Genomic DNA, 105,099 nt, shown 5'->3' on the forward strand with positions numbered 1-105,099 from the left:
TTCTTTTTTTTGTCATAGTATCGACTCAAACTCCTAGGTTAAACGCCTCTGCTATAGACTCTCGGGGCGTCATGCTTGGTAAGGTGGAGCAAATTAATATTGTGTTTCTCGGCCCAAGATACCGCCAAATTCGTTGGCGCAGACAAACACACTAAGGTCGAAAATCCGGTACGGGCTATTTTTTGAATTAATTCATAACTACAGCGGCTGGTCATCACAATAAAACCTGTATCAGGATCAAGCTTAGTCGCGATAAGATGACCAATCAGTTTATCGAGTGCATTATGGCGACCCACATCTTCCCGACAGGCCTTTATCTCGCCATTGTAGTAAACAAAAAAGGCCCCGTGCAGCGCACCTGAAATTTGTCCATATTGTTGCCACTCTCTTAACTTCGGCGCTAAGTCAGTCAACACTCTCAAATCCGGCAACGCGCTTTTAGCTACGGGAAGGGCTGGTGACAACAGGTTTTCCAATGCTTCTAACCCACAAATCCCACATCCTGTACGTCCACTCAGTTGACGTCTCTGTCGTTTAAGTTGAGCAAAATCTCTCTCATGAATGGTGACATTGGCTTCAATCCCCATCTTCGTCACTTGATAATCAATATCTTTGAGGCTCACGGCTGAAGAGATAATATTTTCGGACAGGGAAAAGCCTAAGATGAAGTCGTCTAACGCGACAGGAGTCACCATCATCACAGCATGGTTTACCCCTTGGTAACTGATAGACAAGGCAATTTCGGTCACTAAGCAGGCACTGTCAACGTGTTCCCCACCAAGGTATTTAAAATCTAATGAGCTACTCGCCGAACATAGATATTCAGCTCTATCTTGAGTCACTTTGTCCGGGTCCATTCGCTATAGTTAACATATACTACACACCTTTAACATCAGAGAGTCAAGAGATAACAGCCACAACCTATTACTATCAAAATAACAATTAATCCAATGCGTTACATATAAGATAAAGTTATCAGTCATTAAAAATAACTTATCAATTCTCAACAAGATTCAAAGGGTATCTCTGCACGATACTTTACCTTGAAACATAAGGTTACGCCTGTATCTACGTCGACAGTTTATCTCTTCGATGTAACTAATTGAGTAGCAGATATTATGCAGGAAACATCTTGGAAATTTAGGCGAGAATGTTAAAAATTATCTTGACATGATACCAGCAGGTTAGTAGCTTGAGTATTCTTATATATAATAATACTCATGAGGGTATATGTCTCCCTATGCTCATTAGTCTAAAAGACAATGTCTTAGTATGTTATTAGGTAACTTAATAAGGTGATTTCGTTAATATCAACTTTCAAATATACATGTTGCCTTATCAAATAAAATTACATGGATCCGAAATTGGTTTATTTCAATCTTTAGCCTTTATGTTGACATTAACGAGTTTAATTCCCTTGATGACGATGCTCGAGATAGAACAAATAATATGTCGGTAACTGACAACTTTTAACATTGGCAAAGAGGTTATAACGCCTCCATATTTGCCTTTAAATAAGAGGATTTGATTATGATCAAAAAATTTCATTTTTTATACATGCTACTTGCGTGCAATATTGCTTTTGCTAGTGACGACGATCAAACGCTTTTAAAACCAAACGTAATCATTTTTTATGTTGATGATCTTGGCTGGCAAGATTCACAATTAAATGACATAGATAAGCCCACACCATGGGAAACACCTAATATGTTGAAGCTCGCCGACCAGGGAATGAACTTCACTCAAGCCTATTCATCAGCGCCAACGTGCGCTCCTTCTAGAGCGGGTTTATTATCCGGTCAACACCCGGCGAAAATAGAGCTAACTCACGTATTAGGAGCAAGAATTCCGCGATCAAAGAGTCATTCAAAACTAATAGCACCCTATATTAATGACCATCTGTCGCAAGACACATTAACAATAGCCAGTGCTTTACAAAACAACGGTTATAAAACAGGGCATTCTGGAAAGTGGCATTTGGGAGATTATCGAGAAAATGGACCACTTACAGTGGGATTTGATTTTTCTTATGGTGGTCGTGGCGCTCATAGAAGTGCTAAAGACAGATCAACAGATTTTTCAGGCAACACCCCGACAGAAAAATATCCGTTAAGTATAGAAAAGTACGCACCTTTCAGCGATAAGTATCCAGAGGGCATCTCTTATCCTTACGACGAGGTAACTGAAAACGCTTTGTCTTTTATTGATGATAATAAGGACGAACCTTTTTTCCTTTATCTTGCCCATTGGCTAGTTCACTTTCCAACGGTGACTAAAAATAGAGAGTTGCTTGAATACTACACAGATAAACTAGGTATTCCTTTCCCTACAGATCCATCAAGTATCACTACAGAAGGCCAAACTAACCCTTATTACGGCGCTATGGTTACCACGGTGGATTGGAGTTTAGGTAAACTTATCTCCTATCTAGAGAAAACTGATGATCCAAGAAATCCTGGGAAAAAATTAATCGAAACAACTTATGTCTTTCTCTCTTCTGATAATGGTGGTGCCGAGAAGCATAGCCAAGAAATAATAACAGATAATGCCCCATTAGATATGGGGAAGAAACACGCACAAGAAGGCGGAATTCGAGTTCCAATGGTGGTTTCAGGACCTACTATTAAAGCGGGCACTCAATATCATGGCTTAGTAAATCAGCTGGATTACTTTCCTACCATCATGCACCTTTCTCAGGCTTCTATAGATAAGGGAGATGAGGAAAAACTGAGTGGTTTAGATATTTCAAATGTCTTAAGTGATGAGAATCAAACCATTGTTGATAAGCAAGGTAACCCAAGAGAAAATTTATTCTGGCACTTCCCTCACAACACTGACCACCAGATGCAGTCAGCCTTAAGAGAGGGTGACTTTAAATTATATAAAAATCACTTAGATAACAGTTTTGAACTATATCGATTATATCAAAATGGTAACAGAGCTGACTTAGAAGAGAAACATGACTTAGCTTCAGTACCTAAACACCAAGCTCGTTTAGCAAAGTTAACAGAAAAATTAGAATCCCACCTTGAATTAAACAATGCAGTCCTCCCTTATTTAAACCCTTTGTATCAAGGGGAATTAGAAGGAAAGTCAGATATACCAAGAATCGTTTCTAATACCTTCAATCCTGAAACAAGAGTTGCAACGATACAATTAAAAGGGGGGAGAGCAGAAGTAAAGGAAGCCTATTTATTAGTACGAATTGCAGACCCAAAAGTATACCAAGACGGAGATGTAACTAGAGTAGGAAAAGTAGTGGTAACTTATAAGAAGTTACCAGCAAGAATAAATAGCAACCAACTCATTATTAGGGCAACGGTGCCGAGGAAGTACGAGAGGTACTTATTTGTATTAATTGATGAAAATAATTTCTTAAGAAAAACCCCTCTCACACTAACAACGGTAGAATGAAAATCTAAACGACCCGATATTAACAAGGATGTAAATATCGGTAACGCACAATTCTCAAACTAATAAGGAGGCTATAATGCCTCCTTACCTTCCCTGAATAATCAAGTATAAATAGTTACAACCGAAAAGACTATTTCAAATACACAATAGTCAATGGAGTTGATGAAACAATAAATCTTTCCTGAAGGTGCCTGTCTACCACTACTTTTCGTAACAAACAACATTGTTTCATTAGTCCTGAACGACATAAATTCAAGACTACAACTTACTAATTATCTATGAGTTATTCTCAAGTCCCACGATTAATGTTCAGCCTGACTTTCGAAAGAAAGAGAGAAAAAAAACCATAGACCACTCAAAATCACGAAGTGGAGCAGAGCTGGTCCCCCCTTAATCTCAGCAGTCTTTACAATTGATTTTGCAACATTTGATTTACATATATTCACTTTTCAATATAGTATTATAAATCACATTATAGGGTGAGTGCTCAGAAGAACTTTTGAGCCGCGGTAAACACAGGAGGTGACTTCCCCTAGTTATTTCAACAATGGAGATTAACAAATATGAAAATCCATTTACTCCTGTTATTAGCTTTAATGGCTGGACACAGTAATACTGCGTTGGCAGCAAAGGATCCTATCAAGGGATTTGTATCTCGCGGAGATTTAAAAAGCACAATCAACGGTTTTACATCAAATAGAAATGGCTTTGATGACCCCAACATAGTGATCAGTTCTACTGGGGGCCCTCAAAATGGTCCATTAAGACTCGGCCATTTAGTTGATGCAATTTTAGTACAAGCCGAATGGCGTACACTGGAACCTTCTGAAGGCAGAATTCTTCGCAACAACGTTGTCGATAAAGCCATCAACAGCCTCTCGACCTGGAACAGACAAAACCCATCTTACCCTTTGTCCATTAAGCTCCGAGTCTTTGCTGGCATGTATTCGCCACAATGGCTAGCGCTCGATAGAAGAGGTAATCCCATTTTTTGCAGTTATAAACACAAAACCAATAACGAGCTTTGTTTTGTTCAAGTTTCGACTAAAAATGGTAAAAATGGCAATATCCCCTCCTATTGGAAAAGTGCCTATGCATCAAAGTGGAAAAATTTCCATCGCAAAATGGCCAATAAATACGACAACAATAACCTCATAAGAGAAGTTTCTTTAGGTGGCTGTGCCATAGGCAATGACGAGAGTTTTTGGCGTCACAAGGGAGATAACACTCCGAATGGAGGATATGGCCTTCATGTGGTTCGCTACTTGATGAATAAAGGACTGACACTGGAAAAAGATAAAGCATGTCTTCAGAACACACAGTTTGACGCCATGACAGCTTGGAATCAAACCCCTGTTGGTGTTTCCTATAATATTTGGAACGATTACAGGACTAACGGTAGAAATCTCATCTGGAGTAAAAATAAATCCTTTACCCGAAAGGTGATGCAAAAATGTGTAGACCACTTTGGCAGTCGCTGCTTAATCGGCAATAACTCTTATGGCAATCGTGATTTAGGCAGTGAAAACGACAGTCAGAAATTCGCATTCATGTTAAAACTTGCGGGAACAGCCGCCACTTGGCATAGACTTTCATCCCAGTACAGCTTTATTCGCAATCCTCAAGGCACTTACATTCAAACTGAAGTTTGGGCGGCATTGAAAAATTCAAATAAGGATTTTGTTGGCGGAGAGGACAATGAAATTCACGTTGCAATCGACCGCGCTCGTACAGAGATGAAAATACACAGTGCTGAAATTCCTAAGCTCAGAGATCTAGCATTCTACGATACGTTTTTAGGAGATATTTATCTGGCTACTGATCGTATGCAAAATGTCAGACAAGCCTTAAAAAACTAGAATAAACTCACCTGAACCACGTCACTTGTTAAATGGCGTGGTTCATTTCTTAATTTAGTGCTTTCATATACTTCAATTTACAACAATGAAATTTTATGCTTAGCCCCCCAAAAAGTTAAACTCTAAAAGATAAAATAGAATGTGGTCATTCGACCGCAACTCTTATTCTGGGTAACCCGTTATATCCCTAATCTTGCTGTAGAAAGGCTGTAGCTTCTTGTAAATATTGAGATAGATCTCCCGATAAAGCCTTTGGTACATCACATAATGTTCCCTATTAGGTTCAAAACGATCGCCTTCATGGACCATAACTTTGATCGCGGTATCAAAGTCAGCATAGAGCCCTAGTCCGACAGCCGCATCGATAGCTGCACCGAGTCCAGAGGTCTCTATGGTATGGGCTCGCACTGTGGGTAAACCAAAAATATCGGCAGCGATCTGCATGGCAGCATCACTCTGCGCTCCGCCGCCAGACACTCTTAACTCCTTAACTTTAGAACCTGTTTTTTTCTCTATCGCTTCCAACCCCTCTTTGAGACCAAAAGCCAATCCTTCGAGGATCGCACGATAAAGGTGTGCTCGGGTATGCAAGTCACCAAAACCTATCACGGCGCCTTTAGCTTCAGGGCCAGGTTGCTTTACTCCAGGGCCCCAATAAGGTTGCAACATGAGTCCCATGGATCCCGGCGGCACACTGTTCACTAATTCATCGAACAGGGCTTCAGCTTCGATCCCAGCCTCCTCTGCTTTCGCCTGCTCTGTATGGGCAAACTGCTCCTTAAACCAGCTCACCATCCAGAAACCACGATAAAGCATTACTTCACTGCAAAAAGCACCAGTGATCGCCGATGGATAAGCGGGCAGAAATCGCACCGCTTCGGTGTAGCGTTTCATGGTGACATTAATCGTGGCTGTGGTACCGAAACTTAAGCAGCCCACATCGGCACTCTGGCCACCGGATCCCAGCACTTCACACGCTTTATCTGCCGCTGCGGCGATAACGGTTAACCCTTGGGGGATCCCGGTTTGCTCACTGGCCAACTTGGTGATCTCGCCGATCTTATCACCAGGCTTCACCAGAGATAGCAGTTGATCCGGTCTGACATTCAACGCTCGCCATTTCCAATCCCATTTTGGCGCCCATCTGTGTTTCTTATAATCGAAGGGTAGATATCCCACCTGAGATCCTGTCGAATCCGCCCACTCACCAGTCAAGCGGTGATGAAAGAAACCCGATAAAAAAGCAAATTTATAAGTTTGCTCCCACAGATCCCGCCTCTCGATATAGAGCCAGTTTGGTTGAGCACGACTCCTAAAGTTAGCAATGGTTTCACTTAAGCCCAGTAGATTAAACAGCGGATCCCAAATCCCCCCTAAACGTGGCAAGGGTTCTGCTCTGCGTTGATCTAGCCAGAGGATCGCCGGATGCAGCGGCGCACCTTGCTTATCCAAAGGTAACATGGTGCCGCGCTGTGTGGTCACCGACATCCCCTTAATCCTCTTTTTATCTATTCCCTGCAACCAAAGAGCCTGACAAGCATCACACACATTTTGCCAGTAATAATCACCGCTCTGTTCACACCAGCCGGATTGAGGTGATTCATAGGGGATCAATTTTAACTGGGATTTAGCGATCAATTGCCCGTTGAGATCAAAGACCAAAGCACGGACACTTTGGGTGCCGTTATCGATCGTTAAGATCCAATCAGCTTTAACTTCAGATGCCTGACCACTCTGTTCTCTATCCCTGCTAGTATTTATCACAGTCGATCACCATCTGTTTGCCTACTCGGCAGTTGATAGCTTTGATTAAATATCAGCTCAAACCTGTCCCACTCCTTATCAGCCTTGGTATTCGGCCAACTCAGATATCGGCAGCAAAGTGACAAAATAGCCTGACGATAACGGGTAATATCACTACCCAACAAAAGGGCTAAACGAGTACGTCGCAGCAAAAGATCGTCCAGATGCACCACACTCTCGTTTGCAATTGACCATTCAAGTTCTCGCCACTGACAACGGCTAATTCCTATCATGTCGTCGTTATCCATCGCAGCAATTTGAGGCGCAAAATGCCCAAAATAGCCTGTCAGATGCTTATCTGCATAACCTTGAGTCACTTGACTAAATGGCGCTTTTTTCAAGTCTGTGAACAACTCAGGTAACTGCTCACTTACTTTATCAAGCGTCTCTTTTGCCATCAAGTGATAGCTAGTTAGCTTACCGCCAGTGACCGAGATTAATCCCGGTCTAGACCAGATAATATGCTCACGGGATTCTTTCGAAGGAGCTTTATCCTTAAATTCGCTGAAGATAGGCCTTATGCCACTCCAACAGCTGACCACATCAGCCTCCTCTATCTCTTGCTTTGGGAAATAGTGCTGAGCCAATCCCAGTAGATAATCCACCTCCTCTTGAGCGATCCCAGGTTCGCGATCCAGATCCCCTTGATGATCTAAATCTGTGGTGCCGATAACACTACAACCCTGCCACGGATAAATATACACAGGACGGCCATCTTGAGGATGATAAAAAGTGATACAAGCAGAGACTGGCAGACGCTCAAAGGGCAGCACGAGATGACTGCCTCTTAATGGTCTTAATCCACCTTGATCTAATGGGTGCAATTCCGCCGCCCAACAACCCGTGGCATTGATAACGCATTTAGCCATTAACCTATGGCTGCTTTCATCTAAGCCCCGACCACTTAGGTCACTTGCATTTAAACTAAGCTCAATCCCACGGATCCGATCCCCCTCCTCTATAAACCCAGTCACCTTGGCATAATTGAGCGCCTGCCCTCCAGCTAATACGCCATCCTGCAGGGATCGCAGTACTAGACGCGCATCGTCGGTCACCCCATCGGCAAACAAGCTTACTCCAGCGATCCCATCGAACGAGAGTTCAGATAACCAAGAGCGGGCCCTATCCATACTTAAAGGCTTATGGTGCTTGCTGCCAGCCAGCTTATCGTAAACAGATAATACCCGATGAAAAATAGCGGCAGAGGGAAAATCGCCCTGTTTGTGCAGCATCAAGTAGGGCATCAAATCAACCAATCCCGGTAGCTCTGTTAGCATAGACTCGCGCTCTCTGGCGGCATCTCGGGTCATTTTCCATTGACCACTAGCGAGGTAACGCAGGCCTCCGTGTACCATTTTAGAGGAGCGACTCGAGGTGCCCCAGGCAAAATCTTGCTGTTCGACCAATAGCACTTTAGCCCCTTGGCTGGCCGCAAGATGAAAGATCCCAGCCCCCGTGATCCCGCCGCCGACGATGATAAGATCGTATTCACCGGCTTGATCCTCTGCAATTACCCCCCTTGCCTCTTTTGCGACCTGACTAAGCGTCTTCATTGATCCTGTTTCGCTTGATTTTGGATCGCTTTAGTTGGGATAGCTTTAAATAACTTACCGGGGTTTAACTGGCCTTCGGGATCGAAGGATCTGAAATAACTTTGCAAAGAATCGACCACACGCTCACCTTTCTCTTCAACTAGATAAGCTGCATGATCACTCCCTACCCCGTGTTGATGACTGATGGTGCCATTGCTCTGAACGATCAATCTTGATGTGGTTGACTTTAACTTTTGCCAGCGGGTATGCGTTTCTTCATAACTGTCAGATACAGGAAACAGATAAGTGGTATAAATGCTGGCTCCATCGCTATAAAGGTGTGACAGATGGGAGAACACGTGCACCTTGCTCTTAGAATCGTCAGCAGTGCCACACTCGGTTAATCCTTCCCTGAGGCTTTGCTCTATCTTCTGGGTCAACGGCGCGATATTGGACCAGTTAGTGGCGGTCTCTAATGTGTCAATGGCATAACCCATCTGCCACAACGTCTCTCTGAGGTAGGGGAAAGCAAAACGCTTATGGGCCCATTTCTTGCCTAAGCTCCGGCCAGTGTTGACGCCCTTAAATTGGGAAATCACCGCTTTCAAACGCTTATAACTCTGCTTATTAGCCTGTTTATCCCCTGTTATCCCGTAGACCAACATGCATTTATCATCCCCCACGCCTTTAAGGGCAAGCAACTTAGCCAGCCAATGGCGTTGAGTCTGGGTCGCCGACAAGTAGAGCTGAGTGCTGGTCTCGATACTATTGCTGACTCTAAGCATTGAAAGTGGCAACCCCTGTTGAATAGCCTCTCTAGCGCAGGCTATTCCCTGCTGCCAGTTAGGCATAAAGGCCACTCCAAAAAACTCCTCTTGGGGCAAACGGCTTACTCTAACTTTCACCTCGGTTAAGATGCCTAAATGCCCCTCAGATCCCAGCACCAGTTGACGCCAATCTGGCCCCGCCGATGAAGCCGGTAGCGTCGGAATAGAGACTTTGCCCTCAAACGTCTCTATCTCCCCTCCTGCAAACAGGTTTTCAATACGTCCATAACCTAAAGATTGTTGACCACTGGAGCGAGTTACCACCCAACCACCTAATGTAGATAGTTCAAATGATTGGGGAAAATGCCCTAAAGTATAGCCTTGTGCCTGCAGCTGGGCTTCCAAAAATGGCCCCTTAACGCCTGCACCGAACGTGGCGATCTGATCAACCCGATCCAGATCAATCAAACGATTCATCTTACTCATTGAGATGGTTAACACTGGTTTATCGCAGGCACATGGGGTGATGTGTCCCACCACAGAAGTGCCGCCGCCGTAGGGGATCAACTGCCAGCCTTTCGCTTTGGCTTCTGCCATCAAAATGCGGATATCTTCACTGCTCCTCGGAAAGGCCACAGCATCGGGAAAGAGATTAAACTCACCACTCTTCATGGCTAACCAGTCCGGTAGACTCTGGCCACGGGCATGGCGCAATCGCACCTCAGCATCTCGGGTGTAAAGCTCGCTCTCATCGAGTCTAGACTCTGGCACCTTGGCCAGCACCTCATCTAGCGTCGCAACAGGCAAAGGCTTAGCAGGGCCTAAGGTCTGGGTGATAAAAGTGGCACCATCGGGGGTGAGCGCCAGGCTTTTCTCCCTGTCTCCCCACCCATTCCATTGACGATTATCCTGAAGTGACTTGCCCATAGTGATTGACCGATTTGCATACAGATGGATTTATCTTACAATGTTGCAACAATTTGTCAGTGACATATATGGACAAGATGAACAGTAGGTGAGCGATGAATAAACAGCAGGTATCAATAATTAAAGGGCAAAAAAAACCCTCTTTAGGTATGACCTCAATACCACCAGTGCAGCAATTTTTGCAGGCGGCCAGACACTGTAAGCTTGATATTTTAAGCGCCCTTGAGCAGGCGGGAATCGAGTTAACCTCCCTCTATCGCACCGATGCCCGCATAAGTGGTGAGCAGTTCCAGCAACTGCTCGTTTATCTGATTGAACATTGCCAGCACCCGTTATTTGGCCTCTATAGCGCCCGTTTTATTCAACCGGATCGTTTCTATATTTTGGGTCAGATAGGACTCAACTCAAACAATGTTTCTCAGGCTATCATGCAGGCTATGCCGCTGGAACAACTTGTCGGTGACATGGGGATCACAGAGTTAAGAGAACATCCCCATGGGCTAAAAATGGTATGGCACTGCCAATACAGCCACCCATTAGTCATCCCACATCTCATCGACAATGTCCTGGCGTCTTGGGTCAATTATGCTCGTTTCCTGTTAGAGGACAGCCAAGCCTCTCCCATTGAAATTAAGCTGCAGCGATCTCTGCCTACCCCAAGTGAAGTTAAACAGTACCAAACACTCTTTGCCTGCCCTGTACTGTTTGAGCAGAATGAGAACGCCATACTTATCAGTAAAAACTTACTAATGCGCCCCCTTCCCAGCGGAGACAAGCACCGCTTGCCGCTATTGATGGCCAGTGCAAAACAGAGACTAGACCATATTGATAAAGCAGATCAGTTACAACTCGCTGTAGCAAGGGTCATTCGCCAGTTGTTACCACAAGGAAAAATTAACCGAGAACAGATCGCCGAGCAGCTTCATCTAACAGGACGAACTCTGCAACGTAAGTTACTAAAGCAGGGCATAAGCTATCAAACATTGGTGGATAATATTCGCCATGAGATGGCGGATTATTGGCTCACCTGCAGCGAACTGTCAGCAGCTGAAATTGCATTGGAACTCGGCTATAGCGATGTCAGCGTCTTTTTTCGGGCCTATAAACTCTGGACCGGACACACGCCGAGGCTAAAACGAGAAATACTCAAGTCGTAAAATTGCTCTCCAATATGCGTGATCGACACTGTATATTTGATCCGTAAGATCTGTCATAACTAGGCTAAATATAAGTTTGCCTAGATCAAGGAATGAGAGATGAAACGGTTCTTTTTTATATTGTTAATTATTAGTCTTAATGGCTGCCAAGGTGAAGTAACGAATCAGGCTCTAGGAACCTTAGAGCGAGACAGGGTCTTACTGAGAGCTACCGCCAGTGAAATTATTATCGCGCTTCCTCAAAAGGAGGGAAATAGAGTTGAACAAGGCGATCTTTTAGTTCAATTCGACACTCGCAAGCAACTCGCTAGAGTCGCTTTCGCTAAGGCTGAAGTTAACAAGGCCCAAGCCTACTTGCTAAGGCTCACCAACGGCGAGAGACCGGAAGATATCGCCAGTGCACAAGCCAATGTAGCCCGCACTCAAGCCACGCTTATTGAAGCAAACCAAAGCTATAAACGCAGTTCTAGTCTGCTTAAACAAAAACTCACTAGCCAAGCTACCCAAGACACAGCTAAAGCCAACAAAGATAAAGCTCAAGCTGAACTCGTGGTCGCCAAAGAGAACCTGAGTAAACTCATTGCCGGCGTACGCGTTGAGGATATCAATCAAGCAAAAGCCGCTCTGGATGCCAGCATAGCTAACCTGTCTTTAGAGGAGCAAACCTTAGATGATTTGAGCGTCATTGCCACACGCAGCGGTCGGCTGGACAGCCTGCCTTTTAATCTGGGGGAACGTGTACCGGCGAGTGCCGTGATCGTAGCTATCCAAGCCGATAATGCTCCCTACGCTCGAGTCTATATCCCCGAGCCCTATATGGCTAAGCTCACCATAGGTCAACAGATGCAGGTACGAGTCGATGGGATCGAAACCGAGTTTACTGGCACCCTACGTCGTCTCAGTAAAGAGCCTGCGTTCACGCCCTATTACGCACTCAATCAGCAGGACAGATCCCGTCTGGTCTTCCTTGCTGAAATCGATCTCGGCAGTGATGCCGACAACTTACCCACAGGGATCCCCTCGCAAGTGGATCTTCCCCGATGAGAAGTTCCGATCAACGTGATGATTTAGCTATCGATGCTAAAGGGATCACTAAAAAATTTGGCCAACTGGCTGCAGTTTCAAACATGAATCTGCAAGTGCCTAAAGGCCATATCTATGGTTTTCTTGGCCCTAACGGCTGCGGAAAGTCCACCAGCATTCGGATGCTAACCGGACTGCTCACCCCCAGTGCAGGCACAATTGAAGTATTGGGCATGTCGATCCCCAAGCAGGCCGAAGCGCTCAGGTTACGGATCGGCTATATGACGCAAAAATTTTCCCTCTATGACGATCTTACCGTTAAGGAGAACCTAGAGTTTATCGCCCAGATCTACTGCCTCAGTCCCAATGATAGCCGCAAAAAAATTGATCAATTACTCAGTACTTATAATCTGATCAAACAGCAAAAGCAGTTTGCTGGCACCTTAAGTGGTGGCCAGAAACAGCGACTATCACTTGCTTGTGCTTGTCTTAACGATCCTGAACTTTTATTTCTTGATGAGCCCACCTCAGCGGTAGATCCTCAGAATCGTCGCGATTTTTGGGAACAGTTATTTGATCTCTCTGAAACTGGCACCAGCATCTTAGTCACTACCCACTACATGGATGAAGCCGAACGCTGTCATGCTCTCGCCATTATGGAACAAGGATTTATTCGCGCCAATGGCAGTCCCAACGAACTAATGCAACAGATGGGGGCAAATGTACTCGAGGTCGGTCACTCAAATTTAAGGCAGCTCAAGAACACGCTTATGGCCTTTAAGGAGATCAAATCTGCCGCCCAGCTGGGATCTTGCTTACGGGTCTTAGTTGATGACAAGATTCTTGATCCCGATGCTTGGTTAAGACAGGCGCTGCCTGAGCTTAAACAAGCAGAGATAAGACTCACCCCACCTAATCTCGAAGATGTGTTTGTCACCGTCACAGGCCAGCAGAGTGCCGAGCCGTCAGCTCCTGAACTGGAGGGATCATGATATGTCGGTTATAAACAGCTTACGTCGTATCAAAGCGATCACCGTCAAAGCCATTACAGTCAAGGAAAGCCGGCAGCTTAAACGGAAGCGAATTACCTTTGGTATGAATGAGGTGATGATCCCGCTTGGATCAGAGGGGTTCATATGTCGATTATAAACAGTTTACGCAGAATCAAGGCGATCACCGTCAAAGAGATTAGACAATTGAAGCGAGACAAGATCACCTTCGGCATGGTGGTTATGATCCCCTTGATCCAACTGCTGCTATTTGGTTACGCCATCAATACCGATGTGCGCAACATACCTGTAGCCATTGTCGATCAAAGTGATTCAGCCGCAGGTCGCTGGATTGTAGAAGCGATCAAGGTGACTCAAGTGGTGTCGGTCGAGGCCTATTATAAAACCAGTACCGAAGCGATTGCCGCGATCACCCGAGGCGAAATACGGGCTGCACTTATTCTGCCGCCCAACCTTACTGAAAAACTGGCCAATGATGAAACCTTAGGCCAGTGGATCGTCGACGGATCTGACACCATGATAGCTGGCGCCATGATGCAGTTACGTAATATGCCACTGGATCAGATCACAGGCATAGACACTCAAAGACCATCCCGCTTCGAGGTCGCCCTTTTCTATAATCCGGAGCAGCGATCTGCGGTCAATATTGTACCAGGACTTATTGCGGTCATCTTGACCATGACCATGATCATGTTCACTTCGGCCGCCATCGTCCGCGAACGAGAAAAGGGTAATTTGGAGCTGTTGATCACCACGCCAATCAAGCCATTGGAGTTAATGCTTGGCAAAATTTTACCCTACATTATTGTCGGTTTGATTCAGATGACGATCATTTTAGGATTAGGCCATTATATATTCGATGTCCCTATCAATGGCGATATCACACAGCTTCTGCTGGGCACCTTACTCTTTATCGCCGCAAGCTTAACCTTAGGTTTAATCATCTCGACCATAGCCCGTACTCAGCTACAGGCGATGCAGATGACCATCTTTATCATCTTGCCAACCATCTTACTGTCAGGCTTTATGTTCCCCTTCGAAGCGATGCCTAAACCTGCTCAATGGATCGCTGAAATCTTACCTGCCACTCACTTTATGCGCATCATACGCGCTGTGGTACTCAGGGGGGGAGAGGTAAGCGATATGCCATTCGATGCACTTTGGCTTATCGGCTTTACGATTATCGGCATTATTATCGCTTCGATGCGATTTAATAAACGCCTGGATTAATACCAATCAGTATAAGAAAGTGATCTACTCAGTGCGGCTTTTGGCAAACTTATTCAAGGCGAATGGATGACGCAATGGTTATTCCCTTGTGAGTTCATTCAACGAAGAAGTAGGTAGCCAAAAACACACCCAAAGGGCGAGTTTTAGCGGTTCTGATGCTGTGTTAACGAGCTTAACCGTAGAATAACTATGCTTCTCACTCGTTGCCTTACCTCAGAAGCGCTAAACTCTCGCTGAGCGATCACATCTTTATACTGATCGGTATAATACCAATAAAAAAGCGCCTTTCGGCGCTTTTTCTTCTATTGATGCTTGTTAACTTAAGGTTAGTTAAACTTTCGCCTTCTCTTTCTCATCATCTGCGCGCTTTTCAGCAAAGTACTCACGAGTCAGGGTAAACACCACAGGACTCAATAGAACCAGTGCGATCAAGTTAGGCAACGCCATCATGGCATTGAGAGTATCGGCCAGCAGCCAGATGAAATCCAGTGAGCTTATCGCCCCCAGAGGTACGGCCAAAATCCATAACACTCTAAAAGGTTTCACCGCTTTAATACCCAGTAGATACTGGACACATTTTTCACTGTATACACTCCAACCTAAAATGGTAGTGAAAGCAAACACAGACAGAGCAATAGCTACAATATAGTTACCCATTGGCAAGGCTGTTGAGAATGCGAGTGAAGTCAAGGACGCACCGTTTTCACCTGAAGTCCATGCACCCGAAACAATAATCGCCAGACCTGTGATACTACACACAATCAAGGTATCGATAAATGTCCCCAGCATAGCCACTAATCCTTGACCTACTGGACTGTTAGTCTGCGCCGAAGCATGGGCAATTGGAGCACTACCAAGGCCCGCCTCATTGGAGAACACACCGCGCGCGACACCAAAGCGAATGGCAGCCCACACCGCAGCACCGGCAAAACCACCTTGAGCAGCGACGGGATTGAAAGCACTGTGAACGATAAGCACAATCGCATCAGGAATTTCTGCAGCGTTCACCACTAATACAGCTAGACCCGCAGTGATATAAAACAGAGTCATCAAGGGAACCAGCTTACCTGCTACGTCAGCAATACGCTTAATTCCGCCCATCAACACGGCACCCACCAGTACCATCAATACTAGGCCTGTCACCCACGTTGGCACACCAAAGTTACTGCTTAAGGCATCAGCAACTGAATTCGACTGAACCGTGTTACCAATTCCAAAACCAGCAAATGAGCCAAACAGCGCAAATGCAGTACCTAACCAGGTCCACTTACTGCTCAAACCGTTTTTAATGTAATACATGGGACCACCGATGTGGTTTCCATTGGCATCAACTTCACGATATTTAACCGCCAGAACAGCCTCGGCAAACTTAGTCGCCATGCCGACTAATGCGGTACACCACATCCAAAAAAGCGCACCTGGTCCACCAATAAAGATCGCAGTAGCCACACCGGCAATGTTACCAGTACCGATAGTGGCCGATAACGAGGTCATCAATGCATTAAAGGGACTTATCTCTCCCTCTACTTTCTTATCTTTATCTGGGATACGACCAGACCAAAGTAGTTTAAAGCCTGTACCAAGCTTTAAAATCGGCATAAGTTTCAACCCTATAGAGAGAAACAAACCCACACCTAAAATCATGACAAGCATAGGAGTACCCCATACAAAGCCATTGATCATACTGACAAACTCAGTAATTCCTTCCATTCAAACCTCGTCGATGCTTATCATTATTATTTTATTAATTCCGTGAGCTAGCGCTGGAATTTATTATTTAATATTCAGAGTACAACGAAAAGAGCACAAAATGAAAGGAGGATCTTGATGACAAAAATATTAACTAAAGACCTATGTTCAAGCCCAGCCTCTTAAACTTGGTAGAGTTCAAGAGGCTGGGCTTGTCAATATTGCAGAAGCTATATTTTGAGCTTACTTACAGAATCCTATACGTTATCTGCAAGGTCACATTATTGTTGGAATGGGTATTTCTAATGAGAGTGTCCCTGTGAAACATTAATCAGCATTACACCACCAGCGACCAGTAACATACCAATCCAAGCCGTTGCGTCCAGATGCTGACGATAGAGCAGCGCCGACAGCAAGGTAACTGTCACGATAGCGAGTCCAGCCCACAGGGCATGCACAACACCAACGGGCATGCCTTTCATTGCCTGACCTAGAAAAATAAATGCCGTTAAATGACCCAAGATAACTAACGCTGCCGGAAGTGGTCGAGTGAATCCATCGGTAGCTTTGAGTGCCACATGAGATAAAGCTTCAGCTACAACGCCTAACATTAGGAAAATCCAACTCATGATATACACCTTAAAAGTAAAAAAAAGCAGCAGGTCAGCCCACTGTATTGGTTATCGCTATTATATTTTATTTATTGCAGATGATAATTGCGCTAATAAGCAAATGACTTTTACTCATTGGTAATAATCTATGCCCAAGCGACTTTGACACTATGAGATATATACCCAAGCTACCTCAAGATGCTCGTTTCAGAGCTCCCGTAGGATAGCTGAACAAGGCAGTGATTGAGGATAATGGTTATTCCCTTGTCGATATCACTAACGCAGTGCAGGGATCCTACGGGAACTCCCGTAGGGCACGGCGAGAAGCAACATTTTTCTGTGTTATGAAATATTGAATTAGAATAACTAGTCCTACTATTTCATGCCTTGAACTCTGTCACTTCTCGACATGCTGAATCCTGCATCTTGAAGTTGTTTGGGTATAGAATTCAGTGGTCATTTCCTGGTCGTCTGGGTATTTTTACGCAGTTGAAAACAAAAAAGGTGTCTCCAAAAATGGGGACACCTTTTCTTTTAAACATCTTCTCTAACTGGCGATTATTTTACTATTTCGCCAGATGCTTAGCGTGAAAACGCAGATGGTTTTCGATAAAGCTAGAGATAAAATAGTAACTATGATCGTAGCCTTCACGAATATTGAGCTCTAACGGATAACCACTCACACCCGCTGCTGCTTCCAACATTTCAGGCTTGAGTTGTTCAACAAGAAAGTTATCCCCATCGCCTTGATCGACTAAAGCGGGAACCAGATTTTTCGCTTGGCGCATTAAAACGCTAGCATCATATTCAGACCATGTTGCCATATCACGGCCTAAATAAGCCGTAAATGCCTTCTTGCCCCAAGGACTGTTGATCGGATTACTAATGGGACTAAATGCCGAAACAGACTGATATGCATCGCTATTTCTAAGCGCAATAACAAGCGCGCCATGGCCACCCATTGAGTGTCCCGCAATCGAGCGTTTATCACTGACTGGAAACATTGACTCAATCAGTTTTGGTAACTCATCAACCACATAATCATACATATGATAATGACGATTCCAGGGAGCTTGAGTAGCATTGACATAAAAGCCAGCCCCTTGACCCAGATCATAGCCTTCATCATCCGCCACATCAGCGCCTCTCGGGCTAGTGTCCGGTGCAACAATAGCGATGCCAAGCTCAGCAGCCATGCGCAGTGCGCCCGCTTTTTGCATAAAGTTTTCATCGCTACAGGTTAATCCTGAAAGCCAATACAAGACAGGCACTTTCTCACCACTTGACGCCTGTGGTGGCAAGTAGATAGCGAATCGCATCTCGCAATTTAAGGCATTGGAGTGATGGCTATACTGCTTATGCCAACCACCAAAACTCTTATTTACACTGATATTATCAATTGTCATGCTGATTTCCTAAATCGCACTGGCCTAGTCTGCAATAACCTAGAGTAAACCAGCGCTACAGGATGAATGATTCCGACTAATCTGGGTTAGAGATCATTACTTATCGAAATGGATAACGGTACGTATGCTCTTACCTTCATGCATAAGATCAAACGCTTCGTTTACTTGCTCAAGACTCATAGTATGAGTGATGAAATCACTTAACTTGAACTCACCAGCAAGGTAACGCTCAACATATTCAGGTAGCTCAGAACGACCTTTTACACCGCCGAAAGCACTGCCTCTCCATACACGACCAGTCACTAACTGGAATGGACGAGTAGAGATCTCTTGACCTGCACCGGCAACACCGATAACCACTGACTCGCCCCAACCTTTGTGACAACACTCTAATGCAGAGCGCATCACGTGAACGTTACCGATACACTCGAATGAATAATCAACACCACCATCGGTCAACTCAACAATTACGTCTTGAATTGGCTTGTCGTAATCTTTAGGGTTGATGCAATCAGTCGCACCCAGTTTACGGGCTAATTCGAACTTACTTTCGTTAATATCGATAACGATGATACGGCTTGCTTTAGCCATAGTTGCGCCAATAACAGCGGATAGGCCGATACCACCCATGCCGAAGATAGCAACCGTAGCACCCTCTTCAACTTTAGCCGTGTTCATCACAGCGCCCATACCAGTAGTAACACCACAACCAAGTAGACATACTTCTTCAAGTGGCGCTTCAGGGTTTACCTTAGCCAATGATATTTCTGGTAATACTGTGTACTCAGAGAAAGTAGAAGTACCCATGTAGTGGTAGATGATTTTGCCATCTTTAGAGAAACGGCTAGTACCGTCAGGCATTAAACCTTTACCTTGAGTTTCACGTATCTTCTGACAAAGGTTAGTCTTACCAGATTTACAGAATTTACACTCGCCACACTCAGGTGTGTAAAGTGGAATAACATGGTCGCCGACCTGAACGCTAGTTACGCCTTCACCGATAGACTCTACAATTCCGCCACCTTCATGGCCTAAGATACAAGGGAAGATACCTTCTGGATCATCGCCAGAAAGCGTGAAAGCATCGGTATGACAAACACCGGTTGCTACCATCTTGATACGTACTTCACCTTTTTGCGGTGGCATAACATCTACGATTTCCATAGATAATGGCTCACCTACAGCCCAAGCGACTGCTGCTTTTGATTTAATTGTTTGTGCTGTCATTGTTATATCCTAAATGTATAAAATTAAACGCGGTCTTACTTTCTTGCCGCAGTAACTATGCTAAGCATTATATCTAAGCTTAAAAAATTGATAATCCCACATTATTGCAAATGACTTTTACCATATGGTAATAATCACTATCTCAACTGACTATCTTTTCCTGCTCGTCGATTAACACCACTAAACTTTTTTAACTGCTTATCTGATTCCTGCTGGCAACTCACACAGAGTCGAACACCGATTACGGCTTTTCTGCGGGCCTCAGGGATCAAACTGTCGCACTCTTCACAATGGAGTAAGCTTTGACCAACCGGTAGTCGACTTCTGGCCTGAGCAACACCATCGTCAACACTATTATCGATTTGATCTTGTACCGCACCATCTCTAGACCAACCACCAGCCATCTCAACCTCCGCTAACCATTAATCATTAACCAATCGATATTTATTCCGTACTAGTCCTAGACCAAGCACCAGCCATCTCAACCTCCGCTAACCATAATAATTAACCAACGACGTTTATTCAGTACTACTCCCAAGCTAGCGAGAAGGCAATACATCCATCTACTGATCCATCAGTGTAAAACGCTGAACAATGAGTCGCTAGATCTCAGTAATAAGCGTCACTCTCACAATGTTCTTGTCACTGTCATTGCCACTGCCGATCCGATAACAAACATTATATTCTCTTCAGTAGAGATGATAATCCATGATAATTGCAAATTACTTTTACTCTGAGGTAATAATAAAAAGACGGTGCAGCAGCTGTGCTTCCACAAGAAGAGATACGGACAGAGGGGGATAAATCACTTTCTACTTAACATAAAAAAAGCGCCGGAGCGCTTGTTCTACTAAATATTCAAATCAACAGATTCTGGTAGTACACCAAGAGTGTTGACGATATTCATTGGTATTACGCACTCTTTTTAGATTGCGCAGCAATATGAGTAGCAATCGCATCCATCAACGCAGGCGACAAACAGTCATAAGGTGCAAGACCTAAGTCTTTAAGCGTCTGACGAACATCGCCCATGGACTCAGGTGCAGCACCAGCTTCGATGATAGAGGAGACAAATGCCGCAAACTCAGGCTGTGACCAACCTTGTGCTGAAGATAACTCAGTATGAACAAAGTCCAATCCATAAAACGGGTGTTCTGAGTTTTCAATACGACCGTACATATGAGCTCCACACTCTTTACATGCATGACGTTGAATAGCGGCTAATTCATCGATAATAACCAATTTATCAGCATTTTTTATGACAGCTACATTGTCACGTGACACAACGGCAATTTGGGCAAACAAGGCGCCTTCAGGCTTCCAACATTTACTGCAACCACAAACGTGATTGTGGGCAGTCTGACTGCTAATTGAAACTTCGACAGGGTTATGCTCGCATTTACACGTTAAAGTGCCACCGGTAAATCCTTCAAGACTCGCTACGATACCGTTATCAACTTGGGGATGAATTAAAACTTTCATAATGATGCTCCATGGATTCTCATTAAGACTCATCCCTTTGAGGTTAGCCTTAATGATCCAATAAATGACTTGCTTAATAAGGGACAATGACTTGGGTAGTAACTTTGCTAGGTTTGGTAAAAAGCTAAGTACCAAGTCATGGTTTTGAGAAATAACGCCTACGTCATTCCGATGAGCAGGATTATATTCTTCATTCAAATAATGATAATCCTACGTTTTTGAAAATATCTTTTTCTATTTCGTAATAATACTTTTTACATAAAAAACATCATTAGCCTTTTAATACAAAATGTTACGTCAACTCGCATGTAAAATACAAAAATTGCATTTATCGCGTATTTGGTGATAATCAAAAACATATAAATAGATACATGCTAGGTGAACACTATGTTTAATTGGGAAGGCGTTAGCGAATTTGTCGCCGTTGCGGAAGCTGAGAGTTTTACTAAGGCTGCACAACGCCTTGGCATATCGACCGCACAAGTCAGCAGACAGGTCAGTGCATTAGAAGCTCGTCTAGCCACTAAGTTATTTCACCGCACCACACGAAGAGTGTCCACCACCGAGGTAGGTCGAATTTATCATCTACATTGCAGACAGGCATTAGACGGTTTAGATGAAGCAGAGCGTGCTATCACTAATCTGCAGAGTAGCCCAAGAGGCTCACTCAAGATAACCGCGCCCGTCACTTATGGGGAGATGAACATCGCACCTTTGGTCAATAGCTTTGTCGTTCTGTATCCCGAACTTGAGGTCAAGCTTAGCTTAACCAACCAAAAACTCGATCTTATCGATGAAGGTTACGACCTTGCTATCCGATTAGGCGAACTCGAAGACTCAAGCATGATGGCTAAACGACTGAGTTCACGAACCCAATTTGTATGCGCCTCACCAAATTACCTTGCAACTTTTGGTATTCCCCACTCACTGTCAGAGCTAGATCAGCACAACTGTCTGCTGGGAACCATGGACTATTGGCGATTTGAGGAAAACCGCAAAACCAAACATGTCAGAGTGAAAGGTAATTTGAGTTGCAACAGCGGCCATGCCCTTGTCGATGCTGCAATAAAAGGTATAGGGATCATTCAGCTGCCCGATTACTATGTTCAATCCTTTATCGATGATGGACAACTGATCCCGCTGCTTGAACAACATCGCTCACCGGAAGAGGGAATTTGGGCACTCTATCCACATAACAGGCATTTATCACCTAAAGTACGCATGCTATTGGATCACCTAAGCCAGGGGTTAGCAGCAGGCTGAATCTCTTATCTGAGTTTTAAAGTATTCAATTAGACTGGTATAACATCGACAGACAATATCAGCCTCGGATGCATAATCCGGTATTAATGCAGGACTATAAAGGACACTTTTAGTACCTGCATTATTTGCCGTCTGTAGGTCATATAGATAATCACCGATAAACAAAATATTAGCAGGCTCAAGTTGCCACTTTTGACAAATCAACTCAACACCTTCAGGGTGAGGTTTAGCCTTAGCATCAAAACGCGTTAATACCAGATCGATCTCTAACCCTAGATTAGCCAACGTAATCGCAGCCGCTGCAGGTATATTACGGGTCAGTATTGCCAGTGGAAGTTGTAATGCAGTAAACAACTCAATCAGCTGCTCCGCACCCGCGATCCAAGTTGCCTTATTTGAGCTTTCGAGCTCATAGCGTTCAACAATCTCTTTTGCTTGTGCTGCCAGCTTAGGGTCTGAAATCGATTCAATATACCCCAAAATATCAGCACCAGGCTTGATGCTAAGTTCAAGTCTCAACCCTTCAAAATCCGGATTGGAATCAGCGAGTGTGCCGTCTAAATCGAAAATAACACCTTGAATACGACTGAAATCAAAGTAGGAATTAACCGTAATGCTCAATGTTACTCATCCTTATTTAAATGGGTCTGGCTGATACGCTATCAAAGCTCGCTCATTAGCCATCACACAATTTACCAATCTGATGCACCCTATCAACATCATGAGAATAACCTCATTTAAATTATGATGATATATACATTTTTATCTACTTGTAATGATGGCAAGTGTTTAACTGTATTCTCTGATTCCTACTAAAAGTAACCCATTTACAATAGTGACTTACCAGTGCTAAGTTAACGTAAAATATTCAAACAGAAAAGAGCGTTATCGTGCTGCTAATCAATAAGTAGAAAGATTAAATTCAAATCATGAGTTCTGGTCTCTAATTGGATTCTATGAAAGCAAGAAGTGTAAGCCAGAATATTTTAATGCAAGGACTAATCGGGTAGCTGTAGGCACCTAACTTCCTGCCCCACATACCCTGCATGCGGCTCCTTATACGATAGCTAATAAATTATTTTAATACTCTTAATCAATGAAATATGAAATTCTTTACTGATTATCAATTATCTACTTGGTGATAAGGCCCATTTAGTGTGCCAATCCCCTATCCCACACTCTGATTATTACCTCCTGGTAAAAGTAATTTACCTTTTAGCCTAATTGTTCCAAATCTAACTCAAATTATAATAGCCGACATCAGATACCTCTCCGCACTCCCTGCAATATCTTAGGCGCCATGCTTGAGTTAGCTAAGGTTACCTAGAGGCGTATCACCCAATTTAAATGTTGCTCTCTGCTTATAATATTGAGGGCACTAAGGAAATATTATGTCTCGTGTTGTCATTGTTGGTGGTGGTGCTGCTGGCCTGGAACTTGCCAGTCTTTTAGGTCGTTCGGTAAACGCTCAAGATGAAATCATTTTAGTCGAAGGTGAAACCCATCATTATTGGAAACCTCGATTCCACGAAATTGCCGCGGGCACTTTTGATAACGATCTCGATACCCTTTGTTATTTCAGCCATGGAGCCAAAAATGGTTATCGCCATTATCAGGCCAGATTGACGGATATCAATCGTGAAGAGAAGCAATTAATCGTCTATAAACCCAACGGCGAAACTGACACTTTAGCCTATGACTATTTGGTTATTGCTGTAGGTGCTATCAGTAATGATTTCGCAACCAAAGGCGCACAGGAACACTGTCTGTTCCTAGATACCCCACAGCAAGCCAGAGACAGTTGGCAACAGATAAGTTCACTGCTCCGCTCTGGTGGTCAGCGCACCATCAACATAGTTGGCGCTGGTGCGACGGGTTTGGAACTGGCTGCGGAACTGGCTAAAGTAAGTGGTAACTTAGCTCGCAATCCACAGGCAGCACAACTCACCATCAACTTAATTGAGGCTGCTGACAGAGTCCTGCCTAATGGCCCATTAAAGATGTCTGAACAGGCACTATTGAGGCTGAAAAAGTTTAAGGTTAATGTCATGCTCAATACCCGTATTGCAAGTGTCGATCAACAGGGCATGACCACCAGTGAAGGACTTAATCTAGATGCCGATGTTCAATTTTGGGCGGCAGGTATCAAGGCTCCTGATTGGTTGAAAAATATAGGAGGCTTGGAGAGTAACAGTGCCAATCAGCTAATGGTGCAACAAACACTAGCCAGCACATTAGACTCACATATTTTTTCTCTGGGTGACTGTGCTGCAATTCCACAGGCCGATGGAAGCATGGTGCCACCAAAAGCTCAGGCTGCAAACCGTGCTGCGGTACACTTAGCCAAGAGTTTAAAGGGCTTGATGCAAGGCAAGGAGCTTACCCCCTTCGTCTATAAAGATGGGGGGATGGTAGTTGCGATAGGTCATGATTACGCCATCAGCACCATGATGAATGACAGGCTGATCTTAAAGGGACGGTTAGTGCGTCGCCTTTACGACACCATCTTCCGTCTACATCAGAAGACGGTTAGTGGTCTGTTTACTATGTCCCGTCTCATCATCGCTAAACGATTGAAGTGCATCTTCCAACCTAACTAGCTTAGTCACTAGATAGAGATGACTTCATTATCACCAAAAAGCCTGCATATTTAACAATATGCGGGCTTTTTCTATTTATTATCTATTAGGTTACAGTGACAAACCTAACTCATCCAACACCTTGTTCAGGTGCACCATGGCTTCATCTGTCGGTCCAGGATAGTCGCCTGCAATCGGCACGTTACCCAAATACCCCATATCTTTCACGCCTTCGGGGCTACAGAAGAAACAAGCCAGTATTAAGCGTCTTAGGCGTGAAAAAGCTTGGGTTGGTCGAGCAAACTCCTCGATAATATCCGCTTTGGTATAGGCAATATCATCAATTATTGTGCGTTGATTAGCCGAGCTAATATCAACAAACAGTCCATCAAAACGTTGTCGAGATTCATCATCTAACCATGTCAGCAGAGGTAGTATTGCAGCTCTATCCTCTTGCTGTCGCTCATAAGGGGCACTGACCCACTCATCGACCACATCTGGAACCTTCACTTCGCTCGCCGATGGAACATTGCCCTCTCTGGGCACCATAATATCAGACAGCACTGCGAGTAAGGTTAACTGTGCACTGATGAGGGTTCTCGGCCACGCCGATTTAGGTGCCAGTATGAGATCCGGATCTTTCCCATATCCTGTTGCATTGATAGGCGACAAATTCAGCTGCGGCCAATGCCCTTTGGTTGCTGCTATTTGCGTTTCAGCGACCGTACTTTTACTGCTGCAAGCGGTAAGAGCAGGAAATGCTGCACTGATCGACAGGGCACCTAGCCATTTGAGGGCATCTCGTCTGGTTAACGCACTTTGATAAGGTTTATTGCTACAATATTTACCTTTAGCTGAAGTCATCTTACAAGGCTCCTTGATTTAATTGCTGCGCTAGCCAAGTGGAGTTTCTCATTGCCAAAGTCATGATAGTTAAGGTGCAATTTTTATGAGGATTAGAGGCAAACACGCCGGCATCCATCACAAAGAGATTATTGCAATCCCACGTTTGTCCCCATTGGTTCGTCACTGACTCGGTGGGTGAATCCCCCATGCGAGTACTGCCCACTTCATGAATAATCTGGCCACCTGTAGCAATGACGTCTTCAGCTTTTGGCAGGGGGTTATCGAACTTGGCGCCCATGGTTTGTAAAATTTCACGGGCGGTTTTTAAACCGTGCCCCACCTGTTTAAGTTCATGCTGGGACCATTTCCAATGAAATTTGACCACAGGTATGCCCCATTTGTCCTTAACCTGTTCATCAATCTCCATGTAGCAGCTTTCATTGGGCAACATTTCACCCCGTAACGCTAAGCCAACATAGGTGCCATAAGCCTTTTTAGCGATATCTTTTAACGGTTGTCCATAACCATCTAACTCGCCGCTAACCCATGAGCTTGGGGCTCGAAAACCTGAAGCGATCTCAAAATGATAACCACGGGGAAAGTCTAACTCCTGTTTTGCCTGCATCTTGTGCCCCCACCAGGGAATAAACAGATGGTTGGCGGTATGGCCGTCTTCATTGTACCTAGGCCGCCCTGCTAATGCTGGAATGTTGGCCCCGTAACTCACTCCGGTTGAGTCCATAATATTTTTCCCCACATGACCACTCGAATTAGCTAAGCCTTGAGGATGATGTTCACTCTTAGAATTAAGCAAAATTCGGGCAGACTCGCAGGCACTCGCCGCAAGAATGATAACCTTGACATCGAGTTTATGTGCTTGTTTAGTGGTTTTATCGATATAGATAATGGCATTTACTGTACCTTTCTCATCAACATTCACCTGTTTAACCATGGCATCGGTTATTACGGTTAAACGTCCCGTCGCTTTAGCCATAGGGATTAATGATGTGGTAGTTTGAAACGCCGCGCCAATCGAGCACCCATGACCGCAAGGGGTTGCATAAAAACACGCTTGGCGATCATCTTTAGGGCGAGTGAGAACAGCGCGGTGCATCGGCGCAGTGGGTATGCCGAGTTTTTTGGCCGCTGCAGACACCAGTAATTCAGTCACCCTAGGCTTAGGCGGTGGCTGTAAAATGCCTTCCGAAGAGTCCGGCATATCATCTAAACCTGTGTTGGTACCGCAAATGCCGACAAGTGCCTCGGTTTTATCGTACCAAGGTGCTAAGTCTTGGTACTCAAATGGCCAATCAGCCCCTAAGCCATCACGACTGAAACCTTTAAAATCATGCTCACTAAAACGCAGAGAGTAACGCCCCCAATGATTCGTTCGTCCGCCTAACATTCTCGCGCGCCACCAAAGAAAATCACTGCCTTCAGCTTTGGTATAGGGCTCTCCAGGAACTTGCCACCCCCCCTCTACCGTTGCATCGTAAAAACCAAAATCTTTATCTGAATTACCCGTCCCCAATAAAGGGGCTTCAAAGTTAGTTTTAAACATAGGTGTTTCTGTTTTAGGGTCGTAATGTCGTCCCGCCTCTAACATCAACACCTTGCGGCCCGCTTTCGTCAAGGTGTATGCCGCCATTGCACCACCAGCACCGGAGCCCACCACGATTACATCATAATCTAGCGTATTCATAATCATAACGCCTTTAACTTGATGTTTTTAAACCAAACAGGATCGCTATGATCTTGCAACCCTATATGCCCTTTTGACGCTTGTGCAAAACCAACCCATGAGCTGAATTTACTGTTCGCGACCAATACATTCCATTTATCACTGCCTACCACCACGTCAGCGGTTTCCACGCCATTCTGCCAAACCGTTAATACACTGTCATGCAGACGAATATCGACTTTATTCCACTCTCCGGCAACGCGATGCGAGGCTGTGGGTGACGCCACGATGTCATACAGGGATCCCGATAGATGAGAATCAATTTTATTATCTGCATGCCGTTGGTTATCGATGATCTGTACTTCAATCCCGTGGGAGTATATTTGTGAACCTAGTTCATCCGCCAACACAAAAATACCACTATTGCCTGCGCTGGATATTTTCCACTCTAAGGTTAATTCAAAGTTTTGGTAAACTTGCTTAGTGAGGAGATCCCCCCCTCCTCCTTCAGATAGATAGATGCTGTTCTTATCGATTATCCATTTGGGGTTGATCCCATCTTGTTTAAAGTTACGCCATTGCGACATATCTTTACCGTTAAAAAGCAGTTGCCAACCATCCTCTTTCTCCTGCTTAGATAACTGATTGTCGGCCGCGAAACTTGCCATCGCCAATGTTGAGAACAACAATGCACAGATAAGCTTTTGCCATCGATTAATTAACCTTACGCCCTGCTTAGCCATTAATACTTCCTCACATATTTCAGTTTATTATTGTTTTTTATAAATGATTCTTATCACTATTTTTATAATTGATTTAATACGTTGTCTAAGTCTTGTTCTGCCTCTTTTTTCGCATATATAACACCAATCCAGCAAAAGCAAAAATAAGCACAAACGGAAATGCACTTAGGTTTGCCAGAGTCGATTGACCCGCGACCAATTCAGCGAGTTCAGGGCGAGTATTGGCAGCAATCGCTTGCTCTCGAGATTGGTCGATCCAATGGCCGATCACTGGATTCCACATGCTGACCGCAAACATACCCACGCCGCCAATAATCGACATTCCCAAGGCTCCAGATTGCGGTATGTTCTCTGCGACAAAACCTATCATGGTTGGCCAGAAATAGGTCACTCCTAATGCGAAAATCAACGCTGATACATAGACCATGCTTCCTGTTGCCGTGCTCATGGAGTAGATACCAACAGTGGTAACAATGGCGGAATATAACAGTACACCGGATGGGTTAAACCTGCGCACTAGGGGGCCGGCAAAAAAGCGCCCAACCGCCATCACTCCAGTCACCATTGCCATGATTAACATCGGCGATGTGCCAGAGGCACCAAGAATGCGCTCAATCCATTGTTGGGTACCTAACTCGCTGGTTGCAGTTAAGGTCATGCAAAATGCCATAAACAGGAACAGAGGCGAAAATAACCCCTTAATATTGTTCGCGGTGGAGGTATCGATATTATCTGTTTTAGGAAAAGGTTGGCTGATGATGAGGTAACCATAAATGAGCGTAGGGACTAACATAACAGCAATCTGTGCTTCCCAGCCAAAACTCATGTCCGTCATCGCTTTGGAGATAAGCGCCCCAACCACTATTCCACCGGGAAACCACACATGAAAACGGTTGAGCATAATGGTTTGCTTCTTATGATACATATCTGCAATCAATGGGTTACATCCTGCTTCCACCGCACCGTTAGCAAAACCGATGCAGAAACTGGAGAGAAGTAAAAGCCAAAACCCATCCGCCGACATGGTCAAGAGTAAGCCGATAATATGGCCGACAAAAGCGATGATGACCAGTTTTTTAGCGCCTAAAAAGTTATACAGCAAACCACCTAACATGGTTGCAACTGGGAAGCCCAAAAACGCCATCGCATTAATCCAACCCAGCTCGGTATTCGTTAACGCAAAGTCTTCGCTGAGCTGACCGAGTATTCCGGCGCGAATGGCAAACGTCATGGCGGTCACCGTGAGCGCTAAACAGCTCGCGATAAACAACCTATTTCTATTAATATCATCTGACATATATTTCCCTACAGTCCTAAAATACTGCGATTTAATGCTTCATCTACACCACTTGATGTGAAATCATCGAACGCATAGTCAGGTGTTCTTATTAAATGTTGTTCGATAAATGACGCGCCCTCTGCTGCGCCATCAGCGGGATGTTTTACGCAACATTCCCACTCAAGCACTGCCCAACCATCAAAGCCATACTGAGTTAACTTGCTAAAGATTTGTTTGAAATCGATTTGACCATCACCCAGAGATCTAAAACGTCCAGGGCGTTGCTGCCAATCTTGATAACCGCCATAAACACCGCTACGACCATTGGGCCTGAACTCCGCATCTTTGACATGAAAAGCCTTAATACGCTCATGGTAGATATCGATAAATGCGAGATAGTCGAGCTGCTGCAGCACAAAATGGCTGGGGTCGTAGAGAATGTTGGCTCTGGCATGATTTCCAGTAGCATCTAAAAATCGCTCAAACGTCACGCCATCGTGCAAGTCTTCTCCCGGATGAAGCTCGTAGCACAAATCCACCCCAGCATCTTCAAACTGGTTTAGCAGTGGTAACCATCTCTTCGCTAACTCCTTAAACCCATCCTCAACTAACCCTTGGGGTCGCTGTGGCCATGGATAAACCGTTTGCCATAACAGGGCTCCCGAAAATGAAGCATGGGCATTCAACCCCAAGGTTTGACTCACTTTAGCCGCCATCGACACTTGCTCAATGGCCCACTGTGTTCTTGCTGCTGGATTGTTCTTCACTTCATCGGGAGCAAAAGCATCAAACTGTTTATCATAAGCGGGATGCACTGCCACTAATTGGCCTTGTAGATGAGTGGACAACTCACTGATACACAAGCCCGAATCGGTAATAATCCCTTTAATTTCATCGCAGTAAGTCTTGCTTTTATAGGCGAGTGACAAATCAAATAAACGAGCGTCCCATGTTGGAAGCTGCACCGCCTTATATCCTAGATCGGCAGCCCATTGGCTGATGCTTGTTAAATTATTAAATGGCGCATCATCTTGGCAAAATTGAGCAAGGAAGATACCAGGACCTTTAATTTGAGACATAATTACCCCTCTCCTACATTGGTGTCGGTTCCGAGAGTAAATGCCTGCCACTTTGTATCAGAATCATTGGCTTTAACCACATTTTCGATAAAGGCCATACCACGAATCGCCTCTTCGATACCCGGCACATCAAACAAACGGTTATCACAAACTTGCCCAGCTTGTTTCGCCCTTATCTGCCTAACAAAATTGCTGTAGATATTCGCGAATGCCTCTAAGTAACCTTCTGGGTGGCCAGCGGGTGTTCGCATTGCTTGCCTAGCTGCAGGGCACATCTCACCCACGCCGCTACGGATCATCTGGCTTGCTTCAGTATTGGATTTCAACCATAAGGTATTAGGGTCTAACTGAGACCACTCAATACTTTTTCTGTCTCCATAGATTCTTAAGCTAAGGTTGTTTTCATCCCCAATGGCGATCTGGCTCGCCAGTAATACCCCTTTGGCACCGTTGGAAAATTTCAGTATTACAGTGCCGTCATCATCTAAGATTCGACCTGCAACCGTGGAAGTCAGATCGGCGCACAGTGCAGTAATGGTGATACCAGCCACATACTCAACTAAATTAGCAGCATGTACTCCTATGTCACCCATACAACAACTGATACCTGACTTGCTTGCATCTAAACGCCAACTCGCCTGTTTACTGACTTCATCTTCCTTTAATGCTAACCAGCCTTGGCTGTACTCAACCACCACTTTGACGATATTACCCAACTCCCCCTGAGCGATTAAATGCCGAGCTTGTTTAATCAACGGATAGCCAGTGTATGTTTGGGTTAACCCATAGAGCACATCATGTTGTTCTAGCAGCTTTCTTAATAGCAAAGCTTCATCGAAACGGGTGGTAGCGGGTTTATCTGACAACACATGAAAACCATATTCGATGGCCATTTTCGCCACGGGGAAATGCAGATGATTAGGGGTGACAATCACCACAAACTCCATGCGTTGCTCTGGGGCAAGTTGAGCTTCGCGTATCATCATCTCTTGATAAGTGGCATAACAGCGATGCTCTGGCAGATACAAGGCTTTGCCTGACGCTATGCAGCGTTGAGCGTCGGAACTAAATGCACCGCAAACGAGTTCAATACTACCGTCTAGAAAAGCCGCAATACGATGAACTGCGCCAATAAATGCGCCCTCACCACCGCCAACCATCCCCATGCGAATCTTCTTCATTATTATTACTCTTACTTTAATAAGCACTATCTACTATAAGAGTTAGCTGCAAATATGTGTTATTAATAAATCGGTTGTGAATGCAACAAATTCAGCGTTTATAGATTAGTATTATCGAAAGACGTCAGACAAGGGCGAGCTATTGAACACTCATAAAAATAAGGATTTCCTCAAACAAATTGAGATTGAACAGCTTATCGACATGTTCGATTTACTGCCTGGCGTGCTCTTTTGGATTAAAGACAAAAATCATAACTTTATTCATGCAAACCAGGCTTTTATTGAACATAAAGAGGTTAGGAGCCTGAATCAGATATTGGGGAAGAATGATTATGATTTCTCTCCTGCACATCTGGCTAAACAGTTTATTCGTGATGATGAGAAAATTTTAGCAGGACAAAGCGTCACAGAACGATTAGAGATGAACATGACACAAACTGGCGATCCGGCTTGGTACGCAACCTCTAAACGCCCATTGTCAAATCAAGCCGGTGAGATCATCGGCTCATATGGCATAACAAGGCATCTACAAAAACAGGCAATGGCACTATCCGGCGTTGACGCGGTTAAAGTCCCTGTCGACTTTGTCAGAGAGCATTACCACCGTCATTTCACTGTCGAAGAGTTAGCCGATGTAGCCCATCTATCTGTCAGCGCCTTAGAGAGGCGGTTTAAAAAATACCTCACCAAAACCCCAACACAGTTTATTAAAGAGGTTCGTTTAGAGAATGCCCGTCGCTTATTAGTTGAAACTGATATTGCGATCTCGCAAGTGGGTGATGAGACAGGCTTTACCGATCACAGTTATTTCAGTAAACAGTTTCGGCTTTTTTTTGGTGAATTACCCTCAGATTTTAGAAAAAAAGCGTCCAATTGAACAATCATAGTCCATCACGATAGACAAAGCTAAGTGTTTAAAAGCTGTGATGATTATTGGAAAAAAGCCCTTCAGCCAACAACATTTTAGTAGATTCACCACTTATAAATGTAATAAAAGTGTTAAATACATTTACAATATCAATAACTTCTGGCTAAAACTCAAGCTGACTTTTCTGTTAGACTAACTGCGTCTAAATAGATAGGTGGGCAATATGAATCGTTTACAGTCCTCAAAAGGTTTTACATTAATCGAGTTAGTGGTGGTGATCATCATCCTTGGCATTCTAGCTGTTGTTGCTGCACCTAAGTTTATAAGCTTGAGCCAAGATGCCCACGATGCCAGAGCCAAGGCCGCTTTTGCCGCATTTACATCTGGGGTTAAGATGTACCATAGTTGCTGGCTTACAGGTGGTCATTCAGGTTATACAACCGATCTTGCCTGTTATGGTGATGGCACACTGGACTCTACAACCACAGGTTACCCATTAGGGACTGACACAACGACCAGCGCCCTTGGTACTCGATTGCAAGGGGACTTTTGTGCTGAAATTTGGCAAGGACTATTAGAAAATAACGAATTTGTACTCGCGACTCACTTTGATTGGCAAACAGTGCCGGACGTTGACATCGTCTACTGGTACGCTGGTGGCCCTATTGATATTACTAACCCATCTCAAACTTTCTGTTACTTCAACTATGTTTCAGACGATCGCAGTGTCGGCAGTGAAAACTGGACACTCAAATATTATCCCACGGATGGTAATACCCTAGTCAGTCGGACAGTTTTATCCGCACCATAACCTCTTTTTCTAGATATTCAAGTTTCGCAACTTGTCAGATAACATGTTTCAAATATCGCTAGATGGTTAATTTTCATTTTATTAAATAAATCCGACAAGTTTAAATACAAAATGGTAAACCTGCCCGATTTGATATCAAATTAATCAACATACTTTATTTACTGTGCAGTGATGAAGGGATCCCAGTTAACAAAGTATGATACAGGGTGTAATATCCCAACGGTGACTTTAATTTGTACCTGATATGTTTGAGTGCCGGTGTTTAAGGCCTGACCTATCCAGTAACTCCCGTCAGATTGCTTTATTGGTTGACCAGCAGCACTGAAAACACTACCTTGCGAAATAGTAAAACCCGTTATCTCGACTTTATCTCCTGTGGTTCCTAGTGCGTTTATAGGAACACATTTAAAGCCGATAAGACTTCCAACATTACAACAAGTGTGAAGTTCCAGCGTTCCTTCTCCTGTACTACCATTGGCTTCCTGATTATCCATCATATAGATGCCTTGACTGATATTATTACCATTCTGGCTTGCTACATATGATGTATCAACGGCAATTTCAATCGCGGTTAATGGGTTCAGTGAACTCTCGGTGCTTTCTTCTTTCACGACTTTTAAGTTTTCATTTATCATCATCATTATATTATTCCTCTAATTTTTCGATTAATAGAATCAAAAAGTTACTTATTTGAAACCGTTAAAACAGGATTGATAGTGGTTGAAATTCCTGTTCCACCGGCTGGTTGTGCATTGAAAGTAACGCCATAAGTATCACTTCCATTAGCCTGAACTTGACCAGTCCAAGTGCTCTGGTCTACCTGAGTAGGTGTACCTCCCGCACCAAAAACAGCTGAATTGCTGAAGTTTTGGATAGATAATTCACCATTCCAATTTTTGTTCGTATTAAGAACTTGCCAGCAAACTTTTGTATTTGTAGATACATTGGTGTTGAGGTTTACAGTCCCCTCTAGAGAACTGCCGTTATTGTGGTTACTATCGACCAGATAAACACCTGTCGTTGATCCATTTTGGAGTGCATTTGTATCGACCCAAATTTGCACGAACACACCACATTCAGATGGTTGAATGTTAGCCATAGTTATTCCCCTTAAATATTTACATTTAGATAATTGAGTTCCAGGCATTAAAATTTTTATTAAAAATAAAACCTAAATTTAATTTAAGAACTTTACTTATATATTGATTTTAATGTTTGATGATATTTAGCAAACTGCCACGGTACCATTATTTCCTTGCCAATGATTTGCGGTCCTAAATGCGCAACAAGCCGCACAATTGAAACTACCATGTATAGGTCCATCTAGACTAAAACATTGACCTTGACCGGTATTAGCAGCGGTACATGCTGAAGCTCCGACGCCGTCTACCGCATTTTTCTGGTTACCTGTTGCCGATAATGTAAAACCTACATTTCGATTAATAGGTTGTGATTGTGTTGGAAGGAACATATTCGAATCCTTATTTAATAATTGTCCTTATATCAGGCTAATTATTAAAAAATAAAAAAGAATAAATCGTTATTTAAAGGTTAATCATCCTAAATTACGACATTACGATTCATTCCTTTTAAAACATACTTTAAAATATTTTTAGCAAACAGTGCTAGCACATGTTGCAAGACAAAGTGCTTTGGGCGTTGGTGCTAAAGCATCGCAAGCAAGTTTACATAGAGTGCATGCGAAACCTGATGGCGCAACACCTTGATTAACGCTCGTTGTACTAACAACATGTGAAACCGGTTGTGCTTGATTTGGTAAATACATAATTTAATCCTCGAAATAGTTACCTCGGGTTGATAACAAGTTGTTTGCTCTATATGAGCACCTTCAAATCATGTTCCCGTTACATGATTTATTCTTCACTTTAGACAAAGGTTATTCCGACTTTAATAGCAAGCCTTTGCAATTAAACATATTAATAAACATCCCAATGACGAACTTTCCCTACAGTTACAGGTATTACGTCACTCACATCAACAGTAAAGCGGTATACATGACGTGCCTGCTCTAGACGTTTAGCAGGGTTAAAGAAGCTAAGTTTGACATCCCAGCAGTCTGATCCTGGACGGCAAATAGGGCTACGCTCTACTTCAATTCTGTCTAATTTCATGTCTGCTTGTATGGCCTTTGTATAGGCTTCTGAAACTTGAAAAGCATTCGTTGCTGCATAGTTCATTGAACGCTCCTGTGGAGTCGTCCCTAAATTACGAACTTCATAGTAAATACGCTCCAAGAAATTCTGAATTCCTTCAATCTTGATAGCATGTAACTCTGCCTTTTTCTTATCTGTTGGACATGCTCCTGCAATCGCCTCAATGAGCTCATTGGTAGACCAACCATACATACCACGCAGGTCAGGAAATATGAGAGGGACGACTTGTCCATTGAGGAGTGTTTCAGAACCAGAAATTAAACCAGGAACAGAAACCCTTTCCATATTATCGAGCAGTTGTGACCTTAGAAGAGCCTTGAGCCTATCGAAGGTATTACTCGCAAACGGACCATAAGGCTGAATGGCATAAACAACTGTTGCGTCTAGACTTAACGTCCAAATGACATTCGCAGCTGATGCTGGATCTGTTTTAAAGTAATCTAAAACGGCAATTGGATCGTTAATATTGATTCCAGATATCTGTTGGAAGGCATCTCTCTTTGTTTCCGTTCCGAAATCAAATCCAATCTGGCCTAACGCATAAGCTTTTTCGGGTTCTACTTTCGCTTGGTTACAGCCACAATCGGAAGCTTCGACTTCACTCGATTGAATTGCTGACGGGGCATTAGAAACCAGCTCGGGAATAGCGAGCTCAGATATTGCTTGTTGATTTATAGTGACATTAGATTCTGTTACAGCGGTTTCAGATGCCGCAGTGTTAGCTAAAGAATTTTCACTCATGATACTTCTCCTTTGATTAATTAGATTGCTAGCTGTTGATATATAAGATTTATTGAGGGTATGACTAACACCGACTTTCGGATTGAATGACGATGGATAGAATTGAGGTATGGCTTGTTGATTATTTTTTTGCAGTGAAAGAGTTTCTGCAATCTGGGTTTTAATGCTCGAATGAGCTGATGCAATATTCAGTCTACCTCGTAAAATCCGTTGACAATCCGCTTCCGACTCAAAATTACAACTTTCGACGGTATCCAATATAGCCGAGCGTACTTTTTGCGGAATTGCGACTAAGCCATTCTTATGTTGTAAGCTTAATAACAGTGCTGCGATACCTGAAACTATAGGAGCTGAAAAGCTTGTGCCACTGCGTACAGTCGCCCCGCCCCCAGACTTAGCCCCAAGAACATTCTCCCCCAAGGCTAATATTCCATTCTCTTGGTAATTGTCTCCCCAATTACTAAACTGCAGCGGTTCGCCATTTTTATCCATCGCACCGACAGTTAAAACAGTCGAAATAGATGCTGGTACATGTAAACAACGACAACCGTTGTTACCTGCAGCGGCCACCACCATCACCCCGCTACCGATACATTGTTGGATTGCCTTTTCAAGCACAGGTTCAGCACTTCCACTCGATGTTAACTCTCCTCCACTGATGTTTATTATGTCGGCACCATGGGCTAATGCTTGGTTAATTGCTCGAGCTAAATCTAACTGGGAGCAGACACGAGATCTGTCATTTGCTGAAGTGTATATAGGAACAATAAGACCGCGACACTGAGGGGCGATACCAAGCACTTCGCTGTCATGCTGAGCAAAAATAACACTACTAACATGCGTACCGTGTTGAGAGGCAGAATCTAACCCTACTGAACTTTTTGCTATCGTCTCAATTTCACCAATATTCGCACCTCCAAAACAAGCGTGTGATAGATCCACTGGGCCATCAAGGATAGCGATACAAACAGCTGCATCCCCCTTAGTCTCACTCCATAATCCCTGTAGTCCGGGTAGTTCAGAAATATTGTTCATACATCACCTGTTGCTAGCTGAAATTAACGGGGGAACTCCCCCTAACGAACTAGAAGCCAAGATATATTTATACTGCTAAAAATAACATTACAGGGTATTACAGCTATCCAAGGCCGTAAACTCATTACCTTAATCCTAATTAGCGGCCTAAGCGCGGTATATTACAAATCCGCAATATGCGTATTGAATAAGTATTTCCACTATTTTAATGAACATTTAATTCCCAACATAATGACGAAAACAGTCACTATCATTTATTGAATAAGATAAGTTTTTCACAATTATAAATCGAAGAGATTGATAACGAGTATAGAGACGACTGCAAGTCTCAATTTCAAGGAGAGGTAGCTAATTAAAGAAATCTAAATAGTATAAACCCACCCTATTAGCAGATTATTCATTAATTAATTCATCATACAGCTCGAATTAAAGCTAAATACCAACTTCATACTAACTAAGCAAAATAACGCAATAATGTTTATACCAATCCCACTAATAATATGATCATTCAGCGGGAGTTCAAAGCCCTGTAGGCAAGGCGGATGCTTGAAGCTAATAGTTATTCTATATCGAAAGCCTCTAACGTAGCATAAAGGACTTTGGAACCCGCACTACGTGAGCCTCTCAGGTATTCCACTTCTGCTTTGCATTGACTAAAAAGGGAACAACCATTTCTTCATCAATGCGCCTTAAATTGAAAAACCTGAGTGGTTCTGAATTGATCACCTATTTAATGGAATTGGTATTATTACATTATTTAATATATACGGAGTTACTCGACAGCAGAAAAATCAACGAATATACTCTGACCTGATTGGGGGTAATCTTGAGAATCCCACTGCCCACCTTCATTTTTAAATTGTATATAAACACCATCAACTGTTTCGGTTACTGTCACACCAGATCTGGTGTCTGTTTGTCCGATTGTCGAAACACTTGTACAGACATCTTCAGTATATAGAATATCCTTAAATGTAGCAGCATAACCCCTTTTGGTTGCTCCGACTTTATCGCAAATATAACTATCTATGTTGTTATTGGCAGTAATTTCATAAATTCTAGTTTTATTAGATGACTTTTCTCTAACGTTAACTTCCATTGTAGTACTAGGGTTTAAATCACAGTTGCCATCTTGAATGGGATTATGATTGCTACAGAAAGCGGTTACAGCATAAAGATCTGGATTATTGATCAATTGATGTAATGTCACTCTAGTCGCTCTCTTTCCGTCTGCTACCGCGTTAAATGACAACAAACAAATGCTGGTTATTAACAATATTTTTGATCTCATGATTAAAATCCATTTATTAAATTAGTAAAGAAACAGATTTCAATCTATATAACAAATATAAAAAATCAATTAACTCATACATACCTGAAACAAACCATTTGGATTATACAACCACACTGTTTGGAATAAATATTACTAAACGCATGATTATATAACTTGAGCAACATAGAAAACTATTTTAGCTTGTGTTATTAGAATATATCCATGCTTTGAATTATTTAATTCAAAGCATGGATCACAGTGGGACCTATTGAAGATTAAATATTTAGGTAAATATAAGTCTTTATTTCAATGCGGCTGCTTTCTTGGTAAATAAACACTAATCAACGCCGTTATCGCCAACATAGCTGAAGATATCCATAAACAGGCTTCAAGTCCTGCTATTTGAAACACATAGCCAGAAAGTAAAGTGCCTAAAAGTCGTCCCATGGCATTGGCCATATAATAGAAACCAACATCCATGGATACACCGTCATCACTGGCATAACTGACAATCAAGTAACTGTGTAGGGAGGAGTTAATCGCAAACACGCCACCGAAGATCATTAACCCTATGATTAAGACCAGTTTTGGTGCAAATGAGACACTCAGTGCCAGCGCTATAATCGCAGGGATAGTCGTTAACAAACTCGCCCACAGCAAGGCTGTCCGACCATCGGGTAGTTTTCCTTGACGCATCCCTGTCAATCTTGGCGCTATGGTTTGTACAAAACCATAGGCGATGACCCAGAGAGCCAAAAAGCCACCGACATAATAATGATCCCAACCAAACACACTGGCCAGATATACTGGCAGAGCAATCACAAACCAGACATCTCTGGCGGCAAATAGAAACAATCTCGCAGCCGATAGAATATTGATGCTGCGACTTTTAGAAAAAATCTCACTGAACTTAGGCTTACGCTTAGCCTTACCTAAATCCTTTTTAAGCAGGAATAAGCTCAGCAACCACACTAGTGCCAACACCAGTGCCATACTGCCAACAGCACCAGTAAAGCCCAACAGAGAAAGCAGTGCCCCCCCTAAGAAAAAGCCAGCACCTTTAAGCGCATTCTTAGACCCGGTTAACCGTGCCACCCACACGTAGAGCTTGCCCTGTTCACCTTTATTCACCAGCAACTTGATTGAACTCTTCGCGCTCATCTTATTCAGATCTTTAGCGATCCCAGATAAGCCCTGAGCGGCCATGACCCAAGCTATAGTCAACATAGATGTTGGTAAGAGCAACATAGACAGGGCTATCACCTGCAGAGCTAAGCCTAAGTTCATGGTGCGATTAAGACCGAACCTTGCCCCTAGATAACCACCAGCTAAATTAGTCACCACGCCAAAGAACTCATAAAAGAGGAACAACATGGCGATCGCCATCGGTGTATAACCCAACTGATAAAAGTGCAGCACCACCAGCATCCGCAGTGCGCCATCGGTCAGAGTAAATACCCAATAATTACCCGTTACAACCAGATACTGTTTCACCTGTTCAGGCAAGGCTTTAAGCTTAGTTAGCATCTAATTTCCCTAGTTTCGAGTTTCGAGTTTCGAGTTTCGAGTTTCGAGTTTCGAGTTTCGAGTTTCGAGTTTCGAGTTTCGAGTTTCGAGTTTCGAGTTTCGAGTTTCGAGCAGAAAAGTCTAACAACCATAGAGCAAGCCTCAAGCTATTCAGCTAAGATCTTTGCTTTAGCTTGTAACTCGCAACTTTCTTAGCTTTATCTCGAAAGCTTATCTAAACGCCCTACCATTCTGGCTAATTCCACGGTTCTGTTTGCGTATCCCCACTCGTTGTCATACCAGACATAGAGCTTCACCTGAGTGCCGTTAACCACCATGGTCGAAGGTGCATCGATAATGCTTGAACGAGGGTCAGTTTTATAATCAACTGAAACCAGAGGACGCTCTTCATAGCCAAGAATATCTTTTAGTTCTCCCTCTGCGGCTGCTTTGAGCAAGGCATTAATTTCGGCCTCCGTCGTCGGGCGGTTTAACTCAAACACACAATCAGTGAGCGAGGCATTCGCCAACGGAACCCTTACAGCATGACCATTGAGCTTGCCTTTAAGTTCAGGGAAGATATGAGTAATGGCGGTAGCCGATCCCGTTGTGGTCGGAATAAGACTTAATCCACAGGCGCGAGCACGACGCAGATCTTTATGGGGAGCATCTAGGATAGTTTGAGTATTGGTGATGTCATGAATTGTGGTCATTGAGCCATGCTTAATGCCGATGCTCTCATGGATCACTTTCACCACAGGCGCTAAACAGTTAGTGGTACACGAGGCGGCAGTCACGATTGGATGAAGCTGCTTATCATAATCTAGATGATTTACGCCCATCACGACATTAAGCACGCCCTCCTCTTTTACCGGCGCAGTTACCACGACTCGCTTAACACCTTGATCAAGATAAGCTTGCAGTAGCACCTTAGTTTTCATCACGCCAGAGGCTTCGATAACCAGATCGCAGCCTGACCAGTCGGTTTCTGCAATCGCCCTGTTTCTCGTGGTTGTTATGCGTTTGTCACCGATAACAATATCACTGCCATCATTGACAGCTTCATGCAGCCAGCGACCATGAACTGAATCAAACGTCAGTAGATGCGCTAAGGTCTTAGCATCACCGGCTGGATCGTTAATCTGCACAAACTCAACGTCATCCCAATCCCACGCTGCTCTTAATGCCAAACGTCCCATGCGACCGAAGCCGTTGATCCCTATCTTGATACTCATATAAAACTCCGCCTCTACAACTAAAAACACTTAAAATCACATATTCACACTGACAATCGTCAGGTTTAGCTCACCCTACTCACAGCAACTTCTAACTCGCTCAGGCCTATCTCCCATCGATTTCAGGTGAGCAAGATTCTGCTCAATCAGCTCTCCATTGGCCGAGCAGGTTGCATCTATGACCCTAAGTGCCCACGCTGGCAAATTCGGATTGATACGGTAAAAAATCCACTGCCCTTGACGTTTATCTAGCAACAATCCTGTCTTACGTAGCTGAGCTAAATGTCTGGACACCTTAGGTTGGCTCTCTTGCAGCGCTTGCATCAATTCACAAACGCACAGCTCCTCCTCGGCGTTAATTAGCATCAAGCTACGCAATCGAGTCTCATCACTGAGGGCTTTAAACAGATCCAGAGCAGTCATGGTCAATCTCATTAAAATATAAGCAACAATATATATGGATAATCATATATATGTTTATCCATATATTCAAACTTAATTTATATAGCAGAGTGTCGAACTAAAAAAAGTACAGAGAAAGTAACGAGTATCGAGTTAAAGACTGCGCAGAGGAAAGCAGCGAGTATCGAGTTAAAGACTGCGCAAAGGAAAGCAGCGAGTGTCGAGTTAAAGACTGCGCAGAGGAAAGCAGCGAGTATCGAGTTAAAGACAGCGCAGAGGAAAGCAACGAGTGTCGAGTTAAAGATAGTACAGAGGAAAGCAGCGAACATCGAGTTAAAGACAGTGTAGAGAAAGTTGCGAGTAACGAGCTAAAGCTGAGACAAAATCTCAATACTCTGCAACTTTGGTTTGAACTGCTCATAGCTTAAAGCATTAGTCGCGAGTCGCGGGCTAAAGACAGTGCGGAGAAAGCTGCGAGTAACGAGTTAAAGCTGGATCCTGAGATAAACTCAGGATGACAACAACAAGGCCGTCATGCTGAACTTGTTTCAGTATCCAGCTCTCATCTTTTAGCTCGTAACTCGTAGCCAGTAACTCGCAGCTACTCCTAACTTCACTAGCTCAGAATTAATTACCGGCTATCTTCATTTCACTCAGTAATATTCCACCGGTGCGGATCGATGAACGCATGTCGCGATCGCTACTTACAGCGACAACATTTTGGAACATATCTTTAAGGTTGCCTGCGATGGTGAACTCTTCAACTGGATAAAGGATAACGCCATTTTCAACATAGAAACCAGCAGCACCACGAGAGTAGTCTCCAGTGACTGCATTCACACCTTGACCCATCACCTCAGTCACGATAATCCCAGTGCCCATCTGCTTAACGAGATCGTCGAACGTCTGGCCTGTATGACCCAAGGTCCAGTTGTATATACCACCAGCATGTCCAGTATTTTTAAGCCCAAGCTTCCGCGCCGAGTAACTGGTCATTAGGTAAGTCTGAAGTACGCCGTCCTTAATAATGCTTCGATCTTGTGTCGCCACACCTTCGCTGTCATATATGGCGCTGGCTAGTGCCCCTTTAAGATGTGGCTGCTCTTCAATTGAGAACCAATCTGGGAATATTTTAGTGTCGATAGAGTCTAGCAGGAAGCTGGATTTACGATACAAACTACTGCCGCTAATCGCGCCAATTAGGTGACCCATTAGGCCTGTTGCTATGTCTGGTGCTAATAAAATTGGCAATTTAGTGGTCGCCATTTTTCGGCTATCTAAACGACCTAACGTCTTCTCAGATGCCTTTCTTCCCACCTCTTCCGGTGAAAGAAGTTCATTAAAATTACGTGAGATAGTGTAGTCATAGTCACGCTGCATGTTGCCATCACTTTCACCGATGACAACACAACTTAAGCTGTAACGAGAGGTCGAAAAACCGTCAAGAAATCCATGGCTATTACCATACACTTTTATGCCTGTATGGGCGTTAGCACTGGCGCCATCAGAATTAGTAATACGGCTGTCAACACTCAACGCAGCCTCTTCGGAACGCGCCGCCAATTCTGTTAACTGCTCAGCAGAAATATGTTGAGGATGATACAGATCAAGATCGGGAAATTCAGTCGCCATTAATTCGGCTTCAGCCAAGCCATTATAAGGGTCGCTAGAGGTGAAACGAGCAATATCATCGGCTGCTTTTACCGCAAGTCTAATCGCTTCTGGACTGAGATCTGAAGTCGATGAACTGCCCTTACAACCATTACGGAACAGCGTAATACCTAACGCACCATCTTTATTAAACTCTACGGTTTCGACCTCTTTAAGCCGAGTAGATACAGATAATCCTTGCTGTTTGCTAATTGCAACTTCGGCAGCCGTTGTACCCAGTTTATTGGCATACTCTAGGGCCATAGAAACGGCGTCTTTTAACGAATTTAATTCAAGGTCAATGCTAGCTGTAGTCACAAATCTGCTCTTTTGTTATCAGGAATTTAGTAAGCATAACAAACCCAATTGCCAATCACATTAAATAACTATCAAAGCAGCCCTAAAGAAGATCAAAGACAACTCAAAACCTGCTGCACTATCAATAAAAGTCGCGATATTAAACGACACAGATTAACTCGAGTTTAAGTGAGTGATCACTATCCATTGTAATGCGGAGGAAGAGATAGGCGATTTTCTCCTAAAATGTTATTATTAACTTAGTATTTTTTAGAGAATTTTTTTATGAAAGTAATCGGTGACTCGGAACATTTTAAACAGCCCTTTGATCATGATGAAGATTATGTCAGTAGAGCCGACGCTAAACGTGAAATAGCCGTTTACCAAGAACTTGGTATGAAGCTAGTTGTACTGAGTAAAACTCAGATCGACAAGTTAGATCTTGACGAAATAATATACGACAACATACTGAAAACAAAGACGATAAAAACCAATACTGAGGCGTACCGTCGTCACTTACAGTATATTGGTAAACTAATGCGCAATGTTGATGTAGAAGCATTACAGTTAGATATCAAAAACGTACTGAATCAAAACAGCAATGAAAGCGCTAAACAAAACGTTGCTGAGAAGCTAAAAGATCAGCTTATTAGTGAAGGCGATGCAGCGATTCAGGAACTCATTGAAAAGAATCCGAATTTGGATAGACAGAAATTACGCCAACTTATTCGTCAATCTAAGAAGGAACTGATTAAGAAACCTGAGCAAATATCTAAGTCAGCAACTGAGTTAGTAAAATATTTACGTACAGAAGTATCAGAATAATTTAGTTTTTATCACGAAGTAGTTATAATAAGTCCCATACTTTTTAACACTTCCTTTAGGATGTTGCTAATGCGACTGATAAAATCGGCTCTTGTTCTTCCTATTTCTCTTATTGCCCTCTCTTTTCTTGGGGGCTGTAATGGCTCTTCAGATGATAGTGGTGGCGAAGAAAACAGTGGCGAGTATGCACTATCTCTCAGTTATAAAACCGTAGTAGATGGAAAATGCGCTGAACCTACCAGTGACGTGAGTTTTCCAAGTAATGTCAATATCTGCGCCGTAGCCAAATTAACTAAAGGCGGCAGCGCTAGCAGCGGTGGACTCGTGAGTTTCAGCGCAACCCTTGGCACTATAGTTCCCCCGACTAAGCTCACCAACTCAAGTGGCCTCGCCGAAGTGATCCTAAGTCCGGATCCTGATACTCAAGGTGCAGGGACAGTCACCGCTCAATTCGACACTAAAGCGGCAGAGAGCAATATTCTATCCGTCGAACGAAATTATGAATTTGTCGATAATGGTGGCACACCAATTGAAAACACGCCGAAGATAAGCGCCAGTATTCAACTCGGAACGGCTAGCGTCACCCAGTTTAAGGTCGATGAAGCTGTACAACTTCAAGCACAATTTCTCGATTCATCCAGTGTTGGCATAGCCGATCAACTCGTCACCTTTACTGCTGGCACTGTAACGCTCAATCCAAACACGGCTCTAACTAATGAGCAAGGTATTGCTCAAGTTATCTATACTCCGGCGACAACCGACTTAGGCGCAGCAAATTTGAATGTGTCTATCACATACAAAGACCAGAATTATCAGAGTAACAGTTTATATGAAGTGCTATCTGCCGATGCTATAGGCGGAGATGGCGTGCTTAAATTAGGCCATTTCAATTCAGCAGAGCAATTTGTCGAAAGTGAGTTAGCAACAACCCTTGCTCCTAATTCTGAGGGTGAGTATGTTATCAGTGCTGGCGGTAGTTTAGGTGTTACCGCGACACTGGTGATTCAAGCCGATGACGGCACTATCACTCGCGTTCAGACACCTTCCTCAATCACTTTTAGCTCAGATTGTGTCAGCAGTAATAATGCGAGTCTAGATACCCCTATTACGACCTTATCCGGTGATGCTAGATCTACTTTTCAAGATACTAGCTGCAGTGGCAACAGTGAGCGCAATGACATCATCACAGCCACGACATTGGCAGGAAACCAAACCTTAACAGCGACACTTGCGTTGACGTTAGAGCGTCAAACTCTGGCTAATATCGGTTTCGTTTCTGCCGAGCCTACCAGTATCCGCATCAAGGGCGCTGGCGGTACGGGCACCACTGAATCATCACTGATCACCTTTAATGTCACCAGTGCCAATGGTCAACCTACGGCTCAGCAGGAGGTCAACTTTAGTCTGGACACTGTGGTAGGCGGTCTGAGTTTTGCTAATGGACTCAGCACAGCCGAGAGTCTGACAAACTCTGCAGGTATTGCCACCGTGAGGGTACTCTCTGGTACTGTGCCGACTCCTGTGCGCATCGTAGCCTCGGCGACCGATGCTGATACAGGAAAGATTATCAGCACGCAATCTGAGCAGCTCACCGTAAATACTGGTTTGCCTCAACAGCTAGGATTCAGTTTATCGACCTCTATTTCCAACCCAGAAGCCGAACAGTTTGATGGAGAGAAAGCAACGATCACCGCCTATACCTCAGATAGCTTCGGTAACCCAGCCCCTGATGACACTGTCATTCAATTCACCACTGAAGGGGGCCAAATTGAAGCCGATTGTGCCACAGTAAATGGGACCTGTTCAGTTACTTGGACATCGGCAAACCCCAGAGTTCCGGATCATCGCATCACGGTGCTTGCCTATGCCCTGGGTCATGAGACCTTCTTCGATACCAATGGTAACAACATTTTCGATGATGGTGCCGCTGTCGATGCCTGTTTGGGTGGCGATATTATAATAGCCTGTAGTGGTAATGGTATGGACAGAGAAACCTATAAGCCTAATGGTTTTAGTGACTTGCCTGACGTTTTTCGTGATGACAATGAAAATACAGTCTTTGATGAAGGCGAAAAGTTCTTTAATACACAAGCAAGCACAACCTATGGCCCACGTGACACCCTGTTTAATGGCCCACAGTGTGAAGGGAATTTATGTGGTACAGGCCAAGCTAACAAAACTTATATTCGCAAAGCGTTAGTAATGACCATGTCAGGCTCAAGTGCTGACTTTACCATCTGGCAAGGCAATAACCTTATCCGTGATGATTTTGGTCTGGAAACGGCTCCGATTGTCCCCCTAACGGATATTCCGGCAGGGCAGTCATCAAGTTTTACAGTACAATTCTATGATGATGCTTATCAAATGATGCCAGCCAGCACTCAGGTTGCAGTTACAACTTCGGCAGGAGAGCTTATCTTCGATGTTTTTGGAGTTGCTAACACGACACACCGTGGCGGTACCACTACAGGTTTTGTTATCATTAACGATACCGATCCAACTAGTCCCGGAGAGCCTGAGAGAACGAGCAGTGTGAGTATTAATCTGACTACGCCGAATAACTTTAAGTCAGGGGCAGGGTTAACGATTAACCTATCGGGAACATAATCTAATTTAGAAAAACAAAAAGCCCATTTAGATGCCGATCTAAATGGGCTTTTTGTTAGCTTTAGCTTGATATAAATTGATCTGACCACTTAATACTTCGAACTTCAAAACTTGCTCTCTAGACTAACTTACCTTCTTTCAACCTTCTCGATACCCCGTAAACGGCCAGCACGAAGAAAATAGCAAACAAGCCCCATAACTGCAGCCATTTAGGCATGATACTCGTCCATGATGCGCCCATTTGATTAAGCTCTAACATCCCCATAATAGCCGGAACCGCGGGGATCACTTGGGAGATCCAGATCAACGGCTCAGGAATTAATGCCAAGGGCCAAACAAAGCCAGAGACAAACAAGATAGGCATAGAAGCCAATAGCAGCACCTGAGTTGGCAGATCCCGGCGTACAAACACACAGCTTAATGCCACGCCTGCCGCACTAGTTGCCAGCAAAAAGGGCAGTAAAAACAGTGCCACCAATCCTAGACTTGCTTGAATGCTAACCTGATACCAGTAGAAGCAGAACCCCACATAAAAGCTGGCAAAAAACGAATAGATCAACATGAACGCTGCAATACGACCACAGATCAGTTTTAGTGGAGATAGATCTTGCCAATACCCTCTATTTCGCCACTGACCTGCACCTAATATCCCAGTGCCGATAAGTAAAGTTTGGTGCAAGATCAGCAGGAAAAGCCCAGGGACAACATAAGGGGTATAGCCAAGGCTTGGATTAAACGCCGGCACACTGTTTATCTTAACCGAGTTAAGGTTCATGTTCGCCTGTTGAGGGGACTCTCCTTTCGCCAACAGACCGAGTAATTGCACTTGCTTACCGGCATCCATACCAGCTGTGACTAAGCCTTCCACCACCGCAGAATAGATCAAGAAATAACTGGCATCTCCGCCATAGCTTAGGGTCACTCCTTTGCCTAGTAACAAATCTCGCCTAAAAGCATAGGGGATAACTAACAGTCCATGGGCTCGTCCTGACTCAATCCAAACCTTAGCTTCACTTATGCTACCAACTTGGCCTATGACACTAATTTTCGGACTCGCATCGACATGCCGGATCAGGCGACGACTCAATGAGCTGTGATCCAGATCCACTACCACTACCTGCTGATCTGTCGGCACTTGATGCAGATAAGGCAAAGGATAGAGAACCGAGTAGAACAACACGCCGCCAAACAGAGTCACAAGGATAGCCTTATCCGCGACAATAGCGCTTAGCTCGGTCCACACTAATTGCCAAAAACTCATGCGGTGATTATTCATCCTTTAACTCCAGACTCACCTGCTAATGATATTTGAGTCAAGGGTTCTACCACAATACGGCGAGACAAAACAATAAGCACAGGAATGATAAACAAAAAGCCCCAATAACTGGCAAATTGGACCACGATCGTCTGCCAAGTGGAGCCGTAGCTGATAATGCTCACATGCGAATCAATATAGTGACTCGATGGCATGATTAAACGCCACCACTGAGCAAGCAAGGGCATTTCATGCACGGGAAACGTTATCCCCATAAAGGCAAACGCAGGAGCAAACATCGCGGTGCCAAAACTCGCCATACGGGCACTGTCACGCATAATGAAAAATATCAGTAGCACCACTAACCATATCGCCAATAACATCACAGTTTGGGCCAGTATCAGCAGGACTAAATCTCCCGCTGCGGGCAGTGCAAGGTATTGATATAACAGCACCAAAATGAAGCTACCATGCATTAATAAAATCGGTGTAAACAGCGCTATTTTTGCCCCTATCCGCAGCCAGATCCCATCACCCGCTATCAAACTTCCTGTCGGAGTCAGCTCCCGGCTCAGACTGTTGGAGAAGATTAACATGGCCAACAGCTGCAACAAGGCCACTAACACTGGAGGCACAAGAAAGCCCACGTAGTTGTTATTGCGATTAAACAGCGCCGTAGTCTGACTCGTCACAGGGCTTAGACTCACTGCCACTTGAGATTTGGGCACACCTTGGAACAGTAGCTTCATACCGGCAACATCGAGTAATCCTGCGCCAAGTGTTAGCTGGATCTGACTCGATAGTAACTTGCCCACCAGCAGAAACTGACTGTTATAGCGTATATCTATGGTGGGGCTATGACCTGTCACTAAATCACGCTTTAAACCGTAAGGGAAAACAATGATCCCATAGACCTCAGCCTGCCTCATAGCTGTTACCGCCGCAGGTAGATCCACAAAGCTTTGAGGGGAGATAACTGGATTTGCTGCCAGTTTTCGACTCAACATGCGACTCAATTGGCTATTGTCATGATCGACAATAGCCACGGGAAGTTGCCTAGGTAATCCAGCGCTAAAAAGCCACCATAGGCAGAGTATACTCAAAATTGGAATATAGCTGACCAAGGCAAGTTGCCAAGGAGAACGCCATAATGCCTGCAGTTCTCGTCGAATAGAGGCGACTATACTGGTCATGGTAAGCCTGAACCTTAGTGAGCAAACAGGACAGACATACCGACACGCAGATCATCTATCTTTGCATCGGGACGCAGTTCAACTTCAAAAGTGCGCATATCAAAATCATGGTCACTCTCAGTCGAACGCCAAGTTGCAAACTCTCCCATAACACTGACATAGGTCACGGTGAACTCGACATCACGCCCTAATGCAGGCAGAGTAAGTATCAATTTATTGCCTTTAGTGAACTGCTTAAGCTCATCTTCACGAACCTGGAACACCGCCCAGGCATCGTTCATATCAATCAGACTCACAACCGGAAAACCACTGGGTGCCAGCTCGCCAGCTTGCAATAGTACTTCACTTATCTCACCGGTTTTTGGCGAACGCATCTGGCTGTCAGCCAAGATAGCGCTCACTTCATTCACAGCACCTTCTGCCATGCGAGCGTTACCCGCAGCGGCCGCTTTAGTCTCTGAACGAGCGCCCTCTTCCGTCATCTGATACATAGCCAGTGCGGCTTGTTCTGTGTATTTTGCCGCTTGCCATTGGGTAAAAGCTTCATCACGTTTCTGCCTAGCAACCACACCTTCAACAAAAAGATTTTCGATTCTATCAAAAGTCGTCTTACCTAATGTTGACGCCGCCTTTGCCTTCAGCCACTGCTCCTTAGAAGCCATAACTTGTTGTTTACGAGCACCGCTATCAGCTTCCAGTTGCATCGCTTTAGCTGCATCGCGACCGCCTTCGGCCTGCATTAGCTTGGCATCAAGCTCTGGACTGTGAATAGCAAATAACAGATCGCCCTCCTCCACCACGTCACCACGGCGCACCAAAACCTGTTCTACCCGACCCGGTACTTTTGAAGACACATTATATTCCTGCGCTTCAATCTGTCCCTGCAAGATCTGTGGCTTAGGACTGTAAGCCAGCTTTAAGCCGTAGCCCAATAGGATCACCAGTGCCAAGAGTGCGACAACGGCGAGCAGACGATTAGCACGCATTTTTATCTCCAAAATAGTAATAGTTGTATTTTATAACCTGTTCGTACGACCGATAAAATCATCCAATTGTCCGCTGATACTCATCAAACGTGCATAGGACTGAACATAACGGTATTTGGCACCGAGTTGCTGCATTTTTACGGCGCTAAGCTTCAGTTCGGCATCGACTCTATCTATTGAAGTCGACAAACCTTGATTAAAAGCCATTTCACGCAGACGTAGATTTTCTTCAGCCAGACTCAATGACGTATTAAGCGCTACGGCTTCCTCTTGCGCCTGTTGCAGTTGACGGTAACTTTGATCAAGTAACAGACTTAAGTCTTGCTGAGTTTGCGCCTTAGTATATCTAGCTTGTAGCAGCGCACTTTTCGCCGCTTGCACTTTACCACTGCGTCCGTCTCGGCTTAGTAGAGGCACCTTAACACCTAAACCTACCATCCAATCTGGCTCAACCTTAGAGAACAGGCTGTCATCTTCATACAAGGTGTAATTACCGTAGAGAAAAACGGTGGGTTTATAACGTCCTTCTTCGACCTCGATCAAACCACTCGCTTGATCTTCTTTAGCTTCGAGTAATCTTAATGCCGGATGCTGAGTCATGGTTAACTGACTCAAGCGTGGTAGCGAGGGCTGATTTGTCAGCATGAATAACTGAGATGCTGGAGTCACACTGCGTTGATGTAACATACGAGATAACGCGATCATCGCCATCTCATGTTGACGCTTAGCACTGCCAGCACTCACTCGAGCATTCTCTAGCGCGACTTGCGCATTGAGCCTTTCAACCTTAGCGATCTGACCTTGTTCTTCCAATTTAAGGGCATGATCCACATGTTCAGATAAAGAGGCAACTAATTGCTGCTGCGTCTGCATTAACTTCTCTGTCACTGACACGGCGTAATATCTGTCGACTAACAGAGTAAACAGATCTCGGGTGACGAGTTGCAACTGCTGTTCTTTCTCCACCACTTGGGCAGCATGGATCCCTTGAGCTGCGGTGATCTTGCCACCAGTATAGATGGGCCACATGGCTTGTAGACTTGCACGGAAAATATCTTGTTCGGTAAAGGGGGTGACAAACATTGAACTTGGAATACTGGCCAATGCACCGCCCAGAGCTGGGGGTAAGCTGCCAGGATCGAGCGAAGCTAACGGATTGAGATCCTGAAGATCCAGCTCGATCGGTTTTTGGAGATGAGTATAACTACCATTGATATCAAGAGAAGGCATGCCAAGATCTTCACCTGCTTCCTGCTCAGCTTGAGCCCGCAACACTTCTTGAGATTCGGCCTGAAGCTTATCGCTCACGGTCAATAACTGCTGCCACGCAGTGGTAAACGTCATCGGTTGAGCCAGAGAAGTACCTGATACTAAGATCAGAGACAAGCAAACGAACCGGGTTATTTTCATCTATACCTCAAATAACTTTCAGCAAAAGCAAGTGCATTGCGCCATTAGAGTATTGACTCTAATTTATCGAGAGATGATAGCACCGATTAACATCAAGGACTAGCTACAGAGTTTCTAAGTTACTACATATCCTGGAATGTTCGTAAGTTCAGTTAGAGCCCGCAGCAAACTGCTGCTAGATCTTGATAAGAGCAAGGTTGCTTATCCCTAGAATGAAGCCTAGGGATCTTATATCAACCTCTCAATTCTATAAGCGAAGCATTCTAGCAGTGAGTCTGCGAACGCTCTACAAGATTTACGCTGTTCCACCGACAGTTAAGCAGTCTAACTTAAGCGTTGGTTGACCGACGCCTACTGGTACACTCTGGCCATCTTTACCACAAACGCCAACGCCTTGATCCAGCGCTAAATCGTTACCGACCATGGAGATCTGTCCCATAGCTTCAGGGCCATTGCCGATTAACGTCGCGCCCTTGATCGCTTGGGTGACTTCACCATTCTCAATTAAATAGGCTTCTGAGGCTGAGAAGACGAACTTACCTGAGGTTATGTCGACTTGGCCGCCACCAAAATTAGGTGCATAGATACCATTTTTAACTGACTTAATGATCTCGGCAGGATCTGACTCTCCCGCTTCCATATACGTATTAGTCATACGCGGCATCGGCAAGTGGGCATAAGATTCACGACGGCCATTACCCGTTGACTGCTCGCCCATAAGACGCGCATTGAGTTTGTCTTGCATATAACCTTTTAAAATTCCATCTTGGATAAGTACTGTCTTCTGAGTGATCACGCCTTCATCATCGATACTCAATGATCCACGACGATTAGGCATAGTGCCATCATCAACCACAGTCACTAACTTAGATGCTACTTGCTGACCCACTAAACCACTAAATGCACTGCTACCTTTGCGATTAAAATCGCCCTCTAATCCATGACCAACCGCTTCATGTAACAAAACACCAGGCCAACCCGCACCAAGCACTACAGGCATCTGGCCTGCTGGAGCGTCGATAGCGGTTAAATTCACTGCGGCTTGACGCACAGCTTCACGGGCAAACGAGAAACACATGGGTAAACCAGTATCATCAGTTTCCATCAAGATCTCATATCCATGACGTCCGCCACCACCGCTTGCACCACGTTCACGTTTATCGTTTTCTTCTAAGATAACGCTACAGTTAAAACGCACTAAAGGACGAATATCGGCTGCTAACGTACCGTCACTTGCTGCAACCAAAATCTCTTCATGCACACCAGAAAGACTCAACACCACCTGAATGATGCGACTATCCAGACTACGAATATAAGCATCGGCCTCTTTAAGCAGCGCAATTTTTTTCACCTCTTCCATTGCTGCAATAGGATCATCACTCAAATACAAGGCGTTAACGTCTTGGCGCTTCCACGCCTGCACACGACCATTTCCACCTGATGAAGCTATGCTACGAGCGGCCTCAGCCGATGCAATTAATGCTGCTGGTGTTATTTCATCAGCGTAGGCAAAGCCAGTTTTCTCACCGGTAATCGCTCGTACACCCACACCACGCTCGATATGAAAACTGCCCTCTTTTACTATGCCATCTTCTAACACCCAAGACTCATGACGGCTTCCTTGAAAATAGAGATCGGAAAAGTCGACGTCATGCTGATGAATAATATTCAGGTAACCCTGTAGATCACTCAGTGATTGTCCATCTTGCAATAAGCTTTGTTCAACTTGGGTTAAAAATGGCATTAATGATTCTCTCTTTTAATTTAATTCTTTGAAAGAAGCTAGGTCCTAGGTCCTAGGTTTAAGCATCTTTTCGTAGCAACTTTGGTGCTGAAAAACGGTTATTTTTCGATACTGGCATCTGTTGACGGATCTTAACCTGCTCACTCTTATCTAGCTTAGCTTGAACCCAGCCACATCCATCCATTTTTTGTGCCTGAACTCGTCCCCAAGGATCGACGATCATACTTTGGCCCCAGGTCTCTCGACTACCTTGATTGTGCTTACCCCATTGAGCTGCGGCTAAAATAAAACATTGAGTCTCAATGGCACGAGCTTGAAGCAGAGGTTGCCAATGTGCAGCGCCTGTAACCTGAGTAAATGCTGAGGGCAGTGCAATAAGTTCAGCTCCCGCTAAGCGCATCGCTCTAAATAGGTCCGGAAAACGAAGATCATAACAGATAGCCAAGCCTAATTTTCCAAACGGCGTATCTATCACACTAATCTTGTCACCGGGACAAAAGGTGTCACTCTCTCTATACTCTTTGGTGCCATCAGCAACATCGACATCAAACAGGTGTAATTTATCATAGTCGCTTAATACTTTACCCAGATTATCAAACAAGTATGTACGGCTATAGACGCGTCCATCCTCAGATCGAACCGGTATAGTCCCTGCCACGAGGTAGATATCATATTTAGCAGCCAGCAGTGACATGGCTGTTTTCAGCTCTGTCGTGTCTGAACCTGGCTCACCTGCATATTCAAGCTGCTGGCTCTCGTGACCACCGAAAAGCAGACAACACTCAGGTAAAACAACTAACTGTGGCTCAGCAAGATCTCGTGGAAGCAGATTAAGCTGCGACTCTATATACTTCAGGTTCGCCGATACGTCTCGACTGCTTTGACATTGTAATAGGCTGATCTGCATCCTTTACCTCCTCTTTAGACTTATCCTTAAAAACAGGTATCGCTTGTATAGTCGTTTCGGGGATCTCGACACCCGAATTTGATTCTGTTTGATCAACTTTGGGTAATACTGATTCAGGGATCTCTATCTCTTTACTCTTACGTTCTAGCTCTTCAATTTTGGGATCTGACATGGTGCCTGTTAAACGGAACCTAAGTTCAGTGATCACCTCTATGACAGGTTCAAGTACCTTGGTCAGAGCAAATGCACCAAGACCAAAAGTCCAGCCACCGGTAGTGAGTAATACCACAGTCGGTACACTTGAGGCGAGTTGCGGAACAAAACGAATATCGTAATTCAAACTCTCCGTCATAAGATTAGTGTAACCCCGCACCTTCATATTACCGGCCACTGCATCCATTTCAGTATCGCGGGTTTTAATCACACCATTATCAATATTTAGCGTTCCAGTGAAAGAATCAAAGTAAAGCCCTTTGCCAAATACATCAGAGAAATCTAAAGAGAGTTTTCTCAGCAAGGAATCGAGACTAAATAGTGAAAATATTCTCGTGCCCTTATCACTGACCTCTGATAAGTGACCTTTTCCTAGTGTAAAGTCAACCAAGCCATTTAGGGAATCTAGTGAAAATTCATAGGGAGCACCTTGCCATAACACTTGAGCGTTTATTGCTACAGGCGCATTTTTTAACCCTGGGTCCATACCGAGAATAGCGGATATATCATCAAACTTAGTGGCATCTAGCTTCACATTAAATTCAGTGACATTCTCATTAGCGTCTTTCTTCCAAGCACCTTTACCAGTGAGCGTCACTTCTGGTGTCGTAAGGGAGACAGTCTGGATCAGGTAATTATTACCTTCTGGTGTCCCCTGTAAAACCAGATGACCTAGAGGCATACCATAAAAGCGAAAATCATCCACATCGATCGCTAATGGAGGCAAGTTTTGCAGCACAGTATCTGACTTAAATCGTACATTTTCAGGCTTTTTTATCAATGGAGCCATATGGAACTTGGTGCCCACCAACTTTAAGCCTTGTGTTGACCAGTCCTGATAAAAGTCGACACGGCCATCAAATTCGTTGGACTCAGCTTCGAAGCGCCACACATGTTCAATTGGATTCGCCTTCAACGTAAGATCTGTTAACGCTTGCCCCATCAAATCTAAATGATCTATCTTGCCATCGATACTGATCAAAGGTGGAAAGAAATTCCCACCTGCTTGTTCGCCGATCTCAACCTCACTCATCTCAACCTTATCCGAATGAGTAAACTTGGTAATAATAGGCAACCAAGGTGCGAATTTGGTTTGATCAATAGAAAGCTGAAGATGCCCTTTATTCTTTTTCAGTTGATCGCCAGGTCTAAACAAACGGCCAAGCAAGAGATCAAAATGAGCGAGCTTATTGGCAGAAGTCAGATCAAACCCACCCCAGAACTCCATATCTTTACCTAACTTGATCCCGAGAGAGGACTGTTTATTATCACCTATTAGCTCAGCGGTTAACTTACGTGACTCACCTTTAGCTTTTGTAAAAGGGTTTGGGAGCTTTAAATCAACACCAACAAGATCGCTGCTAACTTGTGCCTGGATCCGATAACCAATAGGATCAAAAATCAACGTCATTCCGCCATTCCAATTCAGCTCACCTGAGTAGAAATCTTTAAGTGGGTTATCCAGAGAGTCAGGAAGTTCAGCCAGCTGCCACACTCCATCTAATGATAGATTTAGACCATAATTCTGTCCCATCGTCTCGGTATCGAACGTTAATGAGACTGGCTGCTGGTAAAGCTTCGCTTTAATACCTTCACCTGTGACGACATCATTGATAAAATGTACTTGACCTGTCACCTCATCCAGCGCGATACCCGGCGTCGTAATAAACACTGGGGTTCGATCGAAATTAACCAGACCACGGATCTGCTCCGTCTCGCCATCAAAAAGCGGAATAGAGAGATCCAGATTAGCACTGACCTCCCCCTTAATCTGTACCACATCCAATGTTGATCCTACAGAATCGGCTAGAGAAGAGAGATTAAGAACCCGAGTTGCCGCCTCACCTTGAGTGACCAAATCAGCTTTTACCTGTAACAGAGAACGATCGCCTAATTCAGGGATAATGACACTTGCTCCATCAACCACCACATCCAATAACTTACCTTGATTGATCAGAAGGTCCATACGCGCATTTTCAAACAACGCCGATAAGTTCAACTCGGTCACCACTGGCCAATCAGGCTGAAACTCAAACTCAGCCTCTTGAATAGTAAACTCTGCTTGGAATATTCCTGAATGATCTTGATATGGATAGTTAGCTAATGGACCATGCCAGAGAATTTTAGCATCCTGAGTGTTACCTGTGATCAGTCCAGTTTCAAGGTATTCAACCAAGTCTTTACTCATACCATTAAGCGGAAAGTAGTTTGCGGCGCTAGATACATCGTGCAGCTTCACATCCGCTAACAGAGCCAAATGTGTCCCCTCTCCAAACCCTAAACGCATAGAGGCATCGATGGAGATATCCGGATTATGTAATACTAGACGCGGCAGAATTAATGCTTGTGATTTAACGTCATATTTGACATTGAATGCCTTGCCATCGAACGCAAGAGGAGCCCTAAAAGCTGAACCAAAATCTATCCGATATTTCTGCTCTGGTAGCGACAGGTATAGGGCATCGGTTTGCCAACCAAGTGCCATATCAATGGGCATTGAGCCCGGGATCTCCCCATCTGCATGCCAATTTAGTTGCTCAACATCGAGCGCCAATATTGGTACGCCGTTATCGACAGATAATTTGATAGCGTTAAGGTACCCCTTAGGTTCCAGCAACTGCCAGGTTTCAAGCATTGCCAAGTCGATACCAGGGATCAAAGGCAATAGGGGTAAAAGTGTACTTGTATCCAGACGATTTAGAGACGCTATTAACACGTTACCGCGTTTCTCAGCCATAAATTGGAGGTCAGGCCAAGCTTGCTTGTTAGTTTCAAAGGCAAGCCCATCGGTATTAAAATACCAGCCACTATCCTTAGGATACCAGCTCATACTTCCACCTTTAATCTCGAAGTTTTGCTGCTGCTCATTAAGCGTCCATTCTAGCCAACTAGGTTCAAATTCAACCTGAGCAGAACTAATGCGCCGCTGTGCAATATCGAACCAAGCTTGAAGATTAACAACTCCCTCCAATGCTAACTTACTTGAGCTATCGTAGGGATCAGCTTGTCTTGAGGCCCACTCACCAAGATCCAATGAACGCGCAGCAAGATAGATCTGTCCTTTCAAGCTGTCAGGTCGATACCCATTACCCTTAATATCCAGTTGTAAGCTTAACAACTCAACATCTGAGGCGGCACTGTCCAGATAGAGTTTTCCTTGACCCTGGTGTCTTAACTTACTATTTTTCCATCTTAGATCTTTGACATATATGGGCCTGTACTCATGCTTCTCACTCAAGAGTTGTAAGCTGGCGTCACGGATTGAGAAATGTGCCAACTGTTCAAGCAACAAGCTATAGAGCCAATCAGTATCAACAGATGAAGACGGAGCAGCCTCAGCGGTTGTCGAAGATGTTTGGTTCAACTTGTCAATATCCAATGCAACGTGAACCCCTTCGAATATCACGGTTTCAATCTGGGGGCTTAAGGTAATAATGCTCTGCCAAAAATCTAGCTTCACATGCACATCGTCAACAACTAAAGTGAAAGGCAGGTTTTCCTGAGGCGGGAGTACCAGTTTCTTAACCGTCAATGCAGGGCCAAATGCTTGCCATTCAGCGCTCAGTTCACCCACATTTACTTGTACTTGATATTCAGACTTTATGTAGTTAGCCAGCTCCGTTCTAACCTGGTCAAGCTGTGGCAATAATCCTCTAAAGAGACTGACTACCAATGCAAAGAGCACCAGTATAATGGCTAAAACTTGCCAGCAAACGCGGCTGAACTTTCGGGGACAGAATTTGGGTGACACTACATTATTACCACATCAAACTTATTCTGAGCATACATAACTTCATTCTGAAAACGAACCCGTTTACCCATATAAACACCGAGTTCGGCAACCAAATGGCTCTCCTCACCAGTTAAGCTATTGAAAACTGAGGGGGCGCAATACACCAGAAATTCATCGACGTCATAACTACGATCTAACCTAATGAGCTCTCTAAATATCTCATAAGACACCGTTTCAATGGTTTTCAAATTTCCTGTGCCCTGACAAACAGGGCACTCGCCACATAGCACATGTTCTAGGCTTTCCCGGGTTCGCTTACGCGTCATTTCAACTAAACCTAAACCGGAGAAACCACTGACATTCGTCTTAACAGTGTCATGTGACAGAGCAAGTTCTAAACTGTTAAGCACGCGTTTTTGATGCTCAGTTTTTAACATATCAATAAAGTCGATAATGATGATCCCACCCAAATTACGCAATCTTAGCTGACGCGCAATGGCATGAGTCGCCTCAAGATTAGTATTAAATATGGTCTCTTCAAGGTTTCGATGACCCACAAATGCGCCGGTATTAATATCTACCGTCGTCATGGCTTCGGTTTGATCTATGATGAGATAACCACCGGATTTAAGTTCAACCTTGCGCCCTAACGCTCGCTGTACCTCATTTTCGACATCATAAAGATCAAAGATAGGCACAGGACCATTATAGTGCTCAATCTTCTCAGCAATCTCAGGCATGAACTCATCAGCAAACGCTTGCAACTCTTCAAAAGTTTGACTCGAATCCACCTGAATTTGGTCAAGCTCGGTACCCACGAAATCACGCACAATACGCACCGGAAGCGCCAAATCTTGATAAAGTAATGATACACCTCTGCGCTTACGTCGTTCACTCACCTTAGACCAAACTCGACGCAAAAAAGCCGCATCTTGTACCAGCTCTTGTTCACCCGCGCTCTCTGCCGCTGTGCGGATAATGAAACCGCCATCTTCGTCGACAAAAGGCTCCGTAATTTTTTTAAGACGCGCGCGGATTTTTTCTGATTCGATACGTTGGGACACTCCCACATGACTCGAACCAGGCATAAAAACTAAATAACGGGAAGGAAGAGTAATGTCAGTGGTTAAGCGCGCCCCTTTGGTACCCAATGGATCTTTGACGACTTGTACCATGATATCTTGACCCTGGCGGACCAACTCTCCGATAGCACGTACAACAAAGTTGCCTTTTTCGCCTTCGGCAACACATTCGGTGTGTGGCACAATATCCGAGGCATGTAAAAAGGCCGCTTTATCTAATCCAATATCGACAAATGCAGCCTGCATACCAGGCAGGACTCGACTAACTTTACCTTTGTAGATATTACCCACTAAGCCACGCTTCATCCGTCTTTCAATATGGACTTCCTGCAGCACACCATGTTCGACTAAGGCAACTCTGGCTTCGGTCGGCGTCACATTGATCAACAGTTCAGAACCAATCTTTCGTTGTACTCTGTTTTTGACGATGCGACTCATAATTATTCACTCGCTATTGTTCTTTTGGGCTAGGCATTCAACGGCTTACTTATTTTTCAGCCAATTATTGTCGCCCATAACCAAATGAGCCATTATCGTCTTAATCGTCGTCTTAATTACAATACGCTCATCTCACGCAGCAAAGTTCGAGTCTCAACCATAGGTAAACCTACCACCGAGGAATAGCTCCCCTCGATAGACTCAACAAAACTCCCACCTAGGGCCTGTATACCGTATGCACCTGCTTTATCCATAGGTTCACCCGTGGCGATATAGGCTAAGATATCCACTTCGGATAGCTCACAAAACTTCACTTTGGTTTCGACTAAACGAATCGAAGTATTAACACCATCGGTTAATGCTACCGCGGTCATGACGATATGCATATGACCAGACAGTTCAGATAATATCTTCAGCGCATCAGCTTCATCAGCCGGTTTACCTAAGATTTTATCGCCTAAGACTACTATGGTATCAGAGCCTAAAACGAGTGGAGACAATAGTTTACCCTCTACAGCAACCTGGGTATCAGCGTTAAAGAGTGCCAAACCTGCCTGCGCTTTTTCAACAGCAAGACGGACAACAAATGTCTGTGGAGACTCTCCTAACTTGTGGCTCTCATCGATATCTGCCGATAAAGAGATAAAACTAAAATCGGGCTTTGAAAAGCCCAATTGAGCCAGTAGCTCTCTTCGACGTGGAGAAGCCGAAGCTAGTATTAACTGACAGGGTAATGTCATCTTATCTTACCTCACCTTATATAAACGTCGTACACGACGTAATAACCAAAAGACCCAAGGCCAAATAATCAAACTCGAGATAGCTGGCAGGAAAAGACTCACATCAAAGGTTACATCACCAATAATAAACTGGATCCAGAAAATCACTAAGTGATGTAAACAGATTAAACAGGCAACCATTAATGCTTGTTGCCACATAGAAAAGTTTCGTAACCGCTGAAAGTGCAGCACCACCACATAGATCACTAAAGACATAGAAAGAGCGCGGATCCCTAAATGTGCGCCCAGCATAATGTCCAACATTACACCTAAAATCCAAGCCGACAAAATATTGTATCTATGTGGAAGCGCCATTGCCCAGTAGATCATCACCAGTAATAACCAGTCAGGACGCCAGGCTTCCACCAGCTCTGGAAGTGGCATTATCTGAAATAGCATGGCTACAAAAAAACTTAACCAGACGACCCAACGGCCGTTGGCAATATGCATACTCATTCGCTCACCTCTGCACTCGCCACGATTTTTTCAGCCTTAGATAAAATCATCGCAGTCTCATCTTCCAGTGCTTCAGATGCAGGCTCGTCTGGCCAAATTAGCAAAAGGTAACGAATACGATCCAAGGCAGCAAGAGGTTGAGCGATGATATTGGCGTAGTCCTGACCATCATCTTTTATCAAACTCATTACACGAGCCACTGGGTAACCTTCAGGAAAACGCTTGCCCAGACCTGAGGAGACAAGAAGATCCCCTACACGAATATCGGTACTTTTAGGCACATAACGCAGTTCAAGCTCATCAAGCACACCAGTACCATTAGCAACGACTCTAACATCGTTTCTTGTCACCCTAACAGGGATAGCATGAGTCACATCAGATATCAGCAGCACTCGACTACTTAGCTCACTAACTTGAACAACCTGACCCACAACACCTTGTGCGTCAACAACAGGTTGACCAACAAATACACCGCTATTTACGCCATGATTGAGCACAACATATTGATGATAAGGATCACTCGCTACCTCCATCACCTCAGCCACGATCTTCTTCGAATCCATATGAACCGGAGAACCAAGCAGAGATCTAAGACGATCATTTTCTTGTCTTAAGTGTTCGAATCTTTGTAGCCGCTCACTCATCAACAGCTGTTGTCTAAGTAACTCTTTATTTTGCTGAGCCAGCATATTGCGCGTCGCTAGACTTTCAGCAGACCAATCTAAGAGTGCGCCAGGGACGTTAGCAATATACTGCAATGGACTTAATACAGATGAGATAGATTGACGAACAGGATCGAGTCGGTTGTTAGCCACGATAAGGATCACCGACAAAATAATTGCCAGTGTCAGTCTGAATTGATTAGAAATACCACGAGCAAATATGGGCTTCATAAAAAAATATAACTAATGAGAAAAACCAGCTGCAAATATCTGACAGCATGGTGATTTGAAAAGGCGATTAAACACCGCCTTTTCAACATCGATTAATTCTCTTCAGAGAAGAGGTCACCACCATGCATATCAATCATCTCTAATGCTTTCCCGCCACCCCTTGCAACACAAGTCAGTGGGTCGTCGGCAACGATGACTGGAATACCTGTTTCCTGCATTAATAGACGATCCAGATCGCGGATCAAAGCGCCACCACCAGTCAATACCATGCCACGTTCAGAGATATCTGATGCCAACTCAGGTGGAGACTGTTCGAGTGCAACCATAACCGCACTGACGATACCTGATAGCGGCTCTTGTAGCGCCTCAAGGATCTCATTGCTATTAAGAGTAAAACTACGAGGTACGCCTTCAGCTAAATTACGGCCGCGCACTTCAATCTCAAGCACTTCATCACCTGGATATGCGGTACCAATTGTGTGCTTAATGCGTTCAGCTGTCGCTTCTCCGATCAAGCTGCCGTAATTACGACGCACATAGTTAATGATGGCATCATCAAACTTATCACCGCCAATACGAACCGATGAGGAGTAAACTACACCGTTCAATGAAATAATGGCCACTTCGGTCGTACCACCACCGATATCCACAACCATGGAACCGGTTGCTTCAGACACTGGCAGACCAGCACCGATTGCAGCCGCCATTGGCTCTTCAATCAAATACACTTCACGGGCACCAGCACCCATGGCAGATTCACGAATCGCGCGACGCTCAACTTGTGTAGCACCAACCGGCACGCACACTAAAACCCGCGGGCTCGGGCGGAATACGCTATTGTTATGCACTTGCTTGATAAAATGTTGCAACATCTTTTCTGTCACATAGAAGTCGGCAATAACACCATCTTTCATCGGACGAATAGCTTGAATGTTACCCGGAGTACGTCCCAGCATCTGCTTAGCTTCTGTACCAACAGCTGCTACAGATTTTTGGCTACTACCTCGTTCACCGCGTATTGCCACAACAGAAGGTTCGTTAAGTACGATACCCTCACCGCGAACGTAAATTAAAGTGTTAGCCGTACCCAAATCGATCGAAAGATCGTTAGAAAAAATGCCACGCAGCTTCTTGAACATGTACCCAGCCTGTCTTAGTGGAGTCTGAAAATGGAAAAATCAGCTAACTCTATCAACGTCCCTGCAATGAAACAAGAGCGATGAGGTTAACATTTGCTAATGAAGCAATTTATTTGTGTTTATCATGAAAATGACCACTAAAAGAGGCCATTTATGCTCTGAAAGAGACTCCATCCATCTTTCTGCAAGAGAAACAAGTTCGGTACCCATCAAGGTCTGTTTATTTGAACAACTTTAATTAGCGTACCTCACGCCAATAGATCACCTTATCATGTCCACGATAAGTACCAAAGTAGACTGATGCTCGCGGATCATAAAGTCCGTTGGGATTATTACCCTCAAAGTTCCAATACCATTTTAACCAAGGCTGAACATGCTGTTTAAGCGGCACGACACCTGAATCATTTGGGACAGAAAAATAGATATAACCCAAGCCATTCCCAAACGTCCCGAGTTGCTTATTCAATATTGAATCTGTGTAAGCATTGATCGCCGGAAAGCCAACTGGAAAAATCATATTCAGACCAATAGTTGCCGTTTCAGCTGAAGTCTGAGTGTCATAGACAGAGCAGAGATCCTCTCTATTAGAGATCCATGTTGCCACACCGCCTGCAGACACCGCGCTGACATACTCAGTTCGTAACGGCAAACGCAGACTCTCAGACTCAGGGCCATAGCCATTTTCAAGTAACATGCGGCCGTATCTGAGTGCAACATCTTTACTTTCCCCTATATCAGTAAAAGTAAAACCTCGGCAACTTGAAACTGAGTCATCCTGATAACATATCTCGTCCTCATCGGTGACATCCTCGATGGCCAACTCAAGATCAAACAGCGCATTAAATGGTGCTACCGGAGTGGATGTTCTAAGGTAGTTCAGTTGAGCATCAACAAGATGAGCCGATGGCAGAGTTAAATACTCGATATACCCAGACTGTCCAGGCGAATTGCGGTCTTCAAGATCAACTCTAGTATCACTGTAACGGCGTCCAGACCAAGTGTTTTGTTCTGCTATATTTCTGTGTTTATATCGCCACCAATCCCCAATCTGGTAATTCCCAGTCTCAGTAACCACCCTATTGTGTTGTGCATCGAAGGTATCTTTTGCATAGCCCTTAACCTCTATCGACGGCTCTGCACCTAGGGTGAAGCCAAAAGGCTGGTCCATATAGGTAAACGTGCCACAACTGTGATCAAGTGTCGGCATATTACCGATGATTTGTAGATAGGCAGGCGTAAAGCGACCAAAAATGTCACTACTATAGCGGTCTATTAATACGGACTCATAGTCCAGTGCCCGCTCTAAGCTTAGCTTCATGGTGCCAACCTGATCCCAGCTCTGGTTATTTAACACCTCGAAGGTTTCACTCCCAGTTAGCTGAAAATCAATATGAGTAACACTAAGCACACCATTAGTTCCACTGCTAGGTTGAACTAATGCCGAACCTATTTTCACGCTAGGGTGAACAAAATTTTGTAGTGCCTTATTATCACTAAAGTCACTATCCCCCTCTTGCTGCCAACATACCGCTTTGACCTGCATTGGAAAATGCTCTACAGCTGCGGCCAACACCTGACAGCTTCCATCATAAGGATCACTGCTTGTACAAAGATTACTGCCAGCCAGATTAGAAAAATGAAAACCCTCTGGCGCAGCGGTGAACTCATCTGTGTGAGCCAGTTCTAATACTTCGGTGCCACCACTGGGAACATTAACTATGTGGGTGTATTGCGCCACTAACTTGACCACCCCAGCCTCAGGGTAGTTAGCCGTTAACCTACCGACACCATTGGCATCAAACCACACTTTTATCCCCTCACTCTCACCACCAGCAATATTAGTGGTACTCGTTGGGTTTATACTTTTGAGTTCAAGTTTTTCTGGATTATTCACACTAGCAGGCCTGACGTAGTCAAAACTGAAATTTATCAGCTTAGTGTCATTGGCTAGTAATGGTTTGCATTGCTGTGTTTGAGTATCTTTAGTGACCGCAAACAGCTCAAACTCAGCGGTTGTTTTACAGGAAGGGGAATTAGGAACATCGAAATAAAAGCCTGTATCTTGGTAATGCAATAAACACTCATCTAGTGCGACTTCGGTACTGTCAATAAAGCAACGATAGGGAGCGGATGGTACAGAGCTTTCTAGGCCCACTCGAAACTGCCACCCGCGGCATGCCAAAGTTCGGTCGCTGGGTCTGTATGCCCTGTAAAGCTAACATCGCTATATTTAACGCCATTTTTCGTTAACTCTACAGTCGAGATCTGGGCTGATTGTGTCGAGCAGTTATCGTTATTACAAGCTTGAATCGTGATATCCTTCGCCGCACAGCTCAGTGCTCCCGATGAAAAATGGATCCGGTAATGATTTAATGCCGACACATCATCAATCAACTCTAGCGCAACAAACCCATATCGCTCAGCGATATGATCTCTTTCAACATTCTGATATCTATCTTCATCTGTCACCATACTGACAGTATCATTTGTTAGCAGACAACGTCGTAGCCAGCCGCCATTATTACCGGCTCTTGAACTTTTACCCGCGACAAAAGTGGGAGGATTGCTAAAGCCTAATAGGGATCGTGTGTAGCCACATTGCTGATTAAGGTCGACAACATGATCTTCATTCGTTGTCGAAAAATTGGAACCAAATTGATATTGGATCTGCTCCCCTGCGACAGAAATAGTCCCATCACCACTTTGCAACGCTAAATAGCCTACTTTCTCTTTATTCAATTTATTCAGTTTTATATCGCCTGGCTGACAATATTTATTACCATAGCCCAAGCCTGGTCCAGCATCAACGACCTCTGAAACATCGATGCCAATAAACACATTATTCTGATCCCATTTCGTCGTGCTGGTTAACCAACATCTGTTGGCCGTTGTTTGAATTTGATTCAATACTACATCATAGTTTCGCCGATTCGTTACTCGTTGATAGCTTCCTGAATTTTGATACAAAGGCTCTTTAACCTCCACCACTCCGGCTTTAAGGTAACTGCCATCCGATAACTTGTGTTCACCGATTGTCGTCGAAATCCAATGTAGCTCAGGCATTTTCAATGACGGTTTATATCGATAACTTGAGCTATCAGGCTCCTTTTGAGACCAAGTGAATCCGCGATTAGACACCTGAGTAATAAATACCGAAGCCGGGCCGTCATTACTGTATGGGTTGTTAGTTGAAACCGTCGGCATTAAAAAGATAAGAGGAGTAACGTCTGAGTCAAAAGCTGAATCAAAAGTCACAGAATTGCTCGTCGCTTTGCCAAACTTAAAATCAAATTTTTGAGGTGATATATTACTCGCATTAATAATGCTGTTTTTTTCCATTTTCAAACGGCCACTGGTCACTCGTCCAATAACAACCGCGTTATCTTTCAAAGTAATATGGACGTCCGCATAGATAAGTGCATTAACCACAGAATTCCCTTTTAACTCTAAATGGTCATATACAACTAATGTTGTCACGCCAGTTAAATTCTCCGCGATGGTAAAATCTTTAAGATGTGCGTGCTTTTCACCAATAAATATACGGACCTTTCCTTGGGGGCGGATAATCAAGTCTTTGCCCTCATTTTCTATCTCTTCAATCCAGTAATCACCTGACGGAAAAATGAGCTCTCCACCACTTTTTAATTCCAAAGATTCAATGCGGTATTCTTGATAGGCTGTTGAGAATGTAATTACACATTCATCATCAATTTTTATTTCTTCAAATTCTGAGTTGCCATTTGTACCTAAATTGATTGACCCACCAGGGCAACACTCTATTTCAACATTGCTATTGGCTTCTTTAAACGCGTTAGCCCCAGTCAAACTGATGCCAGCAATATCACGACCAGTAATTGAACAATTACGTGCTCCCCCATTACCGGTATCACAACCATCAGACGGCCAATCCTTATGCCCTTCACTTGAGGAACAAAAGTTTAAATCTAAACCTTCAGTTCCATTAATTTTCGCATTGTGTTTCTGTTCTAATTGTTTGCTATAAGCACCAGCACCACTACATTGGTAGTTAGATGTTTCATGATGGCCCTGTGCAACAGCAGGAAAGGTTATATGCAAGTCAATATCATCAAAAGCCCTGACTGGCAGGGTTAAACTAATAAATAGGAATAAAAATAATACATTGATAAGAGTCTTTCTAATCACGGAATTCAACCTCATTACTGCGACTAACTTATAGGTTGTCACCATAACGAGTGCTATCAATGGCGGTTAAAGAATAAGTCACAGTGATAGCAAACATACTTATGGCATTAATAGTTGTTTTTGAAAACAAAATAAAAACACTGAATGCTATCAATGGGATACGTTATGAACAATAGCTGAAAGATTAACATTTTAGAATGGAGATTTTTTTTATCAACAACGTGACGCAGGACACGAAACGATGCCGTTTTGCGGTTAATTATGCAGTAGAATGCCTAGGAGAACACTCACTGCAAAACGAACAATAAGGAATTAGCATTCAATGTTTTCCGCTCTTTTTCGCAGCAAGTTGTCCTAGTTTTAATTCACTTCACGCCAATAGATCACTTTATCGTTGCCACGATAAGTACCAAAATAGACTGATGCTCTCGGATCATAAAGCCCGCTGGGATTGTTACCTTCATAGTTCCAATACCACTTCAACCAAGGCTCAACATGTTGTTTAAGCGGCACGATACCTGAATTGTTTGGTACAGAAAAATAGATATAATCTAAACCATTTCCAAGCGTCCCAACTTGCTGAATTAATGTTGGATCCGTGTAAGCATTGATCGCTGGAAACCCAACCGGAAATGCCATGTTTAGTCCCATAGTTGCTGTTTCAGCCGTATCAACTGACGTCAGGGTGTTATAAACAGAACAGGAATCATCTGTATTCGTTACCCAAGTCGCCACTCCTGCCGACACGGCACTGACATACTCAGTTCGCAGCGGTACACGTAGGCTCTCAGACTCGGGACCGTATCCATTTTCAAGCACCATACGGCCGTACCGTAGATCTTGTGTCGATATATTTCTAGCATTACAGCCCGCCCCACTACAGGCTCCTACACTAGCTGCGTTCATGTCCGGATCTTTAATAAAAGAGTAATGAGTTCCCCCTTCACCATCATCCATCACCACCCCAATATCGAGTGACTGGTATGGGCCATCTAGCGTGTTCCCAAGGCGACTAAATTTTATATTATCAACAATATCAACCTTCCCCCGCACCTTTCCTCCAGTATCAGAAATTGGCCAAGCTAATGTTGATAAACCTGATAATCTTGCCCCTCTATTTATACCATCAAGGTTATTTGCGGCAACCAAGCTGGCTGTCGCCTTCGCAAAAGCACCGAAATAATTAGTGGTAATGACGTCCTCAACATTTTTTGCACTAAGAGTCATCATTAAAGAAAACGGCTGCTCCATATAGCTAAACGTATTACTGCAAGCAGGCAAAATACTCCAATTTGATAATTCAAAATGAGCAGGAAAAAAACGGCCAATAGGATCACTTATTCCAGATTCAATAGCCCTATTGACTCCAAAATATAACGAAGGAGGGTTAGCTGTGATAGTAAATACACCAACTTCCGAAACCGCACGAGTTAAGGTATTGGCACCATCTGTAGAGACCACATGATCATAGTCAGCAATCTGGTCAGCATCGACACCACTGCTAGGAGCTACAAGATTAAAATTGAGGCCAACATCCTGATGAGCATAGTTTGGTGTAGATAAGTTGTCACATAAATCGGCATCACTATCACTTGCCCAAGCCATAGCCTGCACATCGAATGTAAAACTCTCACCAGCCTTTTTAAAAGGAGGACAGCCTGCATCACCAGCAGCACAAGTTGTCTCAGGTAACACACACAAACCTTTAGGGTAACGGACAAAAGTATCAGCCCCATTCATAACTAATCCTGCATCATCTCCAGTTCCTGTATAACGGGCATTGAGAGTCATCTGCCCAGCATCTGCATAATTGACATCAACGGTTGCTTGCCCTTGAGCATTAAAGGCTAAATTTAACGGTACTGAGGTGGCTAAACTTAAACCTGCATCAATAGTCGTTGTGCCAGACTTCACGCTTACTTTTTTGCTTCCCGTACTTGGATCAGTATAACTACTCCAAAACGCAACAGACTTAGTTTCATTCGCGAAGTTTGCAATACACTGTTGGCTGGCCCCATCAGTTTTCACTGCATGAACAAGAATACCCATTGACGGTTTATTGGAGAATTCATCTGGAATGCCATTATTGGGTATGGCAGTAATATCCCCAAATACAAAACCACTATCAGCATAAGTTAGCGTACAGTTTGCAACTGACGGTGTGGAGTTGCCAATACGGCAAAGAGTTTGACTAAAAGGCTTTGCTCCAGGGATAGATCCCGTCACCTCCATTGTTACATTGCCAATGGTTGTTCTACTCAGCTGGATCTGTGCGGTTCCGCCACTGAAAGTCACCTGATTACCTACCACACCTGTACCACTCCACCCCCCTCCTCCTGTGACAGTTGCCGGAGTAAGTGTCGCAACAACCTCTTCTTGTATCGTTTGAGTACAAGCAGCATCTGCACACGCTTTAATCGTTACATTCTCAGGACTACATGTCAGAGCACTACCGGAATGAGTAAGCTCGAAGTGATCAATAACCACACCAACAGGTCTAGACTCTAACGCACAGATTTCAATATTATCAATTTCATGAACATTATCTGAACCACCAGTCGACCCAGTTAATGAGAGAATAAAATCTTGAGGAACGACAGCTTGACCTGTTTGGCTCACAGCATTGAACGCCGGAACGATAGAAACAAATCCACCACTAGTTTTCCGCTGAATTTCAACCATTGATTCCCCTGCAACTCTGGAGTCAACAGTAATACGATATCTGTGTATCGGACTGCCATTATTGTCATCGACTTTGGGGTTTAAACAGTTCCCGTTAGTATTGGTTGTACCGTTATTACAAGCCCCTTTTAAATAACGATAACCTGACGTTCCAGAGCCTGAACCTCGCACAGCAACACTTTGGCGTCTCTGACCAATATTACTGCTGCCACCCTCACCAGAAAAATTACCATATTCATCGATACCTACACCTAACCAACCGCCAGCAAACCCATCTAACCCAGGCTTAAATCCATAACCTAATGGACCACCAAATGCTCCCGGTTGTGGAGTAATCCTCGCATCAGACAATACGACGGCAATACCATCAGCTCCACTACCACCATAGGCAAAGTGATCAAATTCAACTACCACTAAGTTCTCAGCTGCTGGAAACAATCGTTGATAAGTAGCTGACGTGGATTGATTATTTACATCTTGCGTCTGTCTTAAGCGGCCATTAACAATTGCTGGCGTAAAGTTGCCATTACTGCGTGCTACTACCCAGTTATCAGTTAAATCACCTTGGGAGAAATCATCATTGAAGCAAGTTAGCTCTTGTTCTTTTTTCTCTAGCGCAACAAAACTATAAAACTCATAGACGTGCCGCCTATCAGTGTCCCTATAGGTATCCTCATCGGTCACCATGCTGACTCTGTTGTTGGTCAGTTTACAGCGTCTTAACCAGCCACCATCTCCACCACGCCTAGAGTTTTTACCCGACACGAGAGTAGGGATATTACTAAAACCCGTTAGCGTACTCTCACTGCCACATTGATACGATAAATCCCCTGTACCTGGTGCGGTGCGATAGTTACGACCAAATTGATAGATGATTTCATCACCGTCAAAATTAAACGTTCCAGTACCCGACTCAATGGCCAAATAACCAACTTCCTCATTTTGTAGTGAGTTAATGTATCCAGGACGACATCGATTCCCCGAACGCACCTCCGAGGCCTCCATGGCTAACTGGGCTCCTGAGTTGTAGAACTGTGATGTCGTCGTCAACCAACAATTATTTATTGATGTTTGTTTTTGATGTAAAAATACATCGAGATCAGAATCGAGAGGTATATTGGTGTAAGGACTATTGTTAACACCAAACGCTCTATTTTGATTGATCACTTTGGCCACTAACTCAGTGCCATCTGACAAGGTGTGTTCACCTGGCGTCACTGCGATCCAATGTACCTCTGCCATAGGTAATGAAGCTTTATAGCGACTAGCTGGGCTAACAGGCTCCTCTTGGCTCCATGTGAACCCCGTGTTGGTAATATTGGCTGGAAAAACCGACGCTGGACCATCAGTACTGTCAGGGTTATTGGTTGAGATGGTTGGCATTAAGAAAATTATCGGCGTGACGCCAGTTTCGAATGGCTTATCGAAAGTCACAGTGCCAGAAAAGGCTTTGCCAAATTGAAAATTAAACGAAGACTGAACGTTCGTGCACATACCACCAAAGTCTGCATCTTCAATAGCATCATCTTCAAAATCAACCTCGCCATTTCCACTAATAGAGAGTGCTCCAGCTGACGCTAATGCACCATCAATCTTCGCATTGCCCGCCATACTGACCGATCCGGCAACATAGACGATCCCATTAATTCTATTATTTCCCGCAACTGACAATGAACCTCTGACATAGATAATTAAATCTTCAGTGTCACCAGAATCATTAAGAGTTGAGTTATTTAGGGATAAACTATCGAAATAGAGCCGGGTTGTCTCGCCATTAGTACTTAGAGACGAGCTGTTATTAAAACTACCAGCATCAAAATCATAGTCTCCAGGCGTGAAGCCGGAACTATGGCCTGAACACCCCCCTCCACTACAAGTTAAGTTCCCTAAACTCGGACCAATATTAATCGGTGGGGTTAACCCATTAACCCCTAAGTTACCAGTAGGAGGATCAGTAAAAACCTCATCACACTGGGGAACGGCGATCGCCATGGTGGGAAGCAGTAATATAGTCAGTATTATCAAGCGTACAATATTAATCACGGGCTTCTACCTCCACGCTACGGCTGACGCGTAAGCAGTTGACATCATTTCCAGTGCAATTTCCGGTTTGACAAGTCGCGGTGCTAGTGATCCTATATTGTGTCACGGTGCCAATTGTATTGGTGTCATTACAAGAGATCGCAATACTACAGCCGTGAAAACCCACAAGAGTGGGGTTATCATTACCGATATCCCATGAGCTGGTTACATTACTGCACGAAGTCGCTGTGTTATCGGTTGCGGTTAAGGGAAACAGTTGAGCCAAGGCTCTATCAGCGCCCGTATTTGCAGTCGCAAAAGCACGCGTCCCCCACACTTCTAAATTGACCTGCTCGTCAGCATCCTCAAGCACATTCATTAACGAAGTTGCCATTAGAAACATCACTGTGATCACAAAGATACCAATCACCAATGCACTTCCCTCTTGACTTGAAAGAGCCTTTTTTAAATGAGTGCCTTTAGAGGCATTGGCAAACAAAAACTTATTAGGGGACATTGATCACCTGCACCTGGTGCTGATATTGAAACACTTGGCCATTAACCGAAAACGTAGGTGTTAATTGAAGCATGGCATTATTGACTAAGCTAGAGGGCGTTAATAGGATCGGCTGGTCGCTCACAAGCGCTAAGTTATTAGTAATATCCTCTGCCATTAATGCTCCTCCACTCATGGTACTCGGTGTCGGTTGTGTCGTCTCTAGCCCATAACCTGCATACCGCCACAAAGTCCCATCGGACTGAAAACAGTAACTAACAGGGCCGTTAATCATAAAGTATCGTTGAATTGGAGAGGATTCAGCAAATCGCACAGCTCTATCGAAAGTGACCAATCCACTCGATTGATTAAACTCTTTGACATCAAATAAACGCCCAGAGGTTCCGGCAGGAGTAGCCGCATAAATATCACTTGTCTTTAAAGGATAGACCAGCATCTGATGGACACTATTTAGCCCTTGAGAGGGGGGAATAACAGTACCGGTTAAACTTGCTGGAGAAGGAACAAATGGCAACTCAATGTAGGAAGCACTTGCCTGAATAGGAACAAACTCCACACATTGGTAACTTGCATTAGTGTTCGGCGGTGCTGGAGTTAGACGAATGCTATTAGGCACAGCATTTCTTAATTCCCGAGTCATGCGTTCAAGAGCAAAACGACTCTGACCCAACACCTGTTCAATCGAAGTAGACTCGACAAATATTCGAGTACCCAGTACAACAAAACTACTGACTCCTAAGGCTAAAATACCTAGAATAATGATCACTGTGACCATCTCGACTAAGGTAAAACCAAGACCATGTTTACCCCCTCTTATGCCATTCATTAGTAATTACTCCGAATGGCATCATAGGTTATGGCTTCACCACTTGGTGTTGTCACACTAATGGCAATAAGTTTGCTGTTTCTATTTGGATTAGGGTAGGTAACACTGACCGATAATAGATAGTTCTTATACTGGCTCAGATAGGTGTCATTAGAGTTAAGCATCTTACTATTCTGATTTAAGCCGTTGTAATCATCGACATCATTAAAAGTGTTTCGGGTCTCTCCAGTATCTGGCCCTAAGTCTGCTGCAGGTGTACAAGCCAGCCCTGCGGGTAAGCCTAAATCCGGTCTAGCTGCAGCACCACAAGCTGGCACTCCACCATTAGCATTGGTATTTTGATCGTAACGCTTACCCCAGATCTCATTGAGAAGAGAGTGCGCTAACTCAGCAGAGCGAACTCTACTTAGCGTGTCTACGGCACGATCAGCCTGAGGAAACATCATCGTAGCCAGCATAACCAAAGCGATGCTGAGCACGACCATACCAACAACGAGTTCTATCAAGGTAAAGCCTTTGGCGCGACTAAATAAACTAGTTGTCTTAAAGGGGTTAGCTAGCATGGATATACCCTTGACTCTCAATATTAATGACTAAAGTTTCATCTGCAATCACATTTATACAGGGCCCAGAGCAAACTAAACTAGGAATGCCATTATTGTTACCACTAAAATCAATATTGAAACTTGTGTCACCATTAATAAGTGAGAGGCTGGCGTTCCCTTCAAAGTTACGTTTTGACTCTGTCGGATTCATAGCAACTGTACACGCCAGATCACTGAACCTTTTAAACTGATAACCTTGAGTATCGACAGCAACTCGATAGCACTGGCCCTGAGTGTTCATCGCGAATATTTGAGCTTTGCGAAGTTCACTAATGAATTCACCTCGCAGCGTAAAAGCGCTGTAGCTGGAACTGGTCAACATACGCGGCAAAACAATCACTGAGAGTATGCCAATCAAAATAATAGTGGTCACTAACTCTACCAGAGTAAACCCGGTCGCTCTATGCATCGGTTCCCCACCTGTAAAGGCTTTCTATTTTATGCTAATGATTATCAATTAATAATTTATTAAATAAGGCAAATAAATTTATAATTATGCACTTTAGCTCATGATACAGAGTTATAGCATGTATAAAAAGACCCGCATTGCAGGCCTATAAAAATTGAAGTAGTTATCTTTAACCTATACCAAAACAATATTAATTAGAAATACCTAACATACGAAGGGATCTTGAGCCGTGGCCGGAGTGTAAAGTGTATAAGTCGGCACCGAGGTTGATGTTGCTTCCATATAAACAAAGTGACAGGTTGCGGCTGGTGCACCTTGAGGACTAAATGCTAACCCTCCGCCTGTAACAGCCGTTGACACTCTACATCCATTGCCGCAGCAATCGCTGTTGCATCTTCAGGCAGATAGCCAAACACCGTTTGTATCGGCGTCCCCGTGCCTATGTCCACCCCTGCTGTATTCCCCGTATTAGCATACGGCATCAGCGATACGTTCTTCACCTGCAATGGACGCTTTGGAAAACACCAGAGAGTTCGCTCCCTGCAAAGAGGCCCTAAAGCCACTAAAGTGGATGCTTTAGCATCCGATTGAAGATTGATAAATTTAGACGCTGCGGTTACCGCTAAAATGCTTAAAATGATGATAACTACCACTAACTCGATTAAGGTAAAACCTAGCTATTTTACTCTTACCATCACTTTACCTCTATTTGAAAACTACAGTTCACACTCGGTACGCAACCAAACTATCCTAATCTTACTTAAACTCAGTTTAGTCAAGCATTAGGATTTTGGGCAATTGGTCACAGGGAAGATATAGCTCAGATTTAGATATAAAAAAGCCTGCAATGCAGCAATGCCGGTAAATTAAGCTTACTGGCATTTTTTATTTCTGACATATCTCTGTGGCCTCCGCTTAACGGTTCTAGGAAAAGACCGAGTTCGTCGAGGCTCTAAAATTAGGCTCTCTGCCATATCATAGAAGTATTTTAGTTGCCCAGGGAGGCTCCTGGTGTCGAGTAGGGCAAACCTACTAAAAGCCTCAAAATGTGAGCCAAAGAACCATTAAAAATCAACTGATAAGGGAGATAATCTCCTTTGAGTTGATGACACATTTTCACCATCTGATAGCGTACTAAATTGTAGGTGAGTAAGATCCCCCACAACTCCTGCTTAACGAGCTCTGGTAGTCGACTTCTCAACGTTAATCGATTGCCTAGCATGTATTGCTTCTGCTCCCGGTAACCCAATTCTATTTCCCATCTATGTGCATATAGGTCAGCGATGTCTGTAACGGGATAGCGCATCGGATCAGTCATTGAGGTCAAAACCGAGTATTCTTTGCCATTAATCTTTCGACTTATTAACCGCACTTCTAGCTCATTTGGCAACTCAGGCCAGCGTTTTCGGGCATGTGGATTACTTTTTAATTGAACGATCTTATCGTTGCGTCCTAAGCTGCGGATCACCTCATATTGGACATTTTTCTTCAAGTGGAGCAGCCAGTGTCGCTCAGTACCAGTGGTTTGCCACTGATACAGCAGTCCAAGTGAATAAAAGCCTCGATCGAACGGTGTCAGACTATGGTCTGGAGTCGAGTCGATAAGTTTCTCAGCCAAAATCATCTCGTTAACAGCATAATCATCAAAAGCACTGGCGGTAATAAGGTGGTTACTCAATTCCATTTGGCAGACCATACGCACTTGAGGATATTGAGTGTTTTTGGGCGTGGTGAATACCTCTGCATTATCAGGTGTATCTTCCGTTCGCCACACTACACCATCGACTCCTAGTAACATCAGTCCACTCCAAGCTGGATGTAGATCTTCTACGATTCCAATGAGCTTGAGTACACTCAAACAGCGCTTTCATTGCTGCTTCACCTAGAGCTTTCCGTCGTTGAGTTAAGGCGCGAGGAGCGACAAATGGCTTACCCTCTCTATCGACGATATCGAGCATATTAACAATGTGAGCCATGGACTTATCGTTATAGATAGCCATCCCGATGAGAAGCCAAGCCATTGACTCCAATGTTAACTTTCGTTTTCTAAGGGTTACCGTTTCAGTCAATGCATACGCTTCCTCTATCAATTCTAGAGGGAGTAGGTCAGCGAGGATTTCAACTTGATGAGGTTTTAGTTGGTTGATGATGTCAAAAGCTTGAGAAACATGCATAAAAAAATCCGAGACCTAGAGATAGGACTCGGATTCTGAAGCATCTAGAAGATCAGTCAACCGATCGATAAATCACTAAATGATCAGCATTGCTGCAATGCAGACCTTTTAAAAATTAAAACAATAATTAACAATCATCTACACTTGGAGCAGGACTGACTACTGGGACAACGCTAGTACTGGTAGCTTGAGTATAAGTAAACTTACAAGCAGCAGGAGCACCTCGTTGCCAAACTGTAACAACTGCAGCAGCAGTGCCAGGAAAAATAATCCAATCATTGCTGCCTGTTGTATTCGTTGGATCAGTAGCACTAGTACCAACATCAAACTTCACATCGATAGCATTTTCCAGCTCATCTTGATCAGATTGAATATATCCAAAATTTGTAACAGCATCAGTCCCCGTTCCGATATTAACAGCGGGTGGTGGTGTTGCCCCCAATGCTAAACTCTCTTGACCAGAGATTGCTGCTTTAGAATAAACTAGAGAGTTTGCTCCTTGTATCGCAGCTCTCATACCTTGAAGCGCAGAAACACGTGCGTCTGATTGAAGGTTGATAAACTTAGGTGCTGCAGTAACAGCAAGAATACCTAAGATAATAATAACAACCACTAACTCGATTAATGTAAAACCATTTTGTTTTTGAGTTTTCATTATAATTTACCTATTAACAGCCATTATCTAAGATAACATAAGTTGGGAGCGTAGTGGCGTTTGCCGCTTCAGTGTAAGTTAATGTACAACCGGCTAAGGTTGATCCAGTACCCGTCGTCGCGGGAGCACCGTTTTGAGAAATTACAGCAACTGCTGGATCTGCTGTCGATGCAACAACGATCCAATCTGTGCCTGCGGTACCAAAGTTTGCATCGACAGCATTATTAAGTTCTAAAACAGTAGCTTGTAAATAACCAAAATCTGTTTTTGCATTCAAAGCAGCTCCGATATCAACACCATCAGTACCGGTCCAAGTGGAAGATGCTTTCTTCTCATCACCAGCTAAAGCTGCTTTAGCGAATACAAGAGCATTTGCACCTTGAATAGCACCTTTAACACCTTGAAGTGCAGACGCACGTGCATCAGACTGTAGATTGATAAATTTAGGCGCAGCTGTTACCGCAAGGATGCCTAAAATAATGATAACGACGACTAACTCGATTAGGGTAAAACCACTTTGTTTATTCATTTAAGAACCTCATTTACAAACTGTATAGTTATTTTATACAGTTAAATTATCTATAAAAAATCAGTCAGTCCTTTTGACACAATCTATTCAAACTACGTGCCTAAACCTTATTATTATTAACACGTGACTACCTTAGTAGCAGTTAAACTTTTATATGCACTTTGCTACGCATCACTCACCTCTCCATCATGACAACTGAGAAATGCGTATAAATTATAAATCATTCGAGAAGCTCACCACTTGCCCTGTGCCTGGGTTGTAAGTCACTCCCTTAGCACCCGCTGTTGTTAGATCAGGTTGAGGACTGGCCACGCCCGTTGTCGGATCTAATCTCAGTGAAGCAATTAAGTGATACACACATACATCTAATCCAGGAACCAGCTCACCGGTTATTGCTGTACCAGTTCCACCAATATTGCCAATAACACTCACGACATATCTCTGCTTACGAGCATCCTGATTTATCTGTACGTTTCGAGGAGCATTTTGCAAAACTGCATTAAACACTTCCTGACAAGTCGCATCGGTCATCGTGGTCGCATCCGTATTGCCAATGCCAGATTGAGGCGACCCCGTAGGAAAGCCAAACCTCTCATCCAAATAAGTTCGGGTACCGTCAAGGATCACTGAGTCATTTCGACGTCCATCGACTTCCCACTGTGCACGAACAAAACCAACCGCCGTTGCTAATCCACCTGATACGCCATCAACACTCGCATCTTCTGCATCATCGGTGACATTTAAAAAACGAGGAATGGCAGTCGCCGCTAACAAACCTAAAATAACAATCACGATGACAAGTTCAATTAAAGAAAAACCTTGCTGTGATCTACTCTTTTGGTTTTTCATATAACCTTTTAACTCTTTATTCATGATACCCCCTATAACACCTTGTACAATTCTAACAGTTCATAGCATTTTGGAAACCTATGAAATAGCTAAATTTAGTCTTTAAGCAAAACTTTTACTCTACCAGACCGCAAATCGTAACGTAATTCACCAAAACTTCCATCAATATAGCTACAAACATCTCTTTGAGGGTCAAAAATAGTTACGATCTGTTGCCTTTCAGTCTCTCGCCCCAATAACAAACCCCAAAGCTGTTTACACCCGTCCATATCTCCTTGGTCGAGTAAAGGCCAACCTCCTTTACTCATTTTAATGAGCACTAACACTCGCTCTTTATGCTGACTTTGGTCATTTGTGTTAAAGGAGTTCCAATCTAAAGGCATCGACTCTGGTCTTCCTTGAGCAAACCACTGAGCTTTCACCATAGCTAATATATTAATCAGCTTTGTATGATCCCTCTTGAGACTTTGTGCACCGATGTTGTCCACCGAATCAAAATACTTAAAACCTAAAATAGCTAACAGTGCCAGAATAAGCAGCATCGAAACCACCTTGCCAAATACCTGCAGTAATTCACCGTCAGCCTTTTGCTGGTTCAGCATACTATTGAGAACCTTTAAACAACTTATGCATTAGTTTCCACCTTTAATGACCTTGATCATGCCCCACCATTTAGTTAAATAAATACCTTTTTATCAGTCATAAACAACCACTACCTTTAACGATCTTGAACATGTCCCACCATCGAGCTAAATAACTGTCTTTTTGTTATCCTTTAACCACGTTGAGCATGTCCCACATTGGTAAATAAATGCCCAATGCAAGTATCAATACTATGCAGGCCACGAAACCAATCAAGATAGGTTCTAGCTTCGCGGTTAAGTTTTTTAGATCATAATCCACTTCACCTTCATAGAAATCTGCAGCATCATTAAGTAGCTGATCAATCTGTCCGGTCTCCTCACCAACAGCCACCATTTGCAGCACTAAAGGCGTAAAGAGATGACTTTGATTGGAGACTCTCAACATAGAATCACCCGACTCTATTCCTCGGCGCATGGCCACTATACTGTCGTGCATGTAAGCATTATCCACAGCATCAGCGACCAAACTCAATGCTTGTGTCATGGGAACACCGGCACTCAGCATCATTGAGAAACTTCGACAATAGCGTGACAAGGTTGAACGCTCAATGATACTGCCTACGGCGGGGATATGTAGCTTCCATTTATCCCACTGTTTCTCACCTTTCTCAGTGCTATGCCAATAACGAATACCGATAAATGTCCCTATGGCTCCGATTAACATGATCGGCCAGTAATTAACAAATAGATTTGAAGTGCCGATTAATATCTTAGTCGCCCAGGGAAGATCGGCTCCGAAACGTGAAAACATCTCGGCAAATTTAGGGATCACCATGATATTGAGGATAACCATGGCTAAAGTGATCGCCACTAACACGAATATAGGATAACGCATTGCCGCTTTAATCCGGCGACGAGTCTCTTGTTCGCGCTCTATATAGCCAGCAAGCTGGATGAAAACATCTTCTAACTTACCCGTGTTTTCACCCACATGGACCATCGAGATAAAGAGTGCACCGAAAATATCTGGATGATGGTTCATTGCAGATGAAAGCGGGCGGCCCGAAGTAAGCTGCTCAGAAATATCGTCCAGTGCATCTTTCATCCGTTGAGAGTGAGTGGTTTCAGATAAACCAGCAATGGCACGTAAAATAGGAATGCCTGATCGAGTCAGCGAATACATCTGCCTTGAAAAAATTTGCAGCTCATCCAAGCTAACCTTAGCTTTAAACAAATTGCCCAGATTAAACGAGACTTTTTCTTTATTCTCATTAAGCTCTAATGGGATCACCGAACGAGACATAAGTTGATCGGCAGCCGCATTTTCCGTCGCGGCATCAACCACTCCGGTAACCTGCTTACCCTGCGCATCTCGACCTCGATATTTATAGACTGGCATTCGCTTTTCCTATCATCCTAGCGCTAGTAGGCATATACCAATAAATATAAGCAGCTTTAACCATCATCAGACCTCAGTCTCATTCCGCTTCAATAGAGATGCTTGAGACTCGGTAACATCTTCAACCAGTTTGGCAACTTCTTCGATAGTGGTAACTCCTTCAGCAAGGTATTTCATTGCAGAAATGGCTAATGGAGTAAAATTAGGACTCTCATGAGCGGCTCGAGCAAAATCGTGAGGATTACCTGTTCGCATCGCATCGACCATGGCATCATCCAATTCTAATATCTCAAAGACACCGACACGTCCACGATAACCACTGCCATTACAGCTTTGACAACCAGACCCCACTCTAAACGTGGCCTGTGAAAAGTCTTGCTGGCTGACCGAATCCAGCCAAACCTTATCTTGTGCGGTGAGCTGATATTCTTTCGAGCAGTTTTGACATACACGTCTTACGAGTCGCTGGGCGATAATCACTCTTAATGCACTCGCCACCAAATAGCTTGCAGCCCCCATGTCCAATAGGCGTAGCGCGCTGGTTATAGCGTCATTAGTATGCAGAGTTGATAGTACAAAGTGACCGGTTAACGCGCCCCTCAATCCGATCTCTACCGTCTCTTGATCACGCATCTCACCCACCATAATAATATCGGGATCCTGACGTAATGTAGTTCTTAACACCTTGGAAAAATCTAACCCTATTTTATGGTTAACTTGAACTTGATTAATTCTTGGCAGTTGGTACTCGACAGGATCTTCAACGGTAATGATTTTGCGATCTGGAGTATTCAACTCACTTAACACACCGTATAGCGTTGTGGTTTTACCGCTACCTGTTGGACCTGTTACCAGTAACATACCGTGTGGTCGCTTAATCTGCTTACGTACCCGAGCTAAAATTTCTGGCGGCATACCCGTCTCATTCAATGTCAGCAAGCCAGCAGATTGATCAAGAAGACGCATCACAACTGATTCACCGTGATAAATGGGCATAGTTGACATACGCACATCAATTTTATGTCCTTTTATCTCCATATGAAAACGTCCATCCTGAGGCAGACGTTTCTCGGAGATATCTAGGCCGGCCATCAGCTTAAGTCTTAATACTAGAGCTGCTGCAATACTGGATTCAGGCAGAATATTCTCATGCAGTTGACCATCGATTCGCTGACGGATCCTTAATACTTTCTCACCGGGTTCTATATGCACATCTGAAGCTCGCATCTGCACAGCATCTTCAAAGATAGATTGAAGCAGCTTAACAACGGTTGTTTCATTGTCACTGTCACCATCGGTTAAACTAGCAAGATCAAATTGCTCGTCAGCGGAATACTCCTCTTCCAGCTTTCCCGCAATTGCAGCAATTTGATCCGTTCGACGGTATAAGTGATCGAAAGCATCGAGTAACTGTTGTTCAGTAACCACCGCGATTTTCATCGCCTTCGGTGACAGTAGAGTCTCTATATGATCCATAGCTTGTAAATCTGCAGGATCGCTCATGGCAACTAGCGCGCTTTCTCCATTATCTTCAACAACTAATGCACGAAAACGACGGGCTTGAACTTCAGGTAATAGATTGACGATTTCGGCAGGTATCGCTCTGCGACTGATATCGAGAAATGGAATATTTAGCTGCTGAGAAAGAAACCTAAGTAACTGCTCCTCTGATAGACAATTTAAATCTATCAAGGTACGGCCTAGCTTCTTACCTGTGCTTCTTTGCTCACTCAAAGCTTGAGTCAGTTGAGAATCACTAATAATCTGCTCTTGCACAAGCAGATCACCCAAGCGCATTTTTAACTTTGGTTTCACAGATCTTCTCCTAACTGCACTAATCTGGTTTCAATATAGTCCACCGCTTGCACCGATAATCCCTGCTTTGGCACCGCTTTGTAAAAGAGGGCTTGTCGATAGGCTTCTATCGCTATTGCATATTTCTGTTGAGCATCGAGTACATAAGCTAATCCCATCCACCAACGACTCTGTGTCGCTTCAGCTTGTAAAAGTTTGCGGTAACTACCTTCAGCCAAGGTATAGTTTTTTACCTTTTGTCCAATACTGCTCTCTTGTATCCATTTCTGTTGACTCAAGGAACTACCATCAGGGATACGATTCAGACTATCTAGAGCATCTTCGTATTTACCCGCCGCCTGCTGGACACGAGCCAATAACATCAAGTAATCAAACTTCTGTGGGAATAGCGCAGTACCTTGCTTTAATGTATTGCTGGCTTGATTTAAATTTCCTTGGCCATAATAAAGTGCGGCGAGACGCTCTCTTGCTTTATGTAACTGTGGGCTGAATGACAAAGCTTCTTGATAATATTCAATGGCATCTCTTTGATCTCCTTGATCCTCAGCTTGAGTGCCCAATTGAAACCTTTTCTTTGCCAGTTCCGAGTTAGACAATCTCACCTCGGTGATAGCCATAAAGCTATCATCTACCTTAGGCGTACTCACTGGCTTTAAAGCGCTCACGACTGCAGTGTCTTCGAGTGTCGTAACTGTTTTATTATTTACCTGCTTAGAAGTTTCGGTTTCTATTGGCTCTTTTACGGTCACTGGCGGAGCACTTACCCCTAGAACCGGTTTAACAACTTGAGCCTTAGACTCATGGTCAACATCGACCCTCTCCACTAACAGAGCATTAAGTTGAACACTCTGTTTGAGAGTCTCTTGCTCCACCCCACTCTCATTAGCATTCACAACGTTGAGACTCTGCACTGCAATAGGCTTCGGGAGAAGCGAAATCCTGCTCTCTATCAACTCCGTTTGTTGACTCGAGCTACTTTGAGTCAGGGTTTCCCACTTATATGCCACTGCACAGATAAACACCAAACAAACCAAAGCTAGCAGAATCCAAGGTAATCTGGGTGAAGGCCTAGAGCGATATTGCACTGATACAGTATTCATATTTTCAAGTGAATGTGCCTGTTGCCGTTTATCTAAATCTTTAAGCATGGTGTTTATTACACTCATGAGGCTGCTCCATAAAAAAGGTGCACACCTAGGCCAGCCAATGCCGACATAACCCCGAATCCCATACACCATAGCCATCTTGTGTGGAACGATAAATGGGCATCTTGAGTATCAGATATTGCGGCTTTTATATGTTGATTTTTAACTCGTTTAGCGCCTTCACCAAAACTAAGTAATAATGATTTATGAGCTAATATATTGATCAATCTAGGGATCCCTCTAGCTGCCTGCGTTAAGACGCGTATATCTTTATCGATAAACAAAGGGTCACCCACCCGGCCTGCTACCGACAAGCGGTGCTGCACATAGGCACATCCTTCATCCACAGATAACGCTCTCAAACAATAACTAAAAGTAATTCTTTGTCTTAACTGTCTAAAATTATGCATACTTAAACGCTGATCGAGCTCTGGTTGGGCAAACAATACCACTTGTAACAGTTTACGACTCTCGGTTTCTAAATTGGTAAAGAGCCGTAATGCTTCCAAGCTTTCATCGGGTAAAGCCTGAGCCTCATCAAGCACCAGCACAATTGAGTGTCCATGGGCTGAGAGTGCTAGCAACTGTTGTTGGATAAGTCCAGTAAGCTGCATCTGATCGATATTGGCCGAATATTTAAGACCAAGCTCCAAAGCGACAGCCCATCTTAGTTCCGCAGGCGAAAGATAAGGATTAGGCAGATATGCACAATGAAATCGCTTAGGTAATTCATTAATCAATTTCCGACAAATAAGCGTCTTACCCGTGCCTACTTCGCCAGTGACTTTAATAAACCCTTCGCCGGTTTGAAGGGCCATCTGCAATACATCTAACGCCTCAACATGAGGTGCTAAACCAAAAAAGAACTCAGTGTTTGGCGTTAAAGAGAAAGGCATCTCCGCCAATTCAAAATGATGCAGATACAAAGTTTACTGTCCTGACTCATTTTCTTCTTCCGGATACCAACGATCAAGCAGGTCTTTAGAACGTTCTAGCTCTTTTTTCCAAGTATTGGCTTCCACCACTGTAGGCTTAAGTAAAATCACTAACTCAGTTTTCTGTAATGACTTAGCTCGGTTAGTGAACAACTCGCCCAAAAGTGGAATATCACCTAAAAAGGGAACTTTAGAAACTTGATCTAAGTTCTCACTCTTCATTAGACCGCCGATCACCACGACTTCGCCTGTTCTAGCCCTAATTACAGTATCTGATTCGCGAATGTCACTCTGAGCCAGTGGCAACACTAAATCGGAACCCGCGATAGTAATGGTTTTACTCTGTTCTTTAATATTAATAACTGAAGGATGAATGTGTAGCAAGATATTGCCTTCCCCATCTATTTGCGGTGTAACATCCAAAGCGATACCAGAGAAGAATGGGGTAAGATCAACCTGAGGTGTCGTCACTGGGTTTGTACCTCCAACTGTCGTTGATGATACATTGGTCACAAAATATTCATCCTTACCCACTTTAATCACTGCTTTTTGGTTATTTGTTGCTGTAACTCTCGGACTCGAAAGCACATCTACGTCGCCTTGAGTATCAAGTAAACTGATCATAGTGGTAAAATCTGCACCTGAAATAGATAAAGATGTCACACCTCCTATCGCACTGGTGATTTGATTACTTACCCCTGCAGAAGGAGATGTACCAAACGTAACATCAGTATCTCCCACATGACCAAGCACTTGCTGCCATTCAATCCCTTGCTGATAGCCATCTGATAGAGTAACTTCTAGTATTTTCGCCTCTAATATCACTTGACGTTGCAGATGAGATTCTGCTGTTTTCAAGAAAGATTTTGCTTGGCGTAATTCATTAGGATAGGCTCTAATCGTAACCAAACTGGCTTGAGGTGTGAGCACGACTTGACGACCATCAGCTGTTCCTCCAATAATGGAAACTAATGTCTCTTTCAATTCCCCCCAAAAATCAGTGTTTGTGGCTGAGCGAATAAAAGTCCCGCTGGTTGTCTCGCTATTACTGTTTGAATTAGAACCATTATTACTTGATGAATCACTGTTGTTATTGTTGCTGTTGTTACTATTACCTGAGTTCGAGTTATTATCCTGATCAGTGATACTTCCTGAAGTCACTGTCGTGAGTGATAGGCCTTGTCGCTTCATTTGTAAATAGTTCAACGCAAACGTTTCAGTACGCATTCCAGCAGGGAATATACGCAAAATACGATTTTCTTGGCTCACTTCATAGCCATAAATATCTTCTATCACTTGAAGCACCTCACTTAGAGTAACCTCTTTAAGCGAGAGGGAAATTGTACCAGTCACATTCGGGTGCACTACGACACTTAAAGGTGTGCCTTGAACTAAACTGGGAAAGAATACACTGGCTTCGACATTATTAGCTGAAACATCAAAGCGACGCTCAGCCCTTATAGTCGTTGAAAATTCGCTCTGTAAACTCTGTAATGCTAATTCATTTTGAACTGATTCAGGCATCATTGCAGGCGGTGGTGGAGTGATATTCTTATCGTTCTGTATTGACTCATTCAACACAGACATAGATTCAACTGGCGCTTGCCTATCTGTTGATTGACAGGCCATCAATAAAAACGCTAACAGAGGCGTAATGATTCTAATCGCTGTCATGTTAATGGCTTCCCTTTGTCTCTGTTATTATTTGATACATGTTCAATTTTCGTCCATCGGCCAATGATACTGAATTGATGCCAATCTGGGTTATTTTTACCCCTTGCACCCTATCACCAACCACATAAATTTGGTTATTGATCACTACATGAGAATTAGTCCCTGCACTGATAATGCTATTGAGCTGCAAAGCATGCCCTTTCTCTGGTGTCGCAGTAGATGCGCTCCCGACTTCTTTTCCTGGACGGGTAGGATCTCTTAACGTCTCAGCTTGCACGCTGGCCATTAGTACTAATACCAACATAGCTAAGATCCAATTAACCTTGACTTGAAACACTGATAAAATCCTTATTGATGCTTAAGGTGTAGAGCTCTAATATAATGTTTGCCACCGGATATTCCTCAACCTGATATTCCATCCGCTTCCAATAAAGCTTGTTTGGCATTGCTTCAATGGCTTGAATGAACTTCAGTACAGCAAAGTAATCTCCTTGGAATGTCAAACGAATACCGTGGCTATACAGGTTCATCTTCTTCTCTTCGCCAATAGCTAACAGTGGTATCGGTGCGATGGATTGAAAATCCTGCAACTCTATCCCTTTCACTGTTTCAAGCAGTTGACTCAATAACGTCGCCATATGATCAGCAGGCACCATATCTACCATCTGAAAGGATAGTTGTTTATCTAACTCTTTACTTTGCTGTTCTAGCACCGTAAAGCGAGCATGATATTCATCATTAGGATCTTGCTCTAATCTTTGTTTATAAAGCTCAATCTGTTGCAGTGATACCTTATTTTCAGCAACAAGGGCTAAGTTGTTGCGGGATAATTTGTTATGCTTTAACAGCAAAGACTCAACGGGTAAATAACATAGCATCCCAATGACTACAAATGCCGCGACAGCTACCATAACTCGCTCGCGCTGACTTAGCAGATCAAAGTGAGCACCCAACTCTTGTAACTTTTGCTTCACTGGCTCACCTCCACTTGTGCTTTACTCGTAAGAGTAAAAGAGAGTGGTTGATTTTCACCTCGATTCATCGTCATAGACGCGAACGCTTGTTCCTTTAATGTGTCAGTTGTTTTAAGTCGAACCACCCAAAGAGGAACACTATGTGCGCTGGCAGTAAAACCTTCGAATATGTAATTATCTTTCTCTACTTGAAATCGATTTAACCAGATACTGGAATTTGCAACTTTAGCAAGATCTATCATCAAAGGAGAATAGCCGTGACTTGTCAAAGCTTCTCTTTGACCCAACTCTCCCAATAACATGCGCTTAAGGTCAACCTGCTGCGAAAACAAGTCAACTTTGGCAATCAAATTTGCATCGGGTGAACGCTGCGCCATTGCCGCTTCTAACTTCACTTTTTCCCGCTCTAAGCTATTTTCTTTACTCGTTAACTCTAGGTTATCTGACTCCAAACCTAAAACCAGAACATAACTAATTGTGGATCCAACAACACTGAGAGCGAGTAATACAATTAATCCAATGGCGATTCTATTAAAGGACAATCTCAACTCTGCAGGTAAAAGTGACTCAGAATAGAGATTAATTCGAGTCTTAATCGTCATACCTGTACTCCTGCCACATCTAACTCATTCCGCCTCATCTCAATCAAGGCTAAATAGGCCATTTTGCTCTCAACACTTTCAACCGCAATAACATTCACTTCTTGATTGAAGTTAACACCAATTAATTCTGCTAATTTTTCAGTATGACCATTAATTAATAACTCGATAGAGGAGACAGGAGCCTGACGTTGCTGGCTTTCAAAGAAATCCATAGATCTTTGCAATTCCAGACTTAAGTTATCAGCCATACCAAAACTAAGCTCTTCGGCACTCACTGTATCAATCTGATTAAAACCTCGAACTCTTCGTTGCATATATAACTCACCTTGCTTGACAACCGTCAGTAAGATCTCTTGCCCAGAAAGGTGACTGATAATTAATTTTGCCAATGGATCTTCCAAAAACAAATTAGTCACAGCCATCTCTTCGATATTAATGCCGACAACTTGCATCTCGTGATCTTTTGCTGCTAACACCATCGCAGCCGTCTTCTTCTTATCGACGATAACCACACTTAACTTGGCACTATTGAGTTGAGGAGGCTCAAAATAATCAATATGTACATCAGTCACAGCTTGACTGATCATATCTTTTACCGACCATAATAAGGCCTGATTCATCTCATCTGATTCAACATTAGGTCTATCGACTAACAAAAGTTGATAATAAGGTGAACTTAACGTGATCTGTAATTTAGATGAACCAAACTCTTTAGCTAAGTTGCTAAATAAGCTAGACCAATTAACACCATCAAAAGCGAATTCCTTTGTGTCATACCGAAAAATATTTTCGTCTTTATTTTCAAAAACTTGATGGCAAGCGACGACTTTATCTGGGCACACATAGATACCGACATTGAGTTTAATATTTGATTTCTGCCAGAAGGCTAACCGACTAAAAATACCTTTTCCCATCATAAGGTGCCCATTATAATTTTAAATTGCAGTATACGCATATAATGCTATAACTTCGCCCCTAAACAATACAAAGAGTTACAATTGTGAATAAACACCAACATAATTAATAACTCTAAACTAAAGTATACAAGCTCATTGTCAAATTTGTTATGCTTATTCTAACGACTAATCTTATAATTTTGTAGAGAAAACAAAGAATGTTATAAGCTATTATGATTAAGATAGGCTGGTTACTGACATCACACAAGTTACTTACACACCCCGCCATAAACAGTAACGAATAATTAACGAATATTAATTTATAATCGATGAGACGTACTTATTGCTTAAGAGCCCAAGATTAAACCTCCTCAATAGGATCGCTAAAGAAGCTTCCCTGTCCAGCACTTACCCCTAATATTTTTAATGTCTGCCACTCCTCAAAAGATTCAACTCCTTCAGCAAAGACCTGTACACCAGTACGATATAACCCACCAATCAAACTGCGGACAAACAATTGATTTTCTTGCCTAAGGTGGATCTGACGAACAATGGATCTATGCAATTTAATGAAATCAAAATGATACTCTTTTATATATTGTGTGCTTACGACTTGTTGACCGACACGATCTACGCATAGGCTTGCGCCCATCTTTCTGATCATATCGAGCCTTGATGCTAATTGTTCTGTGTGATGAATCACGATGTCTTCATTTATCTCAAAAATAAATCGAGGCGTCAGATGACGGTATTCGAGTAATGTGGTTTTTAGCCAGCGAATGAAAGCCCGACTCATCAAGGTGTCTAAGCTTAAATTAACGCTATACTTAGTCGTGGTATCATTGGAATTACCTAAGAGATCAAATAATACAGCCTCTATCACTTGCCGCTCGAACTGAGGCGTTAGACCGCACTTAATCGCCATAGGGATATATAGTGTCGCTCGAATTAAGTTGTTCTGATTGTCCCTGATTCTACTCGATATCTCCAGATGATGAGTCTCCATATCGCTATCAACAACAGGCTGAGAGAAAATCACTAGACGCCTATTCACAAGTGCATATTCAAGGAAGCTTCGCCAACGAACAGAGCCTTTGGCAAACTCTTCATCCACAGCTCCTTTATCATACATAAACCAGCCACTATTACCTTGGAATTGCGCAGCTCTGAGTGCACGCTCTGCCTCATCTATTAGCTGCTCCTTGGTCTCACCAACTTTAAAATATGCTGCGCCTATATGATAAAAATCATCACTACTAACTCCATCGGGGAGTTGATGGTTTAAACACACTTTTAATAGTTTAGCCGCGAGTTTCTCTACATCTTTAAGAGAAATTTGGGGGACTACAATCGCAAACTGATTGTAAGAACGACGTGAAAAGATGCTATTAGCTTGACTATCTAATATGTGATTAATATCGTGAATCGTCTGCAGTAATATCTCATCGATAAGCTCATCACCTACCTCCTGTAACAAGAGGTCGAGATCCTCCATCTCCAGCAGAAAAAGCACTCCCGGCGCCATCATACCGCTATCATTACTTAATGCATCTAAGCGGTTTTTCAAAAATAGTCTATTACCAATGCCAGTTTCCGGATCGAGAAAAGTATTTGAACGGATAAATTGATCAAATCTAGCTCTCTGTTTTTGTGCATCATCTAACTCCAACAGCATATGTGTCAGTGCCCTATTAATCATTCTAGGCTTACCCTGACCTTTCTCCGCTAATGCTCGTTCATATTCATTATTGAGAATTAATTTACTGCGAACGGCAAGATCTTCGATCCCTTCAAGCTGTGTAGAGAGCCAAAGGTAACCGGAGCGAACGAACAGGATAATAACCACAGTTCCGGTTAAAAAAACAATCAGAGCATACCAACTAAAACGATACATTTTAAAAGGCTGAGGCAGTTTCATCGACAGGTTTAGACCCTTATGGGGGCTGAGCAACTTTTCATAATAAACGAAGCCAGAGCTTGCCTTACCTGAGCTATATTCATAAAGCGTCTTGTTGCCATCTTTTAATACTAAATGAGTCACGTTATAGGCAGAGAGTATGGGGGGAAGCCAAGAATCCAGAACGACTGAAGTGCCATCATGATCAAAATGATGAACTAGCATCGCCTCAAGTTCAGTCACCTTTTGCTGTTGAAATGTAGAGGTTAACTGCGCAAAACTGATCAATGCTGTCAGTAAAAAAATAAAAGCTACAGCTGCTAATGAGAAGAGCCAGAAGCTAGTCAGTTTATTTGTTAAGAGTCGAGTTAGTTTCATTATCCGCTTCCTGCAGGATTTTATTATTAATAAGATAGGTAACCCTGAAAAGCAGAGTCTATACGAATAGAACCCAAATTATACCAATCGGTATTAGGCCAAACTTTAAAATTAAACCATACAAACAAATAACGGCATCTACAATAATAATTTAGTACTAAACCGAAAGTAATAAGCTTACAAAGTGTTCAAAACTAAAAAGGGCCTCAAGGCCCTTTTAAAAAATCTTCACTCTCATTTCTAAATCAGTCTAACTCAAATAATTTTCAGGTAAAGACTGGATAGAGGCAACTCCAGAATCAATTGCAGCTTGCGCAACAGCTCTAGCGACATTCGATAATAGACGTGGATCCATAGGCTTAGGGATCACATATTCAGGGCCAAACTTTAATTCAGTAATACCAGGATAAGCAGCAAGTACTGAGGCTGGTACCTCCTCTCGAGCGAGTTCAGCAATGGCATATACTGCAGCAACCTTCATCTCATCATTGATTTGCGAAGCTCGAACATCGAGAGCACCACGGAAAATAAACGGGAAACAAAGTACGTTGTTAACTTGGTTTGGGTAATCACTGCGACCCGTTCCCATGATCAAATCTTTGCGAACCTCATGAGCAATTTCTGGCTTAATCTCGGGATCTGGATTTGAGCAAGCAAAAACCACCGGATTATCCGCCATCAAAGCAATATCTTCAGCACTCAACACATCAGGCCCCGATAGACCTAAGAATGCATCAGCCCCTTTAATCACATCTTGCAGCGTACGTTTATCGGTATTATTCGCAAATAATGCCTTGTACTCATTAATGTCATCACGTCGAGTGTGGATCACTCCTTTTCGATCTAACATGTAAACGTTTTCACGCTGCACCCCACACTTAACCAGCATGGTCATACAAGCGATAGCGGCTGCACCAGCTCCCATACAGACGAAGATAGCCTCTTCAATCTTCTTACCTTGAATCTCAAGCGCATTGATCATGCCCGCTGTTGTCACAATCGCGGTACCATGTTGATCATCATGAAAAACGGGAACGTTACAACGCTCAATAAGCGCTTTTTCGATCTCAAAACATTCAGGCGCTTTGATATCTTCCAAGTTAATACCACCAAAGGTATCGGCAATCGCCTCTACAGTATTGATAAACTCTTCAGAAGTACGATGTTTCACTTCAATATCTGTCGCATCTATGTTAGCAAAATGCTTAAACAGCAGTGCCTTACCTTCCATTACAGGCTTGGATGCCAATGGCCCTAAATTTCCTAACCCTAAAATAGCAGTACCATTAGAGATAACAGCAACCGTGTTCCCTTTAGCCGTATAACGATATGCATTATCAGGGTTTGCAGCGATTTCACGCACAGGCTCGGCAACTCCAGGGCTATAGGCTAATGCTAAATCCATACTCGTTTCAGCAGGTTTTGTCAGGCAAACGGCTGTTTTTCCTGGCACTGGAAACTCATGGTAATCGAGGGCTTGTTGGCGAAAATCTGACATCTTTTATAATCCTGAAAATGCGGCAAATAAACTGTTATGAAGGTCTATGGTTCTACACTCTTTTAATTGTTAATAACTTAAAAGTAGGGATGACCAATTGTGGCTACGATACTCGAAATATCACACTTTTCAAACAAGATATTAGGTAAATTCAACTAAACTCAGGGATTTATTGGCAAAGGGGTATTTTACAAACTTATCTCCAGCTTTAAGAAGTAAATCTGAGCAATTTTTTGTAGGAATAATACGACAAACAGAAGGTTATCTGTGGATATAAGAGAGTTAATTGTAAAAATATTGCTAAACTTACTAAAAGCCTCTTTAAAAGCTATTTTAATAAATCTTTTCAATCTAATTTAGATTAATTCCTCTCAATCTGCTTCATTTGAGCAGATAACACATTTCGACGACTGAAATATAATTAGATAGAGTAAAAATGAACAACAAAAAGACGCCATATAGGCGCCTTTTAAAATTCAATTTAGAAGAATTATTTAAGTAATAATTACTTCTTACCAAGTGCACCAAAGCGCTTGTTGAACTTGTCGATACGTCCACCAGTGTCAACAATTTTCTGTGTACCAGTGTAGAATGGGTGACATGCACCACATACGTCCAAGTGCAGAGACTTACCTGCAGTTGAATTTACTTTGATAATGTTACCACAAGTACATGTTGCAGTGATTTCTGCGTATTCAGGATGAATGCCTGTTTTCATTGGGATTACCTCTAGTTGAAGGCCATGTCGCTCTTCCAACCCGAAGTCGGACACCACATGAAGTTAATAAATTATTTAGGCGCAGAATAGTATAGTAACTAAGCAAGGGTTACAAGAAAAATATACACTCAGAAATTAGCGATAGCATTTACTACAACTTCACGCTTTACACACCCGCCGAATTGTCAGATTAATCTAATAGTGCTTGATACTTACGTTGTGCAACTTGACTGTCTCTGTATTTGTCTTTAACCAGCTTAGATGGGCACAACAGCTGAGCTCCCTCTTTTAAACTACTTATATTCTTGCTATTAAATGCCTTTGGGTTTGCCTCGTATATCGCTACGACACTGCCTTGAGTCGTCATCTCCCACTCTTTGCTATATTGAAGTGCAATTCGCCAGAGAGTTTGCCCAGGGAGTGAATCCAATAAGCAATTATGATCAGCCAAAATCTCGTCAGGTGTAGACGTTTGTCGCAGTACAAGACCCTTCTCCACCATTTTTACCTCGCTTTTTAATACCACAGGTTTAGCTTTAGCAATGACAGATGATACGTCACCACTAAATAGGGAAAAACGCTTTACCTCGCGCCATTTATTCACTCTATACTCTTGAATAACTAAAATAGCTGATGGATCATTTACATCCTCAACGCCACTCAAGAGTAATAAAAATTTATTAATCGGCTTGACCATCAACTTCTCTTCATTATCACCTTGGCGAACAATAAACTGCGTCTTATTATAGTTATCACTATCGGCAACTATATTCATTCTAAACTTAGGATATTCGCCTAATGTGAATAACTGCTGATTAATACTGACATGGGTAATTTGCGCGTAAGCATCACGGCTAACCAGTGTGTAACTACCTAATACGAGCATAAACATCACCGCTATCTTCACTGTTATTGCCATAACAAGCCTCTTATGAAATTAGTATTGTTCTTGGTATCGAACCGGTTTAACCCCGATTTATCGATGAACATAGATTGAATGTTACTCTTAGGATCTAACGAGATTTCCACCAAAACTCAGTATACGTAAACCTCTTAATATAAATACTATTAAAGAGTAGCCCTTAACCTATAGGCTGAGTACACTAGCAACTATATTTTTATAGAGTTTACCGCCAATATGTCCCTGTTTGTCGAGGTTGCCCTGCCAGTACCTATGCGGCAAACCTTCAGCTATAAAGTACCCGAAACGCTCACTGTAATGCCTAAAAAAGGGATGCGAGTCAAAGTCCCTTTCGGTCGACAACAATTAATAGGTCTTATTACTGACACATCTGATACCTGCAATTTAGCACCAAATCAGATTAAGCCTCTTATAGAGATACTCGATAACGAGCCACTTCTGCCCGACTCACTCTATAAACTAACAGCTTGGGCTGCAAGGTACTACTTCTGTAGTCTAGGACAAATGATGTCTCAAGCCTTGCCTGTTGCATTACGTAAAGGGGCTGAGGTATTGGCAGACACCAGTACATTTTGGCAAGTGACCCCTACGGGGCGAGAAGCCTCTCTCGACAGCGTTAAGCGTGCTCCAGCACAGAGAAAAGTACTGGAATTGTTACAGAAATCAGAGCTGTCTCAAGAAGAAGTTATTAACCTCAACTTAAGTAAGTCCGCCCTCAAAGCACTTCAGGACAGAGAATGGATTACCAAAGATGAGCGCGTCAATAAGATTGACCTGTCATGGCGTGAGCATCTTGAATTAGGTGAAGAGCCGTTAACCTTAAATCCAGAACAAGCTATTGCCGTCGCAATGCTCAACCAACAAACAGGTTACCACTGCACTCTCCTCGAAGGCATAACCGGTTCAGGCAAAACTGAAGTCTATTTGGCGCTGTTAGAAACAGTACTGAAACAGGGAAAACAGGCATTAGTCTTAGTCCCTGAGATTGGATTAACCCCGCAAACTATTAGTCGATTCAAAAGCCGATTTAAAGTGACGGTAGCTGTGATCCACTCAGGACTGACGGATAACCAGCGACTTGTCGCCTGGCGCCAAGCCCGTACTGGCGAAGCCGCTATCATCATTGGAACACGTTCAGCGTTATTTACCCCAATGGCATTTCCCGGCACGATCATTCTCGATGAAGAACATGATTCAAGCTTCAAACAACAAGAGGGCGTGGGCTATCACGCCCGTGATCTTGCCGTAATGCGCGGCCACTTAGAGAATATTCCAGTCCTACTTGGCACCGCGACCCCTTCATTAGAAAGCTTACAAAATGCCCTTAGTGGTCGCTATAAACATCTTGAACTGGGTCAGCGGGCTGGTAATGCAGAGAAGGTACGCCAAGGGATCATAGATATTAGCAATCAGCCCTTAAAGACTGGATTATCTCATGCTCTTCTCAATGAGATGCGTATTCACCTCGATGCAGGCAATCAGGTTTTACTGTTTCTCAACCGCAGAGGATTTGCCCCCGCCCTTCTATGCCATGAATGTGGACATCTGCACGAGTGCGATCGCTGTGATGCCTTCTTTACAGTACATCAATCACTAGGCGAAATCCGCTGCCACCACTGTGGTAACCACTACGCAATCCCGAAACAGTGTCATAGCTGTGGTAGCACCATGTTAATGGGGCAAGGCGTAGGCACTGAGCAACTAGCGGCAGTATTGGAAAAAGAATTCCCAAAATATCCTGTGGTGCGTATCGATCGTGACACGACCAGTCGCAAAGGCGCACTCGAAAGTCATCTCAATGCGATTCATAAGGGGGAATATAAGATATTAGTTGGCACACAAATGCTGGCTAAAGGACACCACTTCCCTGATGTCACTTTAGTGGGCTTGTTAGATGTAGATGGCGCCCTGTTTAGTGCTGACTTCAGAGCGCCCGAACGTTTCGGACAGCTCTATACTCAAGTATCTGGCCGTGCAGGCCGAGCCAGAAAGCCCGGCACTGTATTGATGCAAACCCACCAAGCCGATAATGCCATCCTACGTGAGCTAATGCATAAGGGCTATGGCGAATTTGCCCGAGGTCAGCTCAACGAGCGCAAGCAAGCTCTACTTCCACCCGCTTGGAATATGCTATTACTGCGCGCTGAGGCAAATCAAGCCATAGATGCCGATAACTTCCTCTCCAGCGTAGCCGCACTATTGCCGCAAAATGAAGAGTGTGAAGTCATAGGGCCAATGCCAGCACCAATGGACAAAAAAGCAGGCAAGTATCGGCGTCATCTGATATTTCAGACTAAATCGCGTCAACAATTGCAGCAAGCATTCGAGATTGCCTTGCCACAGATAGAAGCCCTACCATTGGCTAAACGCTGTCGCTGGAGTATTGATAGAGACCCACAAGACCTGCTCTAATGATGCAATCATACTTCAACGTTTTTGATGCCTGCTGAGTACTCAACAGGCATCGAAACAGTCAATAGTTTTCAGTTATTATTAAATTTTCGCTAAAAATCGAATAAATATGGTTTTGATGATAGCAATTAGCTACGACAAGCGGCTAAAATATGCGGTTATCCCTAATTCTTTTCATCATTAGTAAGTGTCAATAAACGCCAATGAAATCACATATTCAATCTTTGCTCGTCCAAGCCCTAGATGTCCTTAAACAACAACAGGTTATTCCAACTGATTTTGAGGCTCGTATTCAGGTCGACCGAACAAAAGATAAAACTCACGGTGATTTTGCAACAAATCTGGCTATGATGCTGACTAAAGTTGCGCGGAAAAACCCGAGAGAAATCGCTCAACTCATCATAGATAGCTTACCTGAAGATAGCCAAGTATCGAAAGTTGAGATCGCAGGCCCTGGTTTTATCAACTTTTTCATCGATGATAACGCCTTAGCAAATCAGCTTATGGCCGCGCTTAATGACGACCGCCTCGGTATTGCTTTACCTGAAGCCCAAACCATTGTCGTCGATTACTCTTCGCCAAACCTAGCTAAAGAGATGCACGTAGGACACCTGCGCTCAACCGTCATTGGTGACAGTGTGGTTCGCGCTCTTGAATTCCAAGGTCACAAAGTGGTCCGTCAAAACCACGTAGGCGATTGGGGTACCCAATTTGGTATGCTACTGGCTTATATGGAGGAACTACGAGCTCAGAATGGTGAGCAGACTCAGATGGAACTGTCTGATCTTGAAACCTTCTACCGCGCCGCTAAAGTTCGCTTCGATGAGTCGGAAGAGTTCGCTATTCGAGCCCGTAAACTCGTAGTAAAACTTCAGTCAGGTGACGAATACTGCAACACACTATGGCGTGAGTTTAACGACATATCACTGAGCCATTGCCACGACGTATATGAGCGTTTAGGTGTAAGCCTAACTCGCGCCGATGTTCGTGGTGAAAGTACTTATAACGACGATTTAGCCCAAGTAGTTATCGATCTGGATACCCAAGGGTTATTGTCTGAAAGCAATGGCGCTAAAGTAGTATTCCAAGACGAATTTAAAAATAAAGAAGGTGATCCTCTTCCTGTCATCATTCAAAAAGCAGACGGTGGCTACTTATACGCAACCAGCGATCTAGCCGCCATGCGTTACCGTGCCAATGTGTTGAAAGCCGATCGTGTGCTTTACTTTGTCGACCTACGTCAGGCTCTGCACTTCCAGCAAGTATTTAACCTTGCCCATAAAGCGCACTTTATTGATGACAGCATAAGCCTTGAACATATGGGCTTCGGCACCATGAATGGGGCTGATGGCCGTCCATTTAAGACGCGTTCAGGTGGTGTGGTTAAGTTAGTCGATCTACTTTCTGAAGCCGACACCCGTGCACTCGAACTTGTGCGCAGTAAGAACCCAGATATGGATGAAGCCGAACTGGTTAAGATAGCCAAAGTCGTCGGCATCAGTTCAGTAAAATATGCTGATCTATCTAAAAACCGTGCCAGTGACTACATCTTTAGTTTTGAGCAGATGTTGAGCTTTGAAGGTAACACGGCCCCTTACCTACTTTATGCATACACACGCGTTGCAGGTATTTTTAAACGTGCAGCAGATGTTGACCTAACTGGTGCCACTATTAAGTTAGATCATGATAAAGAGAAAGAGCTAGGCACTAAGCTTGCTCAATTTGGTGAAGTCATTTCACGCATGGTTTCTAAAGGTCAGCCTCATGCTTTATGTGGCTATCTCTTCGAGCTTGCTGGCGCATTCTCAAGCTTCTATGAGGCCTGTCCTGTACTGGCTGCCGATAACGAAGAGCAGAAGAAGAGCCGTTTGTTACTGGCTAAGCTCACTGCTAAGACACTAAAGCAGGGCTTGAACCTACTCGGTATTGAAACTCTAGAACGCATGTAACCTAATATAAACGGCTAATACCGAGGCCTAGTCTCGGTATTTTAGTTTATCGGGAAAGAAACACACGTACGGACTTTAAAAACGGTATATTAATTCAATGAGCAATCGCGACTACGCCAATAGAAAACCAACTAAAGGCAAGGCAAAATCGACACGTAGAAAGAGCCAAGCGCCCGCTCCAAGACGCTTTCCCTTGCTCTTATTATTTGTCACTATCAGCCTTGTTGGTGGATTTAGCTACTTCTTATGGAATATCAACAACAGTAGTGCGGGCAATACAGAGCTGGTCGTTGTAGATAAACCTAACAAGGCTGTAGTAAAAAAGGATCCAAACGCACTTCCTCCTATGCCTAAGGAAGAATGGACCTACCAACAAGAGTTAGAAAACAAAAAAGTTGAAGTCGATATTCCTGATCCTGAAAATGCAAAACCATCACGTCCTTATCAGATGCAATGTGGCTCTTTTAGAACCCTCTCTCAAGCCGAAGAGATGAAAGCCGTTATCGCTTTCCAAGGTCTATCCGCCAATATCAGAAAAGTGAAAGGCACGACAGGCGATTGGCATAAGGTAAGCCTTGGTCCGTACGATAACAAACGCCAGGTTGAAAGAGAACGACACGTGTTGCAAAAAGCAGGCATTAATGGCTGCATCATCCTATTTTGGCAAGGGCTTTAGCGCTGAACTGAGCGCTCAAAATCAACCTAAAGATGCCCTAGATAACGCGATTTAATCACTTCGAGGGCCTTCTTTTCATTACTTATCCTTGATATTTTACTCCTCCCCCCCCATATCTCTGGTATCACCCACTGACGAGCTTTATTCGTCAGTTTGAGAAGAGGATTCATTCGTGACCACAATAGTATCAGTTCGCCGTAACAACCAGGTCGTTATCGCTGGTGATGGCCAAGTATCCCTTGGTAATACAGTGATGAAAGGTAATGCAAAGAAAGTCCGTCGCCTTTACCATAATAAGGTATTGGCAGGTTTTGCAGGCAGCACCGCCGATGCTTTCACACTCTTCGAACGTTTCGAAGCAAAGCTAGAGATGCATCAAGGTCACCTGATGAGAGCAGCCGTCGAATTGGCAAAGGATTGGCGCAGCGATAAAATGCTGCGAAAATTAGAAGCCTTACTCGCCGTAGCTGATGATACCTGTTCATTGATCATTACTGGTAACGGCGATGTCGTTCAACCAGAAAACGATCTCATTGCTATCGGTTCTGGTGGCAACTATGCCCAGTCTGCCGCAACAGCTCTGCTTGAAAATACTGAATTGAGTGCTTTAGAGATAGCGGAAAAATCGCTAACCATTGCTGGTGATATCTGCGTGTTCACCAACCAGTTCAAAACCATCGAAGAATTAAATTATTAAGTTTAAGCCTAGATTAAGCTTAAGCTCAAACTGATGCTAATGCATGAGGAAAGAATATGTCTGAAATGACTCCCCGTGAGATTGTCCATGAGTTAGACACTCACATCATAGGCCAGCATAATGCGAAACGTTCAGTGGCAATTGCCCTGCGAAATAGATGGCGTCGTATGCAACTTGATGCAGATTTTCGTCAAGAAGTGACGCCAAAAAATATCTTAATGATCGGTCCAACTGGTGTAGGTAAAACTGAGATAGCTCGACGTCTAGCTAAGTTAGCAAAAGCACCGTTTATTAAAGTCGAAGCGACTAAGTTCACCGAAGTCGGTTACGTAGGTAAAGAAGTTGAGCAGATCATTCGCGACCTAACCGATTCAGCAGTCAAAATGACTCGTGAAGAGCAGATGAAGAAATGTAAATTCAGAGCTGAAGAAGCTGCTGAAGAACGTATTCTTGATGCTCTTTTGCCTAAACCAAAAGAGGACTGGGATAACGAAACCAAAGATAACTCAGCGACTCGCCAAGTATTTCGTAAGAAACTACGCGAAGGCCAGTTAGACGATAAAGAGATCGAAATAGATATCTCTGCTCCTCAAGTCGGCATAGAGATAATGTCACCTCCAGGCATGGAAGAGATGACTAATCAGCTTCAAAGCATGTTCCAAAATATGGGGCCAGGTGCAAGTAAACGCCGTAAAATGCCAATCAAAGAAGCTTACAAGCTGATGATTGAAGAAGAAGCCGCAAAGCTAGTTAACCAAGATGATCTTAAAGAGCAGGCTATCGAGTTGGTTGAACAGCACGGTATCGTCTTCTTAGATGAGATCGATAAAATTTGTAAGCGTGGTGAATCTTCAGGCCCTGATGTCTCTCGTGAAGGCGTACAGCGCGATCTGCTTCCTCTTGTCGAAGGCTGCACGGTCAATACCAAACACGGCATGGTCAAAACTGATCATATTCTATTTATCGCTTCTGGTGCATTTCAGATGTCTAAGCCATCTGATCTGATCCCAGAGCTTCAGGGACGACTTCCTATCCGCGTGGAGCTCGATGCCTTAACTGCTAATGACTTCAAACGCATCTTAACTGAACCACATGCTTCGCTGACTGAGCAACACATCGCATTAATGGGTACTGAAGGCGTTACAATTGAGTTCACCGAAGATGGTATCGAGAGCATAGCTCAAGCAGCATGGCAGGTGAATGAGCGTACCGAAAATATCGGCGCACGTCGTCTACATACTGTAATGGAAAAGTTGATCGAGGAGCTCTCTTATGAGGCGTCAGATAAATCTGGAAACAGTTACGTTATCGATGCTAAATACGTTAGCAATCATTTAGATAACTTAGTTCAAGATGAAGATCTAAGTCGCTTTATTCTTTAAAGCTGTGGCGATAGCTAAACTAAAACAATGCCGAGTTAAGGAGTGTAAACTGCTAACTCGGCATATATACCCAAGCTACTTGCAACTGCAAGATTCAGTGGGAATTTAATACACTTTAGGCAAGGCATTACTTGTAGCTAATAGTTGTTTTCCTTAGCAAAATTAATAACGCAGAATAAAGTGTATTAAACCCCCTTAGAGAAGGTTTTGCGTAAGCCCACTTCGTTGTTGCATTAGTTTAAAAGGAAACCACCATTCCTACGCTAATGCATCTAGAATTGAACTCGTGCAAAGCCTATGAAACGAGCATTCACAGGTATTTTGGGAATCATTATAGCAATTACGGGTAACCAATATGAGCACCTTTTCTGCTTCACCTATGGTGACAAACCTTAAACTCAAACAAAAATCACGTCTACTCGAGATCAGCTTCGATACCGGAGAAACCCATCAGCTTAGTTGTGAAATGCTGCGCGTTTACTCCCCTTCCGCTGAAGTTCATGGCCACGGCAATCCCGTTTTAGTCACTCATAAAAAAAATGTCAACATTAAAGCATTAGACGCTGTAGGTAACTATGCGGTGAAAATCACCTTCGATGATGGTCATAATACCGGTCTGTTTTCGTGGAAAGTGCTGCATGATCTCGCAACCAACCAAATCGAATTATGGGAAAACTACCTCGCTCGATTGCGTGCAGCTAAAGCCAGTCGCGAGCCTCTCATCGAGATGACGGTTAAATACCATAAATAGTATATAAACGGCGGGTGCAGTCAGGTGTTAATCCTTCTTCTCTAAGGTCAGTTCTAACACCTTGCTATCACCAACAAACCATTTTTGAACATAAATAGTTCCCATAATAGGCGCTTGCCCAGACTCAGGGATCTCTTGATAACGCACGCTATTTTTCGTCTCTTTCTCATACTCAAACTTTACAATCTTAGTTAACATGTTAGCTCTCTTCTTCAAAACATAAGCGATACTGATCAGCATGACAGTGTCAATAATACCAATCGGTATAATAAAACCCCTAATGTAAAAAATCCACTGTATCCAATCACACTAAAAATGCGATTTAATAAACCCCACAAATAAGTATTTACTATCATACGCTTAAGCTTGACCACAACAATAATACACGATTTAAAATTCACTGTATTGTTGCCGAGCTATTCTCTGAAGGACAATCACGTACCAAGATTGCTACAACACTCCAAGTACATCATAAGGCTTCCTCCTTACTCTCCTGAGTTGAATCCCATAGAACAAGTTTGGCAATGGCTTCGGCAACACACGCTAGTAAATTGCTGCTTTAATGGATATGAAGACATCGTCAAACAATGCACGAGAGCTTAGAATGACTTCATCATGGAACCTAAACGTGTTATGAAACTCTGCTCAAGAGAGTGGATAGAATTGGGTACCTTCTAGCAAACTTTTACTATCTCATACCAATCGGTATAATCATCTGGTCAGATTTATCCATGAACGATTGCATAGATTCTTTACAGTATCAATGTCACTAATAAAGCTATTCCAAGCTTGCGTGCATTGCTCGACAATGTCCTCATAATTGGCAAAACACCTATTGGCTAAATGGCGCTGTCTTATCCATCCCCAAACTTGTTCGATAGGATTAAGCTCTGGTGAATAGGGAGGTAGTTTAATCATGGTTAGATTATCGAATTCATCATCTAGATCTTTTGTATGCCAACCGGCACCATCCATGATCACGACAGCGTGGCGATCTGGAAGAGTTGCTTCAGAAATTAACTTTAGGTGTTGCCGCATGAACCTTTTATCTACCCATGGAGTGATCAACGCTTCGGTATTTCCATTCGACGGACATACCGCCCCAAAAACATAAGCGTACTCAAACTGTTGTTGTCGAACGACTCTTGGACGACTTCCTTTTTTTTGCCCATAAGCGTGTCGTCGTGTTTTGTTGCCCTATACGAGCTTCATCTTGAAACCAAACATCAACTTGAGCCAGGGCAATATGACCGGGGATGTTAAGGATCGTTTCCAAGCGGAAGTTTTTTTAAAAGCTTCTTGTGCTTTTTGGGATTGTTTAGGATGTTTTGACCTACTCGTTATCCAAGAAAAACCTAGCCGCTTTAATATTCTATAGACACTTGATGGTTCATAATTGATACCAAAGTGCTGAGAAATATATTCATTAATATCAGCACCCGATAGTCTGCCGCCTTCTTCAGATAAACTTTGCTGCTCAATGAATGTTGCGAGTTGTTTAGATTGAGTCTTGTTTAAAGATGGAGGTCGGCCAGGTGATGTTTTGTGCTCAAGGCCCGCTAAACCGTCGGTTAAGAAATCACTTACCCATTTGTTTACACTGGTACGACTCACCTTAAGAATACTCGTGATCTCAATGCGGTTATGCCCTTCACTGAAATGTGCTAATGCCAAAAGACGGATCCGCTTTTGTGCATTTTTCTCTCGTCGTGCCAGAGAGCGAAAGTCAATGGTATTAAGCATTTCCATATGTAACCTAATCATTAAAATTAACTGTTCAGATTAGATCACATCTTTATACCGATTGGTATCATATCAGCAAGGAGACCCTGACCACCATGGATGGCGGAAATGCAGTAACGGCCACACTGTGCGTTAGCAGCTTCGGACTGTATGTGAAGCAGACATTGCATGCACGTGCTTAAGTAGATAAGCCAACTGACTTCAATCACATTCGACATGGGAAATGAGAATTCAGACTTTTAAAGTCCAAACGCAAAAAAGCCACCTTAATAAGGTGGCTTCTCTACTTAAATAGGCGTCTGGAAATGACCTACTCTCACATGGGGAGACCCCACACTACCATCGGCGCGATTGCGTTTCACTTCTGAGTTCGGGATGGGATCAGGTGGGGCCACAATGCTATGGTTTCCAGACAAATTCTTTATATAAAAAATGGTGCTGATACCCAGAATCGAACTGGGGACCTCATCCTTACCAAGGATGCGCTCTACCGACTGAGCCATATCAGCATCTTTGTTTATATCTATAACCTAGACTTAGGTGATACATTAATATGTAAATCACAGCTAAATTACTTTTAACAAGTGAAAACTACTCTTTACGAGTAAAATAGGCGCCTGGAAATGACCTACTCTCACATGGGGAGACCCCACACTACCATCGGCGCGATTGCGTTTCACTTCTGAGTTCGGGATGGGATCAGGTGGGGCCACAATGCTATGGTTTCCAGACAAATTTGCTATTACTTTCAGCTTTTAAAAAGCTAAAGGTAAATAATTTCGAAAGCTGTTATCTCACATTCGCAAGATAATTAAATAATTGGTTCGACTTAAATCAAGTTCGTATTCTTTTGAAGTAACACCTTAGTGCACTCACTCTCTTAACAAGAGTTAAAACCCATCTGGGTTGTATGGTTAAGCCTCACGAGTCATTAGTACAAGTTAGCTCAACGCCTCACAACGCTTACACACCTTGCCTATCAACGTCCTAGTCTCGAACGGCTCTTTAAAGAGATTTAATCTCTAGGGATGACTCATCTTAGGACTCGCTTCCCGCTTAGATGCTTTCAGCGGTTATCGATTCCGAACGTAGCTACCGGGCAATGCTATTGGCATAACAACCCGAACACCAGCGGTTCGTCCACTCCGGTCCTCTCGTACTAGGAGCAGCTTCCTTCAAT

The 105,099-nt window shown here is 43.6% G+C and carries 84 protein-coding genes, 1 tRNA gene, 3 rRNA genes and 3 pseudogenes (2 of these 91 running past the window's edge); 19 read left to right on the forward strand and 72 right to left on the reverse strand.

What is annotated here, in order from left to right:
* Nucleotides 1-16 carry the 5' end (the start) of an FdhF/YdeP family oxidoreductase gene (locus HWQ47_RS24570; RefSeq protein ID WP_269968597.1) on the reverse strand. 2,270 nt of this gene lie to the left of the window's left edge, so only the first 16 of its 2,286 coding nucleotides appear in the window; its start codon is at nt 14-16; the stop codon falls past the left edge of the window.
* Nucleotides 17-38: 22 nt separating this feature from the next.
* Nucleotides 39-842 carry a formate dehydrogenase accessory sulfurtransferase FdhD gene (fdhD, locus tag HWQ47_RS24575; protein ID WP_269968598.1) on the reverse strand — a complete coding sequence of 268 codons (804 nt, stop codon included), beginning with the start codon at nt 840-842 and terminating at the stop codon, nt 39-41.
* A 688-nt stretch (nt 843-1,530) separates the two neighbouring features.
* Here fdhD and HWQ47_RS24580 point away from each other — a divergent pair.
* Together HWQ47_RS24580 and HWQ47_RS24585 are read left to right on the forward strand one after the other, a co-directional pair.
* The gene (locus HWQ47_RS24580) at nt 1,531-3,414 is read left to right on the forward strand and encodes a sulfatase (RefSeq protein WP_269968599.1); all 1,884 of its coding nucleotides are present in this window, start codon (nt 1,531-1,533) and stop codon (nt 3,412-3,414) included.
* A gap of 563 nt (nt 3,415-3,977) precedes the next feature.
* Nucleotides 3,978-5,273, forward strand: coding sequence for a hypothetical protein (locus HWQ47_RS24585; protein WP_269968600.1), 1,296 nt, complete (start codon nt 3,978-3,980; stop codon nt 5,271-5,273).
* A gap of 162 nt (nt 5,274-5,435) precedes the next feature.
* Here HWQ47_RS24585 and HWQ47_RS24590 read toward each other — a convergent pair whose 3' ends face one another.
* Genes HWQ47_RS24590 through HWQ47_RS24600 form a run of 3 tightly spaced genes read right to left on the reverse strand, consistent with a single transcriptional unit; the run spans nt 5,436 to nt 10,302 of the window.
* Complete coding sequence (locus HWQ47_RS24590) at nt 5,436-7,037, reverse strand: FGGY-family carbohydrate kinase (protein WP_269968601.1); 1,602 nt, start codon at nt 7,035-7,037, stop codon at nt 5,436-5,438.
* Entirely contained in the window at nt 7,034-8,629 is a 1,596-nt protein-coding gene (locus tag HWQ47_RS24595) for a glycerol-3-phosphate dehydrogenase/oxidase (protein ID WP_269968602.1), read from the reverse strand. The genes HWQ47_RS24590 and HWQ47_RS24595 overlap by 4 nt, the downstream gene beginning before the upstream one ends.
* Entirely contained in the window at nt 8,626-10,302 is a 1,677-nt protein-coding gene (locus HWQ47_RS24600; RefSeq protein ID WP_269968603.1) for an FAD-binding oxidoreductase, read from the reverse strand. The genes HWQ47_RS24595 and HWQ47_RS24600 overlap by 4 nt, the downstream gene beginning before the upstream one ends.
* Before the next feature lie 95 nt (nt 10,303-10,397).
* Here HWQ47_RS24600 and HWQ47_RS24605 point away from each other — a divergent pair, with 95 nt between their 5' ends.
* The 4 genes from HWQ47_RS24605 to HWQ47_RS24620 all read left to right on the forward strand — a co-directional run bounded on the left by HWQ47_RS24605 (nt 10,398) and on the right by HWQ47_RS24620 (nt 14,722).
* Nucleotides 10,398-11,459 carry an AraC family transcriptional regulator gene (locus tag HWQ47_RS24605; RefSeq protein ID WP_269968604.1) on the forward strand — a complete coding sequence of 354 codons (1,062 nt, stop codon included), beginning with the start codon at nt 10,398-10,400 and terminating at the stop codon, nt 11,457-11,459.
* Between the two features lie 99 nt (nt 11,460-11,558).
* Nucleotides 11,559-12,503 (forward strand): HlyD family secretion protein, encoded by a 945-nt coding sequence (locus tag HWQ47_RS24610; RefSeq protein ID WP_269968605.1) that lies wholly within the window; start codon nt 11,559-11,561, stop codon nt 12,501-12,503.
* Nucleotides 12,500-13,474, forward strand: coding sequence for an ABC transporter ATP-binding protein (locus HWQ47_RS24615; protein ID WP_269968606.1), 975 nt, complete (start codon nt 12,500-12,502; stop codon nt 13,472-13,474). The genes HWQ47_RS24610 and HWQ47_RS24615 overlap by 4 nt, the downstream gene beginning before the upstream one ends.
* Before the next feature lie 144 nt (nt 13,475-13,618).
* Nucleotides 13,619-14,722, forward strand: coding sequence for an ABC transporter permease (locus tag HWQ47_RS24620; protein ID WP_269968607.1), 1,104 nt, complete (start codon nt 13,619-13,621; stop codon nt 14,720-14,722).
* A 330-nt stretch (nt 14,723-15,052) separates the two neighbouring features.
* Here HWQ47_RS24620 and HWQ47_RS24625 read toward each other — a convergent pair whose 3' ends face one another.
* From HWQ47_RS24625 to gfa, 6 genes are all read right to left on the reverse strand, one after another.
* On the reverse strand, nt 15,053-16,432 hold the full coding sequence (locus HWQ47_RS24625) for an alanine/glycine:cation symporter family protein (protein ID WP_269968608.1): 1,380 nt from the start codon (nt 16,430-16,432) through the stop codon (nt 15,053-15,055).
* Nucleotides 16,433-16,713: 281 nt separating this feature from the next.
* Nucleotides 16,714-17,040 carry a DMT family transporter gene (locus tag HWQ47_RS24630; protein WP_269968609.1) on the reverse strand — a complete coding sequence of 109 codons (327 nt, stop codon included), beginning with the start codon at nt 17,038-17,040 and terminating at the stop codon, nt 16,714-16,716.
* Between the two features lie 548 nt (nt 17,041-17,588).
* Nucleotides 17,589-18,428 carry an S-formylglutathione hydrolase gene (gene fghA, locus HWQ47_RS24635; protein ID WP_269968610.1) on the reverse strand — a complete coding sequence of 280 codons (840 nt, stop codon included), beginning with the start codon at nt 18,426-18,428 and terminating at the stop codon, nt 17,589-17,591.
* Between the two features lie 96 nt (nt 18,429-18,524).
* Nucleotides 18,525-19,655: an S-(hydroxymethyl)glutathione dehydrogenase/class III alcohol dehydrogenase gene (locus HWQ47_RS24640; RefSeq protein WP_269968611.1), complete on the reverse strand. Its 1,131-nt coding sequence runs from the start codon at nt 19,653-19,655 to the stop codon at nt 18,525-18,527.
* Nucleotides 19,656-19,792: 137 nt separating this feature from the next.
* Nucleotides 19,793-20,059, reverse strand: coding sequence for a DksA/TraR family C4-type zinc finger protein (locus HWQ47_RS24645; RefSeq protein ID WP_269968612.1), 267 nt, complete (start codon nt 20,057-20,059; stop codon nt 19,793-19,795).
* Nucleotides 20,060-20,567: 508 nt separating this feature from the next.
* Entirely contained in the window at nt 20,568-21,137 is a 570-nt protein-coding gene (gene gfa / locus HWQ47_RS24650; protein ID WP_269968613.1) for an S-(hydroxymethyl)glutathione synthase, read from the reverse strand.
* Nucleotides 21,138-21,524: 387 nt separating this feature from the next.
* Here gfa and HWQ47_RS24655 point away from each other — a divergent pair, with 387 nt between their 5' ends.
* On the forward strand, nt 21,525-22,400 hold the full coding sequence (locus HWQ47_RS24655) for a LysR substrate-binding domain-containing protein (protein ID WP_269968614.1): 876 nt from the start codon (nt 21,525-21,527) through the stop codon (nt 22,398-22,400).
* Here the strand turns inward: HWQ47_RS24655 and HWQ47_RS24660 are convergent.
* Entirely contained in the window at nt 22,386-23,021 is a 636-nt protein-coding gene (locus tag HWQ47_RS24660; protein WP_269968615.1) for an HAD family hydrolase, read from the reverse strand. The genes HWQ47_RS24655 and HWQ47_RS24660 overlap by 15 nt on opposite strands.
* Nucleotides 23,022-23,791: 770 nt before the next feature.
* On the opposite strand from HWQ47_RS24660, the gene HWQ47_RS24665 reads away from it, so the two are divergent.
* On the forward strand, nt 23,792-25,000 hold the full coding sequence (locus HWQ47_RS24665; protein WP_269968616.1) for an NAD(P)/FAD-dependent oxidoreductase: 1,209 nt from the start codon (nt 23,792-23,794) through the stop codon (nt 24,998-25,000).
* A 90-nt stretch (nt 25,001-25,090) separates the two neighbouring features.
* On the opposite strand, the gene HWQ47_RS24670 is transcribed toward HWQ47_RS24665, so the two are convergent.
* The 6 genes from HWQ47_RS24670 to HWQ47_RS24695 all read right to left on the reverse strand — a co-directional run bounded on the left by HWQ47_RS24670 (nt 25,091) and on the right by HWQ47_RS24695 (nt 31,788).
* Nucleotides 25,091-25,843: a gluconate 2-dehydrogenase subunit 3 family protein gene (locus tag HWQ47_RS24670; protein ID WP_269968617.1), complete on the reverse strand. Its 753-nt coding sequence runs from the start codon at nt 25,841-25,843 to the stop codon at nt 25,091-25,093.
* A 1-nt stretch (nt 25,844) separates the two neighbouring features.
* Nucleotides 25,845-27,527, reverse strand: a complete 1,683-nt coding sequence (locus HWQ47_RS24675) for a GMC family oxidoreductase (RefSeq protein ID WP_269968618.1) — start codon at nt 27,525-27,527, stop codon at nt 25,845-25,847.
* Between the two features lie 2 nt (nt 27,528-27,529).
* Nucleotides 27,530-28,249 carry a 3-keto-disaccharide hydrolase gene (locus HWQ47_RS24680; protein WP_269968619.1) on the reverse strand — a complete coding sequence of 240 codons (720 nt, stop codon included), beginning with the start codon at nt 28,247-28,249 and terminating at the stop codon, nt 27,530-27,532.
* Between the two features lie 85 nt (nt 28,250-28,334).
* Nucleotides 28,335-29,546: an MFS transporter gene (locus HWQ47_RS24685; protein ID WP_269968620.1), complete on the reverse strand. Its 1,212-nt coding sequence runs from the start codon at nt 29,544-29,546 to the stop codon at nt 28,335-28,337.
* A gap of 8 nt (nt 29,547-29,554) precedes the next feature.
* Nucleotides 29,555-30,607 (reverse strand): sugar phosphate isomerase/epimerase family protein, encoded by a 1,053-nt coding sequence (locus HWQ47_RS24690; protein WP_269968621.1) that lies wholly within the window; start codon nt 30,605-30,607, stop codon nt 29,555-29,557.
* A gap of 2 nt (nt 30,608-30,609) precedes the next feature.
* Entirely contained in the window at nt 30,610-31,788 is a 1,179-nt protein-coding gene (locus HWQ47_RS24695) for a Gfo/Idh/MocA family protein (RefSeq protein WP_269968622.1), read from the reverse strand.
* A gap of 202 nt (nt 31,789-31,990) precedes the next feature.
* Between HWQ47_RS24695 and HWQ47_RS24700 the strand changes: the two genes are divergently transcribed.
* The gene (locus HWQ47_RS24700; RefSeq protein WP_269971853.1) at nt 31,991-32,665 is read left to right on the forward strand and encodes an AraC family transcriptional regulator; all 675 of its coding nucleotides are present in this window, start codon (nt 31,991-31,993) and stop codon (nt 32,663-32,665) included.
* A 214-nt stretch (nt 32,666-32,879) separates the two neighbouring features.
* Entirely contained in the window at nt 32,880-33,467 is a 588-nt protein-coding gene (locus HWQ47_RS24705) for a type II secretion system protein (RefSeq protein ID WP_269968623.1), read from the forward strand.
* Nucleotides 33,468-33,625: 158 nt separating this feature from the next.
* On the opposite strand, the gene HWQ47_RS24710 is transcribed toward HWQ47_RS24705, so the two are convergent.
* The 9 genes from HWQ47_RS24710 to pmbA form a co-directional block, all read right to left on the reverse strand.
* A complete protein-coding gene (locus tag HWQ47_RS24710) occupies nt 33,626-34,108 on the reverse strand; it encodes a hypothetical protein (RefSeq protein WP_269968624.1) in 483 nt (160 codons plus the stop codon).
* 41 nt (nt 34,109-34,149) lie between these two features.
* Nucleotides 34,150-34,566 carry a hypothetical protein gene (locus HWQ47_RS24715; RefSeq protein ID WP_269968625.1) on the reverse strand — a complete coding sequence of 139 codons (417 nt, stop codon included), beginning with the start codon at nt 34,564-34,566 and terminating at the stop codon, nt 34,150-34,152.
* Between the two features lie 126 nt (nt 34,567-34,692).
* Entirely contained in the window at nt 34,693-34,938 is a 246-nt protein-coding gene (locus HWQ47_RS24720) for a hypothetical protein (protein ID WP_269968626.1), read from the reverse strand.
* A gap of 466 nt (nt 34,939-35,404) precedes the next feature.
* The gene (locus tag HWQ47_RS24725) at nt 35,405-37,417 is read right to left on the reverse strand and encodes a PatA/PatG family cyanobactin maturation protease (RefSeq protein ID WP_269968627.1); all 2,013 of its coding nucleotides are present in this window, start codon (nt 37,415-37,417) and stop codon (nt 35,405-35,407) included.
* Nucleotides 37,418-38,189: 772 nt separating this feature from the next.
* Nucleotides 38,190-38,708 carry a hypothetical protein gene (locus HWQ47_RS24730; protein ID WP_269968628.1) on the reverse strand — a complete coding sequence of 173 codons (519 nt, stop codon included), beginning with the start codon at nt 38,706-38,708 and terminating at the stop codon, nt 38,190-38,192.
* A 288-nt stretch (nt 38,709-38,996) separates the two neighbouring features.
* Nucleotides 38,997-40,217 (reverse strand): organoarsenical effux MFS transporter ArsJ, encoded by a 1,221-nt coding sequence (gene arsJ / locus HWQ47_RS24735; RefSeq protein WP_269968629.1) that lies wholly within the window; start codon nt 40,215-40,217, stop codon nt 38,997-38,999.
* Between the two features lie 197 nt (nt 40,218-40,414).
* Nucleotides 40,415-41,431: an ArsJ-associated glyceraldehyde-3-phosphate dehydrogenase gene (locus HWQ47_RS24740; RefSeq protein ID WP_269968630.1), complete on the reverse strand. Its 1,017-nt coding sequence runs from the start codon at nt 41,429-41,431 to the stop codon at nt 40,415-40,417.
* 75 nt (nt 41,432-41,506) lie between these two features.
* The gene (locus tag HWQ47_RS24745) at nt 41,507-41,854 is read right to left on the reverse strand and encodes a metalloregulator ArsR/SmtB family transcription factor (protein ID WP_269968631.1); all 348 of its coding nucleotides are present in this window, start codon (nt 41,852-41,854) and stop codon (nt 41,507-41,509) included.
* Between the two features lie 606 nt (nt 41,855-42,460).
* Entirely contained in the window at nt 42,461-43,801 is a 1,341-nt protein-coding gene (pmbA, locus tag HWQ47_RS24750) for a metalloprotease PmbA (protein WP_269968632.1), read from the reverse strand.
* A 264-nt stretch (nt 43,802-44,065) separates the two neighbouring features.
* Between pmbA and yjgA the strand changes: the two genes are divergently transcribed.
* Entirely contained in the window at nt 44,066-44,605 is a 540-nt protein-coding gene (yjgA, locus tag HWQ47_RS24755) for a ribosome biogenesis factor YjgA (protein WP_269968633.1), read from the forward strand.
* Between the two features lie 69 nt (nt 44,606-44,674).
* Nucleotides 44,675-47,212 carry a hypothetical protein gene (locus HWQ47_RS24760; protein WP_269968634.1) on the forward strand — a complete coding sequence of 846 codons (2,538 nt, stop codon included), beginning with the start codon at nt 44,675-44,677 and terminating at the stop codon, nt 47,210-47,212.
* A gap of 118 nt (nt 47,213-47,330) precedes the next feature.
* On the opposite strand, the gene HWQ47_RS24765 is transcribed toward HWQ47_RS24760, so the two are convergent.
* The 39 genes and pseudogenes from HWQ47_RS24765 to HWQ47_RS24960 all read right to left on the reverse strand — a co-directional run bounded on the left by HWQ47_RS24765 (nt 47,331) and on the right by HWQ47_RS24960 (nt 94,306).
* A complete protein-coding gene (locus HWQ47_RS24765) occupies nt 47,331-48,473 on the reverse strand; it encodes an ABC transporter permease (RefSeq protein ID WP_269971854.1) in 1,143 nt (380 codons plus the stop codon).
* Nucleotides 48,474-48,484: 11 nt separating this feature from the next.
* The gene (locus HWQ47_RS24770) at nt 48,485-49,660 is read right to left on the reverse strand and encodes an ABC transporter permease (RefSeq protein WP_269968635.1); all 1,176 of its coding nucleotides are present in this window, start codon (nt 49,658-49,660) and stop codon (nt 48,485-48,487) included.
* A gap of 14 nt (nt 49,661-49,674) precedes the next feature.
* The gene (locus HWQ47_RS24775; RefSeq protein WP_269968636.1) at nt 49,675-50,646 is read right to left on the reverse strand and encodes an HlyD family secretion protein; all 972 of its coding nucleotides are present in this window, start codon (nt 50,644-50,646) and stop codon (nt 49,675-49,677) included.
* A 30-nt stretch (nt 50,647-50,676) separates the two neighbouring features.
* Entirely contained in the window at nt 50,677-52,056 is a 1,380-nt protein-coding gene (locus tag HWQ47_RS24780; RefSeq protein WP_269968637.1) for a TolC family protein, read from the reverse strand.
* Nucleotides 52,057-52,351: 295 nt separating this feature from the next.
* Nucleotides 52,352-53,800, reverse strand: coding sequence for a metalloprotease TldD (tldD, locus tag HWQ47_RS24785; protein WP_269968638.1), 1,449 nt, complete (start codon nt 53,798-53,800; stop codon nt 52,352-52,354).
* A 58-nt stretch (nt 53,801-53,858) separates the two neighbouring features.
* On the reverse strand, nt 53,859-54,707 hold the full coding sequence (locus HWQ47_RS24790; protein WP_269968639.1) for a carbon-nitrogen hydrolase family protein: 849 nt from the start codon (nt 54,705-54,707) through the stop codon (nt 53,859-53,861).
* Nucleotides 54,631-58,671 carry a YhdP family protein gene (locus HWQ47_RS24795; protein WP_269968640.1) on the reverse strand — a complete coding sequence of 1,347 codons (4,041 nt, stop codon included), beginning with the start codon at nt 58,669-58,671 and terminating at the stop codon, nt 54,631-54,633. Before HWQ47_RS24795 ends, HWQ47_RS24790 begins: the two co-directional genes overlap by 77 nt.
* Nucleotides 58,671-60,173: a ribonuclease G gene (gene rng / locus HWQ47_RS24800; RefSeq protein ID WP_269968641.1), complete on the reverse strand. Its 1,503-nt coding sequence runs from the start codon at nt 60,171-60,173 to the stop codon at nt 58,671-58,673. Before rng ends, HWQ47_RS24795 begins: the two co-directional genes overlap by 1 nt.
* Nucleotides 60,174-60,289: 116 nt before the next feature.
* Nucleotides 60,290-60,913, reverse strand: coding sequence for a Maf family protein (locus tag HWQ47_RS24805; protein WP_269968642.1), 624 nt, complete (start codon nt 60,911-60,913; stop codon nt 60,290-60,292).
* Between the two features lie 6 nt (nt 60,914-60,919).
* Nucleotides 60,920-61,408, reverse strand: a complete 489-nt coding sequence (mreD, locus tag HWQ47_RS24810; RefSeq protein ID WP_269968643.1) for a rod shape-determining protein MreD — start codon at nt 61,406-61,408, stop codon at nt 60,920-60,922.
* On the reverse strand, nt 61,405-62,301 hold the full coding sequence (gene mreC / locus HWQ47_RS24815) for a rod shape-determining protein MreC (RefSeq protein ID WP_269968644.1): 897 nt from the start codon (nt 62,299-62,301) through the stop codon (nt 61,405-61,407). Before mreC ends, mreD begins: the two co-directional genes overlap by 4 nt.
* 92 nt (nt 62,302-62,393) lie before the next feature.
* The gene (locus HWQ47_RS24820; RefSeq protein WP_269968645.1) at nt 62,394-63,440 is read right to left on the reverse strand and encodes a rod shape-determining protein; all 1,047 of its coding nucleotides are present in this window, start codon (nt 63,438-63,440) and stop codon (nt 62,394-62,396) included.
* 238 nt (nt 63,441-63,678) lie between these two features.
* Nucleotides 63,679-65,595: a DUF6701 domain-containing protein gene (locus HWQ47_RS24825; protein ID WP_269968646.1), complete on the reverse strand. Its 1,917-nt coding sequence runs from the start codon at nt 65,593-65,595 to the stop codon at nt 63,679-63,681.
* On the reverse strand, nt 65,586-67,604 hold the full coding sequence (locus HWQ47_RS24830; protein WP_269968647.1) for a polymer-forming cytoskeletal protein: 2,019 nt from the start codon (nt 67,602-67,604) through the stop codon (nt 65,586-65,588). Before HWQ47_RS24830 ends, HWQ47_RS24825 begins: the two co-directional genes overlap by 10 nt.
* Nucleotides 67,605-67,964: 360 nt before the next feature.
* Nucleotides 67,965-72,329 (reverse strand): DUF6701 domain-containing protein, encoded by a 4,365-nt coding sequence (locus tag HWQ47_RS24835; RefSeq protein WP_269968648.1) that lies wholly within the window; start codon nt 72,327-72,329, stop codon nt 67,965-67,967.
* A complete protein-coding gene (locus HWQ47_RS24840; protein ID WP_269968649.1) occupies nt 72,322-72,825 on the reverse strand; it encodes an MSHA biogenesis protein MshP in 504 nt (167 codons plus the stop codon). Before HWQ47_RS24840 ends, HWQ47_RS24835 begins: the two co-directional genes overlap by 8 nt.
* Nucleotides 72,815-73,651, reverse strand: coding sequence for a PilW family protein (locus HWQ47_RS24845; protein WP_269968650.1), 837 nt, complete (start codon nt 73,649-73,651; stop codon nt 72,815-72,817). The genes HWQ47_RS24840 and HWQ47_RS24845 overlap by 11 nt, the downstream gene beginning before the upstream one ends.
* Nucleotides 73,651-74,214 (reverse strand): type II secretion system protein, encoded by a 564-nt coding sequence (locus tag HWQ47_RS24850; protein WP_269968651.1) that lies wholly within the window; start codon nt 74,212-74,214, stop codon nt 73,651-73,653. Before HWQ47_RS24850 ends, HWQ47_RS24845 begins: the two co-directional genes overlap by 1 nt.
* Entirely contained in the window at nt 74,204-74,665 is a 462-nt protein-coding gene (locus HWQ47_RS24855; protein ID WP_269968652.1) for a pilus assembly FimT family protein, read from the reverse strand. The genes HWQ47_RS24850 and HWQ47_RS24855 overlap by 11 nt, the downstream gene beginning before the upstream one ends.
* 204 nt (nt 74,666-74,869) lie before the next feature.
* The gene (locus HWQ47_RS28155) at nt 74,870-75,025 is read right to left on the reverse strand and encodes a hypothetical protein (RefSeq protein ID WP_269968653.1); all 156 of its coding nucleotides are present in this window, start codon (nt 75,023-75,025) and stop codon (nt 74,870-74,872) included.
* A complete protein-coding gene (locus HWQ47_RS28160; RefSeq protein ID WP_269968654.1) occupies nt 74,995-75,147 on the reverse strand; it encodes a hypothetical protein in 153 nt (50 codons plus the stop codon). The genes HWQ47_RS28155 and HWQ47_RS28160 overlap by 31 nt, the downstream gene beginning before the upstream one ends.
* A gap of 390 nt (nt 75,148-75,537) precedes the next feature.
* Nucleotides 75,538-76,839 (reverse strand): annotated as a pseudogene (locus tag HWQ47_RS24875) (IS4 family transposase).
* Between the two features lie 127 nt (nt 76,840-76,966).
* Nucleotides 76,967-77,494, reverse strand: a complete 528-nt coding sequence (locus tag HWQ47_RS24880) for a type II secretion system protein (RefSeq protein ID WP_269968655.1) — start codon at nt 77,492-77,494, stop codon at nt 76,967-76,969.
* 13 nt (nt 77,495-77,507) lie between these two features.
* Entirely contained in the window at nt 77,508-78,023 is a 516-nt protein-coding gene (locus HWQ47_RS24885) for a type II secretion system protein (protein WP_269968656.1), read from the reverse strand.
* A 213-nt stretch (nt 78,024-78,236) separates the two neighbouring features.
* A complete protein-coding gene (locus HWQ47_RS24890) occupies nt 78,237-78,896 on the reverse strand; it encodes a type II secretion system protein (protein ID WP_269968657.1) in 660 nt (219 codons plus the stop codon).
* 71 nt (nt 78,897-78,967) lie between these two features.
* Nucleotides 78,968-79,474 carry a hypothetical protein gene (locus tag HWQ47_RS24895; RefSeq protein ID WP_269968658.1) on the reverse strand — a complete coding sequence of 169 codons (507 nt, stop codon included), beginning with the start codon at nt 79,472-79,474 and terminating at the stop codon, nt 78,968-78,970.
* Nucleotides 79,475-79,640: 166 nt separating this feature from the next.
* Nucleotides 79,641-80,855: a type II secretion system F family protein gene (locus tag HWQ47_RS24900; protein WP_269968659.1), complete on the reverse strand. Its 1,215-nt coding sequence runs from the start codon at nt 80,853-80,855 to the stop codon at nt 79,641-79,643.
* A gap of 66 nt (nt 80,856-80,921) precedes the next feature.
* Entirely contained in the window at nt 80,922-82,670 is a 1,749-nt protein-coding gene (locus HWQ47_RS24905; protein ID WP_269968660.1) for a GspE/PulE family protein, read from the reverse strand.
* The gene (locus HWQ47_RS24910; protein WP_269968661.1) at nt 82,667-83,836 is read right to left on the reverse strand and encodes a tetratricopeptide repeat protein; all 1,170 of its coding nucleotides are present in this window, start codon (nt 83,834-83,836) and stop codon (nt 82,667-82,669) included. Before HWQ47_RS24910 ends, HWQ47_RS24905 begins: the two co-directional genes overlap by 4 nt.
* Entirely contained in the window at nt 83,833-84,741 is a 909-nt protein-coding gene (locus tag HWQ47_RS24915) for an ExeA family protein (protein ID WP_269968662.1), read from the reverse strand. Before HWQ47_RS24915 ends, HWQ47_RS24910 begins: the two co-directional genes overlap by 4 nt.
* A gap of 3 nt (nt 84,742-84,744) precedes the next feature.
* Complete coding sequence (gene mshL, locus HWQ47_RS24920) at nt 84,745-86,424, reverse strand: pilus (MSHA type) biogenesis protein MshL (protein WP_269968663.1); 1,680 nt, start codon at nt 86,422-86,424, stop codon at nt 84,745-84,747.
* A 1-nt stretch (nt 86,425) separates the two neighbouring features.
* Nucleotides 86,426-86,761, reverse strand: a complete 336-nt coding sequence (locus HWQ47_RS24925; RefSeq protein WP_269968664.1) for an MSHA biogenesis protein MshK — start codon at nt 86,759-86,761, stop codon at nt 86,426-86,428.
* A complete protein-coding gene (locus HWQ47_RS24930; protein WP_269968665.1) occupies nt 86,742-87,398 on the reverse strand; it encodes an MSHA biogenesis protein MshJ in 657 nt (218 codons plus the stop codon). Before HWQ47_RS24930 ends, HWQ47_RS24925 begins: the two co-directional genes overlap by 20 nt.
* Entirely contained in the window at nt 87,395-88,000 is a 606-nt protein-coding gene (locus HWQ47_RS24935; protein WP_269968666.1) for a PilN domain-containing protein, read from the reverse strand. Before HWQ47_RS24935 ends, HWQ47_RS24930 begins: the two co-directional genes overlap by 4 nt.
* Nucleotides 87,997-88,914, reverse strand: coding sequence for an MSHA biogenesis protein MshI (locus HWQ47_RS24940; protein WP_269971855.1), 918 nt, complete (start codon nt 88,912-88,914; stop codon nt 87,997-87,999). The genes HWQ47_RS24935 and HWQ47_RS24940 overlap by 4 nt, the downstream gene beginning before the upstream one ends.
* A gap of 343 nt (nt 88,915-89,257) precedes the next feature.
* Nucleotides 89,258-91,171 carry an RNase E specificity factor CsrD gene (gene csrD / locus HWQ47_RS24945; protein ID WP_269968667.1) on the reverse strand — a complete coding sequence of 638 codons (1,914 nt, stop codon included), beginning with the start codon at nt 91,169-91,171 and terminating at the stop codon, nt 89,258-89,260.
* A gap of 250 nt (nt 91,172-91,421) precedes the next feature.
* Nucleotides 91,422-92,669, reverse strand: coding sequence for a malic enzyme-like NAD(P)-binding protein (locus HWQ47_RS24950; RefSeq protein ID WP_269968668.1), 1,248 nt, complete (start codon nt 92,667-92,669; stop codon nt 91,422-91,424).
* Nucleotides 92,670-93,174: 505 nt separating this feature from the next.
* Entirely contained in the window at nt 93,175-93,387 is a 213-nt protein-coding gene (rpmE, locus tag HWQ47_RS24955) for a 50S ribosomal protein L31 (protein ID WP_235086865.1), read from the reverse strand.
* Between the two features lie 190 nt (nt 93,388-93,577).
* Nucleotides 93,578-94,306: a FimV/HubP family polar landmark protein gene (locus HWQ47_RS24960; RefSeq protein WP_269968669.1), complete on the reverse strand. Its 729-nt coding sequence runs from the start codon at nt 94,304-94,306 to the stop codon at nt 93,578-93,580.
* A 219-nt stretch (nt 94,307-94,525) separates the two neighbouring features.
* On the opposite strand from HWQ47_RS24960, the gene priA reads away from it, so the two are divergent.
* The 6 genes from priA (at nt 94,526) to HWQ47_RS24990 (ending at nt 102,176) form a co-directional block, all read left to right on the forward strand.
* Nucleotides 94,526-96,721 (forward strand): primosomal protein N', encoded by a 2,196-nt coding sequence (gene priA, locus HWQ47_RS24965; protein WP_269968670.1) that lies wholly within the window; start codon nt 94,526-94,528, stop codon nt 96,719-96,721.
* A gap of 203 nt (nt 96,722-96,924) precedes the next feature.
* A complete protein-coding gene (argS, locus tag HWQ47_RS24970) occupies nt 96,925-98,670 on the forward strand; it encodes an arginine--tRNA ligase (protein ID WP_269968671.1) in 1,746 nt (581 codons plus the stop codon).
* Nucleotides 98,671-98,767: 97 nt separating this feature from the next.
* On the forward strand, nt 98,768-99,346 hold the full coding sequence (locus tag HWQ47_RS24975) for an SPOR domain-containing protein (RefSeq protein WP_269968672.1): 579 nt from the start codon (nt 98,768-98,770) through the stop codon (nt 99,344-99,346).
* A gap of 172 nt (nt 99,347-99,518) precedes the next feature.
* Nucleotides 99,519-100,043 (forward strand): ATP-dependent protease subunit HslV, encoded by a 525-nt coding sequence (gene hslV / locus HWQ47_RS24980; RefSeq protein WP_269968673.1) that lies wholly within the window; start codon nt 99,519-99,521, stop codon nt 100,041-100,043.
* Nucleotides 100,044-100,099: 56 nt separating this feature from the next.
* Complete coding sequence (gene hslU / locus HWQ47_RS24985; RefSeq protein ID WP_269968674.1) at nt 100,100-101,425, forward strand: ATP-dependent protease ATPase subunit HslU; 1,326 nt, start codon at nt 100,100-100,102, stop codon at nt 101,423-101,425.
* 355 nt (nt 101,426-101,780) lie between these two features.
* Nucleotides 101,781-102,176, forward strand: coding sequence for a DUF971 domain-containing protein (locus HWQ47_RS24990; RefSeq protein ID WP_269968675.1), 396 nt, complete (start codon nt 101,781-101,783; stop codon nt 102,174-102,176).
* 27 nt (nt 102,177-102,203) lie between these two features.
* On the opposite strand, the gene HWQ47_RS24995 is transcribed toward HWQ47_RS24990, so the two are convergent.
* Nucleotides 102,204-102,374 carry a hypothetical protein gene (locus tag HWQ47_RS24995; protein WP_269968676.1) on the reverse strand — a complete coding sequence of 57 codons (171 nt, stop codon included), beginning with the start codon at nt 102,372-102,374 and terminating at the stop codon, nt 102,204-102,206.
* 270 nt (nt 102,375-102,644) lie between these two features.
* Between HWQ47_RS24995 and HWQ47_RS25000 the strand changes: the two are divergent.
* Nucleotides 102,645-102,854 (forward strand): annotated as a pseudogene (locus tag HWQ47_RS25000) (transposase); the annotation flags it as partial.
* A gap of 33 nt (nt 102,855-102,887) precedes the next feature.
* On the opposite strand, the pseudogene HWQ47_RS25005 reads toward HWQ47_RS25000, so the two are convergent.
* The 5 genes and pseudogenes from HWQ47_RS25005 to HWQ47_RS25025 form a co-directional block, all read right to left on the reverse strand.
* Nucleotides 102,888-103,940 (reverse strand): annotated as a pseudogene (locus tag HWQ47_RS25005) (IS630 family transposase).
* Between the two features lie 276 nt (nt 103,941-104,216).
* A 5S ribosomal RNA gene (rrf, locus tag HWQ47_RS25010) occupies nt 104,217-104,332 on the reverse strand.
* Between the two features lie 20 nt (nt 104,333-104,352).
* Nucleotides 104,353-104,428: transfer RNA gene (locus tag HWQ47_RS25015), tRNA-Thr, on the reverse strand.
* 106 nt (nt 104,429-104,534) lie between these two features.
* Nucleotides 104,535-104,650: ribosomal RNA gene (rrf, locus tag HWQ47_RS25020) — 5S ribosomal RNA — on the reverse strand.
* Between the two features lie 179 nt (nt 104,651-104,829).
* Nucleotides 104,830-105,099 (reverse strand): 23S ribosomal RNA (locus HWQ47_RS25025) (it continues 2,650 nt past the right edge of the window).

It is taken from the genome of Shewanella sp. MTB7, assembly GCF_027571385.1.
Lineage (GTDB): Bacteria > Pseudomonadota > Gammaproteobacteria > Enterobacterales > Shewanellaceae > Shewanella.

What these genes read in the sequence shown, in the direction of transcription:
- HWQ47_RS24975 (WP_269968672.1), top strand. Translation starts at nt 98,768, where the DNA reads ATGAGCAATCGCGACTACGCCAATAGAAAACCAACTAAAGGCAAGGCA.
- mshL (WP_269968663.1), bottom strand. Translation starts at nt 86,424, where the DNA reads ATGACAGCGATTAGAATCATTACGCCTCTGTTAGCGTTTTTATTGATG.
- arsJ (WP_269968629.1), bottom strand. Translation starts at nt 40,217, where the DNA reads ATGCTAACTAAGCTTAAAGCCTTGCCTGAACAGGTGAAACAGTATCTG.
- HWQ47_RS24675 (WP_269968618.1), bottom strand. Translation starts at nt 27,527, where the DNA reads ATGAATACGCTAGATTATGATGTAATCGTGGTGGGCTCCGGTGCTGGT.
- HWQ47_RS24900 (WP_269968659.1), bottom strand. Translation starts at nt 80,855, where the DNA reads ATGCCAGTCTATAAATATCGAGGTCGAGATGCGCAGGGTAAGCAGGTT.
- HWQ47_RS24780 (WP_269968637.1), bottom strand. Translation starts at nt 52,056, where the DNA reads ATGAAAATAACCCGGTTCGTTTGCTTGTCTCTGATCTTAGTATCAGGT.
- HWQ47_RS24845 (WP_269968650.1), bottom strand. Translation starts at nt 73,651, where the DNA reads ATGAATGGCATAAGAGGGGGTAAACATGGTCTTGGTTTTACCTTAGTC.
- HWQ47_RS24690 (WP_269968621.1), bottom strand. Translation starts at nt 30,607, where the DNA reads ATGTCTCAAATTAAAGGTCCTGGTATCTTCCTTGCTCAATTTTGCCAA.
- HWQ47_RS24585 (WP_269968600.1), top strand. Translation starts at nt 3,978, where the DNA reads ATGAAAATCCATTTACTCCTGTTATTAGCTTTAATGGCTGGACACAGT.
- HWQ47_RS24890 (WP_269968657.1), bottom strand. Translation starts at nt 78,896, where the DNA reads ATGAATAAAGAGTTAAAAGGTTATATGAAAAACCAAAAGAGTAGATCA.
- HWQ47_RS24850 (WP_269968651.1), bottom strand. Translation starts at nt 74,214, where the DNA reads ATGCTAGCTAACCCCTTTAAGACAACTAGTTTATTTAGTCGCGCCAAA.
- HWQ47_RS24725 (WP_269968627.1), bottom strand. Translation starts at nt 37,417, where the DNA reads ATGAACAATATTTCTGAACTACCCGGACTACAGGGATTATGGAGTGAG.
- tldD (WP_269968638.1), bottom strand. Translation starts at nt 53,800, where the DNA reads ATGCCATTTTTAACCCAAGTTGAACAAAGCTTATTGCAAGATGGACAA.
- HWQ47_RS24775 (WP_269968636.1), bottom strand. Translation starts at nt 50,646, where the DNA reads ATGCGTGCTAATCGTCTGCTCGCCGTTGTCGCACTCTTGGCACTGGTG.
- HWQ47_RS24895 (WP_269968658.1), bottom strand. Translation starts at nt 79,474, where the DNA reads ATGCTGAACCAGCAAAAGGCTGACGGTGAATTACTGCAGGTATTTGGC.
- argS (WP_269968671.1), top strand. Translation starts at nt 96,925, where the DNA reads ATGAAATCACATATTCAATCTTTGCTCGTCCAAGCCCTAGATGTCCTT.
- HWQ47_RS24645 (WP_269968612.1), bottom strand. Translation starts at nt 20,059, where the DNA reads ATGGCTGGTGGTTGGTCTAGAGATGGTGCGGTACAAGATCAAATCGAT.
- HWQ47_RS28160 (WP_269968654.1), bottom strand. Translation starts at nt 75,147, where the DNA reads ATGCCGTATGCTAATACGGGGAATACAGCAGGGGTGGACATAGGCACG.
- HWQ47_RS24665 (WP_269968616.1), top strand. Translation starts at nt 23,792, where the DNA reads ATGTCTCGTGTTGTCATTGTTGGTGGTGGTGCTGCTGGCCTGGAACTT.
- HWQ47_RS24960 (WP_269968669.1), bottom strand. Translation starts at nt 94,306, where the DNA reads ATGGCAATAACAGTGAAGATAGCGGTGATGTTTATGCTCGTATTAGGT.
- HWQ47_RS24880 (WP_269968655.1), bottom strand. Translation starts at nt 77,494, where the DNA reads ATGAAAACTCAAAAACAAAATGGTTTTACATTAATCGAGTTAGTGGTT.
- HWQ47_RS24595 (WP_269968602.1), bottom strand. Translation starts at nt 8,629, where the DNA reads ATGAAGACGCTTAGTCAGGTCGCAAAAGAGGCAAGGGGGGTAATTGCA.
- gfa (WP_269968613.1), bottom strand. Translation starts at nt 21,137, where the DNA reads ATGAAAGTTTTAATTCATCCCCAAGTTGATAACGGTATCGTAGCGAGT.
- HWQ47_RS24745 (WP_269968631.1), bottom strand. Translation starts at nt 41,854, where the DNA reads ATGACTGCTCTGGATCTGTTTAAAGCCCTCAGTGATGAGACTCGATTG.
- yjgA (WP_269968633.1), top strand. Translation starts at nt 44,066, where the DNA reads ATGAAAGTAATCGGTGACTCGGAACATTTTAAACAGCCCTTTGATCAT.
- HWQ47_RS24770 (WP_269968635.1), bottom strand. Translation starts at nt 49,660, where the DNA reads ATGACCAGTATAGTCGCCTCTATTCGACGAGAACTGCAGGCATTATGG.
- HWQ47_RS24580 (WP_269968599.1), top strand. Translation starts at nt 1,531, where the DNA reads ATGATCAAAAAATTTCATTTTTTATACATGCTACTTGCGTGCAATATT.
- HWQ47_RS24990 (WP_269968675.1), top strand. Translation starts at nt 101,781, where the DNA reads ATGAGCACCTTTTCTGCTTCACCTATGGTGACAAACCTTAAACTCAAA.
- HWQ47_RS24605 (WP_269968604.1), top strand. Translation starts at nt 10,398, where the DNA reads ATGAATAAACAGCAGGTATCAATAATTAAAGGGCAAAAAAAACCCTCT.
- HWQ47_RS24625 (WP_269968608.1), bottom strand. Translation starts at nt 16,432, where the DNA reads ATGGAAGGAATTACTGAGTTTGTCAGTATGATCAATGGCTTTGTATGG.
- HWQ47_RS24885 (WP_269968656.1), bottom strand. Translation starts at nt 78,023, where the DNA reads ATGAATAAACAAAGTGGTTTTACCCTAATCGAGTTAGTCGTCGTTATC.
- csrD (WP_269968667.1), bottom strand. Translation starts at nt 91,171, where the DNA reads ATGAAACTAACTCGACTCTTAACAAATAAACTGACTAGCTTCTGGCTC.
- HWQ47_RS24740 (WP_269968630.1), bottom strand. Translation starts at nt 41,431, where the DNA reads ATGAGTATCAAGATAGGGATCAACGGCTTCGGTCGCATGGGACGTTTG.
- HWQ47_RS24820 (WP_269968645.1), bottom strand. Translation starts at nt 63,440, where the DNA reads ATGTTCAAGAAGCTGCGTGGCATTTTTTCTAACGATCTTTCGATCGAT.
- HWQ47_RS24940 (WP_269971855.1), bottom strand. Translation starts at nt 88,914, where the DNA reads ATGGGAAAAGGTATTTTTAGTCGGTTAGCCTTCTGGCAGAAATCAAAT.
- HWQ47_RS24700 (WP_269971853.1), top strand. Translation starts at nt 31,991, where the DNA reads ATGTTCGATTTACTGCCTGGCGTGCTCTTTTGGATTAAAGACAAAAAT.
- HWQ47_RS24760 (WP_269968634.1), top strand. Translation starts at nt 44,675, where the DNA reads ATGCGACTGATAAAATCGGCTCTTGTTCTTCCTATTTCTCTTATTGCC.
- HWQ47_RS24790 (WP_269968639.1), bottom strand. Translation starts at nt 54,707, where the DNA reads ATGCAGATCAGCCTATTACAATGTCAAAGCAGTCGAGACGTATCGGCG.
- HWQ47_RS24765 (WP_269971854.1), bottom strand. Translation starts at nt 48,473, where the DNA reads ATGAGTTTTTGGCAATTAGTGTGGACCGAGCTAAGCGCTATTGTCGCG.
- HWQ47_RS24995 (WP_269968676.1), bottom strand. Translation starts at nt 102,374, where the DNA reads ATGTTAACTAAGATTGTAAAGTTTGAGTATGAGAAAGAGACGAAAAAT.
- HWQ47_RS24710 (WP_269968624.1), bottom strand. Translation starts at nt 34,108, where the DNA reads ATGATGATGATAAATGAAAACTTAAAAGTCGTGAAAGAAGAAAGCACC.
- HWQ47_RS24910 (WP_269968661.1), bottom strand. Translation starts at nt 83,836, where the DNA reads ATGAGTGTAATAAACACCATGCTTAAAGATTTAGATAAACGGCAACAG.
- HWQ47_RS24615 (WP_269968606.1), top strand. Translation starts at nt 12,500, where the DNA reads ATGAGAAGTTCCGATCAACGTGATGATTTAGCTATCGATGCTAAAGGG.
- HWQ47_RS24805 (WP_269968642.1), bottom strand. Translation starts at nt 60,913, where the DNA reads ATGACATTACCCTGTCAGTTAATACTAGCTTCGGCTTCTCCACGTCGA.
- fghA (WP_269968610.1), bottom strand. Translation starts at nt 18,428, where the DNA reads ATGACAATTGATAATATCAGTGTAAATAAGAGTTTTGGTGGTTGGCAT.
- hslU (WP_269968674.1), top strand. Translation starts at nt 100,100, where the DNA reads ATGTCTGAAATGACTCCCCGTGAGATTGTCCATGAGTTAGACACTCAC.
- HWQ47_RS24935 (WP_269968666.1), bottom strand. Translation starts at nt 88,000, where the DNA reads ATGACGATTAAGACTCGAATTAATCTCTATTCTGAGTCACTTTTACCT.
- HWQ47_RS24620 (WP_269968607.1), top strand. Translation starts at nt 13,619, where the DNA reads ATGTCGATTATAAACAGTTTACGCAGAATCAAGGCGATCACCGTCAAA.
- priA (WP_269968670.1), top strand. Translation starts at nt 94,526, where the DNA reads ATGTCCCTGTTTGTCGAGGTTGCCCTGCCAGTACCTATGCGGCAAACC.
- HWQ47_RS24705 (WP_269968623.1), top strand. Translation starts at nt 32,880, where the DNA reads ATGAATCGTTTACAGTCCTCAAAAGGTTTTACATTAATCGAGTTAGTG.
- HWQ47_RS24715 (WP_269968625.1), bottom strand. Translation starts at nt 34,566, where the DNA reads ATGGCTAACATTCAACCATCTGAATGTGGTGTGTTCGTGCAAATTTGG.
- rpmE (WP_235086865.1), bottom strand. Translation starts at nt 93,387, where the DNA reads ATGAAAACAGGCATTCATCCTGAATACGCAGAAATCACTGCAACATGT.
- HWQ47_RS24680 (WP_269968619.1), bottom strand. Translation starts at nt 28,249, where the DNA reads ATGGCTAAGCAGGGCGTAAGGTTAATTAATCGATGGCAAAAGCTTATC.
- HWQ47_RS24600 (WP_269968603.1), bottom strand. Translation starts at nt 10,302, where the DNA reads ATGGGCAAGTCACTTCAGGATAATCGTCAATGGAATGGGTGGGGAGAC.
- mreC (WP_269968644.1), bottom strand. Translation starts at nt 62,301, where the DNA reads ATGAAGCCCATATTTGCTCGTGGTATTTCTAATCAATTCAGACTGACA.
- rng (WP_269968641.1), bottom strand. Translation starts at nt 60,173, where the DNA reads ATGAGTCGCATCGTCAAAAACAGAGTACAACGAAAGATTGGTTCTGAA.
- mreD (WP_269968643.1), bottom strand. Translation starts at nt 61,408, where the DNA reads ATGAGTATGCATATTGCCAACGGCCGTTGGGTCGTCTGGTTAAGTTTT.
- HWQ47_RS24610 (WP_269968605.1), top strand. Translation starts at nt 11,559, where the DNA reads ATGAAACGGTTCTTTTTTATATTGTTAATTATTAGTCTTAATGGCTGC.
- HWQ47_RS24640 (WP_269968611.1), bottom strand. Translation starts at nt 19,655, where the DNA reads ATGACAGCACAAACAATTAAATCAAAAGCAGCAGTCGCTTGGGCTGTA.
- HWQ47_RS24685 (WP_269968620.1), bottom strand. Translation starts at nt 29,546, where the DNA reads ATGTCAGATGATATTAATAGAAATAGGTTGTTTATCGCGAGCTGTTTA.
- HWQ47_RS24695 (WP_269968622.1), bottom strand. Translation starts at nt 31,788, where the DNA reads ATGAAGAAGATTCGCATGGGGATGGTTGGCGGTGGTGAGGGCGCATTT.
- HWQ47_RS24840 (WP_269968649.1), bottom strand. Translation starts at nt 72,825, where the DNA reads ATGTCCCCTAATAAGTTTTTGTTTGCCAATGCCTCTAAAGGCACTCAT.
- HWQ47_RS24950 (WP_269968668.1), bottom strand. Translation starts at nt 92,669, where the DNA reads ATGTCAGATTTTCGCCAACAAGCCCTCGATTACCATGAGTTTCCAGTG.
- HWQ47_RS24670 (WP_269968617.1), bottom strand. Translation starts at nt 25,843, where the DNA reads ATGACTTCAGCTAAAGGTAAATATTGTAGCAATAAACCTTATCAAAGT.
- HWQ47_RS24855 (WP_269968652.1), bottom strand. Translation starts at nt 74,665, where the DNA reads ATGCATAGAGCGACCGGGTTTACTCTGGTAGAGTTAGTGACCACTATT.
- HWQ47_RS24720 (WP_269968626.1), bottom strand. Translation starts at nt 34,938, where the DNA reads ATGTTCCTTCCAACACAATCACAACCTATTAATCGAAATGTAGGTTTT.
- HWQ47_RS24630 (WP_269968609.1), bottom strand. Translation starts at nt 17,040, where the DNA reads ATGAGTTGGATTTTCCTAATGTTAGGCGTTGTAGCTGAAGCTTTATCT.
- HWQ47_RS24730 (WP_269968628.1), bottom strand. Translation starts at nt 38,708, where the DNA reads ATGAGATCAAAAATATTGTTAATAACCAGCATTTGTTTGTTGTCATTT.
- HWQ47_RS24655 (WP_269968614.1), top strand. Translation starts at nt 21,525, where the DNA reads ATGTTTAATTGGGAAGGCGTTAGCGAATTTGTCGCCGTTGCGGAAGCT.